General features: G+C 73.7%; 78 protein-coding genes, 1 tRNA gene, 2 rRNA genes, 1 other RNA gene and 1 pseudogene (1 of these 83 running past the window's edge). 35 read left to right on the top strand and 48 right to left on the bottom strand.

Features of this window, described 5'->3' with window-relative positions:
- The 3 genes from ABD385_RS25825 to ABD385_RS25815 all read left to right on the top strand — a co-directional run.
- Window positions 1-1,198: the 3' portion of a betaine/proline/choline family ABC transporter ATP-binding protein gene (locus ABD385_RS25825; RefSeq protein WP_425585480.1), read on the top strand. Its footprint begins 29 nt before the window's first position; the window shows 1,198 of its 1,227 coding nt (coding positions 30-1,227); the start codon falls outside the window, past its left edge; its stop codon occupies window positions 1,196-1,198.
- A 98-nt stretch (window positions 1,199-1,296) separates the two neighbouring features.
- A complete protein-coding gene (locus tag ABD385_RS25820; protein WP_344580518.1) occupies window positions 1,297-2,079 on the top strand; it encodes an ABC transporter permease in 783 nt (260 codons plus the stop codon).
- On the top strand, window positions 2,076-3,086 hold the full coding sequence (locus ABD385_RS25815) for a glycine betaine ABC transporter substrate-binding protein (protein ID WP_425585477.1): 1,011 nt from the start codon (window positions 2,076-2,078) through the stop codon (window positions 3,084-3,086). The genes ABD385_RS25820 and ABD385_RS25815 overlap by 4 nt, the downstream gene beginning before the upstream one ends.
- Before the next feature lie 124 nt (window positions 3,087-3,210).
- On the opposite strand, the gene ABD385_RS25810 is transcribed toward ABD385_RS25815, so the two are convergent.
- The 4 genes from ABD385_RS25810 to ABD385_RS25795 form a co-directional block, all read right to left on the bottom strand.
- Window positions 3,211-3,996: a S16 family serine protease gene (locus ABD385_RS25810; RefSeq protein ID WP_344580340.1), complete on the bottom strand. Its 786-nt coding sequence runs from the start codon at window positions 3,994-3,996 to the stop codon at window positions 3,211-3,213.
- 143 nt (window positions 3,997-4,139) lie between these two features.
- Window positions 4,140-4,781: an IclR family transcriptional regulator gene (locus ABD385_RS25805; RefSeq protein ID WP_344580338.1), complete on the bottom strand. Its 642-nt coding sequence runs from the start codon at window positions 4,779-4,781 to the stop codon at window positions 4,140-4,142.
- Window positions 4,782-5,271: 490 nt separating this feature from the next.
- Window positions 5,272-7,068 (bottom strand): DEAD/DEAH box helicase, encoded by a 1,797-nt coding sequence (locus tag ABD385_RS25800; RefSeq protein ID WP_344580335.1) that lies wholly within the window; start codon window positions 7,066-7,068, stop codon window positions 5,272-5,274.
- Window positions 7,069-7,334: 266 nt separating this feature from the next.
- Entirely contained in the window at window positions 7,335-8,873 is a 1,539-nt protein-coding gene (locus ABD385_RS25795; protein ID WP_344580333.1) for an MFS transporter, read from the bottom strand.
- Between the two features lie 150 nt (window positions 8,874-9,023).
- Here ABD385_RS25795 and ABD385_RS25790 point away from each other — a divergent pair, with 150 nt between their 5' ends.
- Complete coding sequence (locus ABD385_RS25790; protein ID WP_344580331.1) at window positions 9,024-9,887, top strand: alpha/beta fold hydrolase; 864 nt, start codon at window positions 9,024-9,026, stop codon at window positions 9,885-9,887.
- A gap of 123 nt (window positions 9,888-10,010) precedes the next feature.
- Window positions 10,011-10,085: transfer RNA gene (locus ABD385_RS25785), tRNA-Cys, on the top strand.
- 78 nt (window positions 10,086-10,163) lie between these two features.
- Here the strand turns inward: ABD385_RS25785 and ABD385_RS25780 are convergent.
- Window positions 10,164-10,874: pseudogene (locus ABD385_RS25780) on the bottom strand (site-specific integrase); the annotation flags it as partial.
- A gap of 514 nt (window positions 10,875-11,388) precedes the next feature.
- On the opposite strand from ABD385_RS25780, the gene ABD385_RS25775 reads away from it, so the two are divergent.
- Window positions 11,389-12,120, top strand: coding sequence for a DUF4365 domain-containing protein (locus ABD385_RS25775; RefSeq protein WP_344580329.1), 732 nt, complete (start codon window positions 11,389-11,391; stop codon window positions 12,118-12,120).
- A gap of 727 nt (window positions 12,121-12,847) precedes the next feature.
- Here ABD385_RS25775 and ABD385_RS25770 read toward each other — a convergent pair.
- From ABD385_RS25770 to ABD385_RS25745, 6 genes are all read right to left on the bottom strand, one after another.
- A complete protein-coding gene (locus ABD385_RS25770; protein WP_344580327.1) occupies window positions 12,848-15,190 on the bottom strand; it encodes a xanthine dehydrogenase family protein molybdopterin-binding subunit in 2,343 nt (780 codons plus the stop codon).
- A 106-nt stretch (window positions 15,191-15,296) separates the two neighbouring features.
- Window positions 15,297-17,282 carry a 2Fe-2S iron-sulfur cluster-binding protein gene (locus tag ABD385_RS25765; RefSeq protein WP_344580324.1) on the bottom strand — a complete coding sequence of 662 codons (1,986 nt, stop codon included), beginning with the start codon at window positions 17,280-17,282 and terminating at the stop codon, window positions 15,297-15,299.
- Window positions 17,279-18,175 (bottom strand): FAD binding domain-containing protein, encoded by an 897-nt coding sequence (locus ABD385_RS25760; protein ID WP_344580321.1) that lies wholly within the window; start codon window positions 18,173-18,175, stop codon window positions 17,279-17,281. Before ABD385_RS25760 ends, ABD385_RS25765 begins: the two co-directional genes overlap by 4 nt.
- 233 nt (window positions 18,176-18,408) lie before the next feature.
- On the bottom strand, window positions 18,409-20,067 hold the full coding sequence (locus ABD385_RS25755) for a beta-N-acetylhexosaminidase (protein ID WP_344580318.1): 1,659 nt from the start codon (window positions 20,065-20,067) through the stop codon (window positions 18,409-18,411).
- Window positions 20,068-20,265: 198 nt separating this feature from the next.
- The gene (locus ABD385_RS25750; RefSeq protein WP_078487141.1) at window positions 20,266-20,553 is read right to left on the bottom strand and encodes a DUF3039 domain-containing protein; all 288 of its coding nucleotides are present in this window, start codon (window positions 20,551-20,553) and stop codon (window positions 20,266-20,268) included.
- The gene (locus ABD385_RS25745; protein ID WP_344580315.1) at window positions 20,540-21,721 is read right to left on the bottom strand and encodes an MFS transporter; all 1,182 of its coding nucleotides are present in this window, start codon (window positions 21,719-21,721) and stop codon (window positions 20,540-20,542) included. The genes ABD385_RS25750 and ABD385_RS25745 overlap by 14 nt, the downstream gene beginning before the upstream one ends.
- Window positions 21,722-21,854: 133 nt before the next feature.
- Here ABD385_RS25745 and ABD385_RS25740 point away from each other — a divergent pair, with 133 nt between their 5' ends.
- Window positions 21,855-22,820, top strand: a complete 966-nt coding sequence (locus ABD385_RS25740; protein ID WP_344580313.1) for a LysR family transcriptional regulator — start codon at window positions 21,855-21,857, stop codon at window positions 22,818-22,820.
- Between the two features lie 57 nt (window positions 22,821-22,877).
- On the opposite strand, the gene ABD385_RS25735 is transcribed toward ABD385_RS25740, so the two are convergent.
- Together ABD385_RS25735 and ABD385_RS25730 are read right to left on the bottom strand one after the other, a co-directional pair.
- The gene (locus ABD385_RS25735) at window positions 22,878-23,561 is read right to left on the bottom strand and encodes a hypothetical protein (protein WP_344580311.1); all 684 of its coding nucleotides are present in this window, start codon (window positions 23,559-23,561) and stop codon (window positions 22,878-22,880) included.
- A 257-nt stretch (window positions 23,562-23,818) separates the two neighbouring features.
- Window positions 23,819-24,517 carry a YqgE/AlgH family protein gene (locus ABD385_RS25730; RefSeq protein WP_344580309.1) on the bottom strand — a complete coding sequence of 233 codons (699 nt, stop codon included), beginning with the start codon at window positions 24,515-24,517 and terminating at the stop codon, window positions 23,819-23,821.
- Between the two features lie 295 nt (window positions 24,518-24,812).
- Between ABD385_RS25730 and murA the strand changes: the two genes are divergently transcribed.
- Window positions 24,813-26,159, top strand: coding sequence for a UDP-N-acetylglucosamine 1-carboxyvinyltransferase (gene murA / locus ABD385_RS25725; protein ID WP_344580307.1), 1,347 nt, complete (start codon window positions 24,813-24,815; stop codon window positions 26,157-26,159).
- 261 nt (window positions 26,160-26,420) lie between these two features.
- Here the strand turns inward: murA and ABD385_RS25720 are convergent, their stop codons facing one another.
- From ABD385_RS25720 to ABD385_RS25705, 4 genes are all read right to left on the bottom strand, one after another.
- Window positions 26,421-26,702 carry an HU family DNA-binding protein gene (locus tag ABD385_RS25720; RefSeq protein ID WP_004951951.1) on the bottom strand — a complete coding sequence of 94 codons (282 nt, stop codon included), beginning with the start codon at window positions 26,700-26,702 and terminating at the stop codon, window positions 26,421-26,423.
- Window positions 26,703-26,947: 245 nt separating this feature from the next.
- Window positions 26,948-28,381, bottom strand: a complete 1,434-nt coding sequence (locus ABD385_RS25715; protein ID WP_344580303.1) for an NAD-dependent malic enzyme — start codon at window positions 28,379-28,381, stop codon at window positions 26,948-26,950.
- A 467-nt stretch (window positions 28,382-28,848) separates the two neighbouring features.
- Window positions 28,849-31,290, bottom strand: coding sequence for a HelD family protein (locus ABD385_RS25710; protein WP_344580301.1), 2,442 nt, complete (start codon window positions 31,288-31,290; stop codon window positions 28,849-28,851).
- A 173-nt stretch (window positions 31,291-31,463) separates the two neighbouring features.
- Entirely contained in the window at window positions 31,464-32,048 is a 585-nt protein-coding gene (locus tag ABD385_RS25705; protein ID WP_344580298.1) for a CGNR zinc finger domain-containing protein, read from the bottom strand.
- Between the two features lie 406 nt (window positions 32,049-32,454).
- On the opposite strand from ABD385_RS25705, the gene ABD385_RS25700 reads away from it, so the two are divergent.
- Complete coding sequence (locus tag ABD385_RS25700; RefSeq protein WP_344580296.1) at window positions 32,455-33,228, top strand: class I SAM-dependent methyltransferase; 774 nt, start codon at window positions 32,455-32,457, stop codon at window positions 33,226-33,228.
- A 40-nt stretch (window positions 33,229-33,268) separates the two neighbouring features.
- Here ABD385_RS25700 and ABD385_RS25695 read toward each other — a convergent pair whose 3' ends face one another.
- Window positions 33,269-34,453, bottom strand: coding sequence for a uroporphyrinogen-III synthase (locus ABD385_RS25695; RefSeq protein WP_344580295.1), 1,185 nt, complete (start codon window positions 34,451-34,453; stop codon window positions 33,269-33,271).
- 198 nt (window positions 34,454-34,651) lie between these two features.
- Window positions 34,652-36,061: an MFS transporter gene (locus ABD385_RS25690; protein ID WP_344580294.1), complete on the bottom strand. Its 1,410-nt coding sequence runs from the start codon at window positions 36,059-36,061 to the stop codon at window positions 34,652-34,654.
- A gap of 658 nt (window positions 36,062-36,719) precedes the next feature.
- Between ABD385_RS25690 and ABD385_RS25685 the strand changes: the two genes are divergently transcribed.
- Window positions 36,720-38,633, top strand: coding sequence for an asparagine synthase-related protein (locus tag ABD385_RS25685; protein WP_344580293.1), 1,914 nt, complete (start codon window positions 36,720-36,722; stop codon window positions 38,631-38,633).
- Between the two features lie 164 nt (window positions 38,634-38,797).
- Here ABD385_RS25685 and ABD385_RS25680 read toward each other — a convergent pair whose 3' ends face one another.
- Window positions 38,798-39,334, bottom strand: coding sequence for a DUF4232 domain-containing protein (locus ABD385_RS25680; protein ID WP_344580290.1), 537 nt, complete (start codon window positions 39,332-39,334; stop codon window positions 38,798-38,800).
- A 196-nt stretch (window positions 39,335-39,530) separates the two neighbouring features.
- Complete coding sequence (locus tag ABD385_RS25675) at window positions 39,531-40,559, bottom strand: LysR family transcriptional regulator (protein ID WP_344580288.1); 1,029 nt, start codon at window positions 40,557-40,559, stop codon at window positions 39,531-39,533.
- Between the two features lie 115 nt (window positions 40,560-40,674).
- Between ABD385_RS25675 and ABD385_RS25670 the strand changes: the two genes are divergently transcribed.
- Entirely contained in the window at window positions 40,675-41,955 is a 1,281-nt protein-coding gene (locus ABD385_RS25670; protein ID WP_425585476.1) for an MFS transporter, read from the top strand.
- A 93-nt stretch (window positions 41,956-42,048) separates the two neighbouring features.
- Here the strand turns inward: ABD385_RS25670 and ssrA are convergent.
- From ssrA to ftsE, 5 genes are all read right to left on the bottom strand, one after another.
- Window positions 42,049-42,418, bottom strand: a transfer-messenger RNA (tmRNA) gene (gene ssrA / locus ABD385_RS25665).
- Window positions 42,419-42,542: 124 nt separating this feature from the next.
- Window positions 42,543-43,043, bottom strand: a complete 501-nt coding sequence (gene smpB / locus ABD385_RS25660; RefSeq protein WP_344580284.1) for an SsrA-binding protein SmpB — start codon at window positions 43,041-43,043, stop codon at window positions 42,543-42,545.
- Window positions 43,044-43,061: 18 nt separating this feature from the next.
- Window positions 43,062-44,261, bottom strand: coding sequence for a S41 family peptidase (locus tag ABD385_RS25655; protein WP_344580282.1), 1,200 nt, complete (start codon window positions 44,259-44,261; stop codon window positions 43,062-43,064).
- Window positions 44,262-44,328: 67 nt separating this feature from the next.
- Window positions 44,329-45,240 carry a permease-like cell division protein FtsX gene (gene ftsX / locus ABD385_RS25650; RefSeq protein WP_016572291.1) on the bottom strand — a complete coding sequence of 304 codons (912 nt, stop codon included), beginning with the start codon at window positions 45,238-45,240 and terminating at the stop codon, window positions 44,329-44,331.
- A 9-nt stretch (window positions 45,241-45,249) separates the two neighbouring features.
- Window positions 45,250-45,939 (bottom strand): cell division ATP-binding protein FtsE, encoded by a 690-nt coding sequence (gene ftsE, locus ABD385_RS25645; RefSeq protein ID WP_344580280.1) that lies wholly within the window; start codon window positions 45,937-45,939, stop codon window positions 45,250-45,252.
- A gap of 317 nt (window positions 45,940-46,256) precedes the next feature.
- Between ftsE and ABD385_RS25640 the strand changes: the two genes are divergently transcribed.
- The gene (locus ABD385_RS25640; protein ID WP_344580278.1) at window positions 46,257-46,448 is read left to right on the top strand and encodes a hypothetical protein; all 192 of its coding nucleotides are present in this window, start codon (window positions 46,257-46,259) and stop codon (window positions 46,446-46,448) included.
- A gap of 141 nt (window positions 46,449-46,589) precedes the next feature.
- Here the strand turns inward: ABD385_RS25640 and ABD385_RS25635 are convergent, their stop codons facing one another.
- From ABD385_RS25635 to ABD385_RS25620, 4 genes are all read right to left on the bottom strand, one after another.
- Window positions 46,590-47,480 carry an LPXTG cell wall anchor domain-containing protein gene (locus ABD385_RS25635; RefSeq protein WP_344580276.1) on the bottom strand — a complete coding sequence of 297 codons (891 nt, stop codon included), beginning with the start codon at window positions 47,478-47,480 and terminating at the stop codon, window positions 46,590-46,592.
- A gap of 335 nt (window positions 47,481-47,815) precedes the next feature.
- Entirely contained in the window at window positions 47,816-48,931 is a 1,116-nt protein-coding gene (gene prfB, locus ABD385_RS25630; protein WP_344580275.1) for a peptide chain release factor 2, read from the bottom strand.
- Between the two features lie 137 nt (window positions 48,932-49,068).
- A complete protein-coding gene (locus ABD385_RS25625) occupies window positions 49,069-50,373 on the bottom strand; it encodes a serine/threonine-protein kinase (RefSeq protein WP_344580274.1) in 1,305 nt (434 codons plus the stop codon).
- 181 nt (window positions 50,374-50,554) lie between these two features.
- Entirely contained in the window at window positions 50,555-52,180 is a 1,626-nt protein-coding gene (locus ABD385_RS25620; protein WP_344580271.1) for a serine/threonine-protein kinase, read from the bottom strand.
- Between the two features lie 534 nt (window positions 52,181-52,714).
- On the opposite strand from ABD385_RS25620, the gene ABD385_RS25615 reads away from it, so the two are divergent.
- The 5 genes from ABD385_RS25615 (at window position 52,715) to ABD385_RS25595 (ending at window position 62,553) form a co-directional block, all read left to right on the top strand.
- Entirely contained in the window at window positions 52,715-56,470 is a 3,756-nt protein-coding gene (locus ABD385_RS25615) for an FtsK/SpoIIIE domain-containing protein (protein WP_344580514.1), read from the top strand.
- Between the two features lie 1,173 nt (window positions 56,471-57,643).
- On the top strand, window positions 57,644-59,032 hold the full coding sequence (locus tag ABD385_RS25610) for an ABC transporter substrate-binding protein (RefSeq protein ID WP_344580267.1): 1,389 nt from the start codon (window positions 57,644-57,646) through the stop codon (window positions 59,030-59,032).
- 61 nt (window positions 59,033-59,093) lie between these two features.
- Window positions 59,094-60,428 carry a carbohydrate ABC transporter permease gene (locus ABD385_RS25605; RefSeq protein WP_344580265.1) on the top strand — a complete coding sequence of 445 codons (1,335 nt, stop codon included), beginning with the start codon at window positions 59,094-59,096 and terminating at the stop codon, window positions 60,426-60,428.
- Entirely contained in the window at window positions 60,425-61,357 is a 933-nt protein-coding gene (locus tag ABD385_RS25600; protein ID WP_344580262.1) for a carbohydrate ABC transporter permease, read from the top strand. The genes ABD385_RS25605 and ABD385_RS25600 overlap by 4 nt, the downstream gene beginning before the upstream one ends.
- 236 nt (window positions 61,358-61,593) lie before the next feature.
- Window positions 61,594-62,553, top strand: coding sequence for a class I SAM-dependent methyltransferase (locus tag ABD385_RS25595; RefSeq protein ID WP_344580260.1), 960 nt, complete (start codon window positions 61,594-61,596; stop codon window positions 62,551-62,553).
- A gap of 49 nt (window positions 62,554-62,602) precedes the next feature.
- Here ABD385_RS25595 and ABD385_RS25590 read toward each other — a convergent pair whose 3' ends face one another.
- On the bottom strand, window positions 62,603-63,295 hold the full coding sequence (locus ABD385_RS25590; protein WP_344580257.1) for a class I SAM-dependent methyltransferase: 693 nt from the start codon (window positions 63,293-63,295) through the stop codon (window positions 62,603-62,605).
- 250 nt (window positions 63,296-63,545) lie between these two features.
- Here ABD385_RS25590 and ABD385_RS25585 point away from each other — a divergent pair, with 250 nt between their 5' ends.
- The 3 genes from ABD385_RS25585 (at window position 63,546) to galE (ending at window position 70,150) form a co-directional block, all read left to right on the top strand.
- Complete coding sequence (locus ABD385_RS25585; RefSeq protein WP_344580254.1) at window positions 63,546-67,136, top strand: bifunctional glycosyltransferase/CDP-glycerol:glycerophosphate glycerophosphotransferase; 3,591 nt, start codon at window positions 63,546-63,548, stop codon at window positions 67,134-67,136.
- Between the two features lie 313 nt (window positions 67,137-67,449).
- Complete coding sequence (locus tag ABD385_RS25580; protein ID WP_344580251.1) at window positions 67,450-69,120, top strand: glycosyltransferase; 1,671 nt, start codon at window positions 67,450-67,452, stop codon at window positions 69,118-69,120.
- A 43-nt stretch (window positions 69,121-69,163) separates the two neighbouring features.
- Complete coding sequence (gene galE / locus ABD385_RS25575) at window positions 69,164-70,150, top strand: UDP-glucose 4-epimerase GalE (RefSeq protein ID WP_344580248.1); 987 nt, start codon at window positions 69,164-69,166, stop codon at window positions 70,148-70,150.
- Window positions 70,151-70,239: 89 nt separating this feature from the next.
- Here galE and ABD385_RS25570 read toward each other — a convergent pair whose 3' ends face one another.
- A complete protein-coding gene (locus ABD385_RS25570) occupies window positions 70,240-71,901 on the bottom strand; it encodes a CocE/NonD family hydrolase (protein ID WP_344580512.1) in 1,662 nt (553 codons plus the stop codon).
- A gap of 117 nt (window positions 71,902-72,018) precedes the next feature.
- Between ABD385_RS25570 and ABD385_RS25565 the strand changes: the two genes are divergently transcribed.
- Window positions 72,019-72,795 carry a TetR/AcrR family transcriptional regulator C-terminal domain-containing protein gene (locus ABD385_RS25565; protein WP_425585475.1) on the top strand — a complete coding sequence of 259 codons (777 nt, stop codon included), beginning with the start codon at window positions 72,019-72,021 and terminating at the stop codon, window positions 72,793-72,795.
- Between the two features lie 15 nt (window positions 72,796-72,810).
- Here ABD385_RS25565 and ABD385_RS25560 read toward each other — a convergent pair whose 3' ends face one another.
- Complete coding sequence (locus tag ABD385_RS25560) at window positions 72,811-74,811, bottom strand: glycosyltransferase family 2 protein (protein ID WP_344580246.1); 2,001 nt, start codon at window positions 74,809-74,811, stop codon at window positions 72,811-72,813.
- A gap of 147 nt (window positions 74,812-74,958) precedes the next feature.
- Here ABD385_RS25560 and ABD385_RS25555 point away from each other — a divergent pair, with 147 nt between their 5' ends.
- From ABD385_RS25555 to ABD385_RS25545, 3 genes are all read left to right on the top strand, one after another.
- On the top strand, window positions 74,959-77,637 hold the full coding sequence (locus tag ABD385_RS25555; protein ID WP_344580243.1) for a YfhO family protein: 2,679 nt from the start codon (window positions 74,959-74,961) through the stop codon (window positions 77,635-77,637).
- An 84-nt stretch (window positions 77,638-77,721) separates the two neighbouring features.
- Complete coding sequence (locus tag ABD385_RS25550) at window positions 77,722-78,708, top strand: glycosyltransferase family 2 protein (RefSeq protein ID WP_344580240.1); 987 nt, start codon at window positions 77,722-77,724, stop codon at window positions 78,706-78,708.
- Entirely contained in the window at window positions 78,708-79,193 is a 486-nt protein-coding gene (locus tag ABD385_RS25545) for a GtrA family protein (protein WP_344580238.1), read from the top strand. Before ABD385_RS25550 ends, ABD385_RS25545 begins: the two co-directional genes overlap by 1 nt.
- Here ABD385_RS25545 and ABD385_RS25540 read toward each other — a convergent pair.
- Entirely contained in the window at window positions 79,151-81,337 is a 2,187-nt protein-coding gene (locus tag ABD385_RS25540) for a PIG-L family deacetylase (RefSeq protein WP_344580236.1), read from the bottom strand. The two genes, ABD385_RS25545 and ABD385_RS25540, sit on opposite strands and share 43 nt — an antisense overlap.
- A 335-nt stretch (window positions 81,338-81,672) precedes the next feature.
- Between ABD385_RS25540 and ABD385_RS25535 the strand changes: the two genes are divergently transcribed.
- On the top strand, window positions 81,673-83,343 hold the full coding sequence (locus tag ABD385_RS25535; RefSeq protein ID WP_344580234.1) for a serine/threonine-protein kinase: 1,671 nt from the start codon (window positions 81,673-81,675) through the stop codon (window positions 83,341-83,343).
- Between the two features lie 109 nt (window positions 83,344-83,452).
- On the opposite strand, the gene ABD385_RS25530 is transcribed toward ABD385_RS25535, so the two are convergent.
- Window positions 83,453-84,091 carry a TetR/AcrR family transcriptional regulator gene (locus ABD385_RS25530; RefSeq protein WP_344580232.1) on the bottom strand — a complete coding sequence of 213 codons (639 nt, stop codon included), beginning with the start codon at window positions 84,089-84,091 and terminating at the stop codon, window positions 83,453-83,455.
- A gap of 163 nt (window positions 84,092-84,254) precedes the next feature.
- Here ABD385_RS25530 and ABD385_RS25525 point away from each other — a divergent pair, with 163 nt between their 5' ends.
- Complete coding sequence (locus tag ABD385_RS25525; protein WP_344580230.1) at window positions 84,255-85,196, top strand: ABC transporter permease; 942 nt, start codon at window positions 84,255-84,257, stop codon at window positions 85,194-85,196.
- 4 nt (window positions 85,197-85,200) lie between these two features.
- Entirely contained in the window at window positions 85,201-86,004 is an 804-nt protein-coding gene (locus tag ABD385_RS25520) for an ABC transporter ATP-binding protein (RefSeq protein WP_344580508.1), read from the top strand.
- Between the two features lie 113 nt (window positions 86,005-86,117).
- Here ABD385_RS25520 and ABD385_RS25515 read toward each other — a convergent pair whose 3' ends face one another.
- From ABD385_RS25515 to ABD385_RS25505, 3 genes are all read right to left on the bottom strand, one after another.
- Window positions 86,118-91,079, bottom strand: coding sequence for an NAD-glutamate dehydrogenase (locus ABD385_RS25515; RefSeq protein ID WP_344580228.1), 4,962 nt, complete (start codon window positions 91,077-91,079; stop codon window positions 86,118-86,120).
- A gap of 424 nt (window positions 91,080-91,503) precedes the next feature.
- Window positions 91,504-92,166 carry an HAD family hydrolase gene (locus ABD385_RS25510; protein WP_425585479.1) on the bottom strand — a complete coding sequence of 221 codons (663 nt, stop codon included), beginning with the start codon at window positions 92,164-92,166 and terminating at the stop codon, window positions 91,504-91,506.
- A 102-nt stretch (window positions 92,167-92,268) separates the two neighbouring features.
- Window positions 92,269-92,775: a DUF6912 family protein gene (locus ABD385_RS25505; protein WP_344580224.1), complete on the bottom strand. Its 507-nt coding sequence runs from the start codon at window positions 92,773-92,775 to the stop codon at window positions 92,269-92,271.
- A gap of 278 nt (window positions 92,776-93,053) precedes the next feature.
- Here ABD385_RS25505 and ABD385_RS25500 point away from each other — a divergent pair, with 278 nt between their 5' ends.
- Window positions 93,054-93,815 carry an Rv3235 family protein gene (locus ABD385_RS25500; RefSeq protein ID WP_344580223.1) on the top strand — a complete coding sequence of 254 codons (762 nt, stop codon included), beginning with the start codon at window positions 93,054-93,056 and terminating at the stop codon, window positions 93,813-93,815.
- 95 nt (window positions 93,816-93,910) lie between these two features.
- On the opposite strand, the gene secA is transcribed toward ABD385_RS25500, so the two are convergent.
- On the bottom strand, window positions 93,911-96,751 hold the full coding sequence (gene secA, locus ABD385_RS25495; RefSeq protein WP_344580221.1) for a preprotein translocase subunit SecA: 2,841 nt from the start codon (window positions 96,749-96,751) through the stop codon (window positions 93,911-93,913).
- Window positions 96,752-97,072: 321 nt separating this feature from the next.
- Here secA and ABD385_RS25490 point away from each other — a divergent pair, with 321 nt between their 5' ends.
- Both ABD385_RS25490 and ABD385_RS25485 read left to right on the top strand, forming a co-directional pair.
- Window positions 97,073-97,696, top strand: coding sequence for a GNAT family N-acetyltransferase (locus ABD385_RS25490; protein ID WP_344580218.1), 624 nt, complete (start codon window positions 97,073-97,075; stop codon window positions 97,694-97,696).
- A 75-nt stretch (window positions 97,697-97,771) separates the two neighbouring features.
- Window positions 97,772-99,025 carry a winged helix-turn-helix domain-containing protein gene (locus tag ABD385_RS25485; RefSeq protein WP_344580215.1) on the top strand — a complete coding sequence of 418 codons (1,254 nt, stop codon included), beginning with the start codon at window positions 97,772-97,774 and terminating at the stop codon, window positions 99,023-99,025.
- 99 nt (window positions 99,026-99,124) lie between these two features.
- Here the strand turns inward: ABD385_RS25485 and ABD385_RS25480 are convergent, their stop codons facing one another.
- The 7 genes from ABD385_RS25480 to mtnA form a co-directional block, all read right to left on the bottom strand.
- The gene (locus ABD385_RS25480) at window positions 99,125-99,886 is read right to left on the bottom strand and encodes a response regulator (RefSeq protein ID WP_344580212.1); all 762 of its coding nucleotides are present in this window, start codon (window positions 99,884-99,886) and stop codon (window positions 99,125-99,127) included.
- Window positions 99,887-100,121: 235 nt separating this feature from the next.
- On the bottom strand, window positions 100,122-100,817 hold the full coding sequence (gene hpf / locus ABD385_RS25475) for a ribosome hibernation-promoting factor, HPF/YfiA family (protein WP_344580209.1): 696 nt from the start codon (window positions 100,815-100,817) through the stop codon (window positions 100,122-100,124).
- Window positions 100,818-101,577: 760 nt separating this feature from the next.
- A complete protein-coding gene (locus ABD385_RS25470) occupies window positions 101,578-102,294 on the bottom strand; it encodes a ComF family protein (protein ID WP_344580206.1) in 717 nt (238 codons plus the stop codon).
- Between the two features lie 412 nt (window positions 102,295-102,706).
- On the bottom strand, window positions 102,707-104,602 hold the full coding sequence (locus ABD385_RS25465) for an LpqB family beta-propeller domain-containing protein (RefSeq protein ID WP_344580203.1): 1,896 nt from the start codon (window positions 104,600-104,602) through the stop codon (window positions 102,707-102,709).
- Window positions 104,592-106,733: an MtrAB system histidine kinase MtrB gene (mtrB, locus tag ABD385_RS25460; RefSeq protein WP_425585474.1), complete on the bottom strand. Its 2,142-nt coding sequence runs from the start codon at window positions 106,731-106,733 to the stop codon at window positions 104,592-104,594. Before mtrB ends, ABD385_RS25465 begins: the two co-directional genes overlap by 11 nt.
- Window position 106,734: 1 nt before the next feature.
- A complete protein-coding gene (mtrA, locus tag ABD385_RS25455; RefSeq protein ID WP_344580192.1) occupies window positions 106,735-107,412 on the bottom strand; it encodes a two-component system response regulator MtrA in 678 nt (225 codons plus the stop codon).
- Window positions 107,409-108,581, bottom strand: a complete 1,173-nt coding sequence (gene mtnA, locus ABD385_RS25450) for an S-methyl-5-thioribose-1-phosphate isomerase (protein ID WP_344580188.1) — start codon at window positions 108,579-108,581, stop codon at window positions 107,409-107,411. Before mtnA ends, mtrA begins: the two co-directional genes overlap by 4 nt.
- Before the next feature lie 152 nt (window positions 108,582-108,733).
- Here mtnA and ABD385_RS25445 point away from each other — a divergent pair, with 152 nt between their 5' ends.
- Genes ABD385_RS25445 through ABD385_RS25425 form a run of 5 tightly spaced genes read left to right on the top strand, consistent with a single transcriptional unit; the run spans window position 108,734 to window position 114,575 of the window.
- Complete coding sequence (locus tag ABD385_RS25445; RefSeq protein WP_344580185.1) at window positions 108,734-110,386, top strand: DUF7847 domain-containing protein; 1,653 nt, start codon at window positions 108,734-108,736, stop codon at window positions 110,384-110,386.
- 4 nt (window positions 110,387-110,390) lie between these two features.
- Complete coding sequence (locus tag ABD385_RS25440) at window positions 110,391-111,083, top strand: DUF4129 domain-containing protein (protein ID WP_344580182.1); 693 nt, start codon at window positions 110,391-110,393, stop codon at window positions 111,081-111,083.
- Entirely contained in the window at window positions 111,080-112,309 is a 1,230-nt protein-coding gene (locus ABD385_RS25435) for a DUF4350 domain-containing protein (RefSeq protein ID WP_344580180.1), read from the top strand. The genes ABD385_RS25440 and ABD385_RS25435 overlap by 4 nt, the downstream gene beginning before the upstream one ends.
- Window positions 112,281-113,255, top strand: a complete 975-nt coding sequence (locus ABD385_RS25430) for an AAA family ATPase (RefSeq protein WP_344580178.1) — start codon at window positions 112,281-112,283, stop codon at window positions 113,253-113,255. The genes ABD385_RS25435 and ABD385_RS25430 overlap by 29 nt, the downstream gene beginning before the upstream one ends.
- Window positions 113,256-113,264: 9 nt before the next feature.
- A complete protein-coding gene (locus ABD385_RS25425) occupies window positions 113,265-114,575 on the top strand; it encodes a DUF58 domain-containing protein (protein WP_344580175.1) in 1,311 nt (436 codons plus the stop codon).
- Between the two features lie 409 nt (window positions 114,576-114,984).
- On the opposite strand, the gene rrf is transcribed toward ABD385_RS25425, so the two are convergent.
- A 5S ribosomal RNA gene (gene rrf, locus ABD385_RS25420) occupies window positions 114,985-115,101 on the bottom strand.
- Between the two features lie 72 nt (window positions 115,102-115,173).
- Window positions 115,174-115,343, bottom strand: a 23S ribosomal RNA gene (locus tag ABD385_RS25415); the annotation flags it as partial.

Genomic DNA, 115,343 nt, shown 5'->3' with positions numbered 1-115,343 from the left:
CAGCCCCGTGCCGGCGGTGGACGACGTCAGCATGGAGATCAAGGCCGGCGAGACGGTGGTGTTCGTGGGGCCGTCCGGCTGCGGGAAGTCCACCACGCTGAAGATGATCAACCGCCTGATCGAGCCGACGTCCGGCCGCATCCGGATCGGCGACGAGGACGTCACCGCCATCGACCCGGTCGGGCTGCGGCGCAAGGTCGGCTACGCGATCCAGGCGTCCGGGCTCTTCCCGCACATGTCGGTGGCGGAGAACATCGCCCTGGTGCCGAAGATGACCGGCTGGTCGAGGGCGCGCACCCGGGAGCGGGTCGCGGAGATGCTCGACCTGGTCGGGCTGGACCCGGGCGAGTTCCACGACCGCTACCCGCGCCAGCTCTCCGGCGGCCAGCAGCAGCGGGTCGGGGTGGCCCGCGCGCTCGCCGCCGATCCCCCGGTGCTCCTGATGGACGAGCCGTTCGGCGCGGTCGACCCGATCACCCGCGACCACCTCCAGGACGAGCTGATCCGGCTCCAGCACGAACTGCACAAGACGATCGTCTTCGTCACCCACGACTTCGACGAGGCGATCAAGCTCGGCGACCGGATCGCGGTGCTCCGCGAGCGCTCGCACATCGCCCAGTTCGACACCCCCGAGGCCATCCTCACCAATCCGGCGGACGACTTCGTCTCCGGCTTCGTGGGCGCCGGGGCGGCGCTCAAGCGGCTCAACCTGACCCGGGTGCGGGACGTGGCGGTGGTCGACTTCCCCACCGCGCAGGTCGACGACCCGCTCCAGTCGATCTTCGACCTGCTGCGCGACGGCGCCACCAACGAGGTGCTGCTGCTGGACCGGCACCGCCGCCCGTACAAGTGGCTGCGCCGCGGCGACCTCTCGCGCGCCAAGCAGTCGCTGGCCCGGGCCGGCACCCTGGTCACCGACACGGTGACGCGGGACGCGACGCTGCGCGACGCGCTGGAGGCGGTGCTGACCGACAGCGCGGGGCGGGTCGCGGTCACCGGCCGGCGCGGCGAGTTCCTCGGCGTGGTCGACATGGAGACGTTGATGAACAACGTCCACGAACTGCTCGAAGCGGACCGCCTGGAGGCCCTGGAGCACCAGCACGACCTCCAGACACTGCGCGCCCACCGGACCCAGCTCGCCCAGGAGGGCCTGGAGGGCACTGGCGGGGCCGACGGCGGCCCGGGGGGCCGGGCGTGACGCCGGGCACGTCCCCGGACCGCGGGGGCCCTCCAGGGCCCGCCGGCGGGCCCGGCGGGGCGACCCTCCCCGACGACGCGGCGGACGCGGAAGGGGAGTTGGCGGCCGGAACGGCGCCCAGCGGGTCAACGGCCGGCAGCCGGCGCCGGATCAGCTGGCAGAAGTGGACGTGCATGCCGGTGTTCCTGACCGCCGCGCTGCTGGCGACCTGGCTGTGGTTCCGTGGCGCCCACCTGGACTCCATCGCCCACCAGGCGGTCGACCACGGCAAGGTGTGGCTGGCGCTGCGCCAGCACGTCCAACTGACGGCCGTCTCCACCTTCTTCGTGCTGGTGATCGCGATCCCGCTGGGCATCGCGCTGACCCGGCCGCGACTGCGCCGGGCCACCCCGTTCGCGATGGTCCTGGCCAACCTCGGGCAGGCCGTGCCGGCGCTCGGCCTGCTGGTGCTGCTGGTCATCTGGCTCGGCATCGGGGCGCGTTCGGCGATCGTGGGCATGGTGATCTACGCCGTGCTGCCGGTGCTGGCCAACACCATCGCCGGGCTGCGCGGGATCGATCCGACGCTGACCGAGGCGGCCCGCGGCATCGGCATGTCCCCGCTGGGCGTGCTGGGCCGGGTCGAACTCCCGCTGGCCGTCCCGCTGATCCTGGCCGGCGTGCGCACCGCGCTGGTGCTGAACGTGGGGACCGCGACGCTGGCCACGTTCGGCGGGGGCGGCGGGCTGGGCGACCTGATCTCGGCGGGCATCATCACCCAGCGGATGCCGGTGCTGATCCTGGGCTCGGTGCTGACGGTGGCGCTGGCGCTGCTGGTCGAGTGGCTCGCCTCGTTGGTGGAACTGCTGTTGCGGCCGCGCGGGTTGGAGGTGGCCACGTGAGGGGGCGGCCCTGCGGGCGGCGGGAGCGCCGGGGCGCGCGGACGGCGGTCGCCGCGGTGGTGCTGGCGGCGGCGCTGCTCGGCGGCTGCGGGCTGGTCAGCGGCAGCCCGATGAGCGACGACGTCGTCCCGGGGACGGTCGGCCGGGGGCTGCCCCTCAAGGGCGCCGAGCTGACCGTCACGTCGAAGGAGTTCACCGAGAACATCGTCCTCGGCCAGATCATGGGGCTGGTCTTCAAGGCCGCCGGCGCCACCGTCATCGACAAGACCAACATCCAGGGCACCATCGGCGCCCGGGAGGCCGTGCGCACCGGCACAGCGGACGGGATGTACGAGTACACCGGCACCGGCTGGATCACCCACCTCGGCCACGTGACGCCCATCGCGGACCCGCAGCGGCAGTGGGAGGCGGTGCGCGACGCCGACCTGCGCAACGGCATCGTCTGGCTGCCGCAGTCCCGGCTGAACAACACCTACGCCCTGGCGCTGAACGCCGCCAACGAGAAGAAGTACCGGGTGCGCACCCTCTCCGACGTCGCCGCGCTGCTGAAGAAGGACCCGGGCGCCGTCACGCTGTGCGTGGAGAACGAGTTCGCCACCCGCAACGACGGCCTGCCCGGCATGGCGAGGGCGTACGGCATGAACATCCCGCCCGGCAACGTCCGGCGGATGACCGGCGGCGTCGTCTACACCGAGACGGCGAAGGGCACGTCCTGCACCTTCGGCGAGGTCTTCACCACCGACGGCCGGATCAAGGCCATGGGGCTGACCGTGCTCGCGGACGACAAGCACTTCTTCCCGAACTACAACGCCGCACCGGAGATCAACGCCGCCGCCCTGCGCAAGCACCCGCAGATCGCCGCCGTCCTCGCGCCGGTCACCGCCGCCCTGAACAACCAGGTCGCCCAGAAGCTCAACGCCAAGGTGGACGTCGAGGGCCAGGATCCGCACGCGGTGGCCAAGGAGTGGCTGCTCAAGGAGGGCTTCATCAAGGAGGGCGGGCGCTAGGGCGCCGCCGACGGACCTCCGCGACGTCGCGAGGCGGGCAGCCTCAAGGTCGACAGGCTGGTCTGCGACCACGCCGACCGGGAGGCCACCGCGACCCGGTGGGCACGGCCGCCGGGCCCTCGGCTCAGTCGGTGCAGCTGGGCACCGCGCCGCCGGCGTTGAGGGCCTTGAGGGAGTCCACCGCCCCGGCCAAGGTGGTGATCGGGATCAGTCGCATGCCCCGCGGGAGTTCGGCGCGGGCGTCCGTGCACTCCTTGCGCGGGACGAGGAAGACCGTCGCGCCGTCGCGGTGCGCGGCCTGCGTCTTCAGGGCCACCCCGCCGACCGCGCCGACCGCGCCGTCGGCGTCGATGGTGCCGGTCCCCGCGATGGTACGGCCGCCGGTCAGCTCGTGCCCGGCACCGTCCCCGTCCAGCTTGTCGACGATGCCCAGCGCGAACATCAGGCCGGCGCTCGGCCCGCCGACGTCCGCCAGGCTCAAGGTGACCTTGACGTCCTTGGGGGACTTCCCCAGCCGGTTCAGCGCGGCCCGGGTCGCGCTGTCCTGCGACTGCTTCATCTGCTCCGCGTTGTGCTCGGCGATCTCCTCGGTGTTGTTGCCCACCGGGTAGACCGAGTCCCGCGGCATCACCGCCTCGTCGGTGCGGAACCACGCGCGGACCACGTCCGGCAGGTGGACGGAGGCGGCCGGTCCGGTGGCCGTGATGGAGGTCATCCGCAGCTGCCCGCTGGTGCCGCGGGTGGGGACGCCGGCGATGGTGATCACCGGCTTGCCCTTGTCGTCGCCGAGGACGTTGGCCGTGATGCCCGGATACGCGACCGAGTACGGCAGCGGGGCCAGGGCGGCGGTGACGAGGACGGCGAGGACGAGGGCGGTGCAGACCAACAGGGCACGGGCGCGTGAGGACACCCCGCCACCCTAAATGACCCCCGCCCCGGCCGCCCCGTGCGGCGCCCTGGTCACACGGCAGCGCCACAGGGTCCCCACACGGGGCACGCGAGCACACCGATCGCCGGCCGGCGATCCGGCGGCCGGCGGCGGGGCCCGCGGCGTCAGCGCAGGGCCTCGGAGACCTCCCGGGCCGCGTCCAGCACGCGCGGGCCTATCTGCTCCGCGACGGAGTCGGTGAGCATCACCACGCCCACGCTGCCCTCTATGCCGCTGACCCCGAGCAGCGGTGCCGCGGCACCGCTGGCGCCGGCCTCCAACTCCCCGTGCGTCAGGGCGATCCCACCGTCTTGGAGGCGGCCCTGGCGGGCCTTGAGGATGGCCCGCCCGGCGGCCCCGCGGTCCAGCGGGTGACGGAATCCGGCGCGGTAGGCGACGTGGTAGTCGGTCCAGGTCGGCTCGACGACCGCGACCGCCAGCGCCTCGGTGCCGTCGACGAGGGTGAGGTGGGCGGTGGCGCCGACGTCCTCGGCCAGGGACCGCAGCGCCGGCAGCGCGGCCTCCCTGACCAGGGGGTGGACCTGGCGTCCCAGGCGCAGCACGCCCAGTCCGACCCGGGCCCGACCGCCGGCGTCCCGGCGCACCAGAGCGTGCTGCTCCAGCGTCGCCAGCAGGCGGTAGACCACGGTGCGGTTGACCCCGAGCTTGTGGGAGAGCTCGGTGACGGTCAGCCCGTGATCGGTGTCGGCGAGCAGTTTGAGGACGCGCAGTCCTCGGTCGAGCGTCTGGGAGGTCTCTGCGGTCACGACGCCCCCTCCTGGAGTGAGTTGGCGGCGTCCGTGCGCGGCGCACTGCTCGTCCCGGAACAGCGCGCAAGAGCCGCCGGCCGCTTTGCACCGGCTGCGCTCCGCGGCGGCGCTGCCACGGGGCGTGTGCGTGACCGGGACAGTAGCGAGCCACTCCGGTCAGCGGAAGAGCGCGTCCAGAATCCGGGCTTTCGCGCCCGGAATATCCGCTCTCGTCCGTACAGTGGTCCCCTCCGACGGGGTTCGAGTCGCGCCACCGTGACCATGGCGTTATCAAGCGGCCGCGCTCCGGCCGGACGCCCGCGCCGCGCCACGCACACCACTTCCGCACCGGACCCGCACGGCATCTCCCCGGCTCGGCCCCCGTACCCGGGCCGGCCCCTCACCTGGGCCGGCGACTCAGCCGGGCCGGCGCCGGCACCGCCGACGGGCCCGCGGCCTCACCGGTCCCGGGCGGCCGGCCGGGACCGGGGCCGGGACCGGGACGCGCTCAGCGCATGCGGGTGGCCCACTCCCGCACCTTCTTGATGCGCTCGTGGAGCTGCCCGGCCGTCGCCTCCGCGCTCGGCGGGCCGCCGCACACCCGGCGCAGCTCGGTGTGGATCACCCCGTGCGGTTTGCCGCTCTGGTGGACGTAGGCGCCCACCAGCGTGTTGAGCTGCTTGCGCAGTTCCAGCAGCTCCTTGTGCGTGACCACCGGGCGCCGCTCGGCGGGCATCTCCAGCAGGTCCGCCTCGGCGTCCGGCTTCTTCCGGCTGTGCGCGATCTGCCGGGCCTGCCGCTTCTGGAGCAGCATCTGCACCTGGTCGGGCTCCAGCAGCCCGGGGATGCCGAGGTAGTCCTGCTCCTCCTCGCTGCCGGCGTGCGCCTGCATGCCGAACTCGGCGCCGTCGTAGAGCACCCGGTCGAAGACGGCCTCCGACTCCAGCGCCTCGAACGAGAACTGCTCCTGCTCGCCGGTGTCCTCGTCCTGCTCCTTGTTGGCCTCGTCCAGCTCCTTCTCGGACTCGGCGTACGGGTCCTCCTCGCCGTCCTTCTTCGGCTTGTCCAGGACGTGGTCGCGCTCGACCTCCATCTCGTTGGCGAAGCCGAGCAACGACGGGACCGTGGGCAGGAAGACGGACGCGGTCTCGCCGCGCTTGCGGGACCGCACGAACCGGCCGACCGCCTGCGCGAAGAACAGCGGGGTGGAGATCGTGGTGGCGTACACGCCGACCGCGAGGCGAGGCACGTCGACGCCTTCGGACACCATCCGGACCGCGACCATCCAGCGGTCGTCGGAGTACGAGAAGTCGTCGATGCGCTGCGAGGCGCCCGCGTCGTCGGAGAGCACCAGGGTCGCGCCCTCGCCGGTGATCTCGCGGATCAGCTTGGCGTAGGCCCGGGCCTGCTCCTGGTCGGAGGCGATCACCAGGGCACCGGCGTCCGGGATGCCCTTGCGGACCTCCGTCAGCCGCCGGTCGGCGGCCCGCAGCACGTTCGGCATCCACTCGCCGCGCGGGTCCAGCGCGGTGCGCCACGCCTGGGAGACCGCGTCCTTGGTCATCGGCTCGCCCAGCCGCGCCGCGATCTCGTCGCCGGCCTTGGTGCGCCAGCGCATGTTGCCGCTGTAGGAGAGGAAGATGACCGGCCGGACGACGCCGTCGCCGAGCGCGTTGCCGTAGCCGTAGGTGTAGTCGGCGGACGACCGGCGGATCCCGTCGTTGCCCTCCTCGTACGCCACGAACGGGATCGGGTTGGTGTCCGAGCGGAACGGGGTGCCGGTCAGCGCCAGCCGTCGGGTCGCCGGCTCGAACGCCTCCAGGCACGCCTCGCCCCACGACTTCGAGTCACCGGCGTGGTGGATCTCGTCGAGGATGACCAACGTCTTGCGCTGCTCGATCCGGTTGCGGTGCAGCATCGGGCGGACCCCGACACCGGCGTAGGTGATCGCGATGCCGTGGTACTCGCGGCCCAGCGGCCCGGCGCTGTACTCCGGGTCGAGCTTGATGCCGATCCGGGCCGCGGCCTCCGCCCACTGCTTCTTCAGGTGCTCGGTCGGCGCGACGACCGTCACCTGCTGCACGACGTGGTGGTGCAGCAGCCACGAGGCGAGCGTCAGCGCGAAGGTGGTCTTGCCGGCGCCGGGCGTGGCCACGGCGAGGAAGTCCCGCGGCTGGGTCTGGAGGTAGCGGTCCATGGCCGCCTGCTGCCAGGCGCGCAGCTTGTTCGCGGTACCCCACGGGGCCCGTCCCGGGAACGCCGGGGACAGGTGATGGCTGTTGGTGGCGCTGGTGGTAGTAGTCACGGTCTCCGTCGGCTGAGGTCGGCGATCGGCAACCGCGTCAGCCTACCGGTGCCCCGCTTTCCGCCCGCCGCCGAACGCCCGCTCCCGCCCCGGGGTGGGAGCGACGTCACACCCCTTCTACGGCGACCGGGGGCGCACTCCGGCCCAGGAGCGCACGGACGGGCCGGGGCCTGGGCACTCGGCGCTCGGCCTGGGCCCCCGGATGTCCGTCGGGCTCGGTCCGCCGGGCTGCGCCGGGCTGCGGCGGGACGGAGCCACGGGCACCCCTACTCGACTTCGGCCTCGAGCTCGCCCTCGGTCTCGGTCTCCGGCCGCAGCCGGGCGGCCACCAGCGCTCCGGCGGCCGCCACCACCGCCATCGCCGCGAAGACCGCCAGGAACGCCGCGGGGTGGCTCACCGGGGCGGCGCCCGCGGAGGCGGCCGACGCGGTGCCGGCGGCGGCGATCGAACCGCCGCCGAAGGCCACGAACAGCACCCCGCTGACCCCGACGAAGGTCACGTTGCCCAGCGCGTCGGACATCTGCAGGGAGGAGGAGTTGCTCCCCGCCTCCTCCGGCCGCGACAGCTTCAGCAGCAGCACGCCGCCGCTGGAGATGTTCAGGCCCATCCCGAACCCACCGATCGTCCACGCCGCGGCCACCGTCCAGACCGGCACCGCGTCGATCAGCACCAGCGGCACCAGCAGGATCGCCACCGCCAGCAGCGCCATGCCCAGGCCCATCAACCGCTCGCGGTGCCGGTCCATGCGCGGGCGGCTCTGCACGTACGAGCCGAGCGCCCAGGTCAGGCCGCCGCCGGTGAGCGAGAGCCCGGCGAGGGTGGCGGACAGGCCCCGCTGGGTGACCAACAGCAGCGGGATGAAGCTCTCCGCGGCCACCAGAGCCCCGGCCGCCAGACCTCGCATCAGCACCACCGTCGGCAACCCCCGGGCCGCCCGGAACGTGCCGCGGGGCAGCAGCCGCACGATGGCCGGCACCACCAGCACCAACCCGACCGCGGCCGGCAGCAGCGCGAACCAGCTCGGGTGCTGCCCCGCGTACTGCACCAGCGAGGCGCCCACCGCGACCGCCAGGGCCAGCAGGCAGCGGCGGCTGCCGAGGATCCGCCGGAGGCCGGCGTCCGGCCCCGGTGCACTGCGCGGCAGCTTGCGCAGCGCCGGCAGCATCACCCCGAGCGGCAGGAGTATCAGCACGGGTATGGAGAGGAACACCCAGCGCCAGCCGAACTGTTCGGTCACCGTCCCCGCGACCAACGGGCCGACGATCACCGGCACCACCCAGGCCGCCGAGAACGACGCCATCACCGACGGCCGCAACCGCTCCGGATAGCCGCGGCCGACCACGACGTACAGCGACACCACCGCCAGGCCGCCGCCCAGCCCCTGGACGCCGCGCCCGGCGACGAACATGCCCATGCCCTGCGCCCCACCGGCGACCAACAGCCCCGCGCCGAACGCGGCGATCCCGCTGAACAGCGGCGCCAGCGGACCGCGCCGGTCGCTCCACACGCCGGCGAGCGCCATCGCGAAGAGGCTGGCCGTGAAGAACGCCGAGAAGGCGAAGGCGTAGAGCCCGATGCCGTCGAGGGCCCGGGCCGCCACCGGCATGGCGGTGTTCACCGCGCTCGCCTCGAAGGCGATCAGGGAGACGACGGAGATGATGCCGAGGGTCAGCGCCCGGTGCTCCCGGCCGAGGACGCCGCCGGAGCCGGCCGGGGGCGTGCTGCCGGCCGGGGCGGGAGCGATGGTGCGGCCCGTCGCGACGGGGGCGGCCACGTCCGCGGGGCTCGAAGGGTCAGCGGTCATCGGGCCAGCGTAAGGGCCGTAGGGCAGGTGCGCCCCTGTCCGGAGGCGGGGATCGCCTCGGCCGTCGGTCCTACGCCGCGGGCCGCCCCCGCCGCCCGCCGCGGTGCCCGGGGCACCCGCCCGTCCCGCGCCGTCCGGCAAGCTGTCCGCATGCCCTACTTCCGCACCTACGACGACGCCGAGCTGCACTACCGCGTGCTCGGCCCCGCCGACTCCGCACGGCCGCCCCTGGTGTGCCTGGCCGGCGGCCCCGGGCGGGACGCCGCGTACCTGGCGGACCTGGGAGGGCTGGCCCGGCACCGGCAGCTGATCGTCCCGGACCATCGCGGCACCGGCGCCTCCCCGGCCGCCGCGGACCCCGCGCGGTACGCCTTCCCGCACCTCGCCGCGGACGTCGAGGCGCTCCGCGCCCACCTCGGCCTGGAACGCTTCGCCCTGCTCGGCCACGACGCGGGGGCCACGGTGGCGCAGGCCTACGCGGCGGCCCACCCGGAGCGGCTGACCCGCCTGGTGCTGGTCTGCCCCGGCTCCCGCCTCCAGGGCGAACTCCCCGACGACGCCCAGGAGATCTTCACCTCCCGGATGCACGAGGAGTGGTGGCCGCGGGCCTCGGTGGCGGTCCAGGAGCTGGCCGAGGCGTCCGACCTGGCGCAGGTGCGCGACCTGCTGTACGCAGCGGCGCCGCTGGCCTACGGGCGGTGGGACGAGCCGCAGCGGGCCCATGCGGCCACCGAGGGCGAACAGTTGGGGCCGGTGCCGCGGGCCGGCTTCTGGCAGGGCGTGGACGAGCCGACCCGAGAGGCGCTGCTGGCGGGGCTGCGGCGGGTCGACTGCCCGGTCCTGGTGGTCACCGGCGACCGCGACGGGGTGGTCGGGATGCGCGCCGGCGAACTGGTGGCCGCCGCCTTCCCAAGCGCCGAGGTGCGCCCGCTGCACCTCGTGGGGCACTACCCCTGGGTGGACGAGCCGGACCTCTTCCGCCCACTGGTCGAGGAGTTCCTCCGGGCCTCCTGAGGCCGCCGGACCGGCGCCCGCCGCCCTTTCGTGAACCGCGTGTTGCAGCCTCGTGGCAGTCGCCCCGCCACCCTTGCCCGGCCCCCCACCCGGCGGCCTACAGTCGGGACAGCACCGCACCCCGGCCGTGTGCCCGAGTGGTTTAGGGACTCGCCTGCAAAGCGAGTTACGTGGGTTCGATTCCCGCCACGGCCTCCACTGCCTTCACCAGGCAATTCGTAAGGGTGGCGCCCTCCGAGAGCGCCACCCTTACGCGCGTCCGTCTCGATTCCCGTCTCAGTTGGCCGGCACGAGGGCGCCGGCCGCACCGTCGTCATCGTCCGGCCGGTCCTCCTCGGCCTTCCAGATCAGCCCGTCCACCTGCTTCGCGATGCCGGTCCGCACCTCGTTGACCATGTGCTGATAGCGGGCCGCCATGGCCGTGGTCGACCAGCCCATGAGACCCATGACGGCGCGTTCGGGCACGCCGAGGATGAGAAGCACCGTCGCGGCCGTGTGGCGAGCGTCGTGCAGGCGCCCGTTACGCACCTTCGCTTCGGCCAGCAGCGCCTTCCATGCCGTCCAGTCCTCACGATGGGAGGGGACATGGCCGTACTCGTTGGGGAACACCCAACCGCCCTCCTCCCAGTCCTCCCCTGCCGACTCCCGCTCGGCATCCTGCGCCGTGCGGTGAGCACGCAGCAGGTCCACAAGCTGTTCGGGAAGACCAACCGACCGGCGACCGGCCCGCGACTTGGTGGTGGACGTCTCCGGGTTGGTGCGTCGCTTCTGCGGGCAATACCCGGCGGCCTTCCGTCCGCAGGGCTCCGCGCACCCATGGGCGTACTGCGGCCGATGCCGGCTACGTCGGACCATCAGGAAGCCACCGTCCAGGTCGATGTCCACCCACTTCAGGCCCAGCACTTCCCCCTGCCGCAGCCCGAGTGCGAGGGCGACCGCCCAGCGCGTGGAGTTGCGGTGCCGATCTGCGGCCTTCGGCAACCGACGAGCAGGAAGACTTAAGTACCCCGAGCCGACGAGACTCTGGCACAGCTGGAGATAGAAGCCGTTGACCGGGCGCGGCCCAAATAGCGGCACTGAGATGACCGCCCGAGGCGTAAACCATCCGGCCAGGCTCTGGGCAAGTGAAACCGGCTGAACCGTGGGGCGAATCCGGCCCTATTGCAGCAGGTCTTGGCCCGCTGGATGCCCCCGCTCGTCGCCGGACGGCGTCGCGCGGCCCGTCTCAGCTTCCGTCTCGTGCATCGCCGTACGCGGCCATTCAGGATCGTTCGCCCCATCACTGCAGGCGAAGCCGCCATGCGGGATTGAACGTACGCGAACCCTCATGAATCACGCTCCACTCAGACCGAACAAACCTGTAAAGCTATGGACTTAAGGTTCGATGCACTCCATAGTCTCCGAAGGCAGTCAGCGTGTCAGTAGCTGGCCGTAACCTGATCCCCATACAACTTGAGGGGGATCGATGCCGAGGGTGCCCGAGAGCCGGCGTATTGGACGCATGGCAGTGAATGAGGTGCGTGCTCTGCTCGAGCGGCACGGCCACATCGTGCAGGAGATCGATGGCGGTAACGACCACGGCGAAGATCTACACGTCACCTTCGTCCAGAACGGGCAGCGGACAGAAGATTCCGTAGCCATGCAGGTTAAGGGCGGGGTTTCGACCCGGACCAGGCGCGGGCACCGCGTCCCAGTCGGAGATCATGGAGACAACTGGCGCGATGGCACCCTGCCCGTGCTGTGCGTAGTCCACGATGCCGAGAGGGGCGGCCTCTTCTGGGCCAATGCGACCCGTCAACTTCGTCGAGCCAGGGCGCTACGCAAAACGGCGAAGTCCATCGTCGTCTCCCGGGAGTCAGTACTAACCGACGCGAGCCTCAACACCTTCGTGCAGGACATGCGGCACTACCTGGCTCGGGAACGCGACGGAGTTGGAAGGTGGGCAGACATGGCCGATGTCGAATTCGCCCCGGACGACATCGTCAAACCCTTCGAGAACGAGGTCTACGAACCCATGGTCTTCTGGCAGCGCCGCGGCCAGCCTTACGCGGTCCTGCTCCACCATGATCTTGACTGGGAGCCAGTGCCGATCCAGGAAGGGATGCTCCGCTTCCAGCCGATCCCGTCGGTCGGCCACGTCATCCTCGACATCGCGGAAGCACACTGGCTGATGGGCTGCTTCAAATCCACGGAGTGGTGGCGGCGACCGATCGAGCAGCCCGACTCCGCCTAACCATCGCACGGCGGCACCTCCGCCTATGAGCACCACCCGCAGTGGGGCATCGCCGTCTCAGTTTCCGTCTCGTTCATCGCCGTACGCAGGCGTCCGAAGCTGTCCACATGCACCGGTGCTCACAACGCCTGAACGACTTTGAACGCGCGCGAACCCGCCCGGATCACACTCTGACCAGCACAGACAAACCTGCAAAGCGAGTTACGTGGGTTCGATTCCCGCCACGGCCTCCGTAAGCGCAGTGTCCCGACGGGCAGCGCGCGGGCGCTTCGGCGCTGCCACCTGGAGGCGGCCCCCAGCACCGTGGGGGCCGCCTCCAGGCGCGTCCACACCCCGATCGCCCCCGCCGTGCCTCGTCCCCAGCGGTCCCGGCGTCTTCCGCTTCCCCCGCGTCCCCGGCCTGCCCACTCTTCCCCGCGCATCCCACTCGCCTCCGCCCCCTGGTGACGCCCGCCACCAGTCGTCCCCGCCGGTCACCGCCCGGCGTCGCGCACGGAATCGCGCGCTGGAAATAACGGTAAGTGACGGCACTGACAACACCCGTGACGGAGAGTGAAATCGCAGGTCGGGCGCTGGAGGGAACGGAAGAGGAGCGGGCGGGCGGGCGGACGCGACGAGGGGCGGGCCGCCGTGCGGGCCGGGCGGCCCGCACGGCACGGCGTCCCGCGGGGTCAGTGCGCGGGCATCGGCACGGACCCGTCGCCGCCACCGCGGCGCTGCGACGGCGTCACTGCGTGCCCTGCGCCGACTGCACGGGCTGCGCCACCGCCGCCTGCGGGCGGATCGGCAGGCGGCCGATCGGCCGTCCGGTGGCGGCCCGGACCGCCGATGCCACCGCGGCCGGCGAGGTCACCACCGGCACCGCGCTGGCCGCCTTGGCGCCGAACGGCGCGACCACGTCGCGCTCCTCGACGAGCTTGACGATCCGGATGTCCGGCGCGTCCAGCGCGGTCGGCAGCGCGTAACCGGTCAGGTCGGGGTGGCGGACCTGACCGCGGGTGGTGCGGAGGTTCTCCATCAGCGCGGCGCCCAGGCCCTGGGTGACCCCGGCCTCGATGCGGGCCTGCAGTTGACGCGGGTTGAGCACCCGGCCGACGTCCTGCGCCACGGACATCTCCACCACCCGGACGGTGCCCAGCTCGATGTCCACGTCGGCGACGCAGCGGATGGCGCAGAAGGCGAGGCCGACGAACGCGTCGCCCTGGCCGGTCTCGTCCAGCGGCTCGGTGGGGTGCGGCCGGCACTGGGCGGTGGCCCACAGTTCCTTGCCGTCCAGCGCCTCGGCGACGGTCGTGCTGAGCACCCCGTCGTACGAGGTGATCTTGCCGTCGGTGATCTGGAGCAGCTCGGTGGACATCCCGAACTTGTGGGCCAGCGGCTGCAGGAGCTGGGTGCGGACCATCTTCGCGGCCCGCTCGACGGCGCCGCCGGAGACCCAGGTGTGCCGGCCGTGGCAGGCCCGACCGGCCGGCGGCTGGTCGGTGTCCACGCCCGCGACGTGCACCTCCTCGACGCCCAGGGTCTCCTGGACGATCTGCCGCGCCAACATGGCGAACCCGGAACCGGTCTCCACCGCCGCGCAGATGACGGTGGCCACCGAACCGCTGACCTTCACGGTCGCGGTGGACACCTCGTCGGTGCCCTCCGCGCCCAACATGTGCACCATGCCCAGCGCGTAGCCGACGCCGCGCCGGACCGCGCCCGGCTCCCCCGCGCCCTCGGGGCCGCCCGGCAGCAGCCACTCCGCCTCCGGGGTGTCCTTGGGCAGCTCGGGCAGCGGCGCCTCGGTGACGGCCCGCAGCAGCTCGGCGACGGGGGCGGGGCAGGTGACGGTCTGCCCGGTGGGCAGCAGGTCGCCGGTGGCCATGACGTTGCGCCGACGGATCTCGTCCGGCTCCAGGCCCAGGTGGGCGGCGAGCCGGTCCATCTGCCCCTCGTAGGCGGCGCAGACCTGGAGCGCGCCCTCGCCGCGCATGTGGCCGGACGGCGGGTTGTTGGTGCGCACCGCCCAGCCCTCGACGACGGCGTGCGGGACGACGTACGGGCCGCAGGCGAACGACACCGCGGCGGCCAGCGCCTCGGCGGAGGTGTCCGCGTAGGCCCCGGCGTCCATCAGGATCTGCGCCTCCACCTTCACCAACTTGCCGTCGCCGTCCGCGTGGTGGCGGTAGCGCAGCAGCGTCGGGTGCCGGTGGGCGTGCGTGAGGAAGGACTCCTCACGGGTGGCGGCCAGCTTCACCGGGCACCCCGTGCGCAGTGCCAACAGGCCCAGGGACAGCTGGGTGCTGGGGTCCTCGCGGTCGGCGGTGGCACCGGGCACGCCGGTCACCACGACCTTGACCTGCGCCGGATCCAGGCCGAAGGAGGCCGCGGCCAGATCGCGGTCGCCGTGCGGGTCGGTGGAGGCGGTGTAGATCTCCACCCCGCCGTCCGGCCGCGGCACCGCCAGGCCGGCCTCGGCCCCGATGGGCGCCGGATCCTGGCGGCCGATCCGGTAGAAGCCCTCGACCATCACCTCGCCGACCGCCTCCGCGTCGCCGAAGCGCAGCGGGATGTGCCGGATGAGGTTGCCGTCGGGGTGCAGCGGCTCGGCCTCGAAGGCGTGTTGGGGGTCGGTGACGGCCTCCAGGACCTCGTACTCGACCACGATGGCGGCGGCGGCCAACCGGGCCGTGTCGGGGTGGTCGGCGGCCACTGCGGCGATCGGCTCGCCGTGGTGGCGGACCTCGTCCCTGGCGAACACCGGGCGATCGGCGACGCCTCGGCCGTGCCCCTTGTCGCCGGGCACGTCCTCGTGCGTGACGACGGCGCGCACGCCCGGCATCTCGGTGGCGTGCCGGACGTCCACGGACCGGATCCGCGCCCGGGGGTGCGGGGAGCGCAGCACCGCCGCCCACAACAGCCCCTCGGCCCACAGGTCGGCGGCGTACGGGAAGGTGCCCTCGGTCTTGGCCGGCGCCTCGGCCGGCGTCAGGGAGACGCCCAGCCCGTGCGGCGGCGGCTCTTCGGGGATCTGGACGCCCGCGGGGGGCGTCGCGGTGACGGCGGCGCCGTCGGTCGTACCGCTCATGCCGAGACCTCGCTCCGCTCACCCGCGCACGCGCGAGACGCGCACCTGTTGACGACTCCGCCCCGGCCTTCGGCCCCCGGGACCCGGACCCCCGTGCTGCGCTCGTTCATCCAGCGCCTCCCGGCTGCGGATCCTGGTGGTGCGGTGCCCCGTCCATCGGGTCGGCGGGCCCCGCCTGGTGGGGGATGCGGGCGGTCGCGGTCGGTGCCTCCGCACCCGCGGACGGTTCGACGACCTCGGTACGGGACTTCACGACCTCGGCTACGGCGTCCAGGACGCCGCGGTACCCCGAGCAGCGGCAGAGGTTGCCGCAGAGCGCCTTGCGGGTCTCCAGCTCCGTGGGGGCGTGGTTGCCCTCCAGGAGGTCGTGCACGGTCATCGCCATGCCCGGTACGCAGAAGCCGCACTGCACGGCCCCCGAGGCGGCGAGCGCCTGTTGGACGTCGGACGGCACGCCGTGCTGCGCCAGGCCCTCGACGGTGCGGACCTCGCTGCCGGCCGCGGTGGCGGCGGGCACCAGGCAGGAGGCGACCAGCCGCCCGTCCACCTGGACCGAGCAGGCCCCGCACTCCCCCTGGGAGCAGCCGTCCTTGGCGCCGGCCAGGCCGAGCCGCTCGCGCAGCACGTACAGCAGCGACTCGCCGATCCAGGCGTCGGTGACCGGCCGGTCGGCGCCGTTGACGCGCAGCACGTAGGAGGCGGAGGGGTGTTCGTCGTGGTGGTCGAGGACGGCGGGGGCGTCCGGCGCGGCCTCGACGTCGGCGGCGGCCGGTTCGGGCGCGGCGGTCGCCGCGGCCTCCTCGGCCGGGTGGACGTCCGGGTCGGTCGGCGCGGCGGCCTCGGCGGGCACCGGCTCGACGGGCGCGGCGGCGTCCGCGGCGGGCTCCACCGGGTGGCCGGCGTCCGCGGCCTCCGCGGGGTGCGGAGCGGGCGCGACGGGCTCCTGGGCGGCGCCGGGCGGCTCCGCCATCGGCGGCGCAGCGGCCGGGGCCTCGGGGGCCACGGGCGCCCCGTGCTCGGCGGGGACGCGCTCCTCGACCGGTGCGGCGGGTGCGGTGCCGGGGTCGGCGACTGGGTCGGCGACGGCGGCGCCGTGACCGGCGTCGAGGACGAACTCGCCCGTGGTGTCGGACTGTTCGCCCTCCACCACCGGGACCGACCACGCTTCGGCGCCGCCCGGGGCGGGCACCTCGGCGGCATCCTGGCCGGCGGTCACGTCCTCGTGGTGGGTCGGGTGCTCGGCCGGCGGCCACTGGGCCAGCGCGTCGGCGGGCAGCGACCAGTGGCCGGTCGCCCCGCCCGGGGCGGTCCCCGCGGGGCCCTGCGCGTACGGGTCGGCGGCGGGTGCCGGGAACGGCTCGGCCGCGCCCGGGTCGACGGCGCCGCCCGGCTCGACGGTCCCGGTGTGCCCGTTGGTGGCGTTGAGGCCGGCGGCGAAGTTCCAGTGGCCGGTGGCGCCCGTCTGAACGGGGCCGGTCGCGCCGGCGCCCTCGTAGCCGTCGGGGTAGCCACCGTCCTGATAGGGCGCGGCGGTTGCGTGTCCGGGCAGCTGCTCGTCGCCGACCAGGTACTCGCCGGACTCCTCCAGGGTGTCGTCGGCCGCCGGGACGGTCCAGGCGCCGCCGGCCGCCTCCGGGCTGCCGGCGACCGGCCAGTGCACCTGCTCGCCGGGCCATGCCTGGGCGTTCTCGGGCGGGTTGGCGTGGTAGCCGGCGGACGGGTCCGGGTGCGGTGCGCTCGCGTGCGCTCCCGTGGCGCCGTAGCCCGCGGCGGGGTCGGCGTAGCCGGCCGACGGGTCGGCGAACGGCATCGTCCACTGCCCGGTCGCCGCCGGGTCGGTGCCCGCCCCCGGTACGGGGGGCGTGGTGGAGTGCGCGGGGAACGAGGCCGGCGGGGTGTAGCCGTGCCCGGGGGCGGCCAGCGGGTCCGCGCCGGGCGTGCGGTAATCGGCGCCGTACGCGCCGGTGGTGAAGCCTTCGGGGAGTTGGACGAAGGCGGTGGCCTCCGACTCGTACTCGCCGCCCGGCGGCAGCGGCTGCCACCCCTGCTCGGGGTGCGGCTGCTGCGGGTGACGGTGGTCTTCGTTGCTCACGAGAGCGCCCTCCCAAGTGCGCGGCGGGCCAGGGCCGCCACCGTACGGCGCAGGTGCAGCGCGGCCGGTGGCAGGGTCGCCGGTTCGGAGCCGTCCTGCGGCGGCGCCGGGTCGGGGATGCAGGCGGCGGCCACGTAGTCGCCGAAGGCGGCCAGCGCCTCGGGCACCAGGCCGCGTTCGCCGTCCCAGTCGATGAGGGAGGCCACCCACTGCTCGGCCTCCAGGGGGCGCAGCGGCATGGCGGCGACCGCGCCGACCGCGCAACGCACCGAGCGCCGGGCCGGGTCCAGGACGAGCGCGACGGAGGCGGTGGCGCGGCCGGGGCCGGTGCGCCCGGTGGCCTTGAGGAAGGTCTGGGGGGCGTGCAGCAGCGGCACCCGGACGAAGCCGACGAGTTCGCCGGGGTTCAGCATCTCGCGGCCGGTGAGCAGGTGGCTGACCGGGATCTCGCGGCGGGCTCCCCCGGGGCCGGCGATGACCACGGTGGCTTCCAGGGCGGCCAGCACCGGGAGGGTGTCGCCGGTCGGGGCGCAACTGACGATGTTGCCGCCCAGGGTCCCGGCGTTGCGGATCTGCGGCGGGCCGGCGGCGCGGGCCGCCGCGGCCAGGCCCGGGATCAGGGCGGCGAAGTCGGGGCGTCCCATCCGGGCGAGGGTGAGGCCGGCGCCGAGCAGCGCATGGCCGTCCAGGTACTGCCAGCCGCGGATCTCGCTGATCCGGCCGAGGCCCACCAGGCCGGCCGGTCTGAGGAGTCCGGCGTTGACCGCCGCCATGAGGTCCGTGCCGCCCGCCACCGGCACGGCGGCGGGCATGGCGGTCAGTGCCGCCACCGCCTCGTCGAGCGAGGCCGGCAACGTCACCGATGGCGACGCGTGCGGTGCGTGCGTGGTCAACCCAGCTGCCCCTTCCCCGGTGTCCCGGCAGTTCCGCTCCGCCGTACGGTACGTGCTCACGGCCCGGACGTGGCAACTCTGGCACATCTTCGCGGGCCCGGTACGCGCGAGGGTCCGCGAAGCGGTGTTCCGTCCTCGAAGAGGGCGCTGGTCCGGTTTCGTCCGGCGGTTGCGGTCACCCCACACCACCGTTCCAGGGTCCGGCCGGACGAGCGCCCCGCTTGCACGGCGGCTCACACGTTCGGGGGCGCCCCCTCGAAGGGTCGTCCGAGGATGCCGGGGCGCTTCTGCCAGGGGTGGGGGCCGCCGGGCGGGCGGTAGCCGACGCCGAGGGCGTCGAGGCGGGCGTAGTGGTGGGTCATCCGGCGGGTGAAGTCCTGGTAGTCGCGGAGCTTCGGGGCGGGCAGCCGGGACCAGGCGACCTCGGCGAGCGCGACCAGCCGCGGGAAGACCTGGTAGTCCCGGCGCTGCTGACTGTCCATCCCCTCGGCCCAGGCGTTGGCCTGGGTGCCGATGACCCGGGCGGCCTGGTCGTCCGTCAGGTCCGGCGGCACCGGTTCGAAGCGGTAGACGTCCTCCAGGGTCCGCACGTAGCCGATCGGCACCGGCTCGTCGGGGGAGGCGTCCTGACGGTGGTCCAGGTACACCTGCTGCTCGGGGCACATGACGACGTCGTGGCCGGCCTTGGCCGCGGCGATGCCGCCCGCGTACCCGCGCCAGGAGGAGACCGTCGCCCCCTCGGCCAGTCCGCCCTCCAGGATCTCGTCCCAGCCGACGAGCCGTCGGCCGCGCTCGGTGAGCCAGCGGTCGAAGTGGTGGATGAACCAGCTCTGCAGGCCGTCCTCGCCGTCCAGGGACAACTCGGCGATCCGGGCCTGGGCGGTGGGCGACGCCCGCCACTGGTCCTTGGGGCACTCGTCGCCGCCGAGGTGCACGAACCGCGACGGGAAGAGGCCGAGCACCTCCTCCAGCACGTTCTCGTAGAAGCGCAGGGTGGTGTCGGTGGGGGCCAGGACGTTGGGGTTGACGCCCCAGGTGTCCCAGACCTTCAGCGCGGCGGTGTCGACGACGTCGGCGTTGCCGAGTTCCGGGTACGCCGCGATCGCGGCCTGCGAGTGCCCGGGGACGTCGATCTCGGGCACGACGGTGATCTGTCGCTCGGCGGCGTAGGCGACGATCTCGCGGATGTCGTCCTGGGTGTAGTAGCCGCCGTGCGGGCGCGGGTCCCACAGCGGCGAGTCGCGGTGGCCGAGTTTGCTGCGCTCGCGCCAGGCGCCGGTCGCGGTCAGCTCCGGGTAGCGGAGGATCTCGATCCGCCAGCCCTGGTCGTCGGTGAGGTGGAAGTGCAGGACGTTCAGCTTGTGCGCGGCCATCAGGTCGAGATAGCGCAGCACCCCCTCCTTGGGCAGGAAGTGCCGGGCGACGTCCAGCATCAGGCCGCGCCAGCCGAAGCGGGGGGCGTCCTCGACGGTCTGTTCCGGCAGGCCGGGGGCGCGCTCCGGGGCGAGCGGGGCGCGGCGGAAGGCGGCGGGCCCCAGGAGCTGACGGAGCGTCTGCGCGCCCCAGAAGACGCCGGCCGGGCCGCCGCCGGTGAGGCGCACGCCCCAGCGGGCGTCGGCTTCCAGCCGGTAGCCCTCCGCCGGGAGGGCCGGGTCGAGGGCGAGCGCCAGGGTGTCCGGGGCCTCGGCGGAGCCGGGCGGCAGCGGCAGGGCGAAGGCGGCGCCGAGGGTGGCGCGCAGCCAGCGGGCGGTGGCCTCGGTGCCGGGGGCGGCGGCCAGCGCGGTGTGCGCGCCGAGCCGTACGGTCCGGGGGCGGGCCCCGGCGTCGCCCAGGTCGTGGCTCAGCGGCGCCGGGATCAGACCCGTATGGGCAGCGGTCTCCAGATCTGTCACGACGTCAGTCTTCACCGTGCCGCCGCGGAGGGAAACCCTTGCCCGCCGGCCCTCAAGAGACCGGTGCGCCGGTGGGTCCCGACGGTGCGGGTACGGCGACGGGCCCGGGCCCGTCAGGGACCCGGGCCCGTGCGGACCCCGGGCGCGGAGCGGGGCGCCGCGGCGGCGCGCCCAGCGGGCGGGCGCCGCGGCGGGCGGCTACTTCTTGCCGCCGCCGTCCTTGTCCTTGTCGCCACCGGCGCCCATGGACTCGAAGATCTCCTTGCACAGCGGACAGACCGGGTACTTCTTCGGGTCGCGGCCCGGGACCCAGACCTTGCCGCAGAGCGCCACGACGGGCGTGCCGTCGAGCGCGCTCGCCATGATCTTGTCCTTCTGGACGTAGTGGGCGAAGCGCTCGTGGTCGCCGTCGCCGTGCGACACCTGTGGTGTCGGCTCTACGAGGGTCCCCGTACCTGCCCCGCGCTCGGGCTCAAGAGTGCTCATAACTGCCAAGGGTACTCACGCGCGGCGCGGGTCGGGAGCGTCGGCCCGTCACCAGATGCACCACCAGTGCCAGGGTCGCCACGCCGGCCGCCGCCCAGGGCAGCGCGTCCGGCGCCACCCCCGCCGCCAGGGCCAGCCCGCCGAGCGCCGAGCCGACCGCACTGCCCAGGTAGAGCGCCGAGTTGTTCAGCGCGAGGGCGACGGTGCCGCGCTGCGCGCTCGCCCGGAGCAGCCGGTGCTGCTGCGGCACCTGGAACGCCCAGCCGGCCGCGCCCCAGGCCAGCAGGGCGAGGACCGCACCGGGCAGCGCCACCGCAGCCAGGGTCGGCAGCAGGGCCTGGGCCACGGCGACCACCAGCAGGAGCGCGCCGGCCAGCATCCGTACCCGTCCGGTCCGGTCCACCAACGGCCCGGACAGCACGCTGCCCAGCACGCCGCCGGCGCCCCAGGCCCACAGGTACGGGGCGACCTCGTGGACGCCGCCGGCCGCGGCCAGCACCGGTGCCAGGTAGGTGTAGAGGCCGAGGCTGGCCACCGCGGCGAGGAAGGACACCGCGACCACCGGCGCCACCGCGCGGTCGGCGAGGGCCGTGAGTCGGGCCCGCACCGGGACGGCGGGCCCCGCGGGCACCTGCGGCAGCAGCGCGGCCAGCCCGCCCAGCGCCACCGCGCCCAGTGCGGTGACCAGCCAGAGCGTGGCCCGCCAGCCGGCGTGCTCGGCCAGCAGCACCCCGATCGGGACGCCCAGCACGGTGCCCGCGCTCATCCCGCCCATCACCAGGGCCAGCGCCCGCCCGCGCTTCTCCTCGGGGACGAGCGCGGCGGCGGCCGCGGTGGACAGCGCCGAGTAGACGCCCGCGCCGGCCCCCGCGACGATCCGGGCGCCGAGCAGCAGGCCCAGCGACGGCGCCAGCGCGGTCAACGCGTTGCCGACGGTGAAGACGGCCAGCGCGGCCAGGATCAGCAGCCGGGGCCGCGCGCCGGAGAGCAGCCCGGCGACCAGCGGCGCGGAGATCGCGTAGGCCAGCGTGAAGGCGGTCACCAGTTGGCCCGCGAGGGACACCCGGGTGCCGACGTCCGCGGCGAGGACCGGCAGCAACCCCGCCATCACGTACGCGTCCAGGCCGAGGGCGAACGCCCCCAGCGTCAGTAGCCAGACCTTGCGCACCGCGCTCAACTCCCCTGGTGGTCCGGGGGTCCGGGGACCGTCCCCGGGCCCGGAGCGGACCGCCACGGGGAAACGTAGGCAGTCTCCGGATGGCCCGGGAAATGCCCGCACGGAGCACTTATGCTGGGGCCGCATGAATGGTGACCGCGGCATCCGGGACGACGCCGACGCCCCGGCCGGACCGGCCGAAGACGGCGACGACCCCGTCGCCCACGACCCCGACCAGCTGGCCGACCCGGTCCTCGACGGGGTCGAACTGCGCCACCTGCGGGGCTTCCTGGCCGTCGCGGAGGAGCGCAGCTTCACCCACGCCGCGGACCGGCTGCGCACCGGCCAGCCGGCGCTGACCCGCGCCGTGCGGGCCCTGGAAGCCGCGCTCGGCGTGCGGCTGCTGGACCGGACCACCCGCCGGGTCGCCCTCACCGACGCCGGCCGCCGCCTCTACGCCGACCTCGCCCCCCTGCTCCCCCGGCTCGCCGCCGCACTGCGCTCGCCCACCGGGCCGGGGACGCTGCGACTGGGCTTCACCTCGCTGCTGCCGGCCGCCGGCCGCACGCTGATCGCGGAGTTCAAGGCGGCGACCGGCGCCAAGGTCCGGCTCGTCCGCCGGGACACCCCACTGGCCGGACTGGAGACCGGGGAGTCGGACGTGGCGGTGCTCCGCGGCGACGTGCCGCCGGACGCCGGGCTGCGCACCGCGCTGCTCTTCCAGGAACCGCGGGTCGCCGCCGTGCCGCGCGCCGCCGCCCCGGGGAGCCTGGCCCGCCGGCGGGTGCTGGACTGGGCCGAACTCGCCGAGCTGCCGCTGGTGGTCAACACCGTCACCGGCACCACCCGGCCCGAGCTGTGGCCCGAAGGCCGACGCCCCCGACTCGCCTGCACCGCGGGCAACTTCGACGAGTGGCTGGAGGCGGTCGCGGCCGGTCACGGGGTCGGCGTGGCCCCGGAGGGAGTGGCCGAGCGCCACCCCCACCCCCAGATCCGCTACGTCCGCCTGAAGAACGCCCCGCCGGTGCCCGTGCACCTCGCCCTACCGGCCCGCGACGCCGAGCCGCTCGCCGAGCGCTTCTTCACCCTGGGCGGGCGGCACCGGGGCTGACGGCCGGCGCGGGCACCGCTCGCCCTCGGGGATCCGCCGCCGCGCCCCGCGGCGCGACTACGACGCCGTCGCCGGCACCCCGCCGCGGTCGCCGGCCGTCAGCCCCAGCTCGACGGCGAACGCCAACGCGGCCTCCGGGCGGACCTCGTACCAGCAGTCCGGGCCGCAGACCGCGTCCAGCAGCGCCGAGACGTCCGCCGCGCCGACCGCGCGGGCCGCGGCGGACGCGATGAACGCGCGGACCGTCGCCGCGGGGCGGACGTCGGTCTCCAGGAGCGCCACCAGGTGCTCGGTGATCTCCTGGACCGCCGCGTCACCGGGCGCCGCCCAGCTCATCGCCATCTCCAGGCCGTCGTCCGGCAGCGCCGCGGGGTAGGCGGCGCGGGCCCAGGCGCCGTCCTCGTACCAGTAGGCGAAGCCGAGGAGGTTGCCGTCGGCGTCGTCCCGCAGCTGCCCCCAGGGCAGCCAGGCGGGGCCGCCGGCCAGGAAGTCGATCTGCTTGTCGCCGTTGTGCGTGTAGCTCCCGTCGGAGTCCTGGCCGCACAGCAGCGCGCGGCCGTCGTCGTAGAGCTTCAGCCGCCACCAGTACGAGCCGCCGCAGTTCCAGCAGTGCAGACCGTCCGGGCCCCAGGAGTACTCGTCCCCGTCGTTCATGGCCGCGGCCACCACCGCCAGTGTCGCGGCGCGCGCCCACACCTGCTCCGGATGGTCCAGGTCCTCGGGCACGCTCGGCCTGTGCATGGTGCTCTCCCCCGTCAGTTTCGGTCGCGGTCGCGAGCTCCCCTGCTCGCGCGAGGCTCAGGGTTCGGGGACGCGTCCGCGCAACGTTCTTGCCACCCCGAACGATAGCGACGGGGTCTGACAATTCCCCATGACGAAGCCGTCACAAAATGCCCCGACGATCGCCCGGGTGCACCACCCGGCGCGCGGCGTGCGACACGCGCCGCGCGGCGGCGCCGGACGCGTCCCGACAACCGGCCCGGCACCCGATGCGCGGGTCAGTTCAACGACGGGTCGTCGGGGTACGTCGCCACCATCGCCAGCTCGTTGCGCTGCCGGCGCAGCACGGCCCGCCACAGCTGCTCCGGATCGGGCGAGGAGACGTCACCCGGCTCGGACTCGACGACGTACCAGGCCCCCTCCACCAGCTCGTCCTCCAACTGGCCGGGCCCCCAGCCGGCGTACCCGGCGAAGATCCGCAGGCTGCCGAGGACCGCGGCCAGCAGCTCCGGCGGGGCCTCCAGGTCCACCAGCCCGATCGCGCCGTGCACCCGGCGCCAGCCCAGCGGTTCGTCGCCGGGCCCGGCGCCGCCCGCGGTGTCGGTGGCCTGCGGGTCGCCCCGGCGCGTGGAGCCCGGGGGCGCGCCGGCCGTCCCGCCGACCGCGCCGCCGGTGCGGGTGCCGCTCCCCGACGGGGCGCCCTCGCCGGACGGTCCGCCGGGCACCACGGCCACGCCAAGCGCCGAGTCCAGCGACACCGGGCCGCCCTGGAAGACCACCCCGGGTTCGCCGGCCAGCTCGGCCCAGGGGGCGAGGATGTCGGCGACGCCGACCGGTGTGGGACGGTTCAGGATCACACCGAGGGAGCCCTCCTCGTCGTGGTCGAGGAGGAGCACCACCGCGCGGTCGAAGTTCGGGTCGGCGAGCGCGGGCGTGGCGACGAGCAGCCGGCCTGTGAGCGAGGACACCTCGGTCATGGCCACATGATCCCGCACTTCCGGCCCGGAGGGGGAGTCAACGCCCGGACCCGCCGGGAGAGCAGGGCCGGCGTACGGCGGCAGGCCCCGGCGCACACGCTCCGTACCCGGATGTCCTATTCGCGACATTAGACGCTTTCCGGGCAAAAGGTGATTACGAATCAAAGGCCGACCGTAGCGGAGCGTGTTGTGACAAAGCCATTACATGGCCGGACCAGGGCCACCGCAACGGACACCCCCTCGGCCGCCCTTACCATTTCTCCTGGCCCTGACCGACTCCAGGAACGCGAGATCCATGACCGTCTCTACTGACGACGTACTGCTTGTCCACGGCGGCACCCCGCTCGAGGGCGAGATCCGGGTTCGCGGCGCGAAGAACCTTGTGCCCAAGGCCATGGTCGCCGCCCTGCTGGGCAGCGGTCCGAGCCGACTGCGCAACGTTCCGGACATCCGGGACGTCCGTGTGGTGCGCGGGCTGCTCCAGCTGCACGGCGTGACCGTGCGTCCGGGCGACGAGCCCGGCGAGCTGGTCCTCGACCCGTCGCACGTGGAGAGCGCCAACGTCGCCGACATCGACGCGCACGCCGGCTCCTCGCGGATCCCGATCCTGTTCTGCGGCCCGCTGCTGCACCGACTGGGCCACGCCTTCATCCCGGGCCTGGGCGGCTGCGACATCGGCGGCCGGCCGGTCGACTTCCACTTCGACGTGCTGCGCCAGTTCGGCGCCAAGATCGAGAAGCGCGACGACGGGCAGTACCTGGAGGCGCCGCGCGGGCTGCGCGGCACCAAGATCCGGCTGCCGTACCCGTCGGTCGGCTCGACCGAGCAGGTGCTGCTGACGGCCGTCCTGGCCGAGGGCGTCACCGAGCTGTCGAACGCCGCGGTGGAGCCGGAGATCGAGGACCTGATCTGCGTCCTGCAGAAAATGGGCGCGATCATCTCCATGGACACCGACCGGACCATCCGGATCACCGGTGTCGACAGGCTCGACGGCTACAACCACCGTGCCCTCCCGGACCGCCTGGAGGCCGCCTCCTGGGCGTCCGCGGCGCTGGCCACCGAGGGCAACATCTACGTCCGCGGCGCGCACCAGCGCTCGATGATGACGTTCCTGAACACCTTCCGGAAGGTCGGCGGCGCCTTCGAGATCGACGACGAGGGCATCCGCTTCTGGCACCCGGGCGGCTCGCTCAACGCCATCGCCCTGGAGACCGACGTCCACCCCGGTTTCCAGACCGACTGGCAGCAGCCCCTGGTGGTCGCCCTGACCCAGGCGTCGGGCCTGTCGATCGTCCACGAGACGGTCTACGAGTCCCGGCTGGGCTTCACCGAGGCGCTCAACCAGATGGGCGCCCACATCCAGCTCTACCGCGAGTGCCTGGGCGGCTCCGCCTGCCGCTTCGGCCAGCGCAACTTCCTGCACTCCGCGGTCGTCTCCGGCCCCACCCGGCTGCAGGGCGCCGACCTGGTCATCCCCGACCTGCGCGGCGGCTTCTCGTACCTGATCGCGGCGCTGGCGGCGCAGGGCACGTCCCGGGTGCACGGCATCGACCTGATCAACCGCGGCTACGAGAACTTCATGGAGAAGCTCGTGGAGCTGGGCGCGAAGGTGGAGCTGCCGAACGGCAACCCGCGGGGCTGACGCCCACCGGCCCCGGCCGCGCCGGATTTTTCGAAGGCGCCGCACGGTCCTCGCAGGAGGACCGTGCGGCGCCTTCGCTCTGCCCGCCCGCCTCCCGCCCGAGGCGGCGAAACACCGCACGGCCGGGGCCCGACGGTCCGGACGGGCCCCGGCCCCGGCCGGCCCAGGCCCGACAACGGCCCTGAGCCCGCCGTACGCGGGCACGCACGAAGGCGGCCACCCCCGGGAGGGGTGGCCGCCTTCGGTGCCGTCGGAAGGGCCTTACTTGCCCTTGGCGGCTTCCTTGAGCTTGGAGCCCGCGGAGACCTTCACGCTGTAGCCGGCCGCGATCTGGATCGGCTCACCGGTCTGCGGGTTCCGGGCGGTGCGAGCGGCACGGTGGGTGCGCTCGAAGGTCAGGAAGCCGGGGATGGTGACCTTCTCGTCGCCCTTGGCGACGACCTCGCCGACGGTCTCGGCGAGCGCGGCCAGAACGGCGTCGGCGTCCTTGCGGGTCACCTCGGCGCGATCGGCCAGAGCGGCCACCAGCTCACTGCGGTTCATGTATGTACTCCCGTGTTCTTCTTGCCAATGCGGCGTGAGATCGAAGCCGATGCTGCCAGGGCCCTCGGACGGCCCACCGAACCGGGTCCGTCCTTCAGCTCCCTCGCGCCTGAGGTCCCCCTGGACATTGTCCTTGGGAGAGCATCCTGCCCCCACCTGCGGCGGTAAAGCCAATCCGGCACCCTGGAGGGTCACCCGCCACCCTATGGGTGGCTCGCTGGGGGCAGGTCCCGCGACGCGCCGTCTCAGACGCCCGTGGCAGCCGTCACAGCCTCGCCCGCGGCCTTCGCCGCGTCACGCACCGCGCCGGCCACCGCACCCGCGACCTTCTCGTTGAAGACGCTGGGAATGATGTAGTTCGCGTTGAGCTCGTCATCCAGCACGACGTCGGCGAGGGCGCCGGCCGCTGCCAGCATCATTTCGGTGTTCACCGTACGCGAGGCGGCGTCGAGCAGCCCGCGGAAGACACCGGGGAACACCAGGACGTTGTTGATCTGGTTCGGGAAGTCGGAACGGCCGGTGGCGACCACGGCGGCGGTCTGCCGGGCGATCGCCGGGTCGACCTCCGGGTCCGGGTTGGCCAGCGCGAACACGATCGCGCCCTCGGCCATCTGGCCCACGTCGTCGCCGTCGAGGACGTTGGGGGCCGAGACGCCGATGAAGACGTCGGCGCCGACCACGGCCTCCTTGAGGGTGCCGGTGACGCCCTCGGGGTTGGTGTTGTCGGCGATCCAGCGCAGCGCCGAGTCGGGGTCGGCGTCGACCAGGTCGGGGCGGCCCGCGTGGACCACGCCGTGGATGTCGGCGACCACCGCGTGGTGCACGCCGGCGGCCAGCAGCAGCTTGAGGATGGCGGTACCGGCCGCACCGGCGCCGGACATCACGACCCGGACGTCCTCGATCTTCTTGCCGACCACCCGCAGGGCGTTGGTGAGCGCCGCGAGCACCACGATGGCGGTGCCGTGCTGGTCGTCGTGGAAGACCGGGATGTCCAGGGCCTCGCGCAGCCGGGCCTCGATCTCGAAGCAGCGGGGCGCGGAGATGTCCTCCAGGTTGATGCCCGCGAAGCCGGGGGCGATGGCCTTGACGATCTCGACGATCGCGTCGCTGTCCTGGGTGTCCAGGCAGATCGGCCAGGCGTCGATGCCGGCGAAGCGCTTGAAGAGGGCCGCCTTGCCCTCCATGACGGGCAGTGCGGCCTTGGGGCCGATGTTGCCCAGGCCGAGGACCGCGGAACCGTCGGTGACCACCGCGACGCTGTTGCGCTTGATGGTGAGCCGGCGGGCGTCCTCGGGGTTGTCGGCGATCGCCTGGCAGACCCGCGCGACGCCCGGGGTGTAGATCATGGACAGGTCGTCACGGTTGCGGATGGGGTGCTTGGACGACATCTCGATCTTGCCACCGAGGTGCATCAGGAAGGTCCGGTCCGAGACCTTGCCGAGCGAGACGCCTTCGATGGTGCGCAGCTTGGAGACGATCTCCTGGGCGTGCGCGGTGGAGGTCGCGGCGATCGTGACGTCGATCCGGAGCTTCTCGTGACCGGATGCGGTCACGTCGAGGCCGGTGACCGACCCGCCGGAGGACTCCACGGCCGTGGTGAGCTGGCTGACGGCGGTGCCGCTTGCGGGAACTTCCAGTCGCACCGTCATCGAATACGAGACGCTAGGCGCCGTTGCCATGGCCGACTTCCTCTGCTTTCCCTGGTTTGGCTCTAAGCGGCTCCGGGACTCAGGGGTGCCCGAGCCGGAGCGCGTCGTTCGATCGTCCCACCTACCAGCCGGTACACGGTAACCAGCTACGAATTTCGGAAAGACTCTTCCACCATACGAGAGTTGCCCGGCTGAGCGGAACCCCCTCGGGCGGCGGGAATCAGCCATGCCGTGCTCCGGGCCCGCATCGGCCGGGAAAACGACCGCGGGCGCCCCTCCCGAAGGAGGGGCGCCCGCGCCTCAAGGGCTTATGACACCGACCCGCCATGCTCGCCTCGCGGCAAGTGGTCGCTCGTAGCGACGATGGTTGGGCCCGGGGGCTTGGATCGAGCCGGTGCCGCCACCAAGGCTAACAAACCATCCCGGCAAGCGAATCCCGTCCCGCACGACTGATTTCACAACCCCTCGGATGGCAGCACGGCCGGCCCCGGAACGCCCTAGTCCCGCAGCAGGTCCGGCACCCCGTCCGCGTCCGGGTCGTCCGGGGTGGCGGAGAGCACGGTCAGCTGCTGGGTGGCGCGGGTCAGGGCGACGTAGAGCACCCGCAGCCCGGCCGGCGACTCGTCAGCGATCTCGGCGGGCGAGACCACCAAGGTGGCGTCGTACTCCAGGCCCTTGGCCTCCAGGGAGCCCAGCGCCACCACGCGGTCGCCGAGCCCGGCCAGCCAGGTGCGGGCCTGCGCGCGGCGGTGCATCGCCACCACGACGCCGACCGTGCCCTCGACCTCGGCCAGCAACCGCGCGGCCTCGGCGACGGTGGCCCGCTCCAGCGCCCCGTCGGCCGCACCGCCCGAGCCGGCCGCGTCCGTGCCGTCCACGACGGCGAAGCGCGGCTCCAGGCCGGTCGAGCGGACCGCCCGCGGGGCCGGGGCGCCGGGCATGGCCAGGGCCAGGATCTTGGAGGCCAGCTCCGCGATCTCGGCCGGGTTGCGGTAGTTCACGGTGAGCGTGAAGCGGCGGCGGGGGCGGGTGCCCAGCGCCTCGTCGCGGGCCTCGGCGGCCTCGTCCGGGTCCGACCAGGAGGACTGCGCCGGGTCGCCGACCACGGTCCAGGTGGCGTGCCGGCCGCGGCGGCCGACCATCCGCCACTGCATGGGCGTCAGGTCCTGGGCCTCGTCGACGATGACGTGGGCGTAGTCGGTGCGCTCCTCCTCCAGGCGCTCCCGCCGGCCGCGGCCGGACGAGAACCGGTCCGCGTAGGTGGTCAGCTCCTCCAGGCCGGTGAGGTGGTCCAGCGGGTCGGCCTCGCGGGGGCGGGCCGGCCGGGCCGGGGCGCCCAGGACCAGCTGGAGCTCGTCCAGCAGCGCGACGTCGTGCACCGACAGCGGGCCGCGGCCGTCGTCGCCCAACCGGCGCAGCGAGCGGGCGAGTTGCCGGACCTCGCGCGGGTTGAGCAGGCGGCGCGCCCAGCGGCCGAGGCGGCGGTCGTCGGCCATCGTGGCGAGCACCGCGCGCGGGGTGAGTTCGGGCCACCAGCCCACCAGGAACTCCTGGAAGTCGGGTTCGGTGACGAGGTCCTCGTCGAAGCCCCGGCGGGCCTCGGCGGCCAGCTCCGGGTCCGGGAAGCGGCGGGCCGCGTCGGACTTGGTCCACAGGGCGTCCAGGATCAGCCGGCGGGCGCGCGGGCGCAGCAGGTTGACCGGGGCGGTGCCGCCCAGGGCGGAGTGGCGGATGGCGCGCAGCTCGGCCTCGTCGAGTTCGAGCCGGGCGCCGAACGCGACGACCCGCAGGCGGGTCGGCGGGGCCGGGTCGCCGGTTGGGGCGTCCGCCCCCGCGGCGAGGTCCTCCAGGGACAGCTGGGCGTCCTCGGCGGGGCGGGCCCGCGGCGGGGCGGGCGGGGCCTCCAGCGCCCCGCGGGCGGCCTTGCGCAGCAGTTTGACCATCCGCGCCGAGCCCTTGATGCGGGAGACCGCCGGCGGGTCGTAGGCGGTCGCCTCGGCGCCCTCGACGAGCGAGCCGAGCGCCCGGATGGCGACCTGGCCCTCCTCGCCGAGCGACGGCAGCACGCCCTCGGTGTAGGCGACCAGCAGCGGGGTCGGGGAGACGATCAGGATGCCGCCGGCGTAGCGGCGGCGGTCCTGGTAGAGCAGGTAGGCGGCGCGGTGCAGGGCGACCGCGGTCTTGCCGGTGCCGGGGCCGCCCTCGACCTCGGTGACGGAGGCGGCGGGCGCCCGGATCACCAGGTCCTGTTCGGCCTGGATGGAGGCGACGATGTCCCGCATGGTGTGGCTGCGGGCCCGGCCCAGGGCGGCCATCAGGGCGCCGTCGCCGACCGCCGGCAGCTCGGCGCCGTCCAGCGTCGCGGTGACCTCCGGGCGCATCAGGTCGTCCTCGACGCCCAGCACCTTGCGGCCCTTGGAGCGGATCACCCGGCGGCGGACGACCCGGCCGGGGGCGACCGGGGTCGCGCGGTAGAACGGCGCGGCGGCCGGCGCCCGCCAGTCGATGACCAGCGGCGAGTAGTCCGCGTCCAGGACGCCGAGGCGCCCGATGTGGAGCGTCTCGGCGATGGCGGCGCGGCCGTCCTGGATGACGCCGTCGGCGGGCTCGACGGAGGTGTAGGCGCCGTCCGGGCCCTTCTTGCCGTCCTTCCCCTGGAGCAGGTCGATCCGCCCGAAGAGGAAGTCCTCGTACTCGGAGTTGAGGCGGTGGAGGTGGACGCCGGCCTGGAAGACCTGGGCGTCGCGTTCGGCGAGCGCGCCGGGCGTGCCGACCTGGCCGCGTTTGGCGGCGTCGTCCATCAGGAACTCCGCCTCGTGGATCTTCTCCTCAAGACGCCGGTAGACGCGGTCGAGATGCGTCTGCTCGGACTCGATCTCACCGTCGCGAACGGAATCCGGTGCGTGGTCCGGTGCGTGCGTGGCGTTGTGCGCGGCCACCCAGGCCCCCTTCTGCTGTGCGTAGGCAGCCGTCAACCGTACGCGAAGCCGGCACCGCGCGCACCTGGAGGTACGGACAAAGCCGGACGTTGCCGGTCGGATGTTGACTCAAGGCGCGGTTCGGTCCGACGGATCCGGTCACGCACCGCGTCCGGCTGCGGTCCCGGGCGTCGTCAGGGGGTCCGGGTGGCCCGGCGCCGGTGCCGGGCCACCCGGGCGCGGTTGCCGCACACCTCGCTGGAGCACCAGCGGCGGCGCCGGCCGCGCGAGGTGTCCAGGTAGACCAGCGCGCAGCCCTCGCCGGCGCACGGGCGCAGTTGCCCGCGCACCGCCGGGTCGGTGAGCAGCGCGACGGCGTCCCGGGCCACCGCCGCCAGCAGTGCGGTGCAGTCGGGCGGGCCGGCCAGGACGCCGGCGAGCGCGCCGTCCGGGCCGCGGACGACCTCGACGGCGGGTGGCGGGGCGGCCGCGGCCGCGGCGTTCAGCAGTGCCAGGTCCCCCGCGGCGGCCCGGCCGAGGAGTTCGGCGCGGACGGTCCGGGCCAGCAGGTCGCGCAGCGCCCGGAAGCGGGCGACCCAGTCGGCGTCGACGGCGTCGAGCGGGGTGCCGGGCGGCACGACGCCGGCGCCGACGAGCCAGGCGGCCAACGCCCCGGGGTCGGTGAGCCGTTCGACGGCGAACGGCGCGCCGCCGGCGGTGGCCGCCAGGTCCAGGCTGGTCCGCCCGCAGTCGAACCGGAGGCCGTAGGGGGCTGCCATCGGGCTGTCACTCCTCGGGGACGCGCGCGGGGGACGGTGAGAAGCAGGAGAAACGGGAGAAGCAGGAGGAGCAGGAGAAGCGGGGCGACATCGGGGGAGGAAGGGGGCGAAGGGATCGGGGGCGCGTGGGGAAGGGGGCGGAGGGGGCGTACGGGAGCGTTCCCAGGGTGCCCGGCCGCGCCGCCCGCCGGAACCCCGCCGTCGGCCGCACCGTGCGCGGCCGGGGTGGCGGACCCGACCGCGGGACGGGTGGCCCGTTGGCCCGGAGGGGCGGCGGCAGCATCGGGGAAGCCGCCCACCGGCCGTGCGTCGGCGCGGGCACAGACGTACACCATGCATGTAGAGCATGCATGTAGACCACCCGTGTAGATACGGCGCGTATACATGTGTTGTATAGTCCGGCGACATGTCCACTCCGCTGCTCAAGAACCGCGCCAGCCTGACCCACAAGCTCGGTTACGCGGTCCGCAATCCGGCCCGGATCGCCCCCTACGTCAAGCGCACAGCGCGCGACACCTGGCTGCGCCTGAAGCACCCCGACCACGTCGCGTACTACCGCGCGGTGATGGCCTCGGACACCGGCCGCAACCCGGAGGCCGCGGTCGGCAGCCGCAGCCACGAGCGCTGGCTGGCGCTGGGCGAGATGCAGTTCGACTACCTGGTGGAGCACGGGCTGGAGCCCAGGCACCGGATGCTCGACATCGGCTGCGGCAACCTGCGCGCCGGTTGGCGCTTCATCGCCCACCTGGACGCCGGCAACTACTACGGCATCGACATCTCGCCGGACATCCTGATAGCCGCCAAGCGGACCCTGACCACCTACGAACTCCAGCACAAGCTGCCGCACCTGACGATCACTCAGGACCTGACGCTGGAGTTCCTGCCGTCCGCGCACTTCGACGTCGTCCACGCGCACAGCGTCTTCTCGCACTCGCCGATCCACGTCATCGACGAGTGCCTGGCGCACGTCGGTCGGATCCTGGCCCCCGGCGGGTTCTTCGACTTCACCTTCGACCGGACCGAGGGCGCCGAACACCAGGTGCTGCGCGAGGACTTCTACTACCGGACCGAGACCCTGCTGCGGCTGGCCGGCAAGCACGGGCTCCAGGCCCGGTTCATGGAGGACTGGGAGACCCGGCCGCACGGCCAGTCCAAGATCCGGGTGAGCAACCCGGCCTGAGGACCCTGACGGCAGGGGCCTCGGGGCCCCGGGACGGCTCCTAGTGGCCGCCGTACTTGTCGGTGTCCACGGGGGCGTCCAGTGCCAGCCGGTAGCCGCGCTTGACCACCGTCTGGATCAGCCGCGGCTCCCCCAGGGCGGTGCGCAACCGGGCCATCGCGGTCTCCACCGCGTGCTCGTCGCGGCCCGTGCCCGGCAGCGCCCGCAGCAGTTCGGCGCGGCCCACCACCCAGCCGGGACGGCGGGCCAGGGCGCGCAGCAGCGCCATCCCGGCGGGCGGCACCGGGCGCAGCGCACCGTCCAGCACGGCGGCCCGGCCGCGGATCTCCAGGCGCTGCCCGGCGACCGGCAACGGCGGCACCCGGCCCGGGAGTTCCCGGCACAGCAGCTGCACCAGCGGCCCCAGCCGGAACCGCTCCGGCTGCCGGGTGGGCACGTCCAGCGCCTCCAGCGGCAGCGCCGTCACCGGCCCCACGCACGCCACCAGCACGTCCTGCCGCAGCGCGGCCAGCACCTCCGGTTGGCGGCCGCACTCGGCGGCCCGACGCAGCAGCGAGGCGGCGGCCGGGGCGCTGGTGAAGGTCACCGCGTCCACGCCGCGCGCCAGCACCGCGTCCAACAGCCGGTCCACCGGCCCGAGGTCGGCCGGCGGCATCCACCGGTACACCGGCACCCCGACCACCTCGGCGCCGGCGGCCCGCAGCGCCTCGACGAACCCCGGCAGCGGCTCCCCGTGCAGTTGGACGGCGATCCGCCGCCCGGCGACATCCCCCGCCAGCAGCCGGTCCAGCACCTCGGCCATCGACTCCGAAGCCGGCGACCACTTCTCGGTCAGCCCGGCGGCCCGGATCGCGCCGCGCACCTTCGGGCCGCGGGCCAGCAGTTCCACCCCGGCCAGCCGGTCCAGCAGCGCCTCGCCCAGCCCCCAGCCCTCCGCCGCCTCGATCCAGCCGCGGAACCCGATGGCGGTGGTGGCCACCACCACGTCCGGCGGATCGTCGGTCAGCGCGCGGGTGGCGGCGAGCAGTTCGCTGTCGTCCGGCAGCGGCACGATGCGCAGCGCCGGGGCGTGCACCACCTGGGCGCCGCGGCGCTCCAACAGCGCGCCCAGTTCGTCCGCCCGGCGGGCCGCGGTGACCCCGACCGTGAAGCCGTCCAACGGGCGCACCGCCCGTTCCGGCTCCGCGGGCCGTTCCCGCCCGGCCGCCTCCTGCTGATCGTGCATCGGTCCGTCCCGCTCCGCCCGAGTGGTCTGCTGCGCCGCGCCTTGCGGTGCCGCCGGCGCTCCCGTCCGTCGTTCGCCCTGGTGACGCCGCGGATCCGGCGCACCCGGGCAAGGTGTCGAGCCTGCCAACGGCACATGACAGACCCGGTGCGCCAGTATTTCCCGCCTGTTACGGACGCGCCTGTTGGGGCACGGTTTTCAGACGTCGGCGTACGCCGGACGGACCGCCGCCCCGGCCGGATCCGCGGTGGTCGGCCCGGTTTCCGGGCGGCGCAGGTACGCCGCCCAGGTCACCGCCCCGCACACCCCGTAGAACGCCAGGAACGCGGCGAACGCCGGCACCCCGGAACCGGTGGTCGCGAACGCCTCCCGGAAGGCCAGGTTGATGCCCAGGCCGCCGAGCGCCCCCACCGCGCCGATCAGCCCCATCGCGGCCCCCGAGAGCCGCCGCCCGGCCGCCACGGCCGCCTCGCCGGTCAGCCCGCGGCGCCGCGCCCGGGCCAGGAAGATGCCCGGGATCATCTTGTAGGTGGCGCCGTTGCCGAGGCCGGTCAGCAGGAACAGCGCGGTGAAGCCGACGAGGAACAGCGGCAGCGAACGCACCGCCGAGGCGACCAGCACCACCCCGGTGGCCAGGCCCATCGCCGCGAAGTTCGCCAGGGTGATCCGCGCCCCGCCGCACCGGTCCGCCAGCCAGCCGCCGACCGGCCGGGCCAGCGAGCCCAGCAGCGGCCCGACGAAGGTCAGCGACGCCGCCTGTAGGGGCGTGCGCGCGAACTGGCCCTGGAGGACGAGCCCGAAGGCGAAGCTGTAGCCGATGAACGACCCGAAGGACCCGACGTAGAGCAGCGCCATCAGCCAGGTGTGCCGGTCCCGGGCCGCCGCCACGGCCGCCCCCGTGTCGTTGGCGACCGGCGCGAGGTTGTCCATGCGCAGCGCGGCCAGCAGCGCCGCGAGGACGATCAGCGGCAGGTAGCCGGCGAGCAGCAGCCGCGGGTGCGCGGCCCCCGCCGTGGCGATGACCAGCAGCCCCAGCAACTGGACCACCGGCACCCCCAGATTGCCGCCGCCGGCGTTCAGCCCCAGCGCCCAGCCCTTCTTCCGCAGCGGGTAGAAGGCGTTGACGTTGGTCATGGACGAGGCGAAGTTGCCGCCGCCGACCCCGGCCAGCGCGGCCACCGCCAAGAACGTCCCGTACGACGTCCCCGGCCGCATCACCGCCGCCGCCGCGACCGCCGGCACCAGCAGCAACAGGGCGCTGAACACCGTCCAGTTGCGCCCGCCGAACCGCGCCACGGCGAACGTGTACGGCACCCGCAGCACCGCCCCCACCAGCGTCGGCACGGCGACGAGGAAGAACTTCCGGGCCGGGTCGATCCCGTACTCCGGGCCCATGAACAGCACCAGCACCGACCACAGGCTCCACACCGAGAAGCCGACGTGCTCGGTCATCACGGAGAAGACCAGATTGCGCCGGGCGATCCGCGCCCCGGACTCCCGCCAGAACACCTCGTCCTCCGGGTCCCAGCGCTCGATCCAGCGCCGCCCCTTCCGCACCCGGCCACCCGCCGTCCCGGTGCCGGTGGCCTCCGTCGCCGTCTCGGTCATCGCGCCTCCCAAGGGTCGCTCCGGTCCCCCGGACCGGGTCCGTCCCGACGCTAGGGACGACGGATTACCGCCCTGTGGCCGCACGTGACCAGCGCGAAACCTTGCCCTCACGCACCGCGGATGCACACGGTGAGCCACCGCGGCACACGCGCGGCGTACGCGGCACAGGCGGTGCGCCGCGATGCACCACGCGCCCCCGCATTCACCCGAACGGGGTAATGGCACGTGCCGCGGACACTGCCAGCCTTTTTATCCGACGCACGGAGTGACCAGCCCACCACGCTCCGTCGCCGACGCGGAGGCGCCTCCCGTCCGGCGGCGGCCGTTCGCCCCTGCCAGGGCGCCACACCCACCCCCGCAGGGATGCCGGGCACCCCGGACACCGGAAGGAAGGGATGCGATGCACCGAACACCACAGCGGATCACCGGCGGACCGGACGGCTCCTGACGCGTCCCCCACCCGCCGCGCGATCCCCCCGCCGGGCACCTCCCCGTCCCGGCACGCACCGAGGGCCGGTCCGGTCGGTCGCCCCCGACCGGCCGGCCCCGTGCTCGTCCACCCGTCGCCCCACCACCCGCACCGGCACCACCCCCGCGCCGGCACCGGCGCGCGACGGCACCGGCGCGCACGCCCGAGGCCAAGGAGCGGTAACCCCCCGTGGATTTCCTGGTGTTCCCCGACCACCCCGTCACCGACCAGCTCGCCGCCTGCCTGCCCCGGACCCGGGCCACCCGCACCGTCGCCCACCTCTCCGGCCGCCCCTGGATCGTCGGGCACTGGCGGCGCGAGGAGCTGGTCACCGCGCGCGTCGGCCCGCGCTGCGCGGTGCTGCTCGGCACCACCTCGGCCACCACGGACGCCCTGACGCGACTCCTGCGCCGCCTGCGCGACGTCGACGCGCTCGACGCACTCGTCGGGCTGCGCCACGAACTCCCCGGCAGCTACTTCCTGTTGGCCGCCATGGGCGCCGAGGTCCGCGCCCGGGGCAGCCTCTCCGCGGTCCGCCGGCTGCACCGCACCGACCTCGGCGGCCGCACGGTGCTGGGCAACCGCCCGCAGGACCTGGCCGCACTGGCCCGCGCCGCGGCCGGCGCCGGGCTGCCCGGCGCCCCGCGGACCGGGACGCTCGACGAGGAGGCGCTGGCCACCCGGTTGCTCGCACCCGGCGCCCCGCTGCCGCTCGCGCTGCGCACCCCCTGGCACGCGGTGCACGCCGTGCCCCCCGGCCACTGCGCCGCCCACGACCCGGCCGGCCAGTACCGCGAGGTCCGCTGGTGGCACCCGCCGCAACCGGACGTCCCGTTGCCGGACGCCGCCGAGGCCGTGCGGGAGGCACTCGGCGCGGCCGTGCACGCCCGGACGCGCCGCGCCACCCTCAGCGCCGACCTCTCCGGCGGCCTGGACTCCACCAGCGTGTGCTTCCTGGCCGCCCGCGACACGACCGAACTGATCACCACCGGCTGGGAAGGCCGCGATCCGGCCGACGACGACCCTCTGTGGAGCGCGCACAGCGCCTACCGCCTCAGCCGGGTCCGCCACGGGGGCCGCCACCTCGCCCTCCCCTACACCGACGCCCCCACCTGGTACACCCCGCCCGCCGAGCCCGACCACATCGACCCCGCCGGGCCGCTGGTCGCCGTCCGGGAAGCGGCCCGGCTGATCCACCAGGCGCGGCTGGTCGCGACGTTCGGCTCCCGGATGCACCTGGCCGGCGTCGGCGGCGACGAGCTGTTCGCGCTCCGGCCGATGGCGTTGAACTCACTCGCCCGCGGCGACCTCCGCACCGCCGCGCGACTGGCCCGCCGGGCCCGCCGACTCGCCCCCTGGACGCTGCCGGCCACCCTGCGCACCCTGCTCGGCGGCCGCAGCTACCCCCGGTGGCTGGCCGCCGGCGCCGACCGGATCGTCCCCGGCGCGCGGCGCCGGCCCGGCCGGGCGGACTGGGAGGAACTGCCGGCGATGCCGCCCTGGGCCCACCCGGACGCCCTCGCCACGGTCCGCCGGCTGCTGCGGGAGGCCGCCGCCGCGGCGCCCGAGCCCGTCGACCCGTTGCGCGCCCAGCACGAACTGGCCGCGGCCGCGGTCCGGGCCGGCGAACGGGTCCGCGGCATCGACGCACTGACCTCGGCGCACGGGGTCGCCTACGAGGCGCCGTTCCTGGACGACGCGGTGATCGAGGCGGCGTTGGCGGTCCGGCTCGCCGACCGGGTGCCGGGCGGCGGCGGAAAACCGGTGCTGGTCGCGGCGATGCGCGGCACCGTGCCCGGACCGGTGCTGAGCCGCGGCGGCCGGCGCGCCCACAGCGCGGAGCTGCACGCCGGGCTGCGCCGCAACCGCCGGGCGCTGGCGGCACTGTGCGAGGACTCCCGACTGGCCGAATTGGGACTGATCCGCCCGGACGTGCTGCGTCCGGTCCTGACGTCCCTGCAACCGGACACCGGTGCGCTGCGGCCGCTGGACCCGACGCTGGCCGCCGAGTTCTGGTTACGGGCGCTGCCGGCCCCCGCCGCGTACGACGCCGTCCCGGCGCCCGCCGCCCGGACGTCCGCACCGGCCGGCGAGGGCGACTGACCCGCGCCCGACCGACGACACGGCCGACGCAGCCGCCGGTGAAGCGGCCGACGAGGCAACCGACGACCTGGCCGACCACGCGGCGCGGGCCGACCGGTGGCCGACTCCCCGACCGCCGCCGACCGACCGCACCGGCCGTTCGACGTCAGCCGGTCCGCTCGGTGTCAGCCGGTCCGTTCGGCCGGCGGAGTCATCCAGATCGTCTGCTCGCAGATGTTCATCCGGGTCTTCTTGCCCTTCTCGTCCCGGACCTTTATCGACTTCTGGTGGTGGTCGCGGGGCGCGCCCACCATCGCCTCGTCATTGCTCACCAGGCAGTCCGCGGGCGTCATGCCGGGCCCGTGGTCCTTGTAGCGCAGGCTGGTGGTCACCATGCCCCCGCGCGCGAGGTCTATCGGCATGGTGCGGCCCTGCCCCTTGCCGTCCGACTCCGGCCCCTTGCCGACGTGGACCGCGAACGTGGGGAAGCCGTCGAAGACGCACGGCTGCGAGCCCTTGTTCACACCCGACAGGCGGGCCTCCCGGTGGGTGCTGTGCGGCGCCGCCTGGAGGACGGTGATCTTCCAGCTCAGGCCCCTGGTCTTGCAGTTGGCGTGCAGGGCCGCCATCCGCCCCGATCCGCAACCCGTCAGAGCCAGTCCGGCGGTGACGGTCAAGGCGAGCGCGGCCATCGTCGTCGCGAGCACGGAACGTCGCTGCACGACTCCCCCCCCTGTTCCATCCGATTGTCCTGTTCGCACACATCGTTCGCACACGATGTCTTTCCGTAAGGAAGGAATTCCGGTGCCGTTGGTTGCCTGCACCGGGGATGGATATGCGCCAGGTAAGGAGACGTCGGTCACGTCACGGCGGCACCGGCCCCCTCCTTCGATGGGCGCCCGGCGGGAGTTGCGGCCCTCAGGCGCCCGGTCCGGCCCCGTCCGCCGCACCGCCCCTCGCCGCCGCCCCCGCCCCCCTCACCACGCCCATCGCCGCGCCGTCCGCCGCCGGCAGCCACCAGTCGACGTCGGGGAGCGCACGCCAGCCCTCCCGGGCGCCCACTTCCCGCGCGGCGGCGCGCAAGGCGTCCAACCCGGGATGCCTCAGCCCCCTCCGCCACACCATCCCCACCGGCGACAACGGCACCGGGTCCACCAACGGGCGCAGCACCATCCCCGGCACCTCGATGAACTCCGTACTCGCCAGCACCGACCAGCCGCGCTTGCGCACCACCCGCACGAACTCGTCCGCCCCCTCGATCTCCGGGAACGGCTCCGCCATCGCGATCCCCCGCCCGTCGAAGAGGCGCGCCGCCAGGTCCGTCCACTCCGCGGTGTGCGGGTTCCCGGCGGCCGCGTAGAGGATCTCGCCGGCCAGCCCGCCCAGCGGTACGGCGGCGACGCCGGCCAGCGGATGGTCCGCGCGCAGCAGCACCGCCATCGGCTCCAACCGCACCGGCTGGTGGTCGAGCCCGGCCCGGGCCGGCGCCGGCAACCCCGCGAACCGCCCGAAGGAGACGTCCAGCCGCCCGGCCGCCAACGCCGCGGCGGCACCGGTCAGCCCGCTGTGGAAGCGCGCCACCAGTTCGCAGCTCTCCGGCACCCGCCGCCGGGCCTCCGCCAGCACCCGGTGCGCGGTCCCGACCGGCGCCCCCACGTCCACCACCAACGGCCGCGCGGGCTCCGCCCGGAAGGCCGCCGCCAAGTCCTCGTGCGCCGCCAACACCCGCCGCGCGTACGGCAGCAGCCGCTCACCCTCCGCGGTCAGCGCCACCTGCCGGGTGCTCCGCACGAACAACTGGGCGCCCAACTCCCCCTCCAGCCGCCGGACATCACGACTGAGCGCCTGCTGGGCGACGTAGAGCCGGGCGGCGGCCCGGGTGAAGTGCAACTCTTCGGCGACCGCGGTGAAGGCCCGCAGCAGCCGGGGGTCGATGTCGTACGGCACCGCCCCATCCTCACACCGCTCCCCTGCCCCTTGAACGCCCCGCCCGGCACTCACAACAGCACTGCGTGAATCGCTCCGACCAGGTGTTGGACGGCCACCGGCCCGCGCCCCGATCGTGGCAGGCGTGATCCTCTTCCTCGCCGCCCGCCCGGTCACCGCCCCGCCCGTCCGCCCGCCCCGCCGCCGGCGCCGCTCCCCCTACGCCCGGCTCTTCGCCGTCCCCGGCACCCGCGCCTTCGCCGCCGCCGGCCTCCTCGCCCGGCTCCCGATGGGGATGCTCAGCGTCAGCGCCCTGTTGATGATCGCCGGCAGCCGCGGCTCCTACGCGCTGGCCGGCGCGGTCACCGGCACCGGACTCGCCGCCACCGCGCTGGTCGGCCCCGTGACCGCCCGGCTCGTCGACCGCCACGGTCAGGCCCGGATCGCCGTCCCGGCCACCGCCCTCGCCGTCCTCGGCTCGCTCGCGCTGCTGCTGTGCGTCCGCACCGGCGCCCCCAACTGGACCCTGTTCGCCTCCTACGCGGCCACCGCCACCACCCCCAACACCGGCGGCATGTCCCGCGCCCGCTGGGCGCACCTCTTCCACGACGACCCCGCCGCCCGGCACACCGCCAACTCCTTCGAGCAGGCCGCCGACGAACTGTGCTTCCTGCTCGGCCCGGTCCTCGCCACGCTGCTGTGCACCGGCGTCGCCCCGGAGGCCGGCACCGCCGTCGCGGCGGCCCTGCTGCTCACCGGCGTCCTGCTCTTCGCGGCCCAGCGCCGCACCGAGCCCCCCGCCACCCGCACCCTGCCCCTGCCGTCGGCCCAACAGGCCCCCGCCCCGCTGCGCTCCCGCGGCCTGCCCCCGCTGCTGCTCACCTTCCTGGCCACCGGCGCGGTGTTCGGCTCCCTCGAAGTGGTCACCGTCGCCTACGCGGACGCGCACGGCTTCCGTCCGGCGGCGGGCGGCCTGCTCGCCCTCCAGGCGGCCGGCTCCGGCGCGACCGGACTGCTGCTCGGGCTGCTACCCCCGGCGGCCCGGCCCGGGCGGCGGTTCCTCGGCTGCGTCGCCACGATGGCCGCACTGCTCACCCTGCCGCTGGCGGCCGCCGCGACCGGCGCACCGGTACTGCTCGCCGCCGCCCTGCTGACGGCCGGGACCGCCACCGCCCCGGCCATGGTCACCGGCATGGGCCTGGTCCAGTCCCGCATCCCGGCGGGCCGGCTGAACGAGGGGCTGGCGCTGGCGGTGACCGCGCTGCTGACCGGCATCGCCACCGGCTCGGCGGCCGGCGGCTGGGCCGCCGAACACCTGCCGTCGCCGACCGCCGGGTACGGGGTACCGGCCGTGGCCGCGGCCCTGGCCCTGATGATCACCGCGGCGGCCACGGCGGTCACCGCCCGGCGGCCCTGAGGGCCGGCCGGGGCCGGGGCCTGCGCCGGGCGGGCAAAACGAAAGCCCCGCCGTTCCGTTTCCGGAACAGCAGGGCTGTCATTCACATGGGAATTGTGGAGATGGCGGGAATCGAACCCGCGTCCAACGGTGCAGAATCAGGGCTTCTCCGAGTGCAGTCCGCTTCGATTTTCTCAGCCCCGGAGATCACGCGGACAAGTCTCCGACGGGCTCAGTCACTGTTAAATGTCCTTCTGGACCCCGTGACCGGGCTCAGAAGTGAAGTCCCCTAGCTGATGCCAGGATCCGGGACGGGAACGGCCCCGGGCTGACACTTCGCAAGTCGCTACTTAGGCAGCGAGGGCGAAGGAATCGCGCTTGGTGTTGGCGATTATAGGTTTCGGCATATGGTTAACGAGATCATTGCCGCTTCCTCGACTCGCTTCCCCTGCTTCGACATCCGCTGTCGAAACCGATCATCCCCATGTTTTCTTTTCAAGGTGGTGCCACACCCTCGCGGGGTGTGTCCCCATCGTACGTGACCAACACGCGCGGGTGCCAGCACATTCCCGGCGGCCGTCGCGGACGCCCCGCCGGCCGCCGGTGCCTCAGGCCCGCTGCCGGCGTCGGACCGCCGACATCGTCCGCTCCGCCTCCCGGCGGTCCTGCTGCTCGCGCAGCGTCTGCCGCTTGTCCCACTCCTTCTTGCCCTTGGCCAACGCGATCTCGACCTTGGCCCGCCCGTCCTTGAAGTACAGCGACAGCGGCACGATCGTGTGACCCGAGTCCTGAGACTTCGACTCCAGCTTGTCGATCTCGACGCGGTGCAGCAGCAGCTTCCGCTTCCGCCGGGCACTGTGGTTCGTCCAGGTGCCCTGCGCGTATTCCGGAATGTGCACGTTGTGCAGCCACGCCTCCCCGCCGTCGATCTGGACGAACCCGTCCACGAGCGACGCCCGGCCCTGACGCAGCGACTTCACCTCGGTGCCGGTCAGCACCAGACCACACTCGAAGGTGTCCAGAATGTGGTAGTCGTGCCGCGCCTTCTTGTGCTGCGCGACGAGCTTGCGCCCGTCGTTCTTCTCTTTGCCCTTGCCCTTGGTAGCCATAGTGCGGCCATTTTCGCACTACGCACCGGTGCCGAGGCCACTCAATACTGTGCGGGCCCGTTTCTCCGCATGGTCCTCGACGATCAGGTCCGGGGTGATCCCGGCGCCGTCCACGGCCCGGCCGGCCGGGGTCCGGTAGTGCCCGACGGTCAGCTCGGCGACCGAGCCGTCCGGCAGCTCACTGGGCATCTGGATGGAGCCCTTGCCGAACGTCGGAGCCCCCACCACGACCGCCCGGCCACGGTCCTGGAGGGCGCCGGACAGCAACTCGGCGGCGCTCATCGTGCCCCCGTCCACCAACACGACCAGCGGGATCCGGGTGTCACCGGCCCCGTCGGCGTACAGGGCGCGCTGGCTGCCGTGCACGTCGTAGGTGGCGACCAGCCCGCCGTCGAGGAAGACGGAGGCGGTGGCGACCGCCTCGGTGACCAGGCCACCGGTGTTGCCGCGCAGGTCCAGCAGCAGCCCGTCGCGCGGATCGGCGGCCCGCACCGCGCGGCGGACCGCGGCCCCGGTGCCCTTGGCGAACGCGGTGATCTTGATGCGGGTCGGGCCGTCCGCGCCGGCCGGGCGGTCCACGGTGACGTTGCGGGTGCGCAGGCGGGTGCGGTACAGGGTCACGCTCCAGTCGCGCTCGCCGCCGTGCAGGTCCAGCCGGACCGGGGTGCCGGCGGCGGCGCCGGAGCCCTGGGGGCCGTCGCCGCGCAGCCGGGCCACGGTCTCGGTGACCGGGCGGCCTCGGGCGGGCCGGCCGTCGACCGCATCGAGGCGGTCGCCGACGGCGATGCCGGCACGGGCGGCGGGGCCGCCGGGCTGGACCCGGGAGACGGTGATCGCGCCGTCGTCCTGCTGCCGCACCCACAGCCCGACGCCGACGTAGGCGCCGCCCAACTGGGCCTGGAAGTCCTCGAATTCGCCGTGGGTGTAGACCGTCGACCACCGGTCGCCGCTGCGACTGACGACCTCGGCGGCGGCCTGCGCACCGGACTTGCCGTCCGCGGCGGCCTGCGCCGCGGCCCGTGCGGCCCGGTCGGCGGTGGCCCGCCCGGCGACCGCGCCACCGGCCGGCCGGCTGCGGGCGGCGGGCTCCGCGACGTCGCCGGCGTCGTCCCAGGTGCCGGTGGCCGCGCCCGCGGCGAGCACGCCGGCGAGGAACAACGTCAGGGCCGCCCCGCGGCGGATGCGGCGGGGCCGGTCGTACGAACACGGGCCCGACATGCCGGTGAGTCTAGGCGACGAAAGGGCGCCGTACGGGGAGTTGCCCGTACGGCGCCCTTGGTGAAGCTCACACCTTGAGGTACTTGCGCAGCGCGAAGAACGCGGCGAGCGCAGGCATCAACAGGCCGATGAGCAGGACCAGCGGAAGCACCGCCAGGACCGAGTCCCAGCCGATGAAGTTGACCACCTGGATCTGCTTGGCCAACCACTGGTTGATCATGAAGTACTTGCCGCCGACCAGCAGCACACAGGCGAACACCGCACCGATGAGGCCGGCGATGGCGGCCTCCATGATGAACGGCAGCTGGATGTAGAAGCTGGACGCACCGACCAGCCGCATGATGCCGGTCTCCCGGCGGCGGCTGAAGGCCGAGACCCGCACGGTGTTGACGATCAGCATCAGCGCCACGACCAGCATCAGGCCCATGACGCCCAGGGCCGCGTACCGCATGCCGTCCAGCAGACGGAACAGCGGCTCGACGGTGTCCCGTTGGTCCTGCACCTGCTCGACGCCGGGCCGCTCGGAGAACGCCGACTTGATGACATCGAACTTCGTCGGGTCCTTGAGCTTGACCCGGAAGGACTCCGGCAGCTGGTCGGGCGTCACCAGACCGGCCACGGGGGTGTCGCCGAACTGCTCCTTGTAGTGCTTGTACGCCTGGTCGCTGGTCTCGTGCTCCACGTTCTGCACCAGCGGCAGCCGGTGCAGTTCGGCCAGGATGTCGTTCTTCTGCTGCTCGGTCGCCGCGCCCTTGGCGCAGTTGGCGGCCGTTTCGGCGTCGTTCTTGTTGCAGAAGAAGATGGAGACGTTGACCTTGTCGTACCAGTAGCCCTTCATCGTGCTCACCTGGTCGCGCATCAGCAGCGAGGCGCCGAACAGGCCGAGCGAGAGGGCTACGGAGACGATGACGGCGAAGGTCATCGTGAGATTTCGGCGGAGACCGACACCAATCTCCGACAGGACGAACTGGGCGCGCATGGCGTCCTTTCAGTGCTGGTAGCCGTACACGCCGCGCGACTGGTCGCGTACGAGCCGGCCCTTCTCGAGTTCCATGACCCGCTTGCGCATCTGGTCGACGATCTGCTGGTCATGGGTGGCCATGACCACCGTCGTCCCGGTGCGGTTGATCCGGTCCAGCAGCTTCATGATGCCGACGGAGGTCTGCGGGTCGAGGTTGCCGGTGGGCTCGTCGGCGATGAGCAGCAACGGGCGGTTGACGAAGGCCCGCGCGATGGCGACGCGCTGCTGCTCACCACCGGACAGCTCGCCCGGCATGCGCTCCTCCTTGCCGCCGAGGCCGACGAGTTCGAGGACTTCGGGCACCGTCTTGCGGATCTGGCCGCGCGGCTTGCCGATGACTTCCAGGGCGAAGGCGACGTTCTGTCCCACCGTCTTGTTGGGGAGCAGCCGGAAGTCCTGGAAGACCGTGCCCACCTGGCGCCGCATCTGCGGCACCTTCCAGTTGGAGAGCTTGGCCAGATCCTTCCCCAGTACGTGGACGGCGCCATGGCTGGCGCGCTCCTCGCGCAGGAGCAATCGCAGGAAGGTGGACTTACCGGAGCCCGAGGAGCCCACCAGGAAGATGAACTCGCCGCGCTCGATCTCCAGGGAGACGTCCCTGAGGGCGGGGCGGTTCTGCTTCGGGTAGGTCTTGGAGACGTTGTCGAATCGGATCACAGATGCACCACGGTCGACCTGGGTAGGGGCACGGGTTGCCGTTCACGGCTCCCGTCGGTGAGCGTGACCATACGCGAACCTCGGGTGGGGGCGAAGCCGCTGTGGGGGGTTGGTGCGTTTGTTCACGGCGCCTATGGGACAAAACGCGCACAATTTCGGGCGAGCGGCGCGGAGGGGACGGCCAGATCCGCTCGCAGGGGAGGGGCGGAGGACAGGTCGCCGTCCGTGGGGCGCGCCGTCCGGCCGCGGAGCTGGCACAGTGGTAGAGGGAACCGACGCGCTTCCCGGTGCGTTGGTGCAGTGAGTAAGGAGGTCGCATGACGTACGACCGATTGGTGTGCGCCAACTGCGCGGCCCCTGTGAGCGAGGGCCGCTGCCCCGTGTGCCGGGCCAGTAGGGAACGCCTCCAGCGGCAAGCAGGCATTTTCGGCCAGCTCAATCCCGTGGTGCTGGCGGCCCTGCTGATCGCGCTGATCGCGGTCGCGGTGCTGCTCCGCCAGGCCGTGTGACGGTCCCGCGCTCGACCGCGGCGCCATGGCGTGACGGCGCCGCCGCCCAGCGTGTTCGGATCCGTGCACGCCTCAGCCGTACGCCCGAGGGGCCCGGGACGGTCTACCGTCCCGGGCCCCTCGTCGTGCGTCGCGTCAGCGTCAGGCAGCCGCCGCGCCGCCGCCGTTCTTGTTGATCAGGCGGGGCAGGACCCGGAAGCCCACGCCACCGGCGATCATCGTGGCCGCACCGATGAGCAGGAAGGTGGTGCCGGACGAACCGGTCTCCGCCAGCTGCCCGCCCTTGGCCTGCTGCTTGGCCTGGCCCGGGGTGTCGACGACCTGCTCCTTGCCCTGGCCGGGCTGCTCGATCGGCTTGGAGCCCTCGTTGTCGGTGCCGGTACCGGTGCTGTCGCCGCCGGTGCTGCCGCCGCCGGAGTGGCTACCACCGGTGCTGCTGCCACCGGAGTGACCGCCGGTGCTGCCGCCCGAGTGACCGCCGGTGCTGCTGCCACCGGTCTGACCACCGGAGGTCTGGCCGCCGGAGTTGTCGCCACCGGTGGTCTCGCCACCCGAGGTCTGACCACCGGAGGTGTGGCCACCCGTGGTCTCGCCGCCCGAGGTCTGACCACCGGAGGTCTGACCGCCGGAGTTGTCGCCACCGGTGGTCTCGCCACCCGAGGTCTGACCACCGGAGGTGTGGCCACCGGTGGTGTCGCCACCCGTGGTCTCGCCGCCGGTGGACTCGCCGCCGGTCTGGCTGCCGATCTCGCCGCCGGTCGACTCACCACCGGTCTGGCTGCCGATCTCACCGCCGGTGCTGTCACCACCGGTGGACTCGCCGCCGGTCGACTCGCCACCGGTGGAGGTGCCACCGCTGGTGTCGTGGCAGAACAGCTCAAGCACGTCCCACGGCTTGCAGACCTTGCCTGCAGCCTGGCCCTGTCCGGTCTCGGCGGCGGATGCCGCGCCGGCCGCAGTGAGCGACGCACCGGCCGCGATCACCGCACCGGCCGCAATGCGCGCAACGCGCAGTCGCGTCTTCTTCGTCATGTACTGCTACCCCCAGTAGCTGAACTCGTCATTGGAGCACCGCCGCACGGGGCAACGACCGATGGGGTTGTGCACACCACGGCCGCGCAGCGCCTGCGGACCGTTCGCCTCCCCGTTCCTGCACGCGCCCCATGACACACGCATGCCGCGCTCAGCCTTCCCAGTTCTCGGAACATCGTCAAGGCCGAATAAAGGCTTGATGCCTGAATTGCCATGAGTTGGGCGATACATGGACGTACGACTGTGACCTAACCGCCACGACAAAAGGCAACTGCCTCCCCTAGGGAGGCAGTTGCCAGGAGGTTTCGCGGGCGTTTGTCCGCTTGCGTCGGCGGTTACTTCGCCTGCTGCTCCTGCTGCTTGCGCCAGCGGATGCCGGCCTCCAGGAAGCCGTCGATGTCGCCGTCCAGCACGCCCTGCGGGTTGCCGACCTCGCAATCCGTCCGCAGGTCCTTGACCATCTGGTAGGGGTGCAGGACGTACGAACGCATCTGGTTGCCCCAGGAGTTGCCGCCGTCGCCCTTGAGGGCGTCCATCTTGGCCTGCTCCTCCTGGCGGCGCCGCTCCAGCAGCTTCGCCTGGAGGACGTTCATGGCGGAGGCCTTGTTCTGGATCTGCGAGCGCTCGTTCTGGCAGGAGACGACGATGCCGGTGGGCAGGTGGGTCAGGCGGACCGCGGAGTCCGTGGTGTTGACGCCCTGACCGCCGGGGCCGGAGGAACGGTAGACGTCCACCCGCAGGTCGCTCTCGTCGATCTCGATGTGGTCGGTCTGCTCGACGACCGGCAGCACCTCGACGCCCGCGAACGAGGTCTGGCGGCGGCCCTGGTTGTCGAACGGCGAGATGCGCACCAGGCGGTGCGTGCCCTGCTCCACGGAGAGCGTGCCGTAGGCGTAGGGCACCTGGACGGCGAAGGTGGTCGACTTGATGCCGGCCTCTTCGGCGTACGAGGTCTCGTACAGCTCGGTCTTGTAGCCGTGGCGCTCGGCCCAGCGCAGGTACATCCGCTGGAGCTTCTCGGCGAAGTCCGCGGCGTCCACCCCGCCGGCCTCGGCGCGGATGCTCACCAGGGCCTCACGGGCGTCGTACTCGCCGGACAGCAGCGTGCGGACCTCCAGCTCGTCCACCGCCCTGCGGACGTCGGTCAGCTCGCGCTCGGCCTCGACGCGGGTCTCCTCGTCGCCCTCGGCCTCGGCGAGCTCGAAGAGCACCTCGAGGTCGTCGACACGGCCGCGCAGTTCCTCGGCCCGGCGCAGCTGGCCCTGGAGGAAGGACAGCTGGCTGGTGATCTTCTGCGCGTTCGCCGGGTCGTCCCACAGGGACGGCGCCGCGGCCTGCTCCTCAAGCACGGCGACATCGGCCCTCATCTTGTCGAGGTCCAGGACGGCCTCGATCGACCCCATGGTCGAGGAGAGGGACTTCAGCTCTTCGGATACATCGACGACTGCCACGCACCCAGCCTAACGGCTGCCACCGACAATGTGCCCCGGCCCCGGCCCGCCGGCCGAGGCGGGGCCGGGTGCCGCGGGCCCGCCGCCGCGCCCGCGCGCGGTGCCCGCGCCCGCGCCGCGGCGACGTCCGGCCCAGGTCACGGCGTTGTGTGCGACTGGTGCACGCCCGGCCGGGCGTCGCCCGCTTCGTCGCCGCCCGAGGCCAGCAGACCGCCGATCGTGGCCGCCACGACGACCAGGGCGGCCACCACGCCCACCTTGATCCGGCGGCGGCGCACCGCCTCCGGTGACGAACGGTGCCGGGCCGAACCCGCCCGGCGCTCCCCCGCGGCCCGCGGGGCGCGGGCGGTGCCGTGCGCGCCACCGGCCAGTTCGTCCGGCTCGGGCACCCGCATGCTGGTGTGCGTCTCCCGGCTGGAGTCCGGGGTGGCCCCCTGGACGAGGGGGACCGCGCCGCGCGGCGGGCCCTCCGGCTCCGTCGTCGGGTAGTGCGCCTCCTGGCGGGACCCGGCGGGGCCGCCCTCCGGGTCGTCCGCCGGCGGCTCGTCCCCGGGCTCGTCGATGTCCAGCGGCGGGATGCCGACCAGGCCGGGCAGGATCTCCCGCAGCCGGGCGGCCAGTTCCGGGGCGCGCAGCCGGGAGGCGGGCGCCTTGGCGAGGCACTGGATCAGCAGTTGCCACAGCTCGTCCGGGATGCCGGGCAGCGGGGCGACGCTCTCGGTGACGTGGCGGCGCAGCACCGCTCCGGGGTGGCCGCCCCCGAAGGGCGTGAAGCCGGCGAGCATCTCGTACAGGACGGTGGCCAGCGCGTAGACGTCCACCGAGGCGCGCGGCGGAAGCCCCTCGATGATCTCCGGGGCCAGGTAGTCGGGGGTGCCGATGACCTTGGTCGAGCGGAGCGAGAGGGTGGTGCCCCCACTGGACGACTGGGGCAGGGTGCGGCGGGCGGAGTCCACCAGGCGCGCGATGCCGAAGTCGGTGAGCAGTGCGGGGTGCGCGCCACCGGGGCCGAGCGGTCCCTGCATGTCCAGCAGGACGTTCTCCGGCTTGACGTCGCGGTGCACGATCCGGGCGGCGTGCGCGGCGGCGAGGCCGTCGGCGACGTCGGCCGCGATGGCCACGGCGGCTTCCGGGGCCAGCCGCCGCTCGCGCTCCAGACGGGTGCGCAGGTCCGTACCGCGGACCAGGTCCATGACGAGCGCGAGGTCGGCGCCGTCCACGACGAGGTCGCGGACGCCGACGACGCGCGGGTGCTCCAGGCTCAGCAGTGCCGCCCGCTCCTGCACGAAGCGGCCGACGAGCTCCTGGTCGGAGGCGAGGTCCTCACGCAACAGCTTGATGGCCACGGCCCCTTCGGGACCCTCGCCCAGCCATACCGTGCCCGCACTGCCGCGTCCCAGGATCTGGTGGGCGGTGTACCGGCTGCCGATCTTCCGTGCCAAGACTGCTCCGACGTGTCGGGCCCCCGAGGCGTCCTGCGGGGGCTGAGGTTGGCGTCAAAGCTACGCGGGCGCCAGAGGGTTCAGTGCCCCCAATAGCGGCAACCGTCACTTCTGTCCGCGAATTCACCGGCCGGAAGTCGACAAAGCGATGATGCCGCCACCGCTCCGTCCGTACGGGCCGTCAGCCACCGACTCTCTGTACGAAGTCCTTCACGCTGGTGAAGACGTCACCGATCTGCTGGAAGAAGCCCTTGGTCGTCCCGATCCACTCCTGGAGCGGGGTGAACTCCCAGACCAGCCAGGCCGCCACGAACAACAGCAGCAGGGTGAAGAGGCAGCCCTTCAGGCAGCCCAGGCCGGGGATCCGCATCGGGTTGGCGCTGCGCTGGCGCGGCTCGCGCGCGGGCCGCGGCTCCCGGGCGGGCGGCGGGGCCGGCTCGTAGCGCTGCGGCGGCGGCTCCTGACGGCGCTGCGGGGCCAGCGGGCGCTGCGCGGCGTAGCCGGCCGGCTGGCCGCCGTACTGGGGCTGCTGCTGCGGGGCGGGCCCCGGGCGGCGCTGCGGACGGCGACGCAGCGGGTCGTCCTGCGGGCTCAGGTACTGCACCTGGGTCTGGTCGTTGCGGTCGCGGGCGGCCCGCAGCTGGGACTCCCACGGGTGCGGACCCTCGGGCTCCGGCGGACCGGCGGGCGAACCCACCGGCATCGGGGGGACCGGCGGCATGGCGCGGGTCGGCGCCGGGCCCTGGCCCACGGGGCCACCGGCGCCGGTGGCCGGCAGCACGCTGGTCGGGGCGCCCGGGTCGTAGGAGGACGCGTTGGTCGGCAGCACCTGGGTGGGCGCCGCGGCGCCCGCCCCCTGGGAGCCGTCGGTGCCGGGGACCGTGGCGGGGTCCGGGTCCGGGGCGAGCAGCGCGGCGACGCCCAGTGCCGCCTGGGCCTGCTCCGGGGTGGCCTGCGCGCCGACGCCGGCCGCGACGGCGCGCAGCCCGCGGGCGAGGTTCTCGGCGCTGGGGCGCTCCTCGGGGCGCTTGCGCAGGCAGCGCTCGATGACCGTCCACATCGGATCGGGGACCGAGGCGGGGCGCTGCGGCTCCTCGGCGAGGTGCTTGTGCAGGACCTCCAGGGCGGTCGCCCCGGCGAACGGCGGACGGCCGGTGACCAGCTCGTAGAGCAGGATGCCGGCGCCGTAGACGTCCACCGCGGAGGTCTGCGGGCGCCCCTCGGCGGACTCCGGCGCCACGTAGGCGGGGGTGCCGACGAACTCGTGCGTCCGGGTCAGCCCCGGGGAATCGGCGAGCCGGGCGATGCCGAAGTCGGTCAGCATCGGGTGCATCTCGCCGCTGCCGTCCGAGCCCGCGAGCAGGACGTTGGCGGGCTTGAGGTCGCGGTGGACGACGCCGTCGGCGTGGCTGGCGGCCAGCGCGTCGGCGATCTGCGCGGTGAGCAGCGCCGCCGCCACCGCGCTGAACGGGCCGTTGTCGCGCAGGTAGCGGTGCAGGTCGGGACCGTCGATCAGGTCCATGACGAGCGCCAGCAGGTCGCCCTCGACGACCAGGTCGCGGGTCCGGACGATGTTGGGGTGGGTGAGCCGCAGCAGGACCGAGCGCTCCCGCAGGAAGCGCATCACCACGTCCGCGTCGGACGCCAGCTCCTCCTTGAGGACCTTGATCGCGACCGTTTCGCCGGGCTCCCCCGGGACGGCGGCCTCGGCACCCGCCGTCTCCCTCTGGCGGGCACGCCAGACGGTGCCCGTGGCGCCGCGTCCCAGCGGCTCCTCAAGCAGGTACTTGCTGCCTACCGGCCGCACGTCATGCGCTCCCTGGTCGTGGTGGATCCTTGCCTGGCCCGCTGGGTCAGCTCGCGGCCCGTCCGCCCCACTGTAGTGCCGTCGCACAAACATTTCGGTGCGCCGGACGGGGCGGGGCTCCTCGGGAAGACGCCGGTTCCGGGCCGTTGGTTGCCCGGGTCGCAGGCGCCGCACGGCCCGGCGGCCACGGGGCGGGCGACGGCCGCGTCAACTCGGCCGGAACCCGCTTCAGCGGTCCGGGTGCCGTCCCCCACTGATCGCTTCCACGGCATCCGATGATCGAAATCGGCCGGTTCACTGCGGGTAAGCAGGCAGTTTTCCGCCGGGCGTCGACCAATCAAGATCATTAATGGGCGGTCGACGGGCGTGTTGTCAGCGGCAGGTGCGAGGATGCATCCCAGCACGCACGCGGTGGGGGCGCGCGGTCACTGTCGCGACGTGCATGGGACATGTCCGTGCCGACGTGCCCGGGGTGCGGTGGGGGAGCGAGCGGAGCCCCGGCCGGATTCCCGGCAGAAGGGACCGTTGACGGCGATGCAGATCCGGCTGACCGTCCTCGGGCCGCGCAGCGGCCCCACCACGCGGGCCTGCGACGTCCTCGTGACGGCCCCCGCCGGCACCGCCCTGGCGACGGTGGCCGGCTCCCTCGCGGCGGCCGTGGCGGGCACCGGCGCGGACGTCGGCACCACCGGCAGCAGCGCCCCCGTCATCCTCTACGCCGGCACCGAGCGCCTCGACCCGCAGCGCGCCGCCCTCGGCGAGCCGCCCCTGATCGACGGCGCGGTGCTCTCCCTCCAGGGCCCCGGCCCCGCCCCCGCACACGGCCTGCCGCACGGCTCCGCCCGCCTGCGCGTCGTCTCCGGCCCCGACGCCGGCGGCGTCCACCTCCTGCACGGCGGGCAGATCCGCATCGGCCGCTCCGCCGACGCCGACGTCCCCCTGGACGACCCCGACGTCTCCCGCCTGCACTGCGCCGTCACCGTCGAGCCCGACGGCGCGGTCTACGTCGCCGACCTGCGCTCCACCAACGGCACCGCCGTCGACGGCACCGAACTCGGCGACCGCGCCGTCCCCCTGCCCCCCGGCGCCCTGCTGCGCATCGGCGAATCGGCGCTCCGCCTCCAGTCCCCGCCGCACACCCCGGACCCGGCCCTGAACGCCACCCCCGACGGCGAGGGCCACCTCCGCGTCACCCCCGGCCAGTTGGGCCCCGGCGCCACGGCCACCGGGGCGACCACCTCGGGCGCCCTGTACGCCGGCGCCGGCCACTCCCCCGCCCCGGCCACCACCGGCACGGGACGCCGGGACACCCCGCTGCGCGGCATCCCCGCCCCCACCACCCGCGCGGCACACGACGCCGACGCGCCCCTGGGCATGCCCGGCCCCCTCACCCCGGCACCGGGCGGACCGGCGGGCGGCGGCCTGTTCCCGCCCGCCGCGCCCCACCAGCAGCCCACCCCGGGGCCCGCCGCGCACGCCCCGGCGGCACCCGACCTCGCGGCGCCCGCCACCGTCCCGCCCCCGCACGCGCCCCACGAACCGACCCACGCCACGTACGGCACCGGACCGACCCATCCGGCGGCGGCCTACCAGCCGGGCCCCGCGTCCGGGTCCGGGTCCGGCCACGCTGCCGCCGCCATGGACGGGCAGACCCACGGCGGACAGCAGTCCCTGGTCCCGCTCGACCCGATGGCCCGCAAGGCCGGCCGGCGCGGCGGCATCGGCGCCTGGGCCCGCCGACTGGCCGGCGGACGCCCCGCGACGGACCCGGACGCCCCCGAGCCCGGCACGCCGTACGACGACGGGCCGGCACCCACCGGCGAGCCGCCCCGCCGGGCCGCCGGCGCCGCCCCCACCGCCGCCGGCCCGGCCGACCACGAACGCTGGCCGGACGCCGCCGCGGTCCTGCTCACCGTGCTCGGCCCGGGCCCCCGGCTCTGGGAGCGCGGCCCGGACCACCCCGACGCGCTCACCGTCCGCCTGGGCACCGCCGAGCGGGACGGCGGGCGCACCGTCACACCGGTCACCATCGACCTGCGCCGCGCCGGCGCCCTCGGGCTGGCCGGCCCGCGCGGGCGCCTCGTCGGCCTCGCCCGGTCCGTCACCGCGCAGCTCGCCGCCCTGCACTCCCCTGGCGCGCTGGAGATCGTGCTGATCGGCACCGACCGGGCGCACGCCGCCGAGGAGCGGGTGGCCGACTGGTCCTGGCTGGGCTGGCTGCCGCACGTCCGTCCCGCCCGCGGCCAGGACTGCCGCCTCCTGCTCGCCTACGACAAGGAACAGGCCACCGCCCGCACGTCCGAACTGGTGCGACGCCTGGACGACGGCCCCCTGGGCCCCGGTTGGCCCAGCGCCGACCGCGCCGAAGTGGCCGCGGCCGCCGCCCGCCACCACGGACCGCACACCCTGCTGATCGTGGACGGCGACCCCGGCTCGTCGGCGCTGCGCGAGACCACCGCACGGCTCGCGGCGGGCGGTCCGGCGGCCGGCATCCACGTGCTCTGCCTGGCGGAGACCCCGGCCGCCTCCCCCGCCTTCCCGTTGGCCGCGACGTACGAGGCGGCGCGCGTCGCCTCACCCGCGTTCGGCGAGTGCGGGGCGGTGGCGGTGCTCAGCGGCGACGTCGCCACGGCCCTGCGGGTGGTCCAGCCGGGCTCGGGGCCGAACGGCGCGGTCGCGACCGTGGACGCGGTCTCCGCCGCCTGGGCCGAGCGGTTCGCCCGGTCGCTGGCGCCGCTGCGCGAGACCGAGACGGGCGCCGGCGCGGGCGGGCCGAGGGCACCGCGCGCCGCGGTGCCGCTGCCGGACGCGACGCGCCTACTGGACGAACTGGGGCTGGCCCGCGCCACTCCCGCGTCCCTGCTGGCCCGTTGGGCCGCGGCCCAGGACACCGACCGCCCCAGCGTCGCCGCGGTGCTGGGCGCCGGACCGCACGGCCCCGTGGTCGCCGACCTCGCGGCCGACGGCGCCCACCTCCTCGTCGAAGGCGCGCCGGCCACCGGCAAGACCGAACTGCTGCGCTCCCTCGCCGCGTCGCTGGCCGCCGCGGACCGCCCGGACCGGCTGTCGCTGGTGCTGGTGGACGGCGCCGGCACCGAGCGCGGCGACGGCCTGCGGGCCTGTACGGAACTGCCGCACGTCACGACGCACCTCGCCGCCTCGGACCCGGTGCGGATGCGGGAATTCGCCCAGGCCCTGTCCTCCGAACTGAAGCGGCGCGCCGAAATACTGGCCGGCACCCCCTTCTCCGAGTGGCGCAACAAGCACCTCCCGGCCCCCCGCATCGTCGCCCCCCGACGCTCCACCGAAAGCACCGCCACCCCCGGCACCGCCACGCCGAACGCCCCCGCTCCGCACACCGCGAACGCGGCAGGGCCGAACTCCTCCGCCTCCTCAAGCACCCCCGGACTCACGGGCACCGCCAGCACCGGCAGCACCTCAGGCACCGCCAGCACCTCCGGTGCGCGTCCCGCCGCTGCCAGCGCCTCCGCAGCCACCCCGCACCAGCACGCCACCCCCACCCCACCCACCTCATTCACACCGAGTAACGAATCATCGGAACATTTCACTCTCCGTAATCGTTGCCGTAATGAGGAAGAGGGCGGCGGCACCACGGCCGGGCCCGCGGACCCCTCCCGCACGGGCACCCTGCGCCTCCGCACCCGCCCGGAAACCTCCGAGCCCGGCCCGTCGGCATCCCCGGCGCCGACGCCGGGGCCCGCCCACGCGTCCGCCCCGATGCCCCGGCTCTTCGTCCTGGTCGACGACTTCGACGCACTGGTCTCCCCGGCGCTGGGCAGCACGGGCCGCCCGGCCGCCGGTTCCGTGGTCCGCGCCCTGGAGGCGGTGGCCCGGAGCGGCGCAGCACTGGGCGTGCACCTGATAGCGGCGACCGGTCACCCGGACCGCACGGAAGGCACCGACACCGCCGAACGGGCCGCCCTGCGCATCCAGTTGGGGCGCATCGCGTCGGCCGGCGGCGGTGCCGGCCCGGCCGGGTCGGCACCGTCCGACGCCGAGCCGATGCCGCCGGGCCGCGGGTGGCTGCACCGCGCGGAGGACGGCGGGTCCACGCCGTTCCAGGCGGGTCGGGTGACCGGCCGGATACCGCGTACGTCCACGCTGCGGCCGACCGTCGTGCCCCTGGAGTGGCAACGGATGGGCGACCCGCCGGCCCGGCGCCCGCTCCGCGAGCTAGGCAACGGCCCGACGGACCTGGCGCTGCTGGCCAGTGCGCTGCAGCGGGCCGCGCAGTCCTCGGGCGCACCGGCGGGGCCGTCGCTGATGTGAGGCCGGCCGGCGCCGAGGCCGCCGTTGAGGTGCCGAGGCCGCCGTTGAGGTGTTGACGTGTTGACGTAAGTCCGGCGTGGCTTGGTGGTCGGTACCGGCTTGTGGCCAGTGCCGGGCTGCGGACGTTGGGGGCTGTGGCCGTTGGGGGGCTGCGGTATTTAGGGGCTGGGCCTTCGGGGCCGGGAATTCGGGGCCTGGTGGTTCGGGGGCCTGGTGGTTCGGGGGCCTGGTGGTTCGGGGCTGGGCCTGGGGTGTTTGGGGCTGGGGCGGCCCGGGGCGGGGCGGGGGTTGCCGGGATGGCGCCTGGGTCGGGGGGGCTAGGGCGGGCCGGTTGAGGCCCGTAACAGGCCGATCACAAAAGGGCAGTTGGCGTGGACGGCGGTATTGCGGAGCCGGTGGTGGGGGCGTAGGACTGTCGCACGTGCCGCGGTCCCGGTCGGCGGGCCGGGTCCGTTGCCGCTCCAGGGGTCGATCTTTGTGACCCTGGTCTCGGTGGTCTCGGTGCCGGTGTCGGTTGCGGTGCCGGTCTCGGTTGCGGTGTCGTGTCGGTGTCGGGCCCGGTCGTGGTTTCCGGGAGGGTATGGGACCGGGCGGGGCGGCCCCGGCGGGAGCCGCGGGGCGCCGGGCACCGGGCGCCGGCGGGCCCGGTAGAGGCCGGTAGAGCGGCTGCGGAACGACGGCACCGCCAGTACGGACAGCGCCACCAGTGCCACCTGCACCGCCTGTACGGACAGCGCCACCACGCTAAGCACGGCCAGCACCGCCAGTAACGACAGCATGGGCAAGCGGCGTCTGCGCCGGGGGCCGGCGCGGTTGGCGGCCGGCGGTGTAGGCGGCACCACCAGCACGGAGCACACGAAGCTCACGGAGCAGCACCAGCAGGCCAACAGCGCGGAGAGCGCCCTGGGCGCGAGCAGCGCCGGCGGGAACCGCGGGAACGGCGGGAACGCAGCGTCGCGGGTACCTCGGCGGCGCCGTGGCATCGCGGAGTACGGCAGCACCACACCGCGGCACGGCAGCACGGCGGCACGGCAGCACAGCACCGGAGCACGGCAGCACAGCACTCAGGCACTCAGGTCAGTCGGGCACTCAGGCACTCAGGTATGTGGGCGGATGGGCTGGGCGGGAGCGTTGGGTTTGCGCTCGGTCAAGGGCTATGGAGGGGCTACGGGGATGCGTGGACGGGTCGAGCGGGGCGGGCAGGTCGGGCGTGCTGGGGCGGGTGTGCGGGTGGCGGCGGCCGTGGCGGTGGTGGCGCTCGGGGCGGCCGGGTGCGGGGGTAGTGGGAGTGGTGGGGGTAGTGGGAGTGGTGGGGCGGGGGGCGGGAGTACGGCGCCTTCGGTGGCGTTGCCGAAGTTGGGCGGGCAGCGGTTGCAGGTGACGGCGGTCTGGACGGGGGCCGAGCGGGACAACTTCACCAAGGTGTTGGCGGAGTTCGAGAAGCGCACCGGGGCGAAGGTCGACTTCGTGCCCAGCGGTGATGACATGGCGGGTTTCGTCGGGTCCAAGATCGCTGGTGGTGGGCCGCCGGACGTGGCGCTGTTGCAGCAGGTGGGGGTGTTGAACGAGTTCGCCGGGAAGGGGTGGCTCAAGCCGCTCGGGGCGGACGCCAAGGCGCAGTTGGCGAAGAACTACAGCAAGGGGTGGCGGGAGCTGGGGGCCCACGGGGGCACCGAGTACGGGGTGTACTTCAAGGCCAGCAACAAGTCGTTGGTCTGGTACAACGCCAAGGTCTTCGAGAACGCCGGGGTGTCCGAGCCGAAGACGTGGCCGGAGTTCTTGAAGACGGCGCAGACGATCTCCGAGTCGGGTGTGGAGCCGGTGTCGGTGGGCGGGTCGGACGGGTGGACGCTGACCGACTGGTTCGAGAACGTGTACCTGTCGCAGGCCGGGCCGCAGAAGTACGACCGGTTGGCGAAGCACGACCTGAAGTGGACGGATCCGTCGGTGACGCGGGCGCTGACCACGTTGGGGCAGTTGTTCGGCCGCAAGGAGTTGTTGGCGGGTGGCAATGCGGGGGCGTTGCAGACGGACTTCCCGACGTCGGTGACGCAGACGTTCACCGGGGGTGACGCGCCGAAGGCGGCGATGGTGTCGTCGGCGGACTTCGCGGCGGCGAACATCGCGCAGACGAAGGCGAAGGTGGGGACGGACGCGAAGGTGTTCCCGTTCCCCGCGGTGGGTGCCAAGTCGCCGGTGGTGACCGGTGGGGACGTGGCGGTGGCGCTGAAGGACTCCAAGGCGGCGCAGGCGTTGTTGACGTTCCTGGCGTCGACGGACGCGGCGAAGATCTGGGCGCAGGCGGGCGGTTTCCTGTCGCCGAACAGGGAGTTGGACCGGGCGGCGTACGCGGACGACGTGATGCGGAAGATCGCGGGGGCGTTGGTCGCGGCGGGGGACGACTTCCGGTTCGACATGTCGGATCAGGCGCCGGCGTCGTTCGGGGGGAAGCCGGGGCAGGGCGAGTGGAAGGACCTGCAGGACTTCTTGAAGGACCCCAAGGACGTGGCGGGTACGCAGCGGCGGTTGGAGCAGGACGCGGCCAAGTCCTTCGGGCACTGAGCGGGCCGGGCAGCACCTCGTTGGGTGGGGCACCTCGATCGGGAGCGGGGGTTCGTCGGCGATGAGCGAGGCGGGTACGGGTGCGGGGCGGGTACGGGCGCGGCGGCGCGGGGTGGCGGGGACGCGGTGGTGGGTTGCCGCGGTGTTCCTGTTGCCGGCGTTGGTGCTGTTGGGTGCGCTGGTGGTGTATCCGATCGGGTTCTCGGTGTACCGGAGTCTGTTCGATGCGTCCGGCAAGGGCTTCGTGGGGTGGGGGAACTACGGGGCGATGTTCTCGGACGAGGGCATCCGGACGGCGTTGCGGAACAACGTGGTCTGGGTGGTGGTGGCGCCGACGGTGTCGACCGCGTTGGGGTTGGTCTTCGCGGTGTTGACGGAGCGGGTGCGGTGGGGCACCGCGTTCAAGTTGGTCGTCTTCATGCCGATGGCGATCTCGATGTTGGCGGCCGGGATCATCTTCCGGTTGGTGTACGACCAGGATCCGCAGCGCGGGGTGGCCAATGCGGTGTGGGTGGGGGTGCACGACACGTTCGCGGAGCCGGCGCCGTTCCCGGGGGCGAAGCCGCGGCCGAACGGGGAGTTGCGCCCGTCGGGGGGCGGGGCGTTCACGTCGCGGTCGGTGGTGCGGGCGGGGGTGCGGGTGGCGGTGCCGTTGGTGGCGGTGCAGCCGTCGGACGTGCGGGGGGCGCGGTCGGCGGTGGTGGCGCGGCCGCGGGCGGGTCAGGTGACGGGTACGGCGTGGCTGGACTTCACTCGTGGGGGTGGGGGGCGGCCGAACGTCATCGATCCGGGTGAGAAGGCGTTGGCCGGGCTGACGGTGGAGGCGGTGCGCGGCGGTCGGGTGGTGGCGTCGGCGGTGACCGCGGCGGACGGGACGTTCGCGTTGCCGGCGGCACAGGCGGTGGGGGCGCGGGTGCGGTTGCCGGCGGCGGATTTCGCGGCGGCGTACAACGGGGTGGACTGGTTGGGGCCGGCGTTGGTGACGCCGGCGATCATCGGCAGTTACGTGTGGATGTGGGCCGGTTTCGCGATGGTGTTGATCGCGGCGGGGTTGGCGGGGGTGCCGCGGGAGTTGTTGGAGGCGGCTCGGGTGGACGGGGCCGGTGAGTGGCAGGTGTTCCGCCGGATCACGGTGCCGTTGTTGGCGCCGGTGCTGGTGGTGGTGTTGGTGACGTTGATGATCAACGTGCTGAAGATCTTCGATCTGGTGTACATCATCGCGCCGGGGTCGAGTCTGCGGTCGGCGAACGTGTTGGCGTTGCAGTTGTTCCAGTCGTCGTTCGGGACGGATGTGGACGAGGGGCTGGGGAGTGCGATCGCGGTGTTCTTGCTGGTGCTGGTGCTGCCGGTGATGTACGTGAATCTGCGCCGGATACGGAAGGAGCGCCGTCGATGACGTCGTCGATGTCGACCGTGGGCGGGGGGCTGGGGGCGGCCGGTCGTGGGGGCCGCGCGCGGGGGCGGGCGGGCGGTGGCCCGTCGGTGGGTGCGCGGCTTGCGGCGCGTGCCGGTGGTGGTGCGGTGCGGGTGTTCCTGGTGTTGGTGGCGTTGTTCTGGTTGATGCCGTCGGTGGGGTTGTTGCTGTCGTCGTTGCGCAGTCCGGCGCAGATCGCGGAGTCGGGTTGGTGGGAGGTGTTGACCCGGCCGGCGCAGTTGACGTTCGACAACTACAGCCAGTTGTTGTCGAACGGGAAGGTGATGGGGTCGCTGGTGACGACGGCGGCGATCACGGTGCCGTCGACGGTGCTGGTGGTGGTGATCGGGTCGTTGGCGGGTTATGCCTTCGCGTGGTTGGACTTCCCGGGGCGGGACGGGTGGTTCATGGTGGTGGTGGGGCTGTTGGTGGTGCCGGTGCAGGTGGCGCTGATTCCGGTGGCGAAGTTGTTCGGTGCGGTGGGGTTGTTCGAGACGACGGCCGGGGTGGTGTTGTTCCACACGGCGTTCGGGTTGCCGTTCGCGGTGTTCCTGTTGCGGAACTTCTTCGCGGAGATCCCGCGGGAGTTGTTGGAGGCGGCGCGCCTGGACGGGGCGGGCGAGCTGCGGTTGTTCACGCGGGTGGTGATGCCGCTCGGCGGGCCGGCGATCGCGTCGTTGGGGATCTTCCAGTTCCTGTGGGTGTGGAACGACATGCTGATCGCGTTGATCTTCGCGGACAGTGGGCATCCGCCGATCACGGTGGCGTTGCAGCAGGAGGTGCGGCAGTTCGGCAACAACATCGACGTGTTGGCGCCGGGGGCGTTCTTGTCGATGGTGGTGCCGTTGATCGTGTTCTTCGCCTTCCAGCGGCAGTTCGTGTCGGGGGTGATGGCGGGGGCGGTGAAGTGACCGCGGGCGGGCGCGGGGCGGGCAGCGGGGCGGGTTGCGGGGGCGGACGGCGGAGATGACCGGAGCGCGGGGCAACGCTCACCTTCCGTTCATGTTGCTGCCCCACGATGGCGCCGCTCCGTGAAACGCATGGTGCGACCGGGGTGCTGCGCGCAGCCGGCCGGATCCCGGGGCCGTGCCGTGCCCCCGTGTCGTACATCGCCATCGATTCCCGACCGTCTGGAGACGGACCGCACATGAGCGCCGCTACCGCAGACCACAGTGCCGACCAGTTGCCGCGCCCGACCCGGTTGTCCGAGGTCAAGGGCTGGTTCTTCACCGCCGATCAGTTGCTCTTCGACTGGTTCCTGCGTCATCAGCAGGACCGGGAGGTGGCGGGCGACCTGCTGGAGCTGGGCGCGTACCTGGGCAAGAGCGCGATCTTCCTGGGTGCGCGGCTGCGTCCGGAGGAGCGCTTCACGGTCTGCGACCTGTTCGACTCGCCGGCCGAGGACGCGTCGAACTCGCGGGAGATGGCGAAGTCGTACGCGACGTTGACGCGTCGCGCCTTCGAGGCCAACTACCTTTCGTTTCATGATGAGTTGCCGGTCGTCGTGCAGGGGTTGAGCGCGTCGGTGAGCGAGCACGTGGCGGCGGACAGCGTGCGGTTCGCGCACATCGACGCGTCGCACCTGTACGCGCACGTGCACGGCGACATCCTCGCGGTGCGGGAGCTGTTGACCGGTGCCGGGGTGGTGGTGATGGACGACTACCGGGCGGAGCACTGTCCTGGGGTGGCGGCCGCCACCTGGCAGGCGGTGACGGGCCACGGGTTGCGGCCGATCTGCGTGACCGGCACGAAGTTCTACGGCACGTGGGGGGACCCGGAGCCGTACCGGACGGGGCTGTTGGCGTGGTTGGCGGAGCGCGGTGACGTGTGGCACGAGGTGCAGGAGGTCAACGGTGCGCCGCTGGTGCGGTTGAGCGCCAAGGGGGCGAAGGAGCCGGCGCATCCGGTGTCACGGCACGAGGCGGCGCCGGAGCGGGCGGTGAAGGCGGCGGTGCAGCCCGCGCAGGCGGCCCGGCCGGCGGTCGGGCGGCCGGCGCCGCGGGGTGCGTTGCGCCGGGTCGCGTTGGACGTGTTGCCGCCGGTCGTGACGCGGGCGCTGGTGCGGGCCCGCAAGCGGGCGCGGGCGCAGGGGCCCGGCGGGCGCTAGCCGGGGCGTGGGGCGGGCGGGCCGGCGCGGGGTGCCGGCCCGTCCTGGTTCAGCCGCGGGGGACCTGGCCGACCAGGACGAAGGAGTTCGCGCGCAGGACGCGGCCGGCGGTCCGGGGCAGCGGGTGGGAGTAGGTGCGGCGGACGGCGAGTCCGGCGGCTTCGGCGAAGGCCCGCAGCAGGGTGAAGTCGGTGAAGCGGACGGGTTCCGGGCCGGCGCGGTGGCCGGCTTCCTGGGCGGTGATCAGCAGGACGCCGCCGCCGGGCCGGACGTAGGGGACGTAGGCGTGCAGGAGTTCCTCGACCTGTTCGTCGTCGAGGTGTTCCAGGACGTGGGCGGTGAGCAGCGCGTCGAAGGCGCCGGGGCGGGCGTGCGGGCCGGCGAGGAAGGCGTCGGCGGTGTAGGCGGTCAGGCCGCGGGCGCGGCAGTGGGCGACGGACCGCGGGTCGTGGTCGATGCCGACGCTGCCGGGGGCGCAGGCGGCGAGGGTGTCGCCGTCGCCGCAGCCGATCTGCAGGACGCGGCCGGGTCCGATGCGGCGCAGTTGCCGGGCGAACGGGGGCCGGGCGGGCAGCAGCCGGGTCAGGGGGTGCCGTGGGTGGCGGGCGGGCAGGCGGGCGGTGGAGGCGGCCGGGGCGGTGCCGGTGGGGTGCGGGGTGCGGGCGGCGGCGGGGGTGCCGGGGGCGGGGGCCGCGGTGTCGGGGCGGTCGGTGGCGGCGGAGCTGTCGGTTCGGCCGGGCATCGCGGGGCGGTCACCTTCCTGGGCGGCGGACGGTTGCCGGTGGCCGGTGGGTGGGGCACCGGGCATGTTGTCCACGGTCTACGCCATCGCGGGGGTCGGGCCGCTCCGCCGCACCTTCGCCTCACCCTTTCAGCGCAGCGTCGGTGACCGGGTCGGCGATGGACGAGTTGAGGGACGAGTCGACCGCATCGTCGCGTGTGTGGCGCGGGGTCGGTCCCGTGGTCCGCCTGTCCGGAAAGGCTCGTCCGCCATGAAGCCTCGGCTCACCGTCGTCGTCCCGGTCCCGCGCGGAGCGGGGTCCGCGCGCCATGTGCAGGAGTGTCTGGAGTCGGTGGCGGCCCAGACGTTGGACGCGTTGGACGTGGTGGTGGTGGTGGACGACGGGCCGGCCCGGGGCGCGGTGCCGTCGCCGCCGGGCCGGTGGCGGCGGTGGGTGGAGCGGGATCCGCGGTTCCGGGTGGTGCACGACGACGGTGGCGGGGGGCGGGGCGGGGGGTGGAACGTCGGTGCCCGGCACGTCTTTCCGCACACCGAGTACCTGGCGTTCCTGGCGTCGGACGACGTGCTGCTGCCGCGGGCGTACGAGGACCTGACCGGGCTGTTGGACAAGTCGGGGGCGGATCTGGCGAGCGGGAACGTCTACCGGTTGGGGGTGGCGGGGCGGAGCCAGTCGGCGTTCCATCCGGCGGCCCGGGAGACGGTGCTGCGCACCCACGTGCGCCGGGACCCGGTGCTGCTCGGTGACCACTTCGTGCGGAACAAGGTGTTCCGGCGGGCGTTCTGGGACCGGCACGGGTTCGTCTTCCCCGACGGGGACGGGTGTGACGGTGCGGCGGTGGCGTTGCCGGCGCACGTGCTGGCCCAGGCGGTGGACGTGCTGCACGAGCACGTCTGTTACTGGCGGCTGCCGTCGGGTGGGGGGCGGTGGGCGGGGCCGGGTGCGCAGGGGGTGCGGGACCGGTTCGCGGCGGTGGCGCGGATGCGGGCGCTGTTGGCCGATCCGGTGCACCGGGTGGACGTCGGGCTGCGGGCGGCGTATGACCGGGCGCAGTTGACCGGGGGGTTGTTGGACCTGGTGGCGGCGGCGCCGGGGGCGGCGGCGGAGGTGCGGACCGCGTTCTTGGACTGTGCGCGGGACTTCCTGGCGCGGACCGATCCGCGGACGTTGCGGGCGTTGCCGGTGGAGCTGCGGATGCGGTGGTACCTGGTGCGGTCCGGGCGGTTGGCGGACCTGGGGACGCTGTTGGCGCACGAGGCGCGCAATCCGGGGGGTTTCGCGGTGGCCGGGCCGCCGTTGCGGCGGCGGGCGGTGCTGCCGGTGGCGCCGCCGGTGGAGTTGCCGGCGGGGGTGGTGCGGTTGGAGCGGTCGGACTTCCCGGTGCGGGCCGAGGTGCGGGAGGCGGTGTGGCGGGGCGGGGTGTTGGTGTTGCGGGGCTGGGCCTACGTGCGGAACCTGCCGGTCGCCTCGCGGCACGGGGCGCTGCGGACGGTGGTGTTGTCGTGCGGGCGGCGGCGGGTGGTGCTGCCGGTGCGGACGGTGGCGATGCCGGAGGCGACGGCGGCGTCCGGGCAGGAGCTGCACTGTTACGACTGGTCGGGGTTCGAGGTGCGGCTGGATCCGGCGCGGTTGCGGCGCGCCGGGCGGTTGGTGCCGGGCGAGTGGCGGGTCGAGGTGCTGCTGGCGTCGGCGGGTGCGGTGCGGGCCGGGGAGTTGGCGGCGCCGGACTGCGGGTCGGGGGCGGCGCCGGTCGGGCACGAGGGTGCGGACGGGGTGCGGGTGACGCCGCGGTACGTGGACGGGCGGTTGCGGATCGCGGTGTCCCGGCCGCTGCGGCGGCTGGTGGGGTCGCCACGGGTGACGGGGGGCGCGTTGGAGGTGGCGATGGCCGCACCCGGGCCGGTGCCGCTGGGGCTGCGTCTGACGCATCGGGGCACGGGGACGGTGGTGTCGTTCCCGGTGGAGACGGCGGAGGCGGCGGAGGCCGCGCCCGGGGCCGGAGCGGGGCCGGCGGACGGGAGCGGCGCGGCCGGTGGGGCGCGGTGCGTGGTGCGGGTGCGGCTGGAGGTGTTGGCCGCGGCGCGGCCGGTGCGGGACGGGGAGCCGGCCGCGGTGCCGCCGCCGCACACCGAGACCTGGTGGCCGGAGCTGGTGCTGCCCGGCGGCGGCACCGATCGGGTGCTCTGCCCGCCGGGGATGGTGCCGGTGGCGCACCCGTTGCCGCACGGTCGGGAGGTGGTGGCGACGGCGTCGCCGGCCGGGGAGCTGGTGTTGCAGGACCGGGTGCCGCAGGCGTACGCGGACCGGGTGGTGTGGCGGGCGGACGGCACGCTGCTGCTGGCGGGGACGCTGCCGGACGCCGCGCCGGCCGCCCCGGAGCTGGTCCTGAAGCACACCGTGCACGCCACCGAGGTGGTGTTCCCGGCTTCCCATGACGGTGGGCGGTTCCACGGTGCGCTGCCGTTGGCCGCGGTGCCGTCGTTGGCCGGGGAGGTGCCGTTGCGGGAGGGCCGTTGGACGGTGCACCTGCGGGCGCGGGGGGCGGTGGCGTCGCCGTTGGATCCGCCGGTGCGGTGCGCGCCGTCGGTCGTCGACGGGCTGCCGGTGTCGCGGACGGTGCGTGGCAAGCCGTTCTCGTTGGACCGGCTGCGGCAGGACGAGGTGTTCGTGGCGGCCGGGCCGGCGGTGCCGCCGGTGGACCGGGGGCCGTACCGGCGGCGGGTGCTGCGCGAGCAGCACTATCCGCTGCACCGCTCGCGGCCGTTGCGGGACACCGTCCTCTACAGCAGTTTCGGCGGCCGGGCGTACGGGGATTCGCCGCGGGCGGTGCACGAGGAGTTGGTGCGGCGGGGGCTGGACGTGGAGCACCTGTGGGCGGTGCGGGACGCGCAGACGCCGGTGCCGCCGAGCGCGCGGCCGGTGGTGGTGGGCAGTGCCGCCTGGCACGGGGCGCTGGCGCACAGTCACTGGATCGTCACCAACACGCATCTGCCGCGGTGGTTCGTGCGGCGGGCCGGGCAGCGGGTGATCCAGACGTGGCACGGGACGCCGTTGAAGCGGATCGGGGCGGACCTGGCGGGGACGCTGTGCGGCGGGTTGGCGCACCTGGCGCCGCGGCCGCGGTTGGGCCGGCAGTGGAGCGTGCTGTTGTCGCCGAACGCCGCGAGCACCCCGGTGTTGCGGTCGGCGCTCGGCTATGCGGGCAAGCTGTTCGAGACGGGGTTGCCGCGGACCGATGCGCTGCACGCCCCGGACCGGGACGAGGTGGCCGCCGCGGTCCGTGCGCACCTGGGCGTGCGGCCGGACCAGCGGGTGGTGCTGTACGCGCCGACGCCGCGCGACGACGTGGCGTACGACGCCTCGCACCACCGGCTGCACCTGCCGTTGGACCTGGACGTGGCGCGGGCGGCGCTGGGCGAGGACCACGTGGTGTGGGTGCGCAGTCATCCGCAGGTGCCGGACCGGTTGCCGGGGCACCATGCGCCGTTCGCGCGCGATGTGTCGTCGTACCCGGACGCGACCGAACTGCTGCTGGCCGCCGACGTGTTGGTCACCGACTACTCGTCGTTGGCCGCGGACTTCGCGGGGACCGGTCGGCCGATGCTGTTCCTCACGCCCGATCTGGCGCACTACCGCGATGCGCTGCGCGGTTTCAGCCTGGACTTCGAGGCGCGGGTGCCGGGTCCGCTGCTGTCGTCGACCCAGGAGGTGGTCCAGGCGTTGGGGGACCTGCCGGCGGTGGCGCGGGAGAGTGCGGCGGCGTACGCGGAGTTCCGGCGGGCGTTTTGTCATCTGGACGACGGTGGGGCGGCGGGGCGGGTCGCGGATCTGGTCGTGGAGTGAGGGGGCCGGTGGCGGGGTGAGGGCGTCGGGGCGCGGGCGGGGGCGCGGGCCGGTGGGGTGCGCGGTGGCCGGATCGGCATCTCCCGGCGCCCGCGTCGTTACAGCATGTGCAGGCGCCCTCGCGGGGCGTCCACGCGGGCGAACGCACGGCCTCGCTGCGGGGTCCGGGGGGTTACGAGACGGCAATGGGGCGGAAAAAGAAGGCGGCCGTTGCAACCACTCGGTGGATTTCGCCCTCTGACCCTGGAGGACAGGGGTCCGAACCCGCCCGCGCCACGAGCTGCTGTCGACACGAAATGTAGATTTAGTGACTGTGAATGACGCCCTTGAGTCACAGCCTGGGCCCGCCCCCACGCCCGCCGCGCAGGTCAGCGTCGTCGTCATCGCCTTCAACGATGCCGTGCACGTCGCCGAGGCGGTGCGGTCGGCGCTCGCGCAGGGGGACGCGGTCGCCGAGGTGATCGCGGTGGACGACGCCTCCACCGACGGCACCGGCGCCGCCCTGGACGCCCTGGCGCGCAGCGAGCCGCGGGTGCGGGTGCTGCACCGCGGTGAGAACAGCGGGGGGTGCGGGTCCCCGCGCAACGACGGACTGCGGGCCGCCGCCGGCCGGTACGTGATGTTCCTCGACAGCGACGACGTGCTGCCGTCGGGTGCGGTGCCGGCGCTGCTGGCCGCGGCGCAGCGGCACGGGGCGCCGGTCGCCGCGGGCGCCTGCGTGCGTCGGGAGCTGCCGGCCCGCCGTGACGTGCCCTGGCAGCCGGCGCTGTACCGCGAGGCGGCGGTGTACGACACTCCGGAGGCCGCGCCGCAGCTGGTCCGCGACACCCTCTGCGTCAACAAGCTCTACGCCCGGGACTTCCTCACCGGCCACGCCATCGCGTTCCCCGAAGGCCGGTACCACTACGAGGACTTCGTGTTCACCGCCCGGGTGCTGGCCGCCGGCCCGAAGATCGTCACGGTGCCCGACACGGTGTACGTCTGGCACGTGCGGCGGGCCGCCGCGCAGCAGTCGATCTCCTTGGACCGCAAGGACGTCGCCAATTGGCGACAGCGCCTGGAGGCGCACCGCACCGTCCTGCGGATCCTCGGTGACGCCGGGCGCAAGGCGCTGACGCAGGCCGCGGCCACCAAGTTCCTCGACCACGACCTGCGGATGTACGTGCGTGAGCTGCACACCCGCAGCGCGGACTACCGGGCCGAGTGGTGGCGGCTGACCCGCGACCACCTGGCCGGCTTCGAAGACGCCGAGGTGGCCGCCGCGCAGGCCCCGGCCCGCTGGCTGGCCCGGGTCGTCCTGGCCTCCCCCGCCCCCCGTGACCTGGACCGGCTGACGCAGCTGGCGGCCCGTCCCGGCCGGCTGCTGCCCCCGTACGCGACGGATCCCGACGGTGCCCCGGTCTGGTCGGCGGAGCTGCCCGAGGTGCGGTTGGACGGTCTGGCCGCGGGGGACGCCGCGGACGAGGACGTGCCGGGGCTCGACGCGTCGCCGCTCCTGCCGGTGGCGGTGGACGCCGATCCGGTGCTGGGCGCCGCCCGCGGGCTGCTGCGGTTGCGCGTCCACGACCTGTACGGCCGGCTGGCGGCGGCCGGTCCGGTCAGCGTCGACATCGCGCTGCACCGTCGGCGCGACGACCGGCCCGGTCCGGTGCACACCGCCACCCTGACGCCCACCGCCGACGGCACCGCCTGGACGGCGACGGTGGCGCTGGACCTGGCGCCGCTGACCAAACTGCCCGGCTCCCGTCCCTCCGAGCCCGAGCCGTGGGATGTGACGGCGCGGCTGACCTGCGCGGACGGCACCGCGATCGGGGTCGGGCTGCGGGCCGTGGGCGCCGGTCTGCGGCGGCACGTGCTGCCCAGTCGGCGCCAGCTGGTGCTGTTGGCGCAGCCCTACTCGACCACCGGCGGCGCGTTGGCGCTGCGGGTGGCGTCGGGACCGCGCAGCGTCTGGCGGATCGCCGCCCGACGGCTGCGCCACTGACCCGCAATCCCTGTCCCTCTGTTCCCTGCCTAGGATTGGCGCTATGTCTTACCTGATCACGGGTGGTGCCGGTTACATCGGCTCCCATGTCGTACGGGCCCTGCGGCAGGCCGGCGAGACGGTCGTCGTCCTCGACGATCTGACGACGGGCGTCCGCGCCCGGGTCCCCGAGGACGTGCCGCTGGTCGTCGGCTCGACGCTCGACCGCGCACTGCTCGACGCGACCCTCTCCGAGCACGGCATCACCGACGTCGTCCACCTGGCCGCGAAGAAGCAGGTCGGCGAGTCGGTGGAGCTGCCGCTGCACTACTACCGCGAGAACGTGCACGGCCTGCAGACGCTGCTGGAGGCGATGGCCGCCGGCGGCGTGCCGCGTTTCGTCTTCTCGTCGTCGGCGGCCGTCTACGGCATGCCGGACGTGGACCTGGTCACCGAGGACACCCCGTGCGTCCCGATCAACCCGTACGGCGAGACCAAGCTCGTCGGCGAGTGGATGGCGCGCGCCGTCGGCAAGGCCCACGGCATCAGCACGGCCTGCCTGCGGTACTTCAACGTGGCCGGTGCCGCGACGCCGGAGCTGGCCGACACCGGTGTCTTCAACATCGTGCCGATGGTCTTCGAGCGGCTGACCCAGGGCGCCGCGCCGCGGATCTTCGGTGACGACTACGACACCCCCGACGGCACCTGCATCCGCGACTACATCCACGTCGCGGACCTCGCCGACGCCCACGTCGCGGCGGCCCGCAACCTCGCCGAGCCGGGCCCGGTCCGGGACCTGACCCTCAACATCGGCCGGGGCGAGGGCGTGTCGGTCCGCGAGATGGTCGACCTGATCGCCGAGGTCACCGGCCACCAGGGCGTCGTCCCCGAGGTCACCCCGCGGCGCGCCGGCGACCCGGCCCGGGTGGTGGCCGCCGCCGACCGCATCACCAAGGAACTGGGCTGGCAGGCCCGCCACGACGTCCGCGACATGATCACGTCGGCGTGGGCGGGCTGGCAGCACCACCACCCCGAGGCCCGGCAGGGCTGACGGCCGCACGTCCGTCGTCGGGCCGCCCGCTCCCGTTCGGCGGGGGTGGGCGGCCCGATCCGTTTGCGGGCCGGGCGGGGTGGTGGCGCTCAGGGCAGTTGCAGGGTGGAACCCGGGTGCAGGGCGATCCGCACCGGGCCGGCGCCGTGGGCCCCGGGCGGCAGCGCGTAGCGGGGGAAGGCGCCGCCGCTGACCTGCAACCGCACCCGGTGTCCCGCGGCGAAGCGGTGTGCCGTGGCGGCCATCGGCACGTGGACCGCGAGGGGTTGTGCCGTCCCGCCGCGGACCCGCACCAGGCCGTCGCAGACGTTCACCGAGCGGCCCCGCGCATCCACGTCGCACAGTCGCGCGAAGACGTCGAAGGGCCCCTCGGGCGGGGTGCCGTGCGCGCCGGTCGCGGTGATCCGCAGCCGGGCCGCGACCTCGCCGAGCACCTCCCGGGGCCCGGCCAGCGCCGGCCCGGTGAAGGTCAGTACGTCCGTCCGGGCCTCCAGCGCGCGGTTGTCGCGGCGCCCGGCGCCCCGGGAGAGCGCCGGCCCGCCGAGGGACGGCGTCGGGTCGCCGGGGTCGTGGCGGAACTCGCCCACCGGTGCGGCGCCGTCGGGGACGGACCGCCCGAGGCCGCCGCCGGCGGTCAGGTGCCAGGGGCCCGCCGCGTCGCCCGGGGGCGGTGGCCAGTGGGGAAGGTCCCGCCAGCCGCCGCCGTCGCCGCCGACGTGTACCCGCACCGGCGTGCGGCGCAGCCCGTCCGGTTCCCCGCCCAGTTGCGCCCGCAACCAGCCCAGGCTCTCGGCGAACACCTCCGGCCAGCCCTCCCGCAGCGCCCCGGTGTGCGTCCAGTCGCCGACGAGCAGCGCGCTCTCGCAGCCCGCCCGGCGCAGTCGCCGGTACTGCGCGAGGGTCTGGTCGAGGAAGACGTCCTGCCAGCCGCCGATCAGGCAGGTGGGGACCGTCAGCCGGGTCGCGGTCCGCTCCGCCGACGCGCCGCGCCAGTACGGGTCGTCGGCGTCCGTGCGGGCCAACGCCTCGGCCAGCCAGGGGAGTTCGGCGGCCGGGCCCGAGGTGTACGGCGTCGGCTGCCGGTGGGCGTGCGGCAGCCACCGGCGGAGCCGTAGCGCGGCCCGCAGGAACGGCCCGGTGCCGCGGTGCTGGTGCGCCATGCCGATCCCCGACACCAGGGCGTTCTCCAGGTGGACGGCGCCGCCGGCGTGGAAGTACGCGTACGGGTCGTGCAGCCCGACCTGCACCACCATCGCCCGCAGTTCCGGCGGCGGGTCCGCGGCCAGCGCCCACTGCACGTATCCGAGGTAGCTGGGGCCGATCGTGCCCAGCGCCCCGGTGAACCACGGTCGGGTGCGCAGCCAGGCCACCGCGGCCCGGCCGTCGGCCGCCTCGTTGCGCCACAGGTGGAAGTCGCCGCCCGATCCGCCGGTCCCCCGGCAGCTCTGCACCACCACGTGGAAGCCCTGTTCGGCGAAGAGGATCCCGTAGAGCGCGGCCCACGGCACGCCCCGCCCGTAGGGCGAGCGCACCAGCAACGTCGGGAACGCGTCGGCCTTCGTCGGCGACGCGCCGTCGGCGAGCGGGAAGTAGTGGTCCGTCAGCAGCGGGACGCCGTCGCCGGCCGGTACCGCCGCTCCCGCCTCGCAGCCGACGCGGTACGGACCCGCCGGCACGTTCCGCCACAGTGCCCGCAGCCACCGCGCGCCGCGTGCCGGCCGCCCCTCGGGCACGTCCCACCCCTGGACCATCGCCACCCCTCCCGCCACATCCGCTATTCTCGTACGCGGTACGAGAATAGCGGATGCTTGGATGGTGCCCCGGCGGGCCACCGCCGGACCCCCACCCGTGAGAGGAGCGGCCGCACCGTGTCCGCGCCCGAACCCCCCGGCGGCCGGACCGACGGCCCGGCCACCGCGCCGCGCACCGCCCCGGACATCGACCCGAACCTGCTCTGGCGCGCCCCCGACCGCCCCCGCCGCGGCCGGCGCCCCGCCTTCACCCGCGAGGCGATCACCGCGGCGGCCGTCGCCCTCGCCGACGCCGAGGGACTGGACGCGGTCACCATGCGGGCGGTCGCCGCCCGGGTCGGCGCCGGCGTGATGTCCCTCTACAGCTACGCCCCGGACAAGGGCACCCTGGTGGAGCTGATGGTCGACCACGTCAGCGGCGAACTCCTGCCGCCCGCGCCGCTCACCGGCGACTGGCGCGGCGACCTCAAGGCCCTCGCCCACCGCCAGCGCGCCCAGATGCTCCGCCACCGCTGGCTGCCCGCCGCACTGACCACCCAGCGCACCACCCTCGGCCCGAACACCCTGGCCGTGGTGGAGCACGCCCTCGCCGCGCTGCGCCCGCTCCCCCTGGACGGCGCCGCGAAACTGGAGGTCTTCAGCCTGCTCACCGGGTTCGTCACCGCCCAGGTCAGCCACGAACTCAGCCGGGCCGCGGCCACCGACTCCCCCGCCGGCGCCGCCGCCGCGGCCCGCTACCTCGCCGCCGTCGCCGCCGACGGCCACCACCCGGAACTCGCCCGGGCCCTCGCCGCCCCCGGCCGCCCCCGCACCCCCGAAGCCACCTTCACCCGCTTCCTGGACCGGCTGGTCGACGGCCTGGACGCCGCACCGGCGGCAGGCACGGCAGGCTGAGGCGCCGTCGCGCGGTTACGGCACCCGGAGCGTCAACGGGCCCGTGCCGTCGGCCGATTGGACCGGCAGCTCGCGGCGGAGGCCGCCCGCGGTGAGGCGGAGGGCGACCCGCCAGGTGCCCGACGGGCCACTGCGCAGGCGGGCACGGGCGCGGTAGCGGTCGCCGGCGGCGCGTTCGACGGTGGTGCGCAGGGCCACGCAGCGGGTGGCGTCGCGCAGCACGAACTGCAGGCCGGCGTCGACGGGGCAGCCGGGGAGGGTGACGCCGGCGGCGACCGTGGCGCGGCCGGAGCGGGCGCAGGCCGCGGCGCCACGCAGGTCGGCGCCGAGCGGGCGACGGGCCCCGTCGTGGTCCAGGTCGAGGTGGAGGTGGCCGTGCGGGGAGGAGAGGAAGAGCGCGGCGACGGTGGGGCCGGCGGGGCCGTGGCTGACGACCCGCGGGGCGGTGTCGGTGGCCGCCGCGCCGCCTTCGGGGACGAGCCAGGCTTCCCGGCGGACGGCGGCGGCGGGCGAGGTGCCGGCTGTCTCCCCGACGTCCCCGGCGTCCCCGGCGACTCCAGCGTCCCCGGCCTCGGTCCCGTGTGCCGTGACGGCGATCTTCAGGCCCCAGACGCCGTCCGCCATCGGGGCGCCGTGGGCCGCGGTGGCCGGGTCCAGGGCGGCGTGCCAGGTGCCGTCGGGGCCGTACGCGGCGGGGACGCCGACGTGGGCGCCGCTGCGGTGCAGGACCACCTCGACGTGGTCGGCGCCGACGGCCCGGAGGGTGGCGCTGCCGTGGAGGTGGAGGACGCCGCCGACCCACTGGAGGTCGGTGAGGCGCTGCTGCACCGCGACGCGGGAGGTCAGGTCGTACAGGGCGTCCGGCAGCGGGTGGTCCGGGTCCCGGAAGTGCGGGTAGGCGGCGTAGGCACGGCCGTCTTGGAGGTGGGGCGGGCCGGGCGTGCGGCCGGTGTCGGCCCGGACGACGGCGGTCAGTTCGGCGTCGAGGCCGGCGCGCAGGCAGTGGGCGCGCAGGCGGAGGCCGGGCGGCAGGGCGGCGAGCACCCGGTCGGTGAGGTAGCGGTCGACCAGGGGGCGGGCGGCCTCGCGCATCGCGCGGCGGCCGGCCTCGTCCCGGGCCAGGTAGGGGGCCGCGAACGGCATGAGTATCTCGCCGTGGAAGTGGCGGACCATCAGCGTGTCGCGGTCGGGGCCGGGCGGGACGCCGGCGGCGACGTCGGCCAGCACCGTGTCGATGTAGGCGAGGTAGGCGGGCCAGTCCATGTCCTGGCGGGAGGCGTTGCTGTCGTCGTCGCGGCCGTGGAGGTGGTAGCAGTCGTAGTCGGCGAGGACCGAGACGGTGTCGGCGCGCAGCAGGGCGGCGATGCCGAAGGGGAGGTCCTCGGCGAGCAGGCGGCCCTCGACGAAGCGCAGCCGGTGGCGTTCGACGAAGGAGCGGCGGAAGAGCTTGTAGGCGGCCAGGCTCCAGTAGACGGGTGAGTCGAAGATCGACACGCGGGGGTTGGTGGTGCGCAGGTCCACGGGGGCGCCGCGGCCCTCGGCGCCGACGATCCGGCCGTAGACGACGTCGGAGTGGTGCTCTTCGGCCATCCGGGTGAGGCGGGCCAGCGCCTCGGGGCCGAGGTGGTCGTCGGAGTCGAGGAAGAAGACGTAGTCGCCGCCGGCGCGGTCCAGGCCCACGTTGCGGGGTTTGCCGGCACCGCCGGAGGGCGGCTGGTGGACGACGGTGAGCTGGGGGTGGGTGGCGGCGGCCGCGTCCAGCCAGGCGCCGCTGCCGTCGGTGGAGCCGTCGTCGACGGCGATGACCTCGATGCGGTCCGGGTCGAGGGTCTGGGCGAAGACCGAGCCGAGGCTGCGGTCGAGGTAACGCCGGGTGTTGTGGACCGGCACGATCACGGTGACGGTCGGGGCCGGCCGGTCGGGGCGGGCGGAACCTCCGGAGCCCTCGGGGCTCTCGGGGCTCTCAGGGCGGGTGGAGCTGGTGGGGTGTGTGGGGCGCATGGGGTTGTCGGACACGGGAACAGTGGCCTCCGTTCCTTTCTGCGGGTCCTCGCCCTACCCCGCCCCCTCCGGGGTAAAACGGACTATCAAGACATCAAGCCATATAAATCGTTCGCTGCCTGTCTGCGCGCGGAGCACCGCGCCGACCTCGGAGGAGCGCCGGTGAGCCCGACACCTTCCGCACCCCAAGAGGGGGTCCGGACCCGCGAGGTTGCCCGGACCCCGCCCGGCGCGACGCGCGCCACACCCGCGGGGCGGACCCGCTGGCGCCGGCCGGCCGGGCCAGGGCTGGCGGCGCTGCTGTCCATGGCCGCGTACTGCCTGGCGCTGGCCGCGCACGGCAGCTACCCCTTCGGTCCGCGCTCCCGTGCCGTCAACGACCTGGGCAACCAGTTCGTGCCCTTCCACGCCCGGCTCTGGGACCTGCTGCACGGCACCGCCCACGGGGACCTGTTCGTCAACTGGGGCAGCGGGTACGGCGTCCCGTTCCTGGCCGACTTCGTCACGTACCTGATGAACCCGTTCTCGCTGCTGGTGGGGGTGTTCCCGCGGGCGCTGGTGGACCTGCCGGTGTTCTTGGTGACGCTGCTCAGCATCGGGCTGGGCGCGGCGCTGATGACCGTCCTGCTGGGGCGGCTGAGCCCCGGTCCCGGGTGGCTGCGGGCGCTGCTGGCGGTGGGGTACGGGCTGTGCGCCTGGGTGCTGAACGACGGGTACGCCGACCCGATGTGGATGTGGGGGCTGGTCTCGCTGCCGCTGCTGGGGATCGCCGCGGACTGGTGCCTGCGGCGGGTGCGGTGGGTGGCGGGCACGCTGCTGGTGGCGCTCGCCTGGGCCGGGAACTTCTACACCGCGGCGATGGCCACCCTGGCCACCGGGCTGGTGCTGGCGGTGCGGCTGCTGGTGGACGACGCCGGGGCCGCGGGGCCGGGGCGCGGGCGGCTGCGGGCCGCCGGCCGGGCGGTGGCCATGGCGGCGACCGGGATCGCGTTGGCCGCGCCGGTGCTGACGGTGACGCTGCGGGCCAGCCGGGCCGCGCAGCCGCCGCCCACCGCGACGTACCGGGGCGCGCCGCCGCTGCCGGACCTGTTCGCGCAGGTGCTGCCGGGCGGGCACGGGGCGGTGCCGGCGCCCAACGTCTTCGTCGGGGTGCCGGCGCTGCTGCTGGTGGCCGCCTTCCCCTGGGTGCGGGCGGTGCCGGTGCGGGTGCGGATCGCCTGGACGCTGCTCGCGGCGGGGATCGCCGGGTCGTTCGTCTGGCGGCCGACGATCCTGCTGTGGCACGGTCTGGCGCTGCCCAACGGGAGCCCCTACCGAGCCTCCTTCGTGCTCAGCGGGGTGCTGGTGATGATCGCCTGGCTGGCGTTGGCGCACCGTCCGCGGCCGCGGGAGCTGGCCGCTGGGGCCTCGCTGGTCGCGGTGCTGCTGTGGTGCTGCCGGGACCGGGGCGCGGTGGGCGGCCCCACCTGGCTGGTGGTGGTCGGCGGCGGGGCGGTGGTGCTGGCGGCGCTGACCGCCCCGGCCCGGTGGCGGGCGCGGCCCGCGGGCCGGGCGGCGCTCGCCGTGGCGCTGGCCGGTGCGACGGTGCTGACCGCGGCGTACACCGCGCTGTCGGTGGCGACCGTCCGGGACGGCATCGCGTGGTTCTCGCCGAAGCTGACCCTCACCGAGGGGGCGCTGGCCACCCGGCGGGGGCTGACCGCCCGCGACGACTGGCCGCGCTCGCGCGCGGACCCGGGCCCGCACGAGTTCGCCAACAACGATCCGCTGCTGCTCGGCGGCGAGGGCGGCGCGTACTACAGCAGCTACGTGCCGGCGGCGACCGCCCGGGCGCTGCACGGCCTGGGCGCCGGCTGGTACATCCGGGGCCGGCACACGCTCAGCTTCGAGGACCCGGTGGGGCGGGCCCTGATGGCGGTGCGCAGCGCGCAGGTGCCGCCGGTGCCCGGCGGGCCGCGCGGCCGGTACGTCGTGCGGCGCGACCGGGCGGCGCCGCTGGTGAGCGTGCGCCGCGGCCCGCTGCCGGGCCCGGGCGCCGGCCCGGACACCGTCTTCGCCCGTCAGGAGCGGGTGCTGGGCACCCCCGTCTACGAGGTGCCGCGGCTGGCGCCCGGCGCGGGACCGGGCCCGGCCCCCGAGCGGGCGCCCGGCGGCTGGGTGCTGCTGGGCCCGCGGCTGCCCACCACGCCCCCGGGGGCGGTGGCGCCCCAGGTCGGCGGCGCGGTCTTCACCGCCCGGTGCACGCCGGGCAGCGCGGTGCTCTGGTACGCGCCGTGGTTCGCGGGCGAGGTCACCGGGCCGGGAACCGTCACCCGGTCGGTGGGCCGCTGGGACGTCACCGCCGCCCCGCTGCGGCCGCTGGGCACCGTACCGGCCGACGGGGTGGTGCGGGTGCGGCTGGTCGGGGAGGGGCACCAGTACGTGCCGGAGCGGGCGGTGGGCTGCCTGCCCGCGGGCCGGCTGGACGCGGCCGTACGGGCCCTTCAGGGCCCGGTGGGGCTCACCGCGGGCGGTCACGACCTGACGGCGCGGCTGCGCCCGGGGCGCGCCGGGTCGGCGGTGCTCGCCCTGCCGGCGGTGCCCGGGTGGGGCTGTTCGGTGGACGGCGGGCCGGCTCGGGCGCCCGGGGCGTTCGGTGGGCTGCTGGCCGTGCCCCTGGGGCCGGGGGCGACCCGGTTGCACTGCGCGTACGCCCCGCCGGGGCTGACCGCGGGGCTGGTGGCGAGCGGGGCGGGGGGGCTCGCGGTGGGTGCGGTGGCCGGGGTCGCCGGGGTCCGACGGCGGCGGTCGCGGACCGCTCCCCCGACCTGCCCGGCCCACTCCGCCCCCCTTCTCAAATAGTGCGTTTCGTCCGGGTTTGTAAAACTGCCTTTCAGGGGGCGGCCGCCTCAGCCGCCCCCTGGCCCCCGGCGAAAAGGCCCGCCCATGAAGCTCTCCGTCGTCGTCCCCTGCTACAACGAAGAAGCCGTGATAGGTCGCTTCGACGACCAGCTGCGCACGGTGCTGGACGGCCTCGCGGTCGCGTACGAGCTGTGCTACGTGGACGACGGCAGCCTCGACGGGACCCTGCCCCGCCTGCGCGCCCTGGCCCAGCAGCACCCCGGCACCACCCGTTACCTCTCCTTCAGCCGCAACTTCGGCAAGGAGCCGGCGATGCTGGCCGGACTCAGGGCGGCCACCGGCGACGCGGTGATCCTCATGGACGCCGACCTCCAGCACCCGCCGGAGCTGGTCGAGAAGATGCTCGACCTCTACCAGCTCGGCCACGACCAGGTCATCGCCCGGCGCAGCCGCGACGGCGACCGGCGGCTGCGCACCGTCCTCAGCCGCGTGTACTACCGCGCCGTCAACACCTGGATCGACGTCGAACTGACCGACGGCGCCGGCGACTTCCGGTTGCTGTCCCGCAAGGCGGTGGACGCCCTGCTCGCGCTGCCCGAGTACAACCGCTTCTCCAAGGGGCTGTTCTCCTGGATCGGCTTCGACACCGTCAGCTTCGACTACCGCAACGCGGCCCGGGAGGCCGGCGAGACCAAGTGGCGCTTCGGCGCGCTCGTCAACTACGGCATCGACGGGATGATCTCGTTCAACTGCCGTCCGCTGCGCGCGGCTCTCTACGCCGGGTTGAGCCTGGCGGCGCTCGCCGCCCTCTACGCCCTGTGGGTCGTCGGCGCGGCGTTCGTCGGCGGGGTCACCGCGCCCGGCTACGTCACGCTGGTCGCCATCGTCGTGGGGCTGGGCGGTTTGCAGATGGTGATGCTCGGGCTGATCGGCGAGTACATCGGGCGGATCTACTACGAGACCAAGCGGCGACCGCACTACCTGGTCAAGGAGAGCGACGGCGCCGCCCCCGCCCCGGTGCGCGCGCCCGCCTCCTCCCCTACCGCCGCCGTCGGCCAGCGGCCCCGCTGATGCGCGGGCCGCTGGCGGCGCTCCCCTGGGGGCAGGTGGCCCGGTTCACGGTGGTCGGCGGCGTCAACACCGCGACGTTCTACGCCTGTTACCTGCCGCTGCACCGCCTGCTGCCGTACTTCGCCGCCTACACCGCGGGCTTCGTCCTCAGCCTCGTCGGCTCGTTCTTCCTCAACACCTACTTCACCTACCGCACCCGCCCCACCTGGAAGAAGTTCCTGCTCTTCCCGCTGACCCAGGTCACCAACTACGCGGTGCAGAGCGCCGGTCTGGTGGCGCTGGTGAGCTGGTGGGGGATGAACAGCGTGGCCGCACCGCTGGCCGCGGCACTGCTGGCGCTGCCGGTCACCTTCGTCGTCTCCCGGCGGATCCTGCGACCGCCGGCCCGCCGCCGCGGCGCCCCCGACCGGCCCGACCAGCCCGAGCAGACCGACCAGTCCGATCAGCCCGAGTCGCCGCCGGTGCGCTCAGGCCGGCCGGCCTGAGCCCGCCAGGCCGAGAACGGCGCGGTCCGCCCGGCCTTCGCCTGCCGGGCCGCGTACAGCCGGCCGTCGTTGCCGAGGGCCACCAGCACCGCCCGGCCGGCCGCGTCGGGCGCCACGCCGGCCGCCGCCGAGTGCGCCAACCGGCACCGCTGCCAGGGCTCGGGCGCGGCCTGCGCCATCGCCACCCGGACGTCGCCGGCGTCGTCCCGGGCGGCCAGCACCATCCGGTCGCCGCTGCCGGTCGGCGCCAGCGCCACCCGCCCGTAGCCGCCGGCGCGTTCGCACTGCGCGGCGACCCGCCAGCTGCCGATCGCCCGCTGCCGATCGGCGATCAGCACCCGCGCGCTCCGCGACTGCCGGTAGGCGATCCGCACCACGCCGCCGGCCAGCGGCGCGATGCTGACCGGCCCGCCCGGCTCCGGCAGCCCGGTGGCGGCACCCGGCCGGGGCGTTTGGCCGGGCTCCTTGGACACCCAGTGCTGCACCGTGCGGACGCTGGGCGCGACGAGGTGGATCAGCCCCTCGGCGTCCACGCAGGCGTCGATCCCGTCGACGATCTGCGGGGACGCCTGGAGGGTGCCGACGCCGGCCGGCCCCTCCAAGACGTCCCAGGGCGACCACTGCCCGCCGTGCGGCCCGCTGCAGTGGCCGATCGCGCCGTCCCAGGTCCGCACGAAGACGTGCACCGTGCCGTCCTGGGCGGCCACCGCGGCCGGGAAGCCGATCTCCAGCGACCGCACCGGGTCCCGCTCCGGGGAGCCCAGCGACTCCCATCCGCCGAAGGCGGGCACCCCGTCCCGGCCGGTGCCGGTCTGGCGCGCGGTGACCACCTCGCGGTGGTGGTCGACGTCGGGCCCGGGCAGCACGGTCCGCGACCCGAACAGCTGGAGCGTGCCGTCCGGGTGACGCACCGCGTGCAGCTGCCCCTGGAGCAGCTGCCCGCCGAGCCGGGCCGGTGCGCCGAACCGCCCGCTGCCCACGCCGGTCTCCGCCCAGCCGTACGCGGCGCCGCCCAGCACCGCGAACGCGGTCAGCCGGCCGTCCGCGGCCGGCCGCACCCAGGCGTTGGAGCCGGGCGCGCGCAGCCGGGTGCTGCGGGTCCAGTTGCGCGGGCTGCCGTTGAGGGCGGAACCGCCGACCTTGCGGTCGCCGCAGCCCGCCGGGTCGGCGCAGGGGCGGTGGTCGGCCCAGCCGTAGATGTCGAGGGTGCCGGCCTTGCGGCGGGCGGTGGACAGGTCGAGGTCGTTGGGGAGCACGCCGAGTTCGTAGCCGAGGTAGTTCTCCACGATGGTGGGGGCGGGGCGGCCGTGCCCCCAGTAGCGGGCCAGCGCCGCCTGGGTGAAGTGGGCGGAGGCGGTGTGGTCCTGGTGGTCCAGGTAGCGCAGGCCGGCCAGCCGGGGGTCGGGGGTGGCCAGCGGCCGTTTGCCGGAGTGCACCGCGTTGGGGTCCAGGGTGCGCACGACGGTGGGCCGGACCCAGTCCAGGACCGCCGTCAGGGTGTCGGTGACCTGGTCGCGGCGGTAGCGGAACTGGCGCTGGACGGGGCTGCCCTCGGGGCGCAGCGTGGGGATCGAGTCGGCCACCCCGAGCCAGAGGCCGCGCAGGCTGGTGGCGCGCGGCTGGTAGACGGCGCGGGCCTCGACCAGTTCCAGGAAGACCAGCTGGTGCTGGGGGGCGGCGCGCAGCGTCTGGACCTCCACCTGGAAGCCGCGGAGCAGGGTGCGGGCGTCGGCGTCCCAGGCACTCTCGCGGTCCCCGGTGGCCATCTGGGCGTGCGCGGCGAGCAGCCCGTTGACCCGGGCCCGGGCGAACGCCGGCCGGTTCGGGATGGCCCGGCGGTACAGCGCGCTGCCCCGGGGGGCGTTCCGGCCGTCGGACTCGCCGCCCGTCAGGCAGACCGTGACGGTGCGCGCGCCGCTGCGGATGGCCTGTTCCAGCCCCGGGTTCATGAAGAACAGGCCGTCGTCGGGGTGCGCGATGACGTGCAGGAACACCTGCTCGTCCGGTTCCTCGGCGGACTCCTGCTCGCGGGCCGGCGGGGCCGGGCGGGTGGCGTCGGGGGAGAACCAGGCCCACACGCCGGCCCCGGCCGTGGCCGCGAGGACGGCACCGCCGGTGGCCTGGAGCAGCCGGCGGCGCGACATCGACGGTCCTGGGGGTCCTGACCGGGGCACCTCCCCAGTATTTGCGGGCGCCGGCGATCGCGCGCGCCCGCGGGTCCGGCCCGGCCCGTTCCCCGCCCGCCCGGCCGGGCGCCCGCCGCCGGCGCCCGGCAACCCCGCCGGATGGCCGTTCGAGTGAAGGCCCGTCAGTCGGCCGCGGTACGGACTGCGTGGCGCGGCAGCGGAGTTGACGGGTTGACCGTCCCCCGGACGGGTGTACGGATAGCATCCCCCGGTAGGTCTCTACCGGGGGGTGGCTCCACATCAGCACGCACGACGACGTCTTCACGCCCCTGCGCCCCGACGATCCGCGGGACGTGGCCGGCTACCGGCTGTTGGCGCGGCTCGGCGAGGGCGGCATGGGCTCGGTGTACCTCACCCGCACCCGCGGCAACCAGCCCGCCGCGCTGAAGGTCATCCGCCGGGAGTTCGGCCAGGACCCGGACTTCCGCAGCCGCTTCGAGCAGGAGGTCCGGGCCGCCCGGCGGGTGCAGGGCTATCACGTCGTGTCGGTCCTCGACCACGACACCAGCGGCGAACTGCCCTGGCTGGCCACGGCGTTCGTGCCCGGACTGCCACTCGACGAGGCGCTGCGGGACGGCCCGCTGCCGCTGCCGGCACTCTTCCAGCTGATCGGGGCGGCGGCCGACGCACTGGGCTCGGTGCACGCCGCCGGGGTCGTCCACCGCGACCTCAAGCCGAGCAACGTCCTGCTCGGCCCGCAGGGCCCCTACGTCATCGACTTCGGGATCGCGCGGGCCGCCGACGCCACCCAGCTCACCCGCAGCGGCGGCTTCATCGGCACCCCGCAGTACATGTCCCCCGAGCACGCCGCCGGCGAGCGGGTCACGCCCGCCGCCGACGTGTTCTCGCTGGGCCTGATCGCGGCGGTCGCGGCCACCGGCCGGCACCCGTACGGGGACGGCGCGGCGATCACCGTCGCCGCCCGGATCGCCAACACCGCGCAGGTCGCCCCGGACCTCGACGGCTACCCGGACGCGCTGCGCCCGTTGCTCGTCCGCTGCCTGGCCGCCGACCCTCAACGGCGGCCGGCGCCGGCCGAGTTGACACAGCTGTGCCGGGCGGCTTCCGGGCGCGGGCCGCGGGACTTCGGCGACTGGCTGCCGGCGGCCCTGGCCACCGAGATCACCCGACGGGAGCGCGCCGCCCGGGAACTGCCGGAGCCGCCGCCGGCCGCCGCCCCGCCGCCGCCCGGCTACACCCCGACCCAGGGCCCGCCCGGCTACACCCCCACCCGAGGGACGGGCCCGCACGCCGCCCCGACCCAGGGCGCCACCGGCCCGGCGCCCGGCGGCCTGCATGCCATGCCCACCGTCGGCCCCGGCGCGCCCGCGCCCGGCCCGCGGCGCCGGCCCGCACTGTGGGTCACGCTCGGCGCGGTGGCGCTGGCCGCGGTGGTCGGGATCACCTGGTCGGTGGCGCGCGGCAGCGGCACCGCCGAGCGGGCCACGGGCGGGCCGGGCACCCCCACCGCCGCGCCCACGCACCACAAGGGCGGCTCCGGCGACCCGTCCCCCGGCCCGTCCGCCACGGTGGACGGGAACGCCGGCTACCGGGTGGTCTTCCAGGACCGCCCGTTCGCGCTGCGCGCGCCCTCCGCTGCCGGCTTCAACTACATCGACCTCGACGTCCCCAAGGCCGTGCCCGGCGCGCAGATCGACGAGTCCCCGTACGAGATCACCTACAACGGGGTGTCCGGCATCGGCCTGGAGTTCCACACGCCCATGGGGCGCAGCACCGGCCGGACCGCCCAGGCGTGCCTGGACGGCTCGCACTCCGACGTGCTGCCCGACCAGGTGCGCCGCGAGGAACTGGACAAGGGCCAGACGATCCACGTCGGCACCTTGCTGTGCACACAGACCACGGACGGCAACCTGGCGATGATCGAGATCACCGGCATGACCCCGAACCCCGAGAGCCGGATGCCGAACTTCGCGACGAAGGTGACGCTCTGGCAGAAGAGCTAGCGCAGCGCTGGCGAAGGCCCGGACGCGGGCGGCACGGACCCCGTTCGGCCCGCCGCGGCCCGCGCCGCGCCGGTGGGCCCGGCCCGACGGGTCGTCCGCCGCCGGGTCGCTAGTCCGCGCCCAGCGCCGCCGTCACCGATCCCGCCAGTGCGTCCAGGTAGCCCGCGGGCACCTCGTCGCGGACCACCAGCAGCCGCCAGTACAGCGGCCCGGTCAGCAGGTCGAGCGCCAGCTGGGGGTCCACGTCCGGCGGCAGCTCGCCGCGCTCCACCGCCCGGGCCACCACCGCCGCGGCCACGCCCTGCTGACTGTCGTGCAACGCGGTCTTCAGCGCCGCGGCCAGCTCCGGGCTGCGCGCCGCCTCGGCCAGCAGGTCCGGGATGATCTGCGAGGCCATCGGGTGCCGCAGCGCGCGGGCCGCGACCTCCAGCACCGTCCGGACGTCACCGCGCAGCGACCCGGTGTCCGGGGCCGGCAGCCCCGCCGCGGCGACCGCCGCGACCACGTCCAGGACCAGGTGCAGTTTGGAGCGCCAGCGCCGGTAGACGGCGGTCTTGCCGACCCCGGCGCGCCGGGCGATGCCCTCGATGGACATCCGCGCGAAGCCGACGGCAGCCAGCTCCTCGAAGACCGCCGCGCGGATCGCGGCGGTCTTGTCCTCCCGCAGCACGGCGGCGCCGGCCGGGGCCCGGCGCGTCCCCGCCGCCGGACCGCTCCCGCTCTCGGTGCCATCCCCATCTTTTGCCATGCCTTGATCCTAGCGTCACGACGCTACGGTTGCGTTTCGACGTGGACCCGCCCTACTGTCGACGTCGCGACGATACGGCCCCGTTCCGTCGTCGCAACGGACTCCGACGTCCTCCCCGTGACCGGACTCTGACGTCCCCCGTACGCAAGCGAAAGCGGCCTCCATGCCCCAGACCCTGGCTCCTCCGGCCCCCGCCCCCGACCCGACTCCCGTCCGGCCGTCCGGCAGCGCACCCGACCCGGAGCTGCGCGCGCTGGCCGAACGCCACGGGCTCACGGTGAGCGGCGCCCGCCCCTCGCTGGGCGAGTACACCCGCCAGCTGTGGCACCGGCGGCACTTCATCACCTCGTTCGCCACCGCCAAGCTCACCGCGATGTACACCACCGCCAAGCTCGGCCAGCTGTGGCAGGTGATCACCCCGCTGCTCAACGCCGGCGTCTACTACTTGATCTTCGGTGTGCTGATCGGCACCCGGAAGGGCGTCCCGGACTACATCCCGTACCTGGTGACCGGCGTCTTCGTCTTCACCTTCCTGCAGAACTCGGTGATGACCGGCACCCGGGCGATCTCCGGCAACCTCGGCCTGGTGCGCGCGCTGCACTTCCCCCGCGCCTGCCTGCCGATCTCGTTCTGCCTGGCCCAGCTCCAGCAGCTGCTGTACTCCATGGCCGTGCTGGTGGTCATCCTGTTGGCCTTCGGGCAGGTGCCGACCTGGTCCTGGCTGCTGGTCCTCCCGGCGCTGACGCTGCAGTTCGTCTTCAACACCGGCCTGGCGATGGTCATGGCCCGACTCGGCAGCAAGACGCCGGACCTGGCGCAGCTGATGCCCTTCATCATGCGGACCTGGATGTACGCGTCCGGCGTGATGTTCAGCATCAGCCTGATCACCCAGGGCAAGCACCTGCCGCCGGTCGTGCTGGTGCTGCTGAACGGCAACCCCGCCGCGGTCTACATCGACCTGATGCGCTTCGCCCTGATCGACAGCTTCACGGCGCACCAGCTGCCGCCGCACGTGTGGGCGTTCGCGGCCGGCTGGGCCGTGGTGGCCGGCGTCGCCGGTTACGTGTACTTCTGGAAGGCCGAGGAGCAGTACGGACGTGGCTGAGCACATGACGGAACACCACGACGACCGCCGCCCGGCGGTGGCGACCGAGCACCGCGCCCCCACCGTGATCGCGGACGACCTGCACATCGTCTACCGCGTCTACGGCACCGGCGCCGGCAAGGGCAGCGCCACCGCGGCGCTCAACCGCATCATGCGGCGCGGGCCCGCCACCAACGTCCGCGAGGTGCACGCCGTCAAGGGCGTCTCCTTCACCGCCCGCAAGGGCGAGTCGATCGGCCTGATCGGTTCGAACGGCTCCGGCAAGTCGACGCTCCTCCAGGCGATCGCCGGACTGCTGCCCGCCGAGCGCGGCAAGGTCTACACCCACGGCCAGCCCTCGCTGCTGGGCGTCAACGCGGCCCTGATGAACGACCTGACCGGCGAGAAGAACGTCCTCCTGGGCGGCCTGGCGATGGGCATGTCCCGCGAGCAGGTGCGCGACCGCTACGACGGCATCGTCGACTTCTCCGGCATCAACGAGAAGGGCGACTTCATCTCGCTGCCGATGCGCACCTACTCGTCCGGCATGGCGGCCCGACTGCGGTTCTCCATCGCGGCGGCCAAGGACCACGACGTGCTGCTGATCGACGAGGCGCTGGCCACCGGCGACCGCGCGTTCCAGAAGCGCTCCGAGGCCCGCATCCGCGAACTGCGCGAGGAAGCCGGCACCGTCTTCCTCGTCAGCCACAACAACAACTCCATCCGCGACACCTGCGACCGCGTCCTGTGGCTGGAGCGGGGCGTCCTGCGGATGGACGGCCCCACGGACGAAGTCCTTCAAGCCTACGAGGACTTCACCCAGGGCTGAGCACCCCCACCGCACCCACGCACGAGCGCCGGACGGGCCTTCCAGCCCGTCCGGCGCTCACGTCATTCAGGGGCCGACGGGGCGACGCCGCAACGGCGCCGCCCCCGCCCGCCTCAGCTGTGCGTGCGCAGCAGCGTGCGCATGGTCCGCATCGCCACCGAGAGGTTCGCCAGGTCGAACCCCTCCGATCCGTGGATCTCCTCCAGCGTGGCCCGCGCCCGCGTCAGGATCGCCGCGTTCGCCTCCTCCCACGCGGTGAACCGCTCCTGCGGCGACGCGGCCCCGTCGCCCACCGCCAGCACGTCGGAGGTGAGCGCGGCGTGCGCCGCGAAGAGGTCCTCGCGGATGGAGGCACGGGCCATCGACTGCCAGCGGTCGTTGCGCGGCAGCTCCAGGATCCGGTCCAGCAGCTGGTTGATCCGCAGCCGGTCGCCCAGGTCGTAGTAGACCTCCGCGACGGCCAGCGGCTCCTTGCCCGTGCGGTCCGCGATGGCGACGATGTCCAGCGCCGGGAAGACCGACGAGAAGCCGGACACCTGGACGGCGAGCTGCTCGGGCACCCCGGCGTCGGTCAGCTCCTCCAGGATCGTCTGGTACCACTCCAGGTCACTGCCCTGCAGCAGCTTCGGCAGCTCCGCCCAGACCTGCGCCACCCGCTCCGCGAAGAAGTCGATCGTCCCGGACAGCTCCAGCGGCTGGCGGCGGTTGTTGAGCAGCCAGCGGGTGCCGCGCTCGACCAGCCGGCGCGAGTGCAGCCGGATCCGGGTCTGCACGTCGGCCGCCACGACGTTGTCGAGCGCCTCGACGTCGTCCCAGACCTGGTTGAGTCGGAAGATCGCACGGGCCGCGGTGTGCGCCCGGACGACCTCTTCCAGCGACGCGCCGGTCTCCTCCCGCATGCGGTGCAGGAAGCTCGTACCGCCGGTGTTGACGGTGTCGTTGACCAGCACCGTGGTGACGATCTCGCGGCTCAGCGCGTGCCCGTCGACCTGGCCGGTGAACGCCTCCCGCAGCGCGGTCGGGAAGTAGGCGTGCAGCAGGCGCTGGAGGTAGGCGTCGTCCGGCAGCCCCGTGTGGATCAGTTCGTCGGCCACCGTGATCTTGGTGTAGGCGAGCAGGACCGCGGTCTCCGGCTGGGTCAGGCCGCGCCCGGCGCTCAGCCGCTCGCGGATCTGCCGGTCGCTGGGCAGGAACTCCAGCGCCCGGTCCAGGTGCCCGTCGCGCACCAGGCGGCGCATGAAGCGCTGCTGGGCGTGGAGCATGCTGGAGGACTGGGCGATGGCCAGCGCCAGCGCGGTGTTCTGCGCGTAGTTGTTGCGCAGCACCAGCGCGCCGACCTCGTCGGTCATCTGCGCCAGCAGCTTGTTGCGCTGCTTGACCGTCATGTCGCCGTCGGAGACGACGGAGTTGAGCAGGATCTTGATGTTGACCTCGTGGTCGGAGGTGTCCACGCCGGCGCTGTTGTCGATCGCGTCGGTGTTGATCTTCCCGCCGGCCGTGGCGAACTCGATCCGGCCCAGCTGCGTCAGGCCCAGGTTGCCGCCCTCGCCGACGACCTTGACCCGCAGGTCCTCGCCGTTGACCCGGATCGCGTCGTTGGACTTGTCGCCCACGTCGGCGTGCGTCTCCGTCGACGCCTTCACGTAGGTGCCGATGCCGCCGTTCCACAGCAGGTCCACCGGGGACTTGAGGATGGCCTGCATCAGGTCGGCGGGCGTCATCTTCTTCACGCCGGCCTCAAGGCCCAGCGCGGCCCGCACCTGGGCGTTGATCGGGATGGACTTGGCCGTGCGCGGGTGGATGCCGCCGCCCTGCGAGAGCAGCGCGGTGTCGTAGTCCGCCCACGAGGAGCGCGGCAGCTCGAACAGCCGGCGGCGCTCGGCGTACGAGGTCGCCGCGTCCGGCTTGGGGTCGAGGAAGATGTGCCGGTGGTCGAAGGCGGCGACCAGCCGGATGTGCTCGCTGAGCAGCATGCCGTTGCCGAAGACGTCACCGGACATGTCGCCGACGCCGACGACGGTGAAGTCCTGGGTCTGGCTGTCGTGGCCCAGCTCGCGGAAGTGCCGCTTGACCGACTCCCAGGCGCCGCGGGCGGTGATGCCCATGCCCTTGTGGTCGTAGCCGGCGCTGCCGCCGGAGGCGAACGCGTCGCCCAGCCAGAAGCCGTAGGACTCGGCGACCTCGTTGGCGATGTCGGAGAACGTCGCGGTGCCCTTGTCGGCGGCGACCACGAGGTAGGTGTCGTCCTCGTCGTGCCGGACGACGTCCTGGGGCGGGACGACCTCGCCGGCGACGAGGTTGTCGGTGATGTCCAGCAGACCCGAGATGAAGGTCTTGTAGCAGGCGATGCCCTCGGCCAGCCACGCGTCGCGGTCCGCCGCCGGGTCCGGCAGCTGCTTGCCGACGAAGCCGCCCTTGGCGCCGACCGGCACGATGACGGTGTTCTTGACCATCTGCGCCTTGACCAGGCCGAGGATCTCCGTGCGGAAGTCCTCCCGCCGGTCCGACCAGCGCAGACCACCGCGCGCGACCTTGCCGAACCGCAGGTGGACGCCCTCGACGCGGGGCGAGTACACCCAGATCTCGTACGCCGGGCGGGGCGCCGGCAGGTCGGGGATGGCCTGCGGGTCCAGCTTCATGGACAGGTAGGAGTGCGGCCGGCCCTGGCCGTCCCGCTGGTAGTGGTTGGTGCGCAGGGTCGCCTTGATGACGGTGAGGAAGGAGCGCAGGATGCGGTCCTCGTCGAGGGAGGCGACCTGGTCCAGGGCGCCGTCCAGCTCCTCCAGCAGCCCGTCGATCAGCTCGGTGCCGGCGCTCTGCCGCTCCGGCGACATCCGCGCCTCGAAGAGCGAGACCAGCAGCCGGGTGGTGTGGACGTTGTTGGAGAGGGTGTCCTCCATGTACGTCTGGCTGAACGTCGAGCCGGCCTGCCGCAGGTACTTGGCGTAGGCGCGCAACACCATCGCCTGGCGCCAGTCGAGCCCGGCCCGCAGCACCAGCTGGTTGAAGTCGTCGCTCTCGGCGGCGCCCGTCCAGACCGCGGTGAACGCCTCCTGGAAGCGCTCGCGGGCGTCGTCGCCCGAGACGTGCTCGGGCATCCGCAGGCCGAAGTCGTAGATCCAGGCAAGGGTGGCATCGGCGCAGCGCAGCTCGTGCGGGCGCTCGTCGACGACCTCGACGCCCAGGCGGTTCAGGCCCGGCAGCACCTTCGACAGCGAGACCGGCTCGCCCCGACGGTAGATCTTGAAGCGGCGCTCGCCGGGGCCGGCGTTGACCGGCTCGTAGAGGCTGACCGCGAAGTCGTGGCCGGGCTCCCCGGTGAGCTTCTCCAGGTGCTGGAGGTCGGCGACCGCGCTGCGCGGGTTGTTGTCGGCCTTGTAGCCCTCGGGGAAGGCATGGGCGTAACGGCGCAGCAGCTCGGCGGCGCGCTCCTCGCCGACCTCGGCGGTCAGCGCCTCGACGAAGCCGTCGGCCCAGGAGCGCGCGGCCTCCACCAGCCGGGCCTCGACGCGGTCCACGTCCGCGTCGGTCAGCTCGGACAGGGCGGTGCCGGGCTCGACCCGGATCAGGAAGTGCAGCCGGGAGAGGACCGACTCGGTGTTCCAGGCGGTGAAGTCGACGCTGGTGCCGCCCAGCTCCTCCTTGAGGATGTCGATCAGCCGCAGCCGCACGGCGGTGGTGTAGCGGTCCCGCGGGAGGTAGACCAGGGCGGAGTAGTAGCGGCCGTACTCGTCCTGGCGGAGGTAGAGGCGCAGGCGCCGGCGCTCTTGGAGGTAGAGCACGCTGGTGGCGATGGACCGCAGCTGGTCGGCCGGGATCTGGAACAGCTCGTCGCGCGGGTAGGTCTCCAGGATCTGGAGGAGGTCGCGGCCGTCGTGGCTGTTCGGGCTGAAGCCGGCGCCCTCCAGGACCTCGGCGACCTTGCGGCGGATCACCGGCACCCGGCGGACGGACTCGGTGTACGCGGCCGAGGAGAACAGGCCCAGGAAGCGGCGCTCCCCGATGACGTTGCCCGCCTTGTCGAACTTCTTCACCCCGACGTAGTCGAGGTAGGAGGGCCGGTGGACGGTGGCGCGGCTGTTGGCCTTGGTCAGGATCAGCAGCTTGTGCTCGCGGGCCTTGGCGCGGGCGTCCGCCGGCAGCCGGTTGAACGACGGCGAGACGGGGTGGCCGGCGTCGCTCTCGCGGTGCGCCGGGTCGGAGCGCAGGATGCCCAGGCCGGTGCCGGGGACCGCGGTGAGGACGTCCTCGTCCGTGCCGTCCTCGCAGGGCGCGGAGGCCAGCTCGTACTCGCGGTAGCCGAGGAAGGTGAAGTGGTCGTCGGAGAGCCAGCGCAGCAGTTCCCGGGCCTCCTCGACCTCCTCCGCACGGATGTCGTCGGCGATCGGCTCGCCGGGCAGCTCCTCCGCGATCCGCAGGGCGGTGGACCGCATCTTGTCCCAGTCCTCGACGGCCTCGCGGGCGTCGGAGAGGACCCGCAGCAGATCGGCGGTGATCTGCTTGAGGTCGTCCCGGTCGGTCTCCCGGTCGATCTCGACGTGGATCCAGGACTCGACGACCGCGTCGTGCGGCAGCTGGGCGACCTTGCGGCCGCCGCCGGCGCCGTGCACCTCGCCGTTGACGTCGAGGACCTCGATCAGCTTGCCGGTGACGTCCCGGCGGACGAGCAGCTGCGGGTGGATCACGACGTGGATGCCGCGCCCCTGCCGCGAGAGTTCGTTGGTAACCGAGTCGACCAGGAAGGGCATGTCGTCGGTGACCACCTCGACGACGGAGTGGCTGCTCGTCCAGCCGTTCTCCTCGACGGTCGGGGTGTGCACCCGCACATTCGCGGTGCCCTGCGGCCGCTGCTCGGCGAGGCGGTAGTGGGAAAGCGCGGCACCGAAGACGTCGACCGGGTCGCGGTCGGCGAGGTCCTCGGGGGCGGTGTGCAGGTAGTAGCGCTGGAGGTATCCCGCAAGGGTGCCCGGGTCCAGCCCGCGGACCGGTGGCTTGCCCCCGGCCGGACTGCTCTCACCTACCCGGGTGGCCCTCGCGAGCAGCTCGTTCTTGGCTTCGTCCAGCTTGGTCTGCATGTCCTCTGGCTCCTGTCGCGCGCCGTTGCGTGACGTTGTGGCAAAACGTGGGAAGGGCTGTGGAAGCCGCACAACGCCAGCGCGACGCGGGGTGTCCTGTCGCTGTCGACGCTATGCCGCGATGGGGGAAGGCCGTGCCGCCGTCGACGAGTTTTGACGAAGTCGACATGGATTGGCGGCCGCAACGATCAGCAGTCGCCCGGTCACGGTGGTGTCCCGGGCGCTCGGCGGGGGCCTTGCTACCCCCGCGGACTATCGCGCTGATCACGGTGCAAGGCTATCTCTCCCGGCAACTGCCCCGTTATGCGCCGTGCACGTAAAACCACACCCTTAACTTGGCCCTTCTGGACAATGGGGCGCCGGGGTGGCGTATGTAGCGGGAACGGCCCGTGGGGCCGCCCCGGCGGATCGGGACCGGCCGGTCCTACGCCGCGATCTCCTCCGCGACCTGCACGGCCTCGGTGAGACTGTCCACCACCGGCACTCCGGCGGCCGTCAGGCTGCTGCGGCTGTGCGAACCGCCGGTGTAGAGGACCGCGCGGGCCCCCGCGTCACGGGCGGCCACCGCATCGTCGACGGCGTCCCCGATCACCACCGTACGCCCCGGATCGACGCGCCCCAGGGCCGCCAGATGACGGACCATCTGCGCGCTCTTCGAACCCCCGGACGGTCCCGTGCGGCCCTCGACCCGGACGAACCGCGAGGCGATGCCCAGATCGCGGACCAGGGGTATCAGCTCGTCGTGGCCGAACATGCTGAGGATCGACTGGCTCCGCCCGGCCGCCTGCCAGGACGCGAGCAGCGTCTCGGCGCCCTCGGCGAGGCCGCAGCCCGCCCGGTGCTCGGTGTAGTACCGGTGGAAGGTGGCGTCCATCACCAGCCACTCGGCCTCGGTCGGCAGCCGTCCCATCAGCCGCTCGTAGAAGCGCGGCACCGGCACGCAGTACAGCTCGCGGTACCGCGCCAGCGTGATCGGCTCCAGGCCGATCTCCGCGAAGGCGGAGTTGGTCGCCGCGATCACGGCGTCGATGTCGTGGAACAGGGTGCCGTTCCAGTCCCACACGATGTGTGCGGTGGGCTTCGCCATGTCGTCCCCCCGGTCCTTCCCCCGCGCGGTTGCCATGGAAAAACGGTACCCGCCGCCACTGACAACGGCGCCGGGCCGGCGTGCCGACCACCGCGCCAGGTGTCACCCCAGCAACTGCGGAATCTCCTGCACCCCGAACCACATCAGGTCGTGGTCCTCGGCACCGTCCACCGTGAACTGCGCGTCGTCGTCACCGAGGTCCGCCGCGCCCAGCGCCGCCGCGGCCGCCGCCACGTCCTCGGTCGCGTCCGCTCCGTCCACGTGCACCGCCGCCGCCTTCGCCAGCGGCACCGGCCCGGCGATCCGCACCTCGCCCAGCGCGGACTGGTCCAGCCCCCGGTCCGGGTCCACGGCCGCGCTCCGGTCCGGCACGTCGACCGCCACCACGACCCGCCGCCGGGGCACCTCCGGATGCCCGGCCAGCAGCCGCAGCGACGCCTGCGCCGCGCGGTTCAGCGCCGCGTACTCCAACTCCTCGATGTCGTCGGAGACGTACCACTCCCGCAGCGCCGGCGTGACGGCGTACGCGAGCAGCGGGCCACTGCCCAGCTCACCGCTCTGGTGCGCCGCTGCGAGCCCGGAAAGCGTCAGGGGGACGTAGACACGCATAACAGCCGCTCTCGCTAGATCCAGAACAATGCCCAGTCAGCATACGGCCGTGCGTCCCCCTTCGTGCCGTCCCGGCACCTCCCGTCGCACCCGGCCCGCGCCCCTCCACCGCCCCGGCCCCGGCCCGCCATCCCGGGCGCGCGCCACGGACGGGTGAATGTCTGCCGCCGCCCGCGGCCGGCCCGCGCGCCTTGCTGCACCCGGCACCCGCCGCCAAGATCCACACCACGAGCTACCGCCCGGTAACGACGCCGGGCCCGGCACGAGGGGGCACCGCGATGACCGACACCACCAGCGAGCACGCCGCAGCGACCGGCGGCGCGCCGGACGCCCGCCCGGCCCCGACGGAACCGGCCCCGCACACCCCGCGGCCGGGCGGCGCGCCACCGCACGGCCCCGGCACCGGCCCGGCACCCGCTCCGACCGTCCCCCGCCCGCGCCGCTCCCCCACCGACCGCGCGCCGGTCACCCCGCCTACGCCGGCACCGGCGCCCGCCGCACCGATCCGCGGCACGCCCGCGCGCCGGCGCGGCACCCGCCGCCCGACCGGCCCCGCCGGCCGCGGCCCCGGTTCCTCTGGCAGCCGCGGCCCCACCCGCACCCCATACCTCGCCCGCACCAGCACGCAGCGCCGCACGCCCGCCACGCCGGACACTCCGGACATCCCACTGCCCACCCCCGGCGCCCGGCACCGCGCCCTGGAGAACCGCCCGCACCTGTGGTTCGCCCACCAACTCCTGCTCGCCCTGAGCGACCAACGCCCCGTGCACGCCCTCCTCGGCCACGCCCTGCCCGCGGCCTACGACCGGCTCGCCGAACTCGCCCCGCACGCGCCCCTGCGCCCGTACGTCGCCCCCGGCCTGCGCGCCCCCGTCCCGGCCCTGCACGCCTGCGGCCTGTGCCGCCCCCGCGACGGCGTCATCGAGGCGTTCGCCCGCATCACCACCGGCGCCCGTCTGCGCGCCCTGGCGTTCCGCCTGGAACGCGGCGCAGACGCCCGCTGGCGCTGCGCCGCCCTCGACCTCGGCCCCGTCCCCTAGCGAGCGCACGCAAGAGGGCGCCCCGGTCGATCACGACCGGGGCGCCCTCCGCTTCCGCCGCCGCACTACGGGGCGGACCGCTCACCTCATGCGGCTCACTTCTTGCGGCGGCGACCCGCGCTCTTCTGCGCCTTGCGCCGCTCCGCACGCGTCAGCCCGTCGGCCTCCGAACGGGCCGGACCCTCGCCGTCCGCGTCGCTGACGAAGTCGCCCTCGACGACGCTGCCGTCACCGTCGACCTTGGGCGCGGTGAAGTGCAGCCGATCGGGCCGCTGCGGCGCCTCCAGGCCCTTGGCGTGGATCTCCGGACGTCCCGCACCGGCCGCCGCCGGGACGGCCTCCTCGGCGCCCTGCCCCGCCTCGGCGGCGTCCGCGGACTCCTCCACCGGGACCTCCTCGACCTGCTGCTCCACCTGGACCTCCAGGTTGAACAGGTAGCCGACGGACTCCTCCTTGATGCCCTCCATCATGGCGGTGAACATGTCGAAGCCCTCGCGCTGGTACTCGACCAGCGGGTCCTTCTGGGCCATCGCCCGCAGGCCGATGCCCTCCTGGAGGTAGTCCATCTCGTAGAGGTGCTCGCGCCACTTGCGGTCCAGGACCGACAGGACCACGCGGCGCTCCAGCTCCCGCATGATCTCCGAGCCGAGCTGCTCCTCGCGGGCCGCGTACTGCTCGTGGATGTCGTCCTTGATGGCGTCGGCGATGAACTCGGAGGTCAGGCCCGCGCGGTCGCCGACCTCCTCCTCCAGCTCCTCGATGGTCGCCTTGACCGGGTAGAGCTGCTTGAACGCGCCCCACAGGCGGTCCAGGTCCCACTCCTCGGCGAAGCCCTCGACGGTCTCCGCCTGGATGTAGGCGTCGATCGTGTCTTCCATGAAGTGCTTGATCTGGTCCTGGAGGTCCTCGCCCTCCAGGACGCGGCGCCGCTCGCCGTAGATGACCTCGCGCTGGCGGTTGAGGACCTCGTCGTACTTCAGGACGTTCTTGCGGGTCTCGAAGTTCTGCTGCTCGACCTGCGACTGGGCGGACGCGATCGCCCGCGTCACCATCTTGTTCTCGATCGGCACGTCGTCGGGCACGTTGGCCATCGCCATGACCCGCTCGACCATCTGCGCCTTGAACAGCCGCATCAGGTCGTCGCCCAGCGAGAGGTAGAACCGCGACTCACCCGGGTCGCCCTGCCGGCCGGAACGACCGCGCAGCTGGTTGTCGATACGCCGCGACTCGTGCCGCTCGGTGCCCAGGACGTAGAGCCCGCCGAGCTCCTTGACCTCCTCGAACTCCGCCTTGACGGCCGCCTCGGCGCGCTCCAGGGCGGCGGGCAGCGCGGCCGCCCACTCCTCCACGTGCTCGACCGGGTCCAGCCCCGCCTTGCGCAGCTCGGTCTCGGCGAGGTCGTCGGGGTTGCCGCCGAGCTTGATGTCCGTACCGCGACCGGCCATGTTGGTGGCGACCGTCACCGCGCCCTTGCGGCCCGCCTGGGCGACGATCGTCGCCTCCCGGTCGTGCTGCTTGGCGTTGAGCACCTCGTGGGCGATGCCGCGGTTCCTGAGCTGCTGCGAGAGGTACTCGGACTTCTCGACCGAGGTGGTGCCGACCAGGATCGGCTGCCCCTTGTCGTGCTTGTCCGCGATGTCCTCGACGACCGCGTCGAACTTCGCGGGCTCCGTGCGGTAGATCAGGTCCGCCTGGTCCTTGCGGACCATCGGCCGGTTCGTCGGGATCGGGACGACGCCGAGCTTGTAGATCTGGTGGAACTCCGCGGCCTCGGTCATGGCCGTACCGGTCATGCCGGAGAGCTTGTCGTAGAGGCGGAAGAAGTTCTGCAGGGTGATCGTGGCGAGCGTCTGGTTCTCGTCCTTGATCTCCACCCCCTCCTTCGCCTCGATGGCCTGGTGCATGCCCTCGTTGTAGCGGCGACCGGCGAGGATGCGGCCGGTGTGCTCGTCGACGATCATGACCTCGCCGTCGATGACGACGTAGTCCTTGTCGAGCTTGAACAGCTCCTTGGCCTTGATCGCGTTGTTGAGGTACCCGACCAGCGGCGTGTTGACCGACTCGTACAGGTTGTCGATGCCCAGCCAGTCCTCGACCTTGCCGACGCCGGACTCGTGGATGCCGACGGTGCGCTTCTTCTCGTCGACGTCGTAGTCGTCGGTCTCCTCCACGCCGCGCTGCGGGTTGGCCGGCTCGCCCCGCTTGAGGCGCTGCACCAACTTGGCGAAGTCGCCGTACCACTTGGTGGCCGAGTCCGCCGGACCGGAGATGATCAGCGGCGTACGGGCCTCGTCCACCAGGATCGAGTCGACCTCGTCGACGATCGCGAAGTTGTGGCCGCGCTGGACCAGTTCGTCCCGCGACCAGGCCATGTTGTCGCGCAGGTAGTCGAAGCCGAACTCGTTGTTGGTGCCGTAGGTGATGTCGTAGCCGTACTGCTCGCGGCGCTGCGCCGGCGTCATGTCCGCCAGGATGCAGCCCACGGACAGGCCCAGGAACTTGTGGACCCGGCCCATCATTTCCGAGTCGCGCTCGGCGAGGTAGTCGTTGACCGTGATCAAGTGGACGCCCTTGCCGGACAGCGCGTTCAGATACGCCGGGAGGGTACCCACCAGGGTCTTGCCCTCACCGGTCTTCATCTCCGCGACGAAACCGAGGTGCAGGGCCGCGCCACCCATCAGCTGGACGTCGTAGTGCCGCTGGCCGAGCACCCGCTTCGCGGCCTCGCGGACCGTCGCGAACGCCTCGGGCAGCAGGTCGTCGAGGCTCTCGCCGTCGGCGAAGCGCTGCTTGTACTCGTCGGTGAGCGCCCTCAGCTCGGCGTCGGAGAGGGCCGCGAAGTCCTCCTCGATGGAGTTCACCTGGCCCGCGATGCGGTGCAGTTTGCGCAGGATCTTTCCTTCGCCTGCACGCATGATCTTCGTCAAGACGGACACTTGGGCTGGTCTCCTTGCCGGTCGGGCCTGCACGGTCGAGTGCGCGGGCGCGGCATGTTTCCAAGGGGGCAGGCCCCGCCGCAACGGCCATCGTAAAGGAGGACGCTGTCCGGCCGGGAGGTCCGGCGCAGCCGAGCCCGCCGACCCCTTGCCACGTCAACGCCCGAGCCCGCGAGAAGGTGCCGGGAAAGTTTCCGCCGAACCACGGTGATCCCGGCCGCACTCGGTCCCGAAAGGCTCCCCGCCACCCTCCTTCGCGGCCGTACGGAAACGCCACGAAAACGGCTCGCGGCGTCCCGCACGGCGCAGCAGACTCGCTCCATGATGCCCGTCACGCTCACCACCGACCGCCTCCTGCTGCGCCCTTTCGAGCCCGCCGACGTGCCCGCGGTGCACGCCGCCTGTCAGGACCCCGACATCCCCCGCTGGACCGAGGTCCCCTCGCCCTACGGCCTGGCCGACGCCGAACGGTTCGTCGGCCAGGTCGCCCCCGACGGCTGGCGCGACGACACCGGCTACACCTTCGCCGTGGTCACCCGCGCCGACAGGGCCCTGGTCGGCTCCATGGCCCTGCTCCGCCTCGACCAGCTGCACACCTCGGAACGGCAGGCCGAAATCGGCTACTGGACCGCCAAGGGGCAGCGTGGCAAGGGCCACACCGCCGAAGCGGCCGGCGCCGTGGCCCGCTGGGCCTTTCGCGAACTGGGCGTGGAACGCCTGGAATGGCTCGCCGAGGCCGGCAACGAAGGCTCCTGGGCGGTCGCCCGCAAGATCGGCTTCCAACGGGAGGGCACCCTCCGCGCCAAGCTGGTGCACGAGGGCACCCGCCGGGACGTGTGGATCGGCTCCCTCCTCCCGTCCGACCTGCCCCGCGAGCCCGCCCCGGCCGGCGCCACCGCCCAGCCGCTGCCGGACCCCACGCCGTACCTCCCGCACCCGCGCTGACCCCGCGGACCGCCCGGCCTGCGGCAACGCCCGGCCGCGGGAGCGTTGTCAGTGGCCGCCCCTACGCTGTGCGCCATGACCGGAGTGACGCAGCGCCAGCCCGCACCACGCCCCGTGACCGACCTGTCCGCCGACGACGCCCGGCGGCTGGCCCTGCGCGCGCAGGGCCTGCTCGGGGCCCCGGACCGCCGGGCCGGCGTCCGCGGCATGCTGCGCCACCTCGGCGCCGTCCAGCTCGACACGATCTCCGTGCTGGCCCGCTCGCACGAACTCGTCCCCTACGCCCGCCTCGGCGCGGTCGGCCGGCCGGCCGTCGAGAGCGCCTACTGGTCGGCGGCCCCCGAGGGCGACGCCCCGGCCCGCCCGCACAGCTTCGAGTACTGGTCGCACGCCGCCTGCATCCTGCCCATCGAGGAGTGGCCGCTCTTCGCCTTCCGCCGCCGCGCCCGGCGCGCCAAGGGCCACCGCTGGCACGTCATGAAGGACTCCGCCCGCTCCTGCGCCGCCGTCCTGGACCGCCTCCGGGCCGACGGCCCGCTCACCACCTCCCAACTGGGCGGCGGTCGCAACGGCGGCGAGTGGTGGGACTGGTCCGAGACCAAGATCGCCGTGGAGTGGCTGCTGGACACCGGCGACGTGGTCTGCACCGAACGCCGCGGCTGGAAGCGGATCTACGACCTCGCCGAGCGCGCCGTCCCCGAGCCGCTGCTCCACGACGACCTCGACGACACCGCGTGCACGCGGCGCCTGGTCGCCCAGGCCGGCGCCGCGATGGGCGTGGCCACCCGCGCGGACCTCGCCGACTACCACCGCCTCAAGGGCGAGCAGGTGGACGCCGTCATCGAGGACACCGGCCTGGTGCCGGTGACGGTCGAGGGCTGGGCCAAGCCCGCCTGGGCGGACCCGGCGGCGCTCGCCGCCCCGTCCCGCGGCCGGCACCGCACGACCCTGCTCTCCCCCTTCGACTCCCTCATCTGGGACCGCCCGCGCACCGAGCGGATCTTCGGCTTCACCCACCGCTTGGAGGCGTACGTCCCCAAACCCCAGCGGATACACGGCTACTTCGCGATGCCCCTGCTGGCCGGCGGCAAGCTGGTCGGCCGCGTCGACCCGGCCCGCGACGGCCGCACCCTCGTCGCCCGCCAACTCTCGCTCCAGGGCCCCAAGGCCGTCCGCCCCATGGCCCGGGCCCTGCACGAGGCCGCGACCTGGGTGGGCTGCGACGACGTCCGCGTCGAGCGCTGCGACGACCCGCAGCTGGCCGCCGCCCTACGCACCGAACTCACCCACACCAACGACGAACGCCTGGAGGAGGCCCCGACGGCCTGACCCGCCACCGGCCCCGCTCCGCCGGCGTCCTGCGGTGGCCACCGGCAATCCGACGGCAATCCGGCACCGCTCCGGGGGCACCCGGCCCCCGGCCCGGCTTCACCGGATTTCGAGAATCTTCTCCCGCATCGCATACACCACGGCTTCCATCCGGGAATGCAGTTGGAGCTTCTCCAGGATGTTGCGCACGTGGTTCTTCACGGTGTTCTCGGAGATGAACAACTCCTTGGCGATATCCCGGTTGTTCATGCCCGTGGCAACGAGTTTGAGGACCTCCAGCTCACGGTCGGTGAGCCGGGGCGCCGGCACCAGACGACGCTCGTCGGTCCGCTGGATCATCGACTTGAACTCCGTCAGGAGCTTGGACGCCATCGACGGGCTGATCTGCGACTGCCCGTCCGCGACGGCCCGGATCGCGGTGGCCACCTCGTCGGTGGAGATCTCCTTGAGGAGGTAGCCGGTGGCGCCGGCCTTGATCGCGTCGTAGAGGTCGGCCTCCTCGTCGCTGATCGTGAGCATGATGATCTTCGCGCTGGGGGCCACCTCCTTGAGGGAGGTGCACGCCTCGATCCCGCCGCGGCGGGGCATCCGGACGTCCATCAACACGATGTCGGGCAGCAGGTCCGCGGCCTTGTCGACCGCCTCCGCACCGTCTCCGGCCTCGCCGACGACCTGGATGTCCTCCTCCTGCGCCAGCACGATCTCCAGACCGCGGCGGAAGAGCGCGTGGTCGTCCACGACGAGGACCCGGATCGGCTCCTTCCGCGGCACGCGCGCGGCACCGCCGTCACCGTCATCGGCCCCCACACCGCAGACGTCGCCGTCCGCGTCACCCCGTGCGGGCCCGAAACTGTCCCCCATTGATTCCTCCCCGTCAACTACTCGGCCGAAGGGCCAGAGTTTGGATATAAGGCTGGTTGACTACAGCCCTTTTCGGCCGGACCGATCAATGCCATACGACCGTCCCCCCGGCATGTCGCCGTTTCGCGTCCACATACTCCCCGGCTGGCACAAACACTATACGGCTTCAACTCCAGCCTTCCGCAGGCACGATGGTGCCCCCGGGCGTACGCCGGGGGCACCGAACGGGTGGGGGTCAGCCGCCCAGCGCGCCGCCTGCGCCGCCGGGCGATTCCTCTCCGAACGCGTCGGAATTCAAGTGGATGACGCCGTAGTCGTAAGCGTGCCGCCGGTAGACGACACTCGGCTGCTTGGTCTCGGCGTCGACGAAGAGATAGAAGTCGTGTCCGACCAACTCCATCTCGTAGAGCGCCTGGTCGAGCGCCATCGGCGCCGCCGAGTGGGTCTTCTCGCGGACGACCACGGGCCCTTCGCCCTGGATCTCCAGCGATCCCATCCGGGTGGTCGGCACCTTGTCCTGCTGTGCGGCCTCCTCCGAGGCCGTCAGGCCGTGGCCGTTCAACCGTGCCGCGTCGGGGACGGTGACCGCGACCTCGCTCGCCGGAATGCGCCCGTTGCCACGGCGCGAGTGGCGCTTGTCGTGCTCCTTCCGCAGGCGCGCCTCCAACTTGGCCGTGGCCAGGTCCAGCGCTGCATACGGGTCGGCTGCGGCCGCCTCGGCCCGGACCACCGGGCCACGGGAGCGGAGAGTGATCTCCACTCGGTCGGAACGGTCGGCCTGCCGCGGGTTGGGCTCCTTGGACACCTCGACGTCCAGGCTGATCACCTTGCCGTCGAGCTTCTGGACCTTGTCCAGCTTCAGCTTCTCGGCCACGTGCTTGCGGAACCGCTCGGGCACCTCGGTCTTGCGGCCCTTGACGACGATGTCCACGCAGAACTCCGTTCCCGGATCGCCCCGCTCAGCAAGCGGAGCAGCTCCTTCTTGCACCAGGCCCCGGTGGGTGCCGGAGCCTCGGACTGGCGACGTTCACCTCCTCCTCCCCCAGGGGTGAGATCTCCATTCCCACGTTTTCAGAATCGCCGAAAAACCCTGAAAAGCATGCAACGCGACATCGGAGGCAAAGCGTCCGCCAAGTCCTCACAACCGAACATAGCTCTACTGGACGGGTGTCGGCACCCCCTCAGCACGCCCAGCTCCGTTTGAGTGAAATTCGGCGCTTACTACCAGCAACGACCGGCCGACCCACCCGGTTCCCCCGCACCGGCCGTCCGCACCAGCGCTCCACCGGCCCTCCCAAGGCCCCCGCCCCGCCCGTCAACGGCCCGACGCCCCCGTCCCCCGCCCGGCGGGCATCACGCAGGGCGACGAATCCGCCGGAGCGTGACCACGGGCCGGTCGAAGTTGACTCAACACCGGCCGGGTCGGGACCGTCCGTCCGCCGCGCGCCGGCCACGCGTCGGCCACGCGCCGGCCACGGCAGGGCGGCGGCGCACGGGCCGACGTCGCGCCTGCCGCACGGAGCGAAGGACACGTGCCACCCGGGAAGGCACGCGCCGCTCGGAAGGGCGGGGCGCCCTTCAGGCCAGGCAGCCAGGCAGGCCGGCCGGCAACCAGGCAGTCCGTCGCATGGCCGGACACCGTCGCCCCTTTGGCCGGACTCCGTCCCTTCGCCCCTCGTCGAACCGGCGCTTCAGGTGCTGTTGAAAGAGAAAGAACTACCGGGTGCCGCCACCACCGCCGCCCCCGCCACCCGTCCCCCGGCGGCCCGCACCGCCCGCGCCGCCTCGGCGAGCGTGGCCCCCGTCGTCACCAGATCGTCCACCAACAGCGCCGGCGCCCCCGCCAGCAGCCTGCCGGCCGTGCTCGGCACCTCCAGGGCCCCGGCGACGTTCACCAGCCGCTGCCGGGCGTCCAAACCCGCTTGGTCGACCACCACACGCCGCTGCCGCAACCCCGCCAGCACCCGCACCGCCAACCCCCTCCGCCGCAGCTCGGCCGAAGCCGCCAACGCGATCCTGCGCACCGGATCGTGCCCACGCCCGGCAACCGCCCGCCGCGCGGAGGGCACCGGCACGAGCACCAGGGGGCCGCCCCCTCCCCCCACCCCCCGCGCCACCCCCGCCAGCACCGCTCCCGCCAACACGGCCCCCAGCGGCGCGGCCAGCCGCAGGGCGCCCCGTTCCTTGTGCGCCAGCAGCACCGCGCGCACCTCGTCGGCGTACGGCGCACCGGCCCACACCCGCGGCAGCCCCGCCGGCACCGGACGCGGCCGCACCCGTGCCGCACCGCGCCCGCCCCGCCACAGCGCCCGGTGGCACGCCGCGCACAGCTCCGTACGCGGCTGGCCACACCCCGCACAGTCGACCGGCAGCACCAGGCCCGCCAGCTCTCGCCACACCCCCCGCATGAGTCCACTGTCGCGTGGCGCGGGGGCGGCCACCACCCCTGTGGATAACTGCGGGCGCGGGTGGGCGGCGCGTCGACGTCGATGGTCCTCCGCGTCATGATCGCCGCGGGCGCGGGCGGCGCGCGGGCGGCGTTTACGAGCCGATCCTCGTGACGGGTCGGAGAAGGCCGGGGGCGCGCGCACGGGCGCGGGAGCGCGCCGGCAGCGAGGGCGAAGGAGACCACGAAGCCTCGCCGCCCCGCCGGCGCACCTCCGCCCCGCTTCCATACGAGCGCCCCGGCCGGCCGTCCCCCGCACGCACGCACGCCCGCCTGGCTGGCTGGCTGGCTGGCTGCCCGGCATCCCACTGGACGGACGGGCGCGAGCGGCGCCGCCCGCCCCTTCCGGGCCGGTCGGTGCCGCTCGTCCGCGCTCAGCCCGGGTAGACCGGCGCCGTCCCGTCCTTGGCCACCGTCTTCCAGTTGGAGTCCGGGGGCAGCCGGACTATGCCCTCCGTGGCGTCGGCGATCAGCGGGCGGGTTTCGTCCTCCGAGGCCGCCACCGCCTTGACCCCGTTGACGCCGGGCAGCGTCTGCGCGTCGGAGGCCGAGCCGTCGGTCTCCATGAACTGCATCTGCTGCACCCCGCCGGCCTCCCGGCCGACGACGACCAGCCGGCTGCCGCCCGCCCACGACGCCGCCACCACGTCCTCCAACTGGGGCGCGATGGGCCGGAGTTCCTGGACCGAAAGCGTCGGGTGCACGGACGTGCCGTCCCGCTCGACCCGGCCGAGCTGGAGCGTCGTACGGCCCTTGTCCTCCACGAGGATCGCGATCCGGATGCCGTCCGCGGCCACCTTGATCGCCTTGATCCGCCGCTCGCCGAGGCCGGGCACCGCGACCTCCTCGGGGTCGCCCTTGCCCTCGCGCATCCGCAGCAGCCGGGAGTGGTGCGCGTCCCGGTCGGCGATCCACAGGTCGCCCAGCCCGTCCCAACTCGGCGCGGTCAGGCCCTCGTTGGCACTCTTGGCCGTACTGGCGCTGGTCAGCAGCGGTCCGCTGCGTTCGACGCCGTCCTCCAGGCCGGACACGTACAGGTACCGGCCGTCGGCCGACACGCCGGCCGCGGTGGTCTCCCCGCGCGAGATGGCGACGGAGCGCAGCGGGGTCTTGCCGGTGCCGAACGGCCCGCGGACCGGGGCTGGTTCGCCGGCCGCGTCCGACATCGCGACGACGCGGTGCTCGGCGTCGATGAAGTACTCCTTGCCGGCGCTCCCGGTGTGGCCGGGGGCGGCGAAGTCCCGTTCGGCCTGGTCCTGGGTCAGTGCGCACAGCGAGTTGCCGCTGGGGTCCTGGAGTTCGACCTCGCTGATCTTCGAGGCCCGGGTCATGTCCTGGACGGTGAAGAAGAGTTGTGCGGCCATTCGCTTGCACTGGGCGGTGTCGGTGTTGACCGCCTGTTTGCTGAGCTTGACCTGTAGGGCGTTGGAGTCGTCCAGGGCCAGGTCGCGGGCGGCGAGCCGGGTGCCGGGCGGGAACGCCGACGTCGTCACCCGGTCCAGCCAGTCGGTGGGCCCGGTCAGCAGGGCCTCCACGCTGGACGTGAGCGGCTTTATCCGCTGCCGCAGGTAGACCGGGTCGGCGACGAGGACGTTCTTACCGGCCTTGGGGTCGTCCGACTCGGACTTGTAGGACGCGAAGTAGTACTTGTTGACGGAGCGGTAGATGCGCTGGAAGTCGGACTGGCCCAGCACCAGCCCGTCGGGCAGCCGGTCGATGCGCCACTGGTCCCCCTCCTTGATGAGGTGGATCGTCTCGCGGTACGGCTTCTCCTCGGGGGTGTAGGCGTGGTTGGCGTCCACCATCGCCACTTGGCTGCCGGAGAGGGCGACGGTGTAGCCGTCGGCGTCCTCGCGGTTCGGCTGGGTCTGCGGCTCGGACTTCGGCCGCTCCTGGAGGACGTTGGTGACCAAGAACGGCCGCCAGGTCTGCCGCGCCGACTTGGCGAGGTACATCCGGGCCGTGCGGAAGTCGGCCTCGTCGCTGGTGGTCGCGTCGAGGAAACTGCGGACGATGTTGGTGGGTTGGGCGCCGTCCTGCGGCGGCACGCCGTAGACCCGCACCTGCGAGTCGCCGTCGGCGCGCGGGGAGGGGTCGACCGCCGTGACGTCCCCGCCGTCGGGCATGGACGCGCAGCCGGCCAACAGCGCCCCGGCGCAGCCCAGGAGGACGACCTTGCGTCCGGTGCGGGCGGCCGGGCCGCCCTTGGGCGCGAGCCGGCGCAGTCGCGGGCTGCGCGTCGTGCGTCCGTCTTCGTGTTCAGCGCCCACGCCGTCCGCCTTCCCGCTCCGCTTCGCGTTCGGTCCTGTGGTCCGTGTCGTCGGTGGTCGGGCTGTCGGGGCCGGCCGGGTCGGTGGTCGGGGCCGCGTCCGCCGGTGGGGCGTGGACCGGTGTCCCGCCGTGGTGGCCGGCGTCGTCGCCTGTTCCCTCGGGCCGGCCGGTGGGGGCCTGTTGGGGCAGCACACGGGCGCCGCCGGCGGCGGGCGGGGGCGTCGTGGACCGGGCCGGGGGCTCGGTGGCGTCGTGGCGGGGCTGCGGCGGGACGGTGGAGGTCGGGCGGCCCGCGGCGGCGCGGGGGCGGCCGTCGGCGTCCCGGCCGCGGTTGCGTCGGGAGTCCTCGGGTTCCAGGGGGATCGGGGAGCCGCGGAGCGTCTCGCCGGCCGTACGGGGCAACGTGAGCCGGAACTGGGAGCCGCCGCCGGGCTCGCCCCACGCCTGCAGCCAGCCGCCGTGCAGCCGGGCGTCCTCGATGGCGATGGACAGGCCGAGGCCGGTGCCGCCGGTCGTGCGGGCCCGCGCCGGGTCCGCACGCCAGAAGCGGTTGAAGACCCGGGTCGCTTCACCGGGCTTGAGGCCGACGCCGTAGTCGCGGACCGCGACGCCGACCGCGCCGTCGCTGCGGCCGCCAGCGGACGCGAGTCGGATCACGACGTCGCGGCCCTCGCCGTGCTCGACGGCGTTGACGACGAGGTTGCGCAGGATCCGCTCCACTCGGCGGGGGTCGGCCTCGGCCATGACGGGGTGGTCGCCGCCGCGCACCACGATCCGGCTGCCCTTGCGTTCGGCGAGCGGTTCGGCGCCCTCGATGACGCGGTGGACGACGTCGCGCAGATCGACCGGTTCGGCCTCCAGGGCCGCCGCGCCGGCGTCGAACCGGCTGATCTCCAGGAGTTCGGCGAGCAGCGACTCGAAGCGGTCGAGCTGGCCGCGCAGCAGTTCCGCGGAGCGTGCGGTGACCGGGTCGAACTCGTCCCGCACCTCGTGGATGACGTCGGCGGCCATCCGTACGGTGGTGAGTGGGGTGCGCAGCTCGTGCGAGACGTCGGAGACGAACCGGCGCTGCATCCGGGACAGCTCCTCCAACTGCTGGATCTTGAGTTGGAGGTTCTGGGCCATCTTGTTGAAGGACTCGCCGAGCCGGGCGAAGTCGTCCTCGCCGGTGACCTTCATCCGTTCCTGGAGGAGGCCGGCGGCGAGCCGCTCGGAGATCCCGGCGGCCATCCGCACGGGCGTGACGACCTGCCGCACCACCAGCCAGGCGATGGCGCCGAGCAGGATCACGACGAACACCCCGGCGGTCGCCAGCGTCCCGGTGACGAGCTTGAGGGACTCCGCTTCCTGGCTGAACGGGAAGAGGTAGTACAGCTGGTACTGGTTGCCGTTGACGTCGTTGAGGCGCTTGCCGATGATCAGCGCGGGCACGCCGTCGTTGGACCCGGTGCGTTTGATCTGGGTGTACTGGCGGAACGTGCCGGACTTGCTGTCCAGCTTGCGGCGCAGCTCGGACGGGACGCTGCGTTCGGGGTCGACGTCCCCGGAGGCGCGGGGGCCGCGGGTGCCGGGGGTGGAGTCGCCGAACGGCTCGTCGGTGTCGGAGCTGAGCGCGACGACCGAGAACACGCCCTGGCCACCACTGGCGAGCTGCTCGACCAGGCTGGTCAACCAGGTCGCGGAGTCCTGGGAACCGCGGCTGGCGGTGCGGCTGTTGTCGTCGGTGCGGTTGTCGTCGCCGCCGTCGGCCAGTTTCCGGGCGACCTCGAAGCCGCCGACGGCCTGGCTCTGGGCGGCCTGGGCCTTGGCGGTGAGCAGTCCGTTGCGGACCTGTCCGACGACGACGACGCCGAGCAGCAGCACCACCGCCAGCGACATCAGCAGGGTGGTGGCGACCACCCGCAGCTGGATGTTGCGGCGCCACAGTCGCAGCGCGGGCAGCAGCGGCCGCCGCACCCACCGGCTGAAGAGTCGCAGCAGGGGGTGGACGGGGCCGCTCACCGCGCCGTCGGGCAGCAGTTGTCCGCCGCGCAGCAGACGCGCCGCCACACGATCCGAAAAGGACATTTTGCCTACCGGGTCGACGGTGCGCCCCCGCTGTCCCTCCGGGGTCGAACCGTCCCGGGTCATCTCAGTTGGGTCCGGCCTTGTAGCCGACGCCGCGCACGGTCACCACGATCTCCGGCCGCTCCGGGTCCCGCTCGACCTTGGAACGCAGCCGCTGCACGTGGACGTTGACGAGGCGGGTGTCCGCGGCGTGCCGGTAGCCCCAGACCTGCTCCAGCAGCACCTCGCGGGTGAACACCTGCCACGGCTTGCGGGCCAGCGCCACCAGCAGGTCGAACTCCAGCGGGGTCAGCGCGATCGACTGCCCGTCCCGCTTCACGGAGTGCCCCGCCACGTCGATGACCAGGTCACCGATGGCCAGTTGCTCGGGCGTCGGCTCCTCCGAGCGCCGCAGCCGGGCCCGGATCCGGGCGACCAGCTCCTTGGGCTTGAACGGCTTGACGACGTAGTCGTCCGCACCCGATTCGAGGCCGACGACCACGTCCACCGTGTCGCTCTTCGCGGTCAGCATGACGATCGGCACGCCCGACTCGGCCCGGATCAGCCGGCACACCTCGATGCCGTCCCGTCCGGGCAGCATCAGGTCGAGCAGCACAAGATCGGGCTTGGTCTCGCGGAACGCAGCGAGCGCCTTGTCGCCGTCCGACACGAACGACGGTTCAAAGCCCTCGCCGCGCAGCACGATGCCGAGCATCTCTGCCAGTGCGGTGTCGTCGTCGACGACCAAGACGCGTCCCTTCATTCGGCCATCATCCCATTACCTGATCGTGACTTTCTCCATCGTGAGACGGAACACACGTCCGCCAGCCGCTCGCGGGTCACCGGCGACACCACTCCGGCCTCCGTCACGATCGCCGTCACCAGCTCGGCGGGCGTGACGTCGAAGGCCGGGTTGTAGGCCAGCGAGCCCAGCGGCGCCACCGCGACCCCGGTCCCGGGGACAGCGCCGGCGCCCTGCCGATGCGGCAGCGAGAACTCCGTCACTTCACGCCCCGGCCGCTGCTCCACCTCTATGCCGGCGCCGTCCGCCGTCGCCAGATCCACCGTGCTGGTGGGCGCGACGACCACGAACGGAACGTGGTGGTAGCGGGCGAGCACCGCCAGCGGATAGCTGCCGATCTTGTTGGCGACCGCGCCGTCCGCCGCGATCCGGTCCGCCCCGATGAGCACCGCGTCCACCTCGCCGGCCGCGAACAGCGAACCCGCGGCGCCGTCCGCCAGCACCGTGTACGCCATCCCGGCCCGCGCCGCCTCGTACGCGGTCAGCCGCGCCCCCTGCAACAGGGGCCGTGTCTCGTCCACCCACAGCCGCCGCAGCTCGCCGGCCCGGTGCGCCGCCAGCGCCACGGCCAGGGCGGTGCCCTCTCCTCCGGAGACCAGGGCGCCGGTGTTGCAGTGCGTGAGGATGCGGTGCCCGCCGCCCGGCAGGAGCTCGCCCAGCAGTTCCAGACCGCGCTCCGCCATGCGCGCGCTGGCCTCGACGTCCTCCGCGTGGACGGCCCGCGCCTCGGCCAGGGCGGCGGCCGCCGCCTCCTGTGGACCGGCGCCACCGGCCGCCGCGCCGCGGTACGCCTCTGCCGCGCGCCGGACGCCGTAGCCGAGGTTGGCCGCGGTCGGCCGGGCGCTCGCCAAGGCGACGGCCGCCTCCTCGACGTCGAATCCCCGCGCAGCGGCCAACGCGACGCCGTACGCGCCCGTGATGCCCAACAGCGGCGCCCCTCGCACCGCCAACGTCTGGATCGCCTGCACCAACGCCGGGACGTCCGTGCAGACCAGCTCGACCTCCTCTGCCGGGAGCCGGGTCTGGTCGAGGAGGACCACCACCGGGCCCTCGGGCAACTCCCCCCAGCGCAACGACGGGACCGCGGGCGACTCTGCGCCCGCCTCCGATACCTCGTGCCGATCAGCCATTCCCTCAGTCTGCCGCCGATCCCCCACCGAACAGAAGGTCCCCTTCCTCTCAGGGCCCGGGTACAGAGCGCCACCGGCCATGACACGATGAACGGCACCGCGGACCCCGGACCCCGGCCGCCCCGGCGGCCGGGCAGCAAGAAGGAGCGACGATGAACAACTCTCCGGGCTGGGCTTCGCCCGGATCCGCCCCCTCCGACGAGCCGGGCCGCGGCACCTCGGAGCAGCCCGCCACGTCGCCCGCACCGCAGGACCGTCCCGACGCGTCCCAGCAGCCGACCCCGCCGAACTGGTCCAGCGACCAGCCGGCGCCCGGCCAGTGGACGGCCCCGGCCGGCATCCCCGGCCAGAGCGGGCCGGGCGGCCGCAACGCCCAGGAGGGCGCCGGGGACCGCACCCGCGCCTCGTCCGGCGCGGCACCGGGCGGTTGGACCGCTCCGCCGGGCGCCGGCAATCAGGGTGCCTGGGGCGGCGGTCCCGGTTGGGGCGGTGGCTGGGGCGGCGTGCCGCAGGCCGCCAAGCCGGGTGTCATCCCGCTGCGTCCGCTCGGCGTCGGCGAACTCCTCGACGGCGCCATCGCCACCATGCGCACCCACTGGCGCACCGTGCTCGGCGTCTCGCTGATCGTCGCGCTCGTCTCGCAGACCACGGTCACGCTCGTCTCCGGCTTCTGGCTCCCCCACTCCGCCGGCCAACTGGCCCCCGAAGACGGCGCCGCTCCCCCGCTGCGGGAGATCATGAACGATGCGGCGACCTCCCTCACCGGCACCGCCATCACCACGCTCATCGGGCTGCTCGGCACGATCATCGCCACCGGCATGCTGACCATGGTCGTCAGCCGCGCCGTCCTGGGCCGCTCGGTGACCGCCGGAGAGGCCTGGAACGACGCCCGCGGCCAGCTCCCGCGCCTGCTCGGTCTGCTGGTGCTGCTGCCGCTGATGGTCATCGCCATCTGCGCGGCCGCCATGACCCCGGGCTTCATCGTCACCAGCACCGGCACGGGCGACCTCGGTCTCCTCCTCGTCCTGCTCGGCCTGTTCGCAGGCGGCGTCGTGAGCATCTGGCTGTGGGTCCGCTACAGCCTCGCCTCCCCCGCCCTGATGCTGGAGAAGCAGAGCGTCAAGGCCTCCATGCGGCGCTCCGCCAAGCTCGTCCGCGGGTCCTGGTGGCGGGTGCTGGGCATCCAGCTCCTGGCCTACCTGCTGATCGTCATCGTCCAATTCATCATCCAGATCCCGGCCACCTTCGTCGCCTTCCTGATAGGCGGCGAGAACCTCGTGGACTGGGCGAGCGGCGCCAACGACTCGACCGGCTGGCCGTTCCTCATCGTGCTGGGCATCGGCTCGGTCATCAGCTCCGCGATCACCTTCCCGATCAGCGCCGGGGTCACCGCGCTCCTCTACGTCGACCAGCGCATCCGCCGCGAGGCCCTCGACCTCGAACTCGCCCGCGCCGCCGGCCTCCCCGGCTACGCCCCCGAGGCGCCCGCCACGCCCCCGGCCACCGGCGCCACCACCCCGGCCCCGAGGACCGCCCCCGAAGCAACCGCCGGCGCCCAGACCACCACTGACACCCCGTCCGACCAGCCTCCCGCCGAGCCGGCAGAGCCGACGGCCCCTCAGTCGACCGGCCCTCAGGCGACGAAGATTCAGCTGACGAAGACCCAGGATCCCGCGGCGGAGGACGCAGGGCCGGAGCGGTCCGAGGCTGCCGCCGCCGAGGCCCCGGACGCTCCCGGCACGCCCTCGGATACCGCACCCGGCGTCCCCGGGCCGCGCCCGACCGACACCGCGCCGGGAAGCTGATGCGGTGACCACAGGGGGGAAGATCGCCGCGCTCGCACGTCTCACCGCGCGCTCCGACGACGACATACCGGTCCGGATCCCACGAGTCCCCGCCCACGAGGCGGCGGAGCGCGAACTGTCCGATCCCCGGTACCACCAGCACGACCCCAACCTGATCCAGCGCGCCCTGGATTGGCTCTGGGACCGCATCGGGGAACTCTTCCATGCGGCCTCCGGCGCCACTCCGGGCGGCTGGGCAGGGCTCATCGCCATCGCCGTGTTCGTGCTGCTGGTGATCATCGCCCTCCGGTTGCGACTGGGTGCGGTGCGCCGCACCCCGACCACCCGGGGCACCCTCTTCTCCGACGTGCCCCGGACGGCTGCCGAACACCGCACGGCCGCCGCACAGCACGCGGCCCAGGGTCGCTGGAACGAAGCGATCCAGGACCGCATGCGCGCCATCGTCCTCGGCCTCGAAGAACGCGCCCTGCTCACCCCAGGCCCCGGCCGGACCGCCGACGAGGCCGCCACCGAAGCCGGCCTGGTCCTCCCCGCGCACGCCGGCCAACTCCGCACGGCCGCCCGCACCTTCGACGACGTCACATACGGCGGTCGCCCCGGAACGGATCGGGCGTACGCGCTCCTGAGCACTCTCGACACCGAGCTGCAACGCGCCAAGCCCCAACTGGCCGCCACCCCGACCGGGAGCCTCGGATGACGACGGCCACCACCACCGCCGTGCCCGGCCACACCGCGCACCGCCTCTGGGCCCGCTCCCGAGGCATCCTGCTGGCACTGCTGCTGCTCGTCATCGGCGGACTGACCCTCGCCGCCCTGCAATCCGGCGAACAGCACGGACGGCTCGACCCGCGGTCCGCGGACCGCACCGGAAGCCGGGCCCTCGCCCAACTCCTCGCCGCCCACGGCGTCACCACCCGGGTCGTGACCACCGCCGACGAGGCGGCCGCCGCGGCAGGACCGCAGACCACGCTCCTCGTCACCACCCCCGACGTGCTGACCGCCGATCAGCTGACCGACCTCCGCGCGGCGACGGCCCGCACCCCCGGTCGCACCGTCCTGCTCGCACCCGGCACCGCATCGCTGGAGCTCTTCGCACCCGGCGTCCAGGCCGATCCCCAGATCAGCAACGCCCCCCGTTCGCCGGGCTGTTCGCTGCCGGCCGCCCGCCGCGCGGGCGACGTCCTCCTGGGCGGCATCCGCTACACCACGTCCGCCACCACCGCCGACCGCTGCTACGAAGCCGGCGGCGCCCCCACCCTCCTGCGCATCCCGTCCGCCCACCCGGACCGCGACACCGTCCTCCTCGGCTCCGCGGACTTCCTCTACAACTACCGCCTCGCGGACCAGGGCAATGCCTCGCTGGCCCTCCAACTCCTCGGTGCGCACAAGCATCTGGTCTGGTACCTCCCCTCCGTCAGCGATTCCTCCGTCACCGCCCCGGACGCTCAGCCCGGCTTCTTCGGTCTCCTCCCTGCCGGCTGGCGCTGGGCCCTGTTCCAACTCACCCTCGCCGCCGGCTGCGCGGCCCTCTGGCGCGCCCGCCGCCTCGGCCCCCTGGTGCCCGAGCGACTCCCGGTCACCGTGCCGGCCGCCGAAACCACCGAGGGCCACGCCCGCCTCTACGCACAGGCCCACGCCCGAGACCGGGCCTCTGCCGTCCTGCGCACGGCGACCCGCACCAGGCTCGCCCCCCTCCTCGGCGTGCCCTCCGCACACGCCCACGACCCGGACCGCATCCTCCCCGCCGTCCGCACCCATGTGGCCGCCTCCTTGCTGGCCTCGACCGACCTCCAGGCCCTGCTCTTCGGCCCGACTCCGGCGGACGACAAGGCCCTGGTGCACCTCGCCGACCAACTCGACGCGCTTGAAAACTCGATCGTTTCCCAAGAGAGGCATGCCCCCCGTGAGCACCCCGACCGCTGACAGCGCCCGAGCCTCGCTTGAGGAACTGCGCACCGAGATAGCCAAGGCCGTGGTAGGCCAGGACCCCGCCGTCACCGGTCTGGTCGTCGCGCTGCTCTGCCGCGGTCACGTACTCCTCGAAGGAGTCCCCGGCGTCGCCAAGACCCTGCTCGTGCGCGCCTTGTCCACGGTCCTCGAACTCGACACCAAGCGCGTCCAGTTCACCCCCGATCTGATGCCGAGCGACGTCACCGGCTCGCTGGTCTACGACACCCGCAACGCCGAGTTCTCCTTCCAGCCCGGCCCGGTCTTCACCAACCTCCTCCTCGCCGACGAGATCAACCGCACACCGCCCAAGACCCAGGCGTCCCTGCTCGAAGCGATGGAAGAACGCCAGGTGACCGTCGACGGCACGCCCCGTCCGCTCCCCGAGCCGTTCCTGGTCGCCGCCACCCAGAACCCCACGGAGTACGAGGGCACGTACCCCCTCCCCGAGGCGCAACTCGACCGCTTCCTGATCAAGCTGACGGTGCCCCTGCCCGCCCGCCAGGACGAGATCGACATCCTCAACCGTCACGCGGCCGGCTTCAGCCCGCGCGACCTCAACGCCGCAGGTCTCCGCCCCGTCGCTTCCGCCGCCGACCTCGAGGCCGCCCGGGCCGCGGTCGCCAAGACCGCCGTCTCACCCGAAGTCACCGGCTACATCGTCGATATCTGCCGTGCCACTCGTGAATCCCCCTCGCTCTCCCTCGGTGTCTCCCCCCGAGGAGCCACCGCCCTGCTGTCGACCTCACGTGCCTGGGCCTGGCTCACCGGCCGCGACTACGTCACGCCCGACGACGTCAAGGCCCTCGCGCTCCCCACCCTCCGGCACCGCGTGCACCTTCGGCCCGAGGCCGAAATGGAAGGAGTCACTGCTGACTCCGTGATCAACGCAGTGCTCGCTCATCTCCCCGTCCCCCGCTGAGGCAAGACCGTGGCCCTCACCGGACGCACCGCTCTCGTCTCCGCGCTCGGAGCCCTGGTCGTGGGCTTCGCGCTGCCCAGCTGGCTCGGGATCCTCACCGTTCAACTCGTGCTGCTGCTAGCAATCTTGTGCGATGTCGCACTCGCCGCGCCAGTGCGAAAGCTCCATTTCACCCGAAGCGGTGACACAAGCATTCGACTAACAGGCGAAGCCCACATCCACCTCACCGTCACCAACCCGAGCCGGCGCCCGCTCCGCGCCCAGGTCCGCGACGCCTGGCCCCCCAGCTCCTTCCCGCCCGGCGACGACATCCCGGCGTCCCGTCACGCCCTCAGCGTCCCCGCCGGCGAGCGCCGCCGCCTGACCACGACGCTCCACCCGACCCGCCGCGGTGACCACCACGCCGTCCGCGTCACGGTCCGCTCCTACGGCCCCCTCGGCCTGGCTGCCCGCCAAGGCAACCACCACGTCCCCTGGACCCTGCGCGTCCTGCCGCCCTTCGCGAGCCGCAAGCACCTCCCCGCCAAACTCGCCCGGCTCCGCGAACTCGACGGCCGCACCAGCATCCTCACCCGCGGCGAAGGCACCGAATTCGACAGCCTCCGCGACTACGCCCCCGGCGACGACACCCGCTCCATCGACTGGCGCGCCACCGCCCGCCAGCAAACCGTCGCCGTCCGCACCTGGCGCCCCGAACGCGACCGCCGCATCCTCCTCGTCCTGGAAACCGGCCGCACCTCGGCCGGCCGCGTCGGCGACACCCCCCGCCTCGACGCCTCCATGGACGCCGCCCTGCTCCTCGCGGCCCTCGCCGCCCGCGCCGGCGACCGCGTCGACCTCCTCGCCTACGACCGCCGGATCCGCGCCTCCGTACAAGGCCGCACCTCCCGCGACCTCCTCCCGGCCCTCACCGACGCCCTGGCTCCCCTAGAACCCGAGCTGGTCGAGGCGGACGCCCGCGGCCTGGCGGCGACCATCCACCGCCACGCCACCCGCCGCTCCCTCATCGTGCTCTTCACCGGCCTCGACACGGCCCCCATGGAGGAGGCACTGCTGCCCCTCCTCCCCACCCTCACCCAGCGCAACGAACTGATCGTCGCGGCGGTCGCCGACCCCCGCATCGAAGAACTGGCCGCCGGCCGCCACACCCCCCAGGCCGTCTACGCAGCCGCCGCCGCGGAACAGACCCGCACCGCCCGCCGCCACACCGCAGACCGCCTCCGCCGCCACGGCATCACGGTCATCGACTCCACCCCCGCCCACCTGGCCCCTGACCTCGCCGACGCCTACCTCTCCCTCAAGGCCACCGGCCGCCTATAACCCCCTCCTCCAACGCACCACACGGCCACCCCACAGGCATCCACACCCCATCCACCGATGCCCCCGCCGTCTCCAACCCTTTGGCGCGACGCTCCCGGTTACCGGCCCCGCCACTGCTTTGTCTCCCCAACCCCGCACGAAGCCCCACAGCACTCACGACGCAGCCCCCAGCCGCTCTCCCCATAACCCCACCCAAGACCGAGTAACCGAGCAAACCAAGTACGAAGCAGAGCCCTCGCGGAGCCCTCAGGCAATTCGGCTCCCTACACAGCAGCGACGGAGCCGACAGAGACCGTCCGGCCCACAACGCAAAAAGGGCTTCGTTTCCAAGCCCATACACTGGCTGGAAACGAAGCCCAAAAACAGATATGCCCCGCACCTTGCCGGTGCGGGGCATATCTCAAAATTTGTTCGGCGGCGTCCTACTCTCCCACAGGGTCCCCCCTGCAGTACCATCGGCGCTGAAAGGCTTAGCTTCCGGGTTCGAAATGTAACCGGGCGTTTCCCTAACGCTAAAACCACCGAAACACTATGAAACTTTAGAACAACCGTTGGTCTGTTCGTGGCTTCAGAACCAACACAGTGGACGCGAGCAACTGAGGACAAGCCCTCGGCCTATTAGTACCAGTCAACTCCACACTTTACAGTGCTTCCATATCTGGCCTATCAACCCAGTCGTCTACTGGGAGCCTTACCCTCTCAAGGAGGAGGGAGCCCTCATCTCGAAGCAGGCTTCCCGCTTAGATGCTTTCAGCGGTTATCCTTTCC

Origin of the sequence: Streptomyces lunalinharesii, assembly GCF_039532155.1 — a bacterium.
In the GTDB taxonomy this organism is placed as follows: Bacteria; Actinomycetota; Actinomycetes; order Streptomycetales; family Streptomycetaceae; genus Streptomyces; species Streptomyces lunalinharesii.
The sequence above is the reverse complement of the archived record's forward strand: the minus strand, read 5'-3'. Positions and strand labels throughout refer to the sequence as shown.

Coding starts and splice junctions, on each gene's coding strand:
- ABD385_RS25795 (WP_344580333.1), bottom strand. CDS start 8,873: ATGACCGCTGACCCTTCGAGCCCCGCGGACGTGGCCGCCCCCGTCGCG.
- ABD385_RS25790 (WP_344580331.1), top strand. CDS start 9,024: ATGCCCTACTTCCGCACCTACGACGACGCCGAGCTGCACTACCGCGTG.
- ABD385_RS25775 (WP_344580329.1), top strand. CDS start 11,389: ATGGCAGTGAATGAGGTGCGTGCTCTGCTCGAGCGGCACGGCCACATC.
- ABD385_RS25770 (WP_344580327.1), bottom strand. CDS start 15,190: ATGAGCGGTACGACCGACGGCGCCGCCGTCACCGCGACGCCCCCCGCG.
- ABD385_RS25750 (WP_078487141.1), bottom strand. CDS start 20,553: ATGAGCACTCTTGAGCCCGAGCGCGGGGCAGGTACGGGGACCCTCGTA.
- ABD385_RS25740 (WP_344580313.1), top strand. CDS start 21,855: ATGAATGGTGACCGCGGCATCCGGGACGACGCCGACGCCCCGGCCGGA.
- ABD385_RS25735 (WP_344580311.1), bottom strand. CDS start 23,561: ATGCACAGGCCGAGCGTGCCCGAGGACCTGGACCATCCGGAGCAGGTG.
- ABD385_RS25730 (WP_344580309.1), bottom strand. CDS start 24,517: ATGACCGAGGTGTCCTCGCTCACAGGCCGGCTGCTCGTCGCCACGCCC.
- murA (WP_344580307.1), top strand. CDS start 24,813: ATGACCGTCTCTACTGACGACGTACTGCTTGTCCACGGCGGCACCCCG.
- ABD385_RS25720 (WP_004951951.1), bottom strand. CDS start 26,702: ATGAACCGCAGTGAGCTGGTGGCCGCTCTGGCCGATCGCGCCGAGGTG.
- ABD385_RS25715 (WP_344580303.1), bottom strand. CDS start 28,381: ATGGCAACGGCGCCTAGCGTCTCGTATTCGATGACGGTGCGACTGGAA.
- ABD385_RS25705 (WP_344580298.1), bottom strand. CDS start 32,048: ATGGCAGCCCCCTACGGCCTCCGGTTCGACTGCGGGCGGACCAGCCTG.
- ABD385_RS25700 (WP_344580296.1), top strand. CDS start 32,455: ATGTCCACTCCGCTGCTCAAGAACCGCGCCAGCCTGACCCACAAGCTC.
- ABD385_RS25695 (WP_344580295.1), bottom strand. CDS start 34,453: ATGCACGATCAGCAGGAGGCGGCCGGGCGGGAACGGCCCGCGGAGCCG.
- ABD385_RS25690 (WP_344580294.1), bottom strand. CDS start 36,061: ATGACCGAGACGGCGACGGAGGCCACCGGCACCGGGACGGCGGGTGGC.
- smpB (WP_344580284.1), bottom strand. CDS start 43,043: ATGGCTACCAAGGGCAAGGGCAAAGAGAAGAACGACGGGCGCAAGCTC.
- ABD385_RS25655 (WP_344580282.1), bottom strand. CDS start 44,261: ATGTCGGGCCCGTGTTCGTACGACCGGCCCCGCCGCATCCGCCGCGGG.
- ftsX (WP_016572291.1), bottom strand. CDS start 45,240: ATGCGCGCCCAGTTCGTCCTGTCGGAGATTGGTGTCGGTCTCCGCCGA.
- ABD385_RS25640 (WP_344580278.1), top strand. CDS start 46,257: ATGACGTACGACCGATTGGTGTGCGCCAACTGCGCGGCCCCTGTGAGC.
- ABD385_RS25635 (WP_344580276.1), bottom strand. CDS start 47,480: ATGACGAAGAAGACGCGACTGCGCGTTGCGCGCATTGCGGCCGGTGCG.
- ABD385_RS25615 (WP_344580514.1), top strand. CDS start 52,715: ATGCAGATCCGGCTGACCGTCCTCGGGCCGCGCAGCGGCCCCACCACG.
- ABD385_RS25610 (WP_344580267.1), top strand. CDS start 57,644: ATGCGTGGACGGGTCGAGCGGGGCGGGCAGGTCGGGCGTGCTGGGGCG.
- ABD385_RS25605 (WP_344580265.1), top strand. CDS start 59,094: ATGAGCGAGGCGGGTACGGGTGCGGGGCGGGTACGGGCGCGGCGGCGC.
- ABD385_RS25600 (WP_344580262.1), top strand. CDS start 60,425: ATGACGTCGTCGATGTCGACCGTGGGCGGGGGGCTGGGGGCGGCCGGT.
- ABD385_RS25595 (WP_344580260.1), top strand. CDS start 61,594: ATGAGCGCCGCTACCGCAGACCACAGTGCCGACCAGTTGCCGCGCCCG.
- ABD385_RS25590 (WP_344580257.1), bottom strand. CDS start 63,295: ATGCCCGGCCGAACCGACAGCTCCGCCGCCACCGACCGCCCCGACACC.
- ABD385_RS25585 (WP_344580254.1), top strand. CDS start 63,546: ATGAAGCCTCGGCTCACCGTCGTCGTCCCGGTCCCGCGCGGAGCGGGG.
- galE (WP_344580248.1), top strand. CDS start 69,164: ATGTCTTACCTGATCACGGGTGGTGCCGGTTACATCGGCTCCCATGTC.
- ABD385_RS25570 (WP_344580512.1), bottom strand. CDS start 71,901: ATGGTCCAGGGGTGGGACGTGCCCGAGGGGCGGCCGGCACGCGGCGCG.
- ABD385_RS25550 (WP_344580240.1), top strand. CDS start 77,722: ATGAAGCTCTCCGTCGTCGTCCCCTGCTACAACGAAGAAGCCGTGATA.
- ABD385_RS25545 (WP_344580238.1), top strand. CDS start 78,708: ATGCGCGGGCCGCTGGCGGCGCTCCCCTGGGGGCAGGTGGCCCGGTTC.
- ABD385_RS25540 (WP_344580236.1), bottom strand. CDS start 81,337: ATGTCGCGCCGCCGGCTGCTCCAGGCCACCGGCGGTGCCGTCCTCGCG.
- ABD385_RS25530 (WP_344580232.1), bottom strand. CDS start 84,091: ATGGCAAAAGATGGGGATGGCACCGAGAGCGGGAGCGGTCCGGCGGCG.
- ABD385_RS25525 (WP_344580230.1), top strand. CDS start 84,255: ATGCCCCAGACCCTGGCTCCTCCGGCCCCCGCCCCCGACCCGACTCCC.
- ABD385_RS25520 (WP_344580508.1), top strand. CDS start 85,201: ATGACGGAACACCACGACGACCGCCGCCCGGCGGTGGCGACCGAGCAC.
- ABD385_RS25515 (WP_344580228.1), bottom strand. CDS start 91,079: ATGCAGACCAAGCTGGACGAAGCCAAGAACGAGCTGCTCGCGAGGGCC.
- ABD385_RS25510 (WP_425585479.1), bottom strand. CDS start 92,166: ATGGCGAAGCCCACCGCACACATCGTGTGGGACTGGAACGGCACCCTG.
- ABD385_RS25505 (WP_344580224.1), bottom strand. CDS start 92,775: ATGCGTGTCTACGTCCCCCTGACGCTTTCCGGGCTCGCAGCGGCGCAC.
- ABD385_RS25500 (WP_344580223.1), top strand. CDS start 93,054: ATGACCGACACCACCAGCGAGCACGCCGCAGCGACCGGCGGCGCGCCG.
- ABD385_RS25490 (WP_344580218.1), top strand. CDS start 97,073: ATGATGCCCGTCACGCTCACCACCGACCGCCTCCTGCTGCGCCCTTTC.
- ABD385_RS25485 (WP_344580215.1), top strand. CDS start 97,772: ATGACCGGAGTGACGCAGCGCCAGCCCGCACCACGCCCCGTGACCGAC.
- ABD385_RS25480 (WP_344580212.1), bottom strand. CDS start 99,886: ATGGGGGACAGTTTCGGGCCCGCACGGGGTGACGCGGACGGCGACGTC.
- ABD385_RS25470 (WP_344580206.1), bottom strand. CDS start 102,294: ATGCGGGGGGTGTGGCGAGAGCTGGCGGGCCTGGTGCTGCCGGTCGAC.
- mtrB (WP_425585474.1), bottom strand. CDS start 106,733: ATGACCCGGGACGGTTCGACCCCGGAGGGACAGCGGGGGCGCACCGTC.
- mtrA (WP_344580192.1), bottom strand. CDS start 107,412: ATGAAGGGACGCGTCTTGGTCGTCGACGACGACACCGCACTGGCAGAG.
- mtnA (WP_344580188.1), bottom strand. CDS start 108,581: ATGGCTGATCGGCACGAGGTATCGGAGGCGGGCGCAGAGTCGCCCGCG.
- ABD385_RS25445 (WP_344580185.1), top strand. CDS start 108,734: ATGAACAACTCTCCGGGCTGGGCTTCGCCCGGATCCGCCCCCTCCGAC.
- ABD385_RS25435 (WP_344580180.1), top strand. CDS start 111,080: ATGACGACGGCCACCACCACCGCCGTGCCCGGCCACACCGCGCACCGC.
- ABD385_RS25430 (WP_344580178.1), top strand. CDS start 112,281: ATGCCCCCCGTGAGCACCCCGACCGCTGACAGCGCCCGAGCCTCGCTT.